Origin of the sequence: Kitasatospora kazusensis (genome assembly GCF_039529945.1) — a bacterium.
In the GTDB taxonomy this organism is placed as follows: domain Bacteria; phylum Actinomycetota; class Actinomycetes; order Streptomycetales; family Streptomycetaceae; genus Kitasatospora; species Kitasatospora kazusensis.
This window is the reverse complement of record NZ_BAAANT010000019.1, coordinates 1-115343: the sequence shown is the minus strand read 5'-3', so window position 1 is coordinate 115343 and position 115343 is coordinate 1. Positions and strand designations below refer to the sequence as shown.

Sequence of the window (115343 nt, the reverse complement as noted above, 5' to 3'; positions counted from 1 at the left end):
GCAGGACGTGCCGTGGGCCACCCGTACGGAGGATCCGCTAGCGGAAGGTGTCAGGTCGCACGACCGGGCCGGCGAGCCCGCGCAGCAGGGCGCCGCCGGCCGGCCGGACCGTCTTCGGCAGTGTGCCGGCCCCGCCCACCAGCGGCAGCCGGAGGCTGGAGTGCGCCAGGTCGACGGTCACGGTCGGGTCGCTCGCGGGCGGGTTGAGCAGCCCGTTGTCCGTCCCGGCCACGATCAGTGCGAGCCGGTGGCCGGCGGGCACCACGTGGTCGGTGCCGGCCAGGTCGAAGGTGATCGAGTAGGCCTTGCCCGGGGTGAGGGTGACGGCCTTGGCCAGCCCGGCGTAGTGCCCGAGGTCGGCCCAGCCCCGGCTGAAGACGGTGTAGCCCACCTGGGCGGTGTCGGCGGCGGTGTCCAGGAAGCAGGCGCTGTCGCCGGCCGTGCTGTCCCCCCAGCAGGAGCGGGTGGCCAGGGTGGTGATGCCCTCGCCCGAGCCCTGGTAGTCGCGGATCGCGGCCGGACCGAGGTCGACCAGGACCGCGCTCAGGTGCGCGCTGCTGGTGGAGGACTTGACGCTGAGGGTGATCGAACCGCCGCCCGACATCCGCAGGTCCTGGGTGAGCGGGCCGGTGGTGAAGGCCGTCTTGTCCGGGGTGGCGGTGTCGGCGGCGGCCGCCCAGTCGTTCTCGCCGTGCGAGGCGTTGTCGGTGAAGCGTGCCGTGCCGCCGCCGGCGGCCGTGGTGAGCGTGCCGGGCTTCAGCCCGAGGGTGCTGGTCACCGTCCCCGGCGCGGGCCAGGTCCGGTCCTGGGTCCACTGGTCTGGGGCCCGCTCGACGTCGGCGGCGGGGGCGAGCTGGATGCCGTTGTCGACGCCGAGCAGGTAGTGGTCGAACCAGCTGTGCAGGGTGTCCACCCACGGACCGCGCCGGTAGTCGAACGGGTCGACGTGGCCGGTCTGGGAGAGCCAGATCTTGCGGTCGACGCCGGTCCGGGCCAGCGCCGTCCACCACTGGGAGAAGTTGATGTCGCGGACGTTGAGGTCCTGCATCCCGTGCACCACGAAGACGCTGGCGCGCACCTTGGCCGCCGAGGCGACGTAGTCGCGCTGCTGCCAGAGCGTGCTCCAGTTCCCGTTGGCGGGCGAGCCGGCGGCGAGCTGCTTCTGCACGGCGGAGCACCGCGAGGCGGCGGCGGAGGACTCCACCACGCTCGACAGGTCGGCGGGCGTGCCGTCGTAGAGCGCGGCGCCGTCCGAGCGGTAGTAGTCGTACCAGGAGCTGATCGAGGAGATCGGCACGATGGTCTTCAGGCCCTGCACGCCGGTGGCCGCGACGCCGTTGGCGATGGTGCCGTCCCAGGACTTCCCGATCATGCCGACCGAGCCGTTCGTCCAGCCCGGCGTGACGGCCGCGCCGCCGGTGGCGCTGCTGTAGCCGGCGGCCCGGCCGTTCAGCCAGTCCACCACCGCCTTGGCCGAGGTGACGTCGGAGGGGCCGCCGACGTCCACGCAGCCGTCCGAGCGGTTGGTGCCGGCCAGGTCGACCAGCACCACGGCGTAGCCGCGCGGGACGAAGTAGTTGTCGTAGTAGAGCGGGAACTGCACCGGCCGGCCCTGGGCGTCGTACGTCTTCAGCTGGCTCTCGTTGCCCCGCCCGCAGCAGGCGTAGTACGGGCTGGCGTCCATGATGACCGGGATCTTGAGGCCGGCGGCGGCGGGCTCGCTCGGCCGGATGATGTCGGCGGCCACCCGGTCGGTGTGGCCGTTGCCGTCGCCGTCCAGGCCGGTGTCGACCCAGACGGTCTCCCGGATGGCGTCGGCGTAGGAGTAGACGGGCTGGCTGGCGCCGTTGCGGACGGTGCCGGCCTTGGCGGCGGCGGTCGCGGTGGTCGCGGCGCTCGCCCGGGCGGTCACCGGGCCGAGCAGTGCGAGGGTGAGCGCGGCGAGCGCGGCGGTGATGAAAGCAAGTGGGTGTGATCGTCGTATTTTCACAAACCCTGAAGCTAGTTCGCGCCGCCCGGTACCCAGAAGGACTTTGACAACCCCCGGACAATTCTTTACCCGGCAGAACGCGCCGCCGGCCGACGAATGGTGATGATCCGTCCGTTTTCGTCGGCGGCGGCACGCGCCGTGCCGCCGACCGGTCCCGGGGGGACGCCACCCCCGCCGACGGCTCGGCGGCGGCGCACCGGCCGGGCCCGGGAAAAGCTCTTGCCAGGCCAGGCCCGCCGCACCCAGGATTCGGATCATGGAACAGCCTCCCGACACCATCGCCCTGGAAGACCTGACACTGCGCCGCTGGGTGCCCGGGCAGGATCTCGACGAGTTCTTCCAGGTGATCGAGGAGTCCCTGGACCACCTGCGCCCCTGGATGCCCTGGGTCGCCCACCACAGCCGGCAGTCGACCGCCGAGTACCTGGAGCGCGCCGAGGCGAACTGGCTGGCCGGCGAGGCCTACAGCTACGCGCTCGTCTCGGACGGCCGGGTGGTCGGGAACTGCGCGTTCTTCCTGCGCGACGCCGACGCCGACCCCGCCGGGCGCGAGATCGGCTACTGGCTGCACCCCGCCGCGACCGGCCGGGGCTTCGTCGTCCGCGCGGCGGCCGCGCTCGTCGAGCAGGCGTTCGCGCTCCCCGGGATCGGCCACCTCGAAATCGTCCACGACGCCGCCAACCTGGCGAGCGCCGCCGTCCCGCGCCGGCTCGGCTTCACCGAGCGCCTGCGACGGCCCGCCCAGCAGGAACTCGCGTGCGGCGAGAGCGGCACGGACGTGATCTGGCGCCTGGACCGCCCGTAAGGTCCGACGGCGGCTCAGGGCCCGAGCAGCTCCGCGAGGTCGTAGCCCACCGGCTCCTCCACCTGCCGGTAGGTGCAGCTCTCCGGCGTCGGGCCATCGGGGAGGAGCACGCCTTCGGCCTGGACACCCTGCTGGAGCTGGGCGAACGCCAGGCCCGCGACCACGGGGTCGGCGACCTGCCCTACCCGCCGGACCACCCGAAGACGGCGGGCGAGCCCACCAGGGTCCAGCCGAGCCGGGCCAGGAAGAAGGCACCGCCCCGGAGCGCGTGAGGGGCCGCGCGTGAGGAGTCCGCGCCCACCGGGCCGGCGCCGCGCGGGTGCGGGGAGCCCCGACGGCGGCCACGATGGGGGCAGGAGGTCCGAGCGTGCAGCAGGAGTCAGCCCGGCAGGCCCGGCTCGCGCGGCAGCCCGGTCCGCGCCGGTCGCGCGGGCTGCTGGTGGCCGCGTACCTGCTGCTCACCGCCGCCGTGCTGGCGGACCTGCTGACCGGGCCGCAGACCACCGTCTCACCGGTGCTGGCGAGCGTGCCGGTGCTGGCCGGGTCCGGGACGCGCAGTGTCCGGGTCCCGCTGATCGCGGGGGCGCTGGCCGCCGTGGCGGCGGCGCTGCTCTCGCTGGTCAATCCGGACGTCGCCACCGCCGTGCACGTCGCCGCGCTGGCGGCCATCGTCTCGGTCACCCTGGCCAGCGCCGCCAACGTCGTGGTCGTCGCCGCCCGGGAGCACGAGCTGCGGCAGGTCCGGTCGGTGGCGGAGGCGGCCCAGCGGGCCCTGCTGCGGCCCGTCCCGCCCCGGGTCGGGCCGTTGCGGATCGCCGTCCGGTACGCGGCGGCCGCCGCCGAGGCGCGGATCGGCGGGGACCTGTACGAGGTGCTGGACACCCGGTACGGCGTGCGCGTCCTGCTCGGGGACGTGGAGGGCAAGGGGCTGGGCGCGGTGGACACCGCCGCCGACGTCCTCGGGGTCTTCCGGGAGGCCGCGCGGACGGAGGCCGACCTCGCGCGGGTGGCCGAGCGGCTGGACGCCGCGCTGGCCCGCCGCCCCGAGGGCGGCCGGTTCGTCACGGCGGTGCTGGTCGGCACGGAGCCGCCCGGGAGCGGCGGTGCGGACGGCGCCCTGGCGGGCGAGGTGGTGAACTGCGGGCACCCGGCGCCGCTGCTGCTGGACCGGGCGGGCCGGGTGCGGGCGCTCGAACCGGCCTCGTACGCGCCGCCGCTCGGGCTGCTCGCCCTGACCGGCGGCCGGTACCGGGCCGAGCGGCTGTCGCTGCGGCGCGGTGACCTGCTGCTGCTCTACACCGACGGGCTCTCGGAGTCCCGGGACGCGGACGGGCGGTTCTACCCGGTGGCCGAGCGGCTGGCCGAGGCCCCGGCGCTCGGCCCGGAGGCACTGTTGGACCACCTGCTCGCGGATGTCCGGCAGTACAGCGACGGCAGCCCCACCGACGACTCGGCGCTGCTGGCCGTCCGGCGGGAGAGCTGACACCGCTCCCCCGCGCCCGGGTGCCGGTCAGGCACCGACCGGGGCGGTCGCCGTCACGATCCGCACCGCCTCGGCGATCTGACGCTCCGTCAGATCACCCCGGGCGGTCAGCCGCAGCCGCGAGACGCCGTCCGGGACGGACGGCGGGCGGAAGCAGCCGACGGCGAGTCCGGCGCTGCGGCAGTCGGCGGCCCAGGCGACGGCCGCCTCGGGTCCGGGGGCGCGGACGGAGACCACGGCGGCGTCCGGTGCGCTGGCCCGCAGGCCGGCGGCCGTGAGCCGGGCGGAGAGTGTGCGGGCGACCTCGCGGGCACGGTCGGCGCGGTGCGGTTCGGCGCGCAGCAGGCGCAGCGCGCCGAGCGCCGCGCCGACGGCGGCGGGGGCGAGGCCGGTGTCGAAGATGAAGGTCCGGGCGGTCTCCACCAGGTGGTCGATCACCCGGCGCGGACCGAGCACCGCGCCGCCCTGCGAGCCGAGCGACTTGGAGAGCGTCACGGTGGCGACGGTGTCGGGCTGCCCCGCCAGCCCGGCGGCGGCGAGTGCGCCCCGGCCGCCTGCGCCGAGCACGCCGAGGCCGTGCGCGTCGTCCACCAGCAGCGCGGCGCCGTGCGCCCGGGCGGCGGCGGAGAGTTCGGGCAGCCGGGCGGCGTTGCCGTCCACCGAGAAGACGGTGTCGCTGACCACCAGCGCCCGCCGGTGGGTGCGGGCGGCGAGCACCTCGCGGACGGCGTCCGGGTCGTCGTGCGGGGCCCGGTGGACGGCGGCGCGGGAGAGCCGGCAGCCGTCGATCAGCGAGGCGTGGTTGTAGGCGTCCGAGACGATCAGGGTGTCCGGGTCGGTGAGCGCGGTGAGCGCGGCAAGGTTGGCCGCGTAGCCGCTGGAGAAGACCAGGGCCGCCTCCGCACCGCAGAACTCGGCCAGCTCGGCCTCCAGTTCGGTGTGCAGGGCGGTGGTGCCGGTGACCAGGCGAGAGCCGGTGGCGCCGCCGCCCCAGCGCAGCGCGGCGTCGGCGGCGGCCCGGGTGACGGCGGGGTGGTGGACCAGGCCCAGGTAGTCGTTGCTCGCCAGGTCGAGGACGGGGTCCTCGGCGGGGCGGCTGCGCAGGGTCCGGGTCAGCCCCGCGCCCGCGCGCAGGGCGGCCGCCTCGTCGAGCCAGTCGAAGACGGCGGCGGGGGCGAGGTGCTGCTCAGTCGGGAGCGCGGAGGGCTGGACCATGGTCCGCACTCTTTCACCCGGGGTACGGGCCGGGCAATGTGCGCCCGGGCACACCGGCCGGGCGCAAGCCGTCGCACCCGGCCACCAGATGACTACCGTGAGTGGCGGGCGGCGTGGATCCGCCATAGCTTCGATCCGGTACCTCCGCGTGACCACCGGCCGCGCGGGACTCCCGGAAGGCAGGTCACCAGCCGATGCCCATGCGACCGACCCACCACCTGGCCGCCGCCGTCGCGGCCCTGATCGCCGGTCTGGGCGGGGCTCCGCCCGCCCACGCCGCCACCTGGCGCATCGTCCACCCGGGTGAGTCGATCCAGCGCGCGGTGGACCGCTCGGCCAACGGCGACGGCATCCAGATCCTTCCGGGCACCTACCGGGAGAGTGTCCTGATCACCCGTTCGCACCTGACGCTGCGCGGGCTGGGACGGGACACGGTGATCGCGCCGGGCGCCGGCCTGCCCGCCGACGCCAACGCCTGTGCCACGGCCGGGCACGGCATCTGTGTCACGGGCACCGCCGCCCAGCCGCTCTCGGGCGTGCGGATCGAGTCGCTGACCGTCCAGGGGTTCAAGCGGAACGGCATCTCGGCCTCGGGGACCGACAGGCTCCAGGTCCGGGACGTCCTGGCCCAGGACAACGGCGAGGAGGGGATCAGCCAGGAGAGGTCCACCCGGTCCGTGGTGCGCGGCAACGAGGCCCGCAACAACGGCCAGGCCGGTGTCTTCCTCGCGAACGCCGCCGACGAGAAGGGCGGCGCGATCGACACCCGGGGGGCCGTGATCAGCGACAACCGGCTCGTCGGCAACCGCATCGGCGTCGTGGTCCGGCGGGCCCGGGAGCTCACGGTCGAGCACAACGCGATCTCCGGCAACTGCGGCGGCGTGTTCGTCGTGGGGGACGACGGCGTCCCCCGGCCGGGCGCGCTGACCGTCCGCCGCAACCACGTGTACGGGAACAACAAGTACTGCCCGCCCAACCCCCGGCTCGCCTACATCCAGGGCACCGGCATCCTGCTCACCGGCGCGGAGGACACCCGGGTGACGGACAACCGGGTGGAGGACAACCGCGGCGCCTCGCCGATGTCCGGCGGCATCGTGCTCTACCGGAGCCTGGTGGGCGCCCCGAACTCCCGGATCACCGTCCAGGACAACACCGTGCTCCGCAACGGGCCGTCCGATCTCGCCGACCGCGACACCGGGACGGACAACATCTTCACCGCGAACACCTGCCGGGTCTCCGAACCGGCCGGCCACTGCTGATCCGACCGGCCCGACCCGGGCCCGGTGCCCACCACGAGAGAGGTGGCCGATGACCGCCACAGAACCTTCTTCCACCGCCCGGCCGCCGGCCCCGTCGCCCGCGCCGTCCCCGCAGTCGGCCATGCGCCTGCGGGAACTCGTCTTCGGCGCGGCCTGTGCCGCGGCCGTCCGCGCGGCCGCCTCGCTGGGGATCGCCGACGCGCTCGGCGAGGAACCGGCGACCGCCGAGGACCTGGCCGCAGCCGTCCGGGCCGAGCCGCGGCCACTGCGCCGGCTCCTGCGCGCACTCGCCAGCCACGGCGTCTTCACCGAGACGGACGACGGCCGCTACGCCCACACCGACATGTCCCGCCAGCTCCGCGAGGACGCGCCGAACAGCCTCCGCTACATCGCCCTCTGGTGCACCGAACCGTGGACGTGGCAGGCCTGGCCCCGGCTGGACGAGGCCGTCCGCAGCGGACGGAACATCTTCCCCGACCTCTACGGCAAGGAGTTCTTCGACTACCTGCACGACGACGCCGGGGACTCGGCCCGGGTGTTCGACAAGGCGATGACCCACTCCAGCAGGCAGTCCGCCGACGACCTCGCGGCCTTCCTCGACCTCGACGGGGTGTCGAGCGTGGCGGACATCGGCGGCGGCCAGGGGCACGTGCTCGCGGGCCTGCTGGAGAAGTACCCGGCGCTGCACGGGACGCTGCTCGACCTGCCGCAGGTGATCGCCCACGCCGACCCCCGGCTCCGCGCGGGCGGCACACTGGCCGACCGGACCGAACTCGTGGCCGGAGACTGCCGCTCGGCGATCCCGGTCCGCGCCGATCTCTACATCATCAAGAACATCCTGGAGTGGGACGACGACAGCACCCGCCGGACGCTGCGCAACGTCGTCGCGGCCGCCCGCCCGGGAGCCCGGGTCGTGGTCGTCGAGAACCTCGTCGACGACACCCCCTCGATGCGGTTCACCACGGCGATGGACCTGCTGCTGCTCCTGAACGTCGGCGGCGCCAAGCACTCCCGGGAGAGCCTGCTCGGGCTGATGACCGACGCCGGCCTGCGGGTGAAGGACGTCCGGCCGGTCAACCCGTACCTGCACGCCTTCGACAGCACCGTGCCGGTTCGCCAGTAGGCAGCCGATCAACCACAACAGGGGCGCGGGGAACTGCGCGAAGTCGGAAGAGTGCAGACCGTTGCCTCCCGCCCTCGCGCAGTTCCCCGCGCCCCTGTGGTCAGCCCACGCGGCGCCGGCCCATCGCCTCGACCAGCCCGGTGGTGTGCTGCGCGGACCGGAAGTCGGGGTGGGCGAGAACCTGGCGCAGGAAGCCGACCGTGGTGCGCAGCCCGGTGCCGTCGATCCGGAACTCGCTCAGCGCGCGGTCCATCCGGGCGAGTGCCTGGGCCCGGTCGGGGGCCCAGACGACGGTCTTGGCGAGCAGCGAGTCGTAGTCGGGCCCGACGTACCAGCCGGGGTAGGCGTGGGTGTCGACCCGGACGAACTGGCCGCCCGGGGGCACGAACTCGGTCAGCAGGCCGGGTGTCGGCGTGAAGTCCCGGGCCGGGTCCTCGGCGTTGACCCGGCACTCCAGGGCGACGCCGCGCGGTTGGACGTCCTCCTGGCGGAGGGTCAGCGGCAGCCCGGCGGCGATGGTGAGCTGCTCGCGGACGATGTCGATCCCGGTGACCATCTCGGTGACCGGGTGCTCGACCTGGAGCCGGCAGTTGATCTCCATCAGGTAGAACTCGCCGGACGGCGCGAGGACGAACTCGAAGGTGGCCGCTCCGACGTAGCCGACCGCCAGGGCGCCCTTGACGGCTGCGGCACAGACCGCCTCGCGCAGCTCCGGGGTCAGGCTCGGGCCGGGCGACTCCTCGATCAGCTTCTGGTGCCGGCGCTGCACCGAGCAGTCGCGCTCCCCGAGGTGGACGGCCGACCCGTGCCCGTCGCAGAGCACCTGGACCTCGATGTGCCGGGCGTCGTCGACGAACCGTTCCAGGTAGAGCCGTTCGTCGCCGAAGACCGTCCGGGCGTGGGCCCGGGTCTCGGTGAAGGCGCGCGGCAGCTCGTCCAGGGCGCGGACCACGGCCATGCCGCGCCCGCCGCCACCGGCGACGGCCTTGAGGATCACCGGGCAGCCGACCTGGCGGGCGACGGCCTCCGCCTCCCCCGGGCCGGTCAGTGCCCCGTCGCTGCCGGGCAGCACCGGCAGTCCGGCCTGCGCCATCAGGGTCCGGGCCATGGCCTTGTCGCCGAGCTGCTGCATGAGCTCGGCCGGCGGGCCGATGAAGGTGATCCCGTTCACCTGGCAGATCTCGGCGAAGTCCGGGTCCTCCGAGAGGAATCCGTAGCCGGGGTGGATGGCCTCGGCCCCGGTCTGCCGGGCCGCCTCGATCAGGGACGGGATGTGCAGGTAGCTGCGCCGGGACGCCGAAGGGCCGATGTGCACGGACTCGTCGGCGAAGCGGACGACCGCGGAGTCGCGGTCGGCGGTGGAGTGCACCGCCACCGTCCGGATGCCGAGTTCGCGGCAGGTCCGGGCGACCCGCAGGGCGATCTCGCCGCGGTTGGCGATGAGCACGGCGGTGAACATCAGCCGTCCTCCGCCGGGACGAGGGGTTCCAGGGCGATCAGGCGCTGCTGGTACTCCACCGCCTGGGCGTCCGGGACCAGGATCTCGACCACCCGGCCGCTCCGGTCCGCCTCGATGGTGCTCATCATCTTCATCACCTCCAGGATCCCGACGGCCTGGCCGGGGCGGACCAGGTCGCCGACGGACACCAGGGGCGGCGTCCCCGGCTCGCGGGAGTGGTAGAAGGTGCCCACCATCGGCGCGCACAGGTGGTCCAGGCCGTCGGCCGGGAGGGCGGGCGGCTGCTCGGGGCCGGCTTCGGCCGGGGCCGGACGGTCCGCGGCCGGTGCGGCCGTCCACTCCATCTCCACCGTGGTCGAGCCGTGCCGCAGCTTGATCCTGCTCGGCGCCTTCGGCGCGGCGCGGGCCAGTTCGGCGACGCTGCGGCAGACCGACTCCAGGTCCGCCGGGCCGGAGGTGGGCAGGACTGCGTCGTCCTGGCTGTGCTGGTCGGTGTTCGGAATCACTGTGAACCTCTTCCGCCCGCCGGTGCCTCGGCCGTGCCGAAGCGATGGAACCGGCTCTTGCGTTCCTGGAGCAGCCGCTCGGGCTCCCAGGGGATGAGTTCGGCCAGCGCCGCGCTGACCGCCGTACCGAGCAGGGTGGCCGCGCCGGCGTGGTCCTGGTGGGCGCCGCCGGAGGGCTCGGGCACGATCCCGTCGACCACGCCGAGTCTGAGGAGTTCGCCCGAGTGCAGCCGCATCGCGGCGGCCGCGGCGGGCGCCGCGCCGTGGTCCTTCCAGAGGATGGCGGCGCAGCCCTCGGGGCTGATCACGGAGTAGACGCCGTTGGCGCTGACCAGCACCCGGTCGGCGACGGCCAGCGCGAGCGCTCCGCCGCTGCCGCCCTCGCCGATCAGCACGGCGACGATGGGCACCGGCAGTCTCGACATCAGCCGCAGGTTCTCGGCGATGGCGCCGGCCTGGCCGCCGCGTTCCGCGTCCCGGCCCGGGTTGGCCCCCGGGGTGTCGACGAGGGTGACCAGCGGCAGTCCCAGCTTGGCGGCCATCCGCATCAGCCGCGCGGCCTTGCGGTAGCCGGCGGGGCCGGGCATGCCGAACCGGCGGCGACGGCGTTCGGCCAGGTCGGAGCCGCCCTTGTGATGGCCGATCAGCATCACCGCCCGGCCGTCCAGCCGGCCCGGCCCGCCGACGATGGCGGGGCAGTCCTCCTGCAGGCGGTCGCCGTGCAGTTCGTGGAAGTCCTCCAGCAGGTGGCCGATGTAGTCGAGGGTGCTCGGGCGGTCCGGGTGCCTGGCGAGCCGGACGGCCTCCCAGGAGTCCCGGCCCGGTCCGTCCGACGGCTCGTCGGCCCGCGGGCCGGCGGCGGCCACCTCGACGATGACCGGGATGACGGGGTCCGGGGCCGCCGCCCGGTGGGCGGCGGCCGGCGGGGAGCCCAGGCCCAGCAGTTTGCCGAGGGTCGGGCGCAGCTGCGGCCTCGGCACCACGTCGTCCACCATGCCGTGTTCGAGCAGGAACTCGGCCGTCTGGAAGCCCTCCGGCAGGGTCTCCCCGGTGGTCTGTTCGATCACCCGGGGCCCGGCGAAGCCCATCCGGGCGCCGGGCTCGGCGATGATCACGTCCGCGAGGGTGGCGAAGGAGGCCGCCACTCCGCCGTAGGTGGGATCGGTGATCAGCGAGACCACCAGGATGCCCGCCTCGTCGAGTTCGGCCAGGGCCTGCGCGGTCTTGGCCATCTGCATCAGCGAGAGCACGCCCTCCTGCATCCGCGCTCCGCCGGACGCCGTGACGAGCAGCAGCGGCCGGCGGAGGCGGAGGCTGGTGTGGGCCGCCTCGGTGACGAGCCCGCCGACGCCGCAGCCGAGGCTGCCGCCGAGGAACCGGAAGTCCATCGCGGCGACCACCACCGGGTGGTGCTCGATGGTGCCCGTCACGCAGATCACGGCCTCGCGCATCCCGGTGCTGCTGCGGGCGTCGGTCAGCCGGTCGGTGTACGGCCGGCTGTCGGTGAACCCCAGCGGGTCGTGCATCGGCTCGATGTGCCCGATGGGCCGCGCGGACTTGTGGTCGAGCAGTTGCCGCAGTCGCTGTCCGGCCGTCAGCCGGGCGTGCCAGCCGCAGTCCGGGCAGACCCGCAGGGTCCGGAGGAACCGTTTGCCGTAGACCAGGGCGGCGCAGTGTTCGCACCGCACCCACTCGGCGGTGCCGGCCGCCGGCCGGTCGTCGGTGTCGACCATGGTGGGGTTCCTCCAGCTCCGCCCGACGGGCTCGGGCCTCGGACCCGCCGTCGGACGGCGGTTCGTGCTGCGGCGGTTCGTGCGACGGCCGGTGCCACCGCGACCGCTCCGGCCGCGGTGGACCGTCAGGACACGGTGCCGGGGCGCTCCCAGCGGTAGAACTCGCGGGCCATCGCATCCTTCGGCTCCCGCCAGGTCGCGGGGTCGTAGGCCTGCACGTAGGCCGTCAGCTGCCGGCTGACCTCCCGGAACTCCGGGTGGCCGGCCAGCTTGGCGACTTCGGGGCCGGGTTGGCGGTCGGCCTCGATGAGGTGCAGGTAGAGGTCACCGAACTGGAACAGGCTGCGGCCGGTGACACCGATCAGGTGCGGCAGCTCGCCGCGGTCGGAGGTCTCGAAGACGCTCGCGATGTCGGAGGCCGACTCGGGCCTCATCCGGGCGACGATCAGGGCGCGGTGCACCGGGTTCAGCCCCCGACCTGCTTCTCGACCTTGTCCCGGATCAGCTCCATCTGGGTCCGCGAGTTGCGGTTGATGTGGTTGGTCATCGCCTCGTCGTCGACGGGGGCGGTCGGTTTCATGGCGAAGTCCTGGATCCAGCGCATCCTGGTGCCGTCCGGCACCTCCGCGTACTCCCAGCGGATGTCCATGAACTCGAACGGGCCGGGTTCGACCCGCCTGGCCCGGACGGCGAGCGCGCGGCGGTCGGTGGTGCGCTCGGAGACCCAGCTCCAGACGGTGCCGTTCTGGTCGGGGTGCATGGTCAGCCGGAAGGTGGTGCTGTCGCCCTCGCGCTCCAGCACCTCCACGGCCGCGTACTCGCTGAACAGCTGCGGCCAGTTCTCCAGGTCGTTGGTGATCTCCCAGACCAGGTCCACGGGGGCGGCGATGAGGATCTCGTTGTCGGTGTGTCCGGGCATGTCAGGCTCCAGTCTTCACAGAGGTGTTGACGGCGTCGAGGAACTCCTGCGGGGTCTTGGCCATCTCGGTGCCGGGGGCGATCGGTGTGCCGTAGCGGTTCTCCAGTTCGCCCACGATGCCGAGCAGGGCGAGCGAGTCGACCCCGAACTCGTCGAAGGTCGCGTCGGGGTGGCCGATCGCGCCGGGCTCCACGGTGATACCGGCCCTGGTCTTGATCAGCAGGGCGAGGTCGTCGTGCGTCAGGTGGGAGTTCATCAGGCGTTACTCCTTGTCGGGCGAGGTGGCGTCCGGGCCGCGCCGCAGGACGAGCGCGGCGTTGGAGCCCATCAGTCCGCGGCTCAGCACCAGGGCCGTCCGCAGGTCGGCGGACCGGGCGAAGCCGGTCACCAGGTCGAGGTCGTGGCAGATGTCGGTGACGTTGGGGGTGGGCGGGACGAGGCCCTGTTCCATGGCGAGCACGGCGGCGGCGGTGTCCAGCATCGGGGCGCCGCAGTAGGCCCGGCCGGTGCCGGCCTTGGGGGCCGTCACCGGGACGTGGGCGGCGTGCTCGCCGAGCGCGTCGGCGAGCGCGAGCGCCTCGGCGCGGTCCGCCTCCGGCACGCCGAGCGCGTCGGCGAAGACCACGTCGATCTCGTCGGGCGCGCAGTGCGCCTCGGCCAGCGCGCCGCGGATCGCGTGCGCGAGCCCGTACCGGGAGTCGGCCCAGCGGGAGGCGCCGGTGAAGGTGGCGCCGTGGCCCGCCAGCACGGCCCGGATCCGGGTGCCCCGGCGGCGGGCGGAGGTCTCGTCCTCCACCACGAACATCGCGCCGCCCTCGGCGGGCGCGAAACCGCAGGCCTCTGCGGCGAACGGGAGGTAGGCGCGCTCCGGGTCGGCGCTGAGGCTGAGTTCGCGGTAGCCGAGCTGGCAGACCATCGAGTAGGGGGCGAGCGGGGCCTCGGCGGCGCCCACCACGACGGTGTCCGTGCCGCGCCGGACGGTCCGGGCGGCGTGCGCGAGCGCGTCCAGGCCGCCGGCCTCGTCGGAGGCGACCACGGCGCAGGGCCCCTTGAAGCCGCCGCGGATCGAGATCTGGCCGGTGCTGGCCGCGTAGAACCAGGCGATGGACTGGTACGGGCCGACGAAGTGCGGCCCCTGCCCCCACAGGTTCTGCAGCTCCCGCTGGCCGAACTCGCCGCCGCCGGAGCCCGCCGCCGTGACCACGCCGACCGTGAAGGGGGCGTCGGGCCCGGGGCCGAGCCCGGCGTCCTCCAGCGCCAGGTCGGCCGCGGCCATCGCGTAGTGGGTGAAGCGGTCGGTCTGGACCAGGTAGCGCCCTTCGACCGCCGCCTCCACGTCGAAGCCGTGCACCTCGCCGGCGATCCGCAGCGGCAGGTGGGTGCACCCCTCGCGGGTGACCGGGCCGAGTACGCAGACCCCGGCCCTGGTGGCCTTCCAGAAGTCGTCGGTGCCGACCCCGTTGGGGGCCAGTACCCCGATGCCCGTGACCACCGCACGTCGGGGGGCCGTCATACCCTCGCCCCCTCTCGGCGGAGCACCACGGCGGACTGGAAGCCGCCGAAGCCGCTGCCCACGGACAACACGTTGCGCAGCGGCACCGCGCGGGCCGTCCTCGGCACGTAGTCGAGGTCGCACTCCGGGTCCGGGGTGTCGTAGTTCGCGGTCGGCGGCACCACGCCGTGGGCCAGCGCCAGCGCGCAGGCCACCAGTTCGATGGCGCCGATCGCGCCGAGCGAGTGGCCGACCATCGACTTGATCGAGCTCATCGGGGTCCGGTAGGCGTGCGCGCCGAGCGAGCGTTTGACGGCGGCCGTCTCGTGCCGGTCGTTCTGCTTGGTGCCGGAGCCGTGCGCGTTGACGTAGTCGACGTCCGAACCGTCGACCCGGGCGTGGGCCAGGGCCCGGTCGATCGCCTCCGACATCTCCCGGCCCTCCTGGGTGAGCCCGGTCATGTGGTAGGCGTTGCCGAAGGTCGCGAAGCCTCCTATCTCGCAGTGCACCCTGGCGCCCCGGCGCCGGGCGTGGCCGAGTTCCTCCAGGACCAGCACGGCGCCGCCCTCGCCGAGGACGAAGCCGTCCCGGTTGGCGTCGAAGGGCCGGGAGGCGTGCTCCGGGTCGTCATTGCGCTCGGAGGTGGCGTGGATGGCGTCGAAGCAGGCGACGGTGATCGGTGAGATCGGCGAGTCCGAGGCCCCGGCGACGCAGATGTCGGCCCGGCCGTCCTCGATGGCCTGGAAGGCGTACCCGACCGCGTCGAGGCCCGAGGTGCAGCCGGTCGAGACCGTCTGCACCGGGCCCCGCGCACCGGTCTGCTCGGCCACGGCGGAGGCGAGCGTGCTCGGGGAGAACGCCCGGTGCAGGTGCGGGCCGGCCTGCCGGTGGTCCACGTCCCAGCGCGCACCGGCGGCGCTGACCTCCGTGTAGTCGTGCTCCAGCCGGGTCGTCCCGCCGACGGCCGTGCCCAGCGACACGCCGATCCGCCAGGGGTCCTCGGCCTGCAGGTCCAGGCCGGAGTCGCGGACGGCCTCGGCGGCGGCGACCAGCGCGAACTGGACGTAGCGGTCGGACCGGGCGATCTGCTCGGCGTCGAGCCCGCAGGCCGCCGGGTCGAAGTCGCACTCGGCGGCGATCCGCGAGCGGAAGCCCTCCGGGTCGAAGAGGGTGATGCCGCGCGTCGCGGTGCGGCCGGCGGTGAGCAGGTCCCAGAAGGCCGGTACGCCCACTCCCCCGGGCGCCACGATGCCGATGCCGGTGACCGCCACCCGCCGGGTCATGAGGTGACCCCGGCGTGTTCCGGGGGCAGCGCCGTCGGGTCGTCCTCGGTGTCCACGTGGCCCAGCTCGGGCCTGGGGGCGAGCGGGCCCAGGTGGAACACCATCCGGGCCTCGGTGCGGCCGACGTTGCGGAAGCGGTGGCGCATGTCCACCGGGATCATCAGCCCGTGGTCGGGGCGCAGCTCGTGCGGGACCCCGTCGAGGTCCACTTCGAGCTCACCACTGACGACGTATACGAACTCTTCGGAGTACGGGTGGTAGTGCTCGCCGATCCGCTCTCCCGGCCGCACGATGGCCAGGCCCATGAATCCGCTGGTGGCGCCGACCGCGGTCGGCGTGAGCATCGCGCGCAGGTCCCCGCCGCGGCGGCGGTTGGGCGCGACCTCGTCGAGGTGCACGATCCGCGGGAACTGGCTGGTCATGGCAACTACCTCCAAGTGGCGTCGCGGGGAAGATCCCCGGCCGGCGGGATGCCGGCCGGGTGACGGGGGCTCTCAGGCATCCTTCGCGCGGCGGTCGGTGACGAGAGCCATCTCGCACTCCGCACGGAAACGGTCGGTGCCCGGGCCGCTGCGCAGGTCGTGGCCGCCGAGCTCGACCAGCCGGCCGAGCACCGCGGCCGCGCGCGGGCCGACCGTACCGAGCGCGAGCCCGGGCACCGACTCGGCCGGGGCCGCGAGGTCGACCACCCGGACCACGGTGTCCTCGCGCTGGAAGACGGTGCTCGCCGCGAGCGGGTGCGTCCCCTCCTCCATCGCCAGCCGGTCCTGCCGGGCGAGCAGCCCGGCGACGGCGGACCCGCAGCCGGGCCGGACGGGGTACAGCAGCGCGTGGCGGACGACCTCGCCCGGCGCGCCGGGGGCGGCCACGTGGTGCACGGCGGGCAGCGCGGCCCGCATGAAGAACGAGCGCGCCGACTCGGGGTCGCCGAGATCGCGGTCCTCCTCCAGGTACGGGTTGATCGCCTCCTCGACGGCCCGCACCTCGGGCTGCTGGGCCACGTGGCGCAGCGCGGCCCCCAGGTCACCGGCCACCTCGACGGCCCGCACCACCCGGTTGCCCCGCATGAAGAGCGAGGTGCGGCAGAGCCGGGTGTGCCCGTCGACCCGGGCGGCCGGCGAGGTGTAGCCCGCCAGGATCCCGGCCACGACCCGCTCGCTGCCGCGCTTCACGGTGAAGGTGAGGGCGTGCCGGACGATGCCGTCCGTCACCGGGGCCGGCCCGTCGAAGGTCTCCGCACCCGAGGTCTCCCGCATGATGCTGAACCGCAGCGAGCGGGTGTCCCGCACGCACCCGTGCAGGGGCTTGACCATGGCCCGGTGCGCCGCGCTGTCCACCCAGGCGAGGAACGGCTGCGCGCTCTCCCACTCGCTGGTGATCAGCCACTGCGAGGGGTCCTCGATCGACTGGCACAGCTGGTCGCTGACGTGGCCGGGCACGGCGGCCACCTGGTGGCGGAGCTGCTCGTACGCGTCCAGGAAGCGCTGCTGCGCGCCGTCCATGATGTCGCACAGCAGGACGACGCGGAGCCTGGAGGCGGTGAGTGCCGGGCGGCGCGACGCGGGTTCGGTCAGGGTCGTCATGTTCCACTTCTCCTTGGATCCTTGGAGGCCGAGGGCCTTCGTCGGCCTTCGCCACCGGTCACGGACCGTCACATCGCGTGGGCCCCGTCCGGCGCCGCCGCCTCCCGTGAGCACCCCCGCCGGGATCCGGCCCTTGAAGCCTGAGGTCGATCGTGCTGGCCGCGCACCGATGACGCGAGAGCTGGAAGCCATCCGAGCGAAAAAGCGGGGACATGACACCCCTCACCGAGCGTCATCGCGGCCCGCACCGGAGGCTGGACCCGGGCTCCCCGGCCTCCGGCGCCACGCCGGGGCGGCCACGAGTCACCCGGAGGCGGGTCCCGTACGGACGCGTCCCGTACCCGAGTCCCGTACAGAGTGGAGCAGTCGATGACGTCGAAGGTCGATGACCGGGTGCCGGTCCTCATCGTGGGAGGCTCGTTGGTGGGGCTGTCCGCCTCCCTCTTCCTGGGCCGGCTCGGTGTGCGGCACCTGCTGGTCGAGAAGCACGCCGACACCTCGCACCACCCCCGGGGGCGCGGCAACAACGTCCGGACGATGGAGCTGTACCGGACGGCGGGCGTCGAGGCCCCGATCCGCGAGGCCGCCTCCGTACTCGCCGACAACCACGGCATCCTGCAGGCCGACACGCTGGCGGGCGCGGAGCAGGAGTGGCTGTTCAAGGAGATCGACCCCGGTGGGGCGCTCGCCCGGTTCAGCCCGTCCGGCTGGTGCCTGTGCAGCCAGAACGACCTGGAGCCGGTGCTGCTGCGGCGTGCCCGCGAGCTGGCCGCCGGACTGGGCGGCGAGCTGCGGTTCGGCACCGAGCTGGTCTCCTTCGAGCAGGACGGGGACGGCGTGACCGTACTGCTGCGCAGCCGGGAGAACGGCGAGCAGCGGACGGTCCGGGCCGGCTACCTGGTGGCCGCCGACGGTCCGCGCAGCCCCGTCCGGGAGCGGCTCGGCATCGGGCAGACCGGGCCCGGCGACCTGTTCCACAACGTGAGCGTCACCTTCCGCGCCAAGCGGCTCGCCGAGGTGGCCGGCGACCGGCGCTTCATCGCCTGCTACCTGACCACTCCTCAGGGGCCGGGCGCACTGCTGCCGGTGGACAACCGGGAGCAGTGGGTCTTCCACGCCCCCTGGCACCCCGACCGGGGCGAGACCCTGGAGGACTTCACCGACGAACGGTGCGTGGCGCACATCAGGGCGGCCACCGGGGTGCCCGACCTGGAGGTCGAGATCACCGGCAAGGCCCCCTGGCACGCGGCGGAGCGGGTCGCCGAGCGCTACGGGAGCGGCCGGGTCTTCCTGGCCGGGGACTCCGCACACGAGATGTCACCCACCGGCGCGTTCGGCTCCAACACCGGGATCCAGGACGCGCACAACCTCGCCTGGAAGCTGGCCGCCGTCCTGGCCGGCTGGGCGGGACCTGGCCTGCTGGAGACGTACGGCGCGGAACGGCGGCCGGTGGCGGTCGCGACCAGCGCCCGGGCCTCGGCCCGGTCGGCGGAGCACCGGCACCCGGGCTACGCGGCGGTGCCCGGCACGGGCCGGCAGAAGAACGTCCTCGCGGTGGCCCTGGGCTACCGCTACCCGGTCGGCGCCGTGGTCGGCACGGACCCGGCGGCGCCGCCGGTGCCGGACGGCTTCGAAACCACCGGTGCACCGGGCAGCCGGGCACCGCACGTGTGGCTGCGCCGGGCAGGCGGGCGACTGTCGACGCTGGACCTCTTCGAGAAGTCGCTCGTACTCCTCACCGGGCCCGGCGGCACGGCCTGGCACACGGCGGGCGCGCTGCTCGCCGAGCGGCTGGGCATCCGGCTGGACGCGTACCGGATCGGCGACGCCCCGGACCTGGACCTCGCCCCCGAACCAGGTACCGACTGGGCCCAGGCGTACGGCATCGGGCCCGACGGGGCCGTCCTGATCCGCCCGGACGGCTTCGTGGCCTGGCGTTCCACGGAAGCCGCGGCCGACCCGGAGGCGGAGCTCGGGAGCGCCCTCCGGACCGTACTCCGCAGATAGGGGTTACTGATCAGGGGCGCGGGGAACTGCGCGAGATCGGAAGGCAGCCACCTGCGCCCTACCGCCCTCGCACAGCTCCCCGCGCCGCTACCCGGCCCGACGGCGGAGCCGCAACGCGTCGGCGAGCGCGACCAGCAGCGCCAGCACCACGAACCCGATGGCCAGGGCCAGGCCCCGCTGGAACGCCCCGCCCCAGTCGTCGTGGTCGGCGGCGATCCGTGAGAAGAACACCGAGCCGACGGCGGCGATGCCGACGGCCGAGCCGATCCGCTGCGCGGTCTGCAGCACTCCCCCGGCGCTGCCCGCCGTGGCCACCGGCACCTCGCTGAGGGTCAGGGTCTGGTTCGGCGCGATCACCAGGCCGCTGCCGACCCCGGCCACCAGCAGCGGCACCACCGTGGCCCAGCCGACCAGACGGCCGGACCACAGGTGGACGGCGAGGGCCGCACCCGCCAGCCCCAGCACCACCAGAGCGAGACCCGCCGTGACCAGCGGCCGCCCGAAGCGGTGCACCACCCGCCCGCCGACCGCCGCCGCGGCGCCCGAGCCGAGGGCGAACGGTGTGATCGACAGGCCGGCCAGCAGCGCGCTGTAGTGCTGCCCGCTCTGGAGGTAGAGGCTGAAGATGAAGAAGACCGCCGTGAACCCGGCGAAGTACACCAGCGAGAGCAGCACGCCCAGCGAGTAGGAGCGGGCGTGGAACAGGCTCATCCGGACCACCGGCTCCCGGTGGCGGCCGTACCGGCGCTCCCAGCCGACGAAGGCGGCCAGCAGGAGCGCGGCGGCCGGGAGCAGCAGCCACTTGGTGTCGCCGTGCCAGGTCTGCTGCACGAACGGCAGCATCAGCAGCAGCGTGCCGCCGCCCAGCAGCAGGAGCCCGACCGGATCGAAGTCGCGGCCCGCCCGCGCCGCGGACTTCGGAACGGGAACGGGCGCGGGCGCGGGCGCGGGCAGCAGCCGGTACGCCACCGGCAGCGCGACGAAGCCGATCGGCAGGTTGACGTAGAACACCCAGCGCCAGCCCTGCTGCGCGCCGAAGAGCTGGATCAGCAGGCCACCCAGCAGCGGTCCGACCGCGGTGGAGATCCCGATGGTGGCGCCGAGCAGGCCGAAGGCCCTGCCGCGCTCGGCCCCCCGGAACAGCTGCTGGATGAAGCCGGAGACCTGCGGCACCAGCACACCGCCCGCCGCGCCCTGGACCAGCCGGGCACTCACCAGCCAGGCTTCGCTCTGCGCGGCCCCGGCCACCGCGCTGGCGGCCGTGAACAGCGCGAGTCCGGCCATGAAGACCGCGCGTCGGCTGCGCGCGTCCCCCAGCCGTCCGGCCGGCACGAGGGCGAGGCCGAAGGCCAGCGCGTAGCCGGAGAGCACCCACTGAAGTCCGCTGTCCGACATCCGCAGGCTGCTCCGCACGGACGGCAGGGCGACGTTGACGATGCTGACGTCGAGCAGGGTCATGAACCCGGCCACCAGGCAGACCGCGAGTGCCTGCCAGCGCCGGTCCCGGCGGGCACCGTCGCCCGGGCCGCGCCGCCCGGCGCCGGTGGCGGACGCGCCGTTCGGTGGGGGAACTGTGCTCACGGTGGAGCCTTTCGCGGGTGACGACTCAAGGCGCGGGCGCCTGACCTCCGCGAGGCCAGCTCACAGTATTGCGGCTGGCCACCCGCAGACCCCCGCGCCCGGGCGCGCCACGCCGACACGGCCCGGCCGGAGCCCGCGCGGCCGGTGCACGGCCGGTCGGTGCGCGGCCGGGACCGGTCCGGTGTCACTTCGCGGGAGCAGCCGCTCCCTCCCGGGTGCGGGTGTCGAGGCTGAGGAGGGTGTAGAGGAGGAGCGAGGAGGCGAGCCCGACGGCCCAGCCGTAGTCGGCGAGGGGTTTGAGCAGCGGGATGACCCCATCGGCGGGAAAGGGCCCCTGTCGGGTGCCATCGGCGCCGACGGTGGAGTAGGAGCCGCCGATCGCGAGGACGCCGCCGGCCAGCGCTGCCGCGCTGTCAGTTGAGGGCGGCCCAGTTCTGGGTGTTGGTGCCGGCGGCCGGGTTGGCGGTGACGGCGGCGCCGGGGGTGACGGGGGCGCTGTCGAGGGAGTAGCCGGACGCCGGGTTGGTGATCGTATAGGTGCCGCTGCTGTTCTGGGTGACCTTCCAGTCCTGCCACGGATTGCTGGAGTTGACGGCCCGCAGGATGGCTTGGCCGCCGGCGGAGTTGGGTGCGGTCAGTACGAGGGCGTCCGGGCAGCCGTCGATGAGCTGCACAGTGCCGTTCGGGTTTGCCCTGAGCGTCCACTGCTGCTTGTTGCGCGTGGCGTCGTAGGTGGCGAGGAGGGCGGGGGAGCTGGCGGAGGCGCCGCACTGGTCGGAGCGTTCCAGGGCCAGACCGCCGCCGTTGGTGAGGGCGTGGGTCCGGCCGTCGTTCACGATCGTGGGGCCGTAGTTGATGGTGTGGGAGGCCAGGGACGTGAGTGCGCTGCCGGTGGTGGCGAGCGGGGGGTTGGCGGCGGGCCGGCCGGTCTTGAAGTAGTCGGCGAAGGTGCCGGGCTGACGCGTGGTCATCACGCTGACGGTCCTGTCCCAGCCACCGTCGATGTTGTTCCACATGTCCAGCAGTGAGCCGTCCACGTTGCCCTGGACCTGGTCCCCGGTCTGCCAGCCGGTGGCGTACGTGAAACTCTGGCTGGAGCCGTCAGGCCACACGTAGCGGTAGTCCTTCAGGAGGTAGGCGGCTGCGGCGTCGGCGAAACCCTCGGTCCAGGCGCAGCTGGCGGAGCTCGCCTGGTCGATGTAGTGCGGACTGCAGCCGGTCACCTGCGGGAACTGCCCGTTGTACAGGCGGTGCATGAGGAAGTGGCTGGCCTCGTGGAGCACGGTGTGCTCGGAGTCGGGGGCGTCGGCGGTGAGGTGGACGGTGTTGGCCATGTCGTAGAACGTGCCGTCGGCCGAGTTGGCCGTCCACTGGACGTTGAGTTCGGTGCAGGCGTTGTTGTTCGCCTCGGGGGTGGCCCAGCAGATGCTGACGGAGTTGTTGCGCGCCCACCACAGGAGGTTGAGGGTGTCGAAGGCGTGCCAGGCCCGTGCGTTGGACGCCTTGAGCGTGCCGAGGGAGGTGCTGGCGGCGACGTTGGTCAAGGTCGGCGAGTCGTAGGTGTAGGCGGTTCCGGTGGTGTCGCTGACCTTCCACAGCCGGGTGCTCTCGGCGCTGAACCGCACCCACATGCTGCTCATCGCGGCCGTGGTGGTGGGGGTGTAGCAGAGGTTGAAGCCGCCGTCGGCGACGGCGGTGTACTGGTAATCGGCGGTGAGCTGGCGGGGGGCGTCGGTGGACTTCTCCTTGCCCCACAGCTGGATGTTCGCGTTGCGGACCGGTTTGGTCAGCGTGGGCTTGCTCCGGCCGGCTTCGGCCGACTGGTAGTCGTACTGGAGCTTGCCGCTCAGGCAGATGGGGGTCGCGGCCGAGGCGCTGGACGCCGTCAGCGGGATGGCAGCAAGGGCGAGCAGGACGGTGCTCACGACGGCGATGCCGCGTGGCAGCCGAGATCCGATGGCCACAGGGTTCCTCTCGTAGGGGCGCTGCCAGTGTTCCAGCGCCCGCCTTGCCGGCTCGCCGGCTCCAGAACATGCGCAGGGCTCCCGCCGGTGGAGCGGTTGCGAGAACTGCCCCGGTCCACCGACGGCCGCACGGTGTGCTTCACCCGTTCGTGGCGTGTCGCGAATTGCCGTCGCGCACCTGAGCGGTGATCGGTCAACGGGCCGCAAGTCCACCGCAGCACCCGCCGGTGAGGGTTGGTCCCCGCCGCGGCTCGGAGGGGAACGCACCGGCCCAGGTGTCGTCAAGGAAGCGCAGTGCTGGGTGGCGGGGGTGGGAGCGGTCGGGCGGGAGCAAGCCACCAGCATGAGCGGGGTCCACGTGCATCCCGATCAACTGGTCGTCCACCGCCCCAACGGCAACAGCGTCCACGGTCTTCATCGTCGCGTCAGTGACCGATGAATCCTCGTACCCCAGGCCAGCCATCCGGCTACCTGGCACAGCGGATGATCCGCCGTTAATTGCTCCCCTGGCGACGGCGGCCTGTGAGCGGAGCCGAACCATCGCCGCTGCGAACGCCACGGAGCGATCCCCACGAGCACGGGGATCTCTCCTCCAGGTGCTCACGGCCGTGCAGCTGCCGGTAGTCGGCCCCGCGCTCGCGGGGATCGCTCCTGCCCGGCCTGCATCGTCCCTGTCAGGAGCTACGGTGGACGAGACCGGCCTGTACGCCGGGTACAGGCTTCCCATTCGGGTGTCACCGCAAGGGCCGGCTCCCCCTGCCGCAGGAGATCCCCTCGGGTCCTCGCCCTGCGGATGGCCTGCACGCCGCGGCCTCGCGGCGAGGCGCCGCGAGGCCGGGGCGCCTACGGGGTTTTGGGCTATCAGGACCTGGCCCGAGACCCGAGGCTGAGAAGGGTGTAAAGGAGGAGGGCGGAGGCGAAGCCGACGGCCCAGCCGTAGTCGGCGAGGGGTTTGAGCAGCGGGATGACCCCGTCGACGGGGAAGGGCCCCTGTCGGGTGCCGTCGGCACCGACGGTGGAGTAGGAGCCGCCGATCGCGAGGACGCCGCCGGCCAACAGGGCGAGGACGGCGAGCCAGTTCCAGCCCGCCGTGTACCAGTAGCGGCCGTCGGGGCGGTAGAGCTCGGCGAGGGCGAGGCCGGTGCGGCGGATCAGCCAGTAGTCGGCGATCAGGACGCCCGCGACGGTGCCCAGCAGACCGCCGACCACGCCGAGCCAGGTGAAGATGTAGACGTGCGGGTTGGCGATCAGCTTCCACGGCATGATGGCGATCCCGACCACGCCCGTGATCAGCGCGCCGGTACGGAAGTTGACGAACCGTGGCGCCAGGTGCGCGAGGTCGTAGGCCGGGCTGACGACGTTCGCCGCGATGTTCACCGACAGGGTCGCGACCAGCACGACGAGGAGGGCGAAGAGCGTGCCGGCCACGCTGTCCATCTTCGCGGCGAGCTGGATCGGGTCCCAGATCGGGGTGCCGTAGACCGCCTGCGAGCCCGAGGTCACCAGGACCGAGAGGAGGGCGAACAGCGTCATCGTGGTGGGGAGTCCGAGTGCCTGGCCCCGGATCTGGGCCCGCTGGCTGCCGCCGAAACGGGTGAAGTCGGGGATGTTCAGCGCCAGCGTCGACCAGAAGCCGATCATGCCCATCAGGGACGGGAAGAACACCTTCCAGAAGCGGTTCCCCCATCCGAGCGCCGACGGCTGGGAGAGCAGCGGGCCGAGGCCGCCCGCCTTCACCGTGATCCAGGCCAGCAGCGCCAGCGCGCCCACGATCACGAACGGCGCCGCCCAGTTCTCGAACCGCCGCAGCGTCTCCATCCCCCGGACGATCACCGCGATCTCCAGCGCCCAGAAGAGCCCGAACGCCAGCCACTGCGTCCACGGCTGCCCCGCCACCTGACCGGCCGTCTGCCAGCCGTGCCCGAGGACCTTCCCGGCCAGCAGGAAGATCCCCTCGCCGCCGATCCAGGTCTGGATGCCGAACCAGGCGCAGGCCACGGCCGCCCGGACCATCGCCGGCAGGTTCGCCCCGCGCAGCCCGAACGAGGCCCGTGCGAACACCGGGAACGGGATGCCGTACTTGGTGCCCGCATGCCCGATGAGCAGCATCGGGACCAGCACGATCAGGTTGGCGAGCGCGATGGTGAGCACGGCCTGCTTCCAGTCCATGCCGAGTGCGACCAGGCCCGAGGCGAGCGTCCAGGACGGGATGTTGTGGGCCATCCCGACCCAGAGGGCGAGGAAGTTGTACGTGGACCAGCGCCTCCCGGCGACCGGGACGGGCGCCAGGTCGTCGTTGGCGAACCGGGGGTCGGCGAGGGTGGACCCGGCGGCGAGTTCGACCCGCCCGTCGGGGTGGGTGGTCTGCGCTGCTGACATGGGGGCGACCGCCAGGAGTGGGGAGGAGGGCCCTGAGGGCGGGGGACGGTACCGCTGCCGTGTGTGTCGGGGACCGCCTCGGCGGTGTCCCGCACAGCGTAGACCGCGAGGCGGACGGCGCCCAGGGTGCGGAACGGGTGAGTCGCTGCCGGGCCGTCAGCCGGACGCCCGCCGCCGGGCCGTCGGCCCGACGCCCGGAGCCGGACGCCCGCCCGCCCTGACGGGCCGGGCGGGCGGGCGTCCGGCGGGGTCAGCCCTCGATCCGGTGCTGGGTCCAGAACGAGGTCAGGTCGACCGTGCCAGCGGCGGCCTGCGCGGCGGCCTTGAACTCGGCCGTGGTGGAGACGCCGTACCAGTGCGACTGCGCGTAGTCGTGCAGCAGCTTGGTCATCGCGGTGTCGCCGATCAGGCGCTGGAGGTCGTGCAGCGCGCACTTGCCGTAGCCGTAGACGACGGTGGAGTACCGCGAGGAGTGCGCGTCCCAGTACGCCATCGAGTCGGTGATCTTCTCGGCGGCGGAGGCCCAGGAGACACTGCTCCAGCAGCCGGAGCCGCTCTGGCCGAGGGCGAGGTCGGTGGCGTAGTCGGTGAACGCCTCGTCCAGCCAGGGGCCGTTGTACTCGTCGTCGCCGACGATCCCGTAGAACCACTGGTGGCCCAGCTCGTGGGTGAGCGCCGTGGTGCTGACCAGGTCGAGGACGAATCCCGGGTACTCCATGCCGCCGAACCAGAAGTTGTTGTCGAGCACCGCGTCCACCTCGGTGTACGGGTACGCGCCGAACCGCTGGGCGTGCGCGTCGATCGCCGACTTGGAGGTCGCCAGCATCGACTGGGCGTCGGCGGAGCTGATGCCGGTCACCGAGTAGACGTTGACCTTCACCCCGGCCGGGGAGGTGCCGGAGATCTCGGCGAACGGCCCGGCGGCCCAGGCGAAGTCGCGGACCTTGCTCGCCGTCGCCCGGGTGACGGTGCGGCCCGCCGCGCCGGGGGTGTCCACCGAGGTGCCGGTGGCGGGCACCAGCAGGTTGGTGGGGTGGTCGAGTGTCACGTCGAAGTCGGCGGCCAGCGAGTAGAACGACTCGCCGTTGTTGGTGTAGGGGTCGAGGTGCCAGCCGGCCGCGTCCCGGATCGCCAGGACGGGCAGCGCGTTGCCGAGGAAGGCGAACGCGCCGTCATGGCCGAAGCGGTCGGCGCCGCTCGGGACGCTGATGCCCAGGTCGAAGCCGATCGCACCGCTCTGGCCCTGGTTCAGCGGCTGCGGCAGAGTCACCTTGAGGGCGGTGCAGTTCACCGACAGGGGGGCCGCCACACCGCCCGTCAGGTTGGTGACGGTGATCGGCGTGGTCGGGCAGCTGCCGTGCGCGTTGTCCCACAGGCGCAGGTACACCTCGGTGAGCGGGGAGGCCGACGCGTTGGCGAAGGTCACGTTCTCGTGCCCGGTCCAGTTGTCGCCGGAGGCGTCGGAGGCCAGGTTGACCGTGTAGCCGAGCGAGCCGGGTGTCCGGGTGGCGTCGGTGGGCGGGGGCGGCGGGGTGCTGCCGCCGCCCACGTTGAGCGCCAGGTCGTCGAGCACGAAGCTGGTCTGCAGGCCGGAGTCCTCGACGCCGCTGAACGACACGGCGACCGTCTGGCCCGCGAAGGAGGAGACGTCGAAGGACTTCTGTACGTACCCCGAGGCCGCGTCCAGGTTGGAGTAGGTGGCCAGCGTGCTGCCGCCGATCTTGGCGGTGAGCTTGTCGTAGGCGGTGGTGCCGGTCTCGGCGGTGTCGACGTGCAGCCAGAAGGTCAGCGTGGCGGAGGTGCAGCCGGCCGGGAGGGTGACGGTCTGCGCCAGGGTGTCGGTGTGCGAGGACCCGTAGCCGTCGAGCCAGGCGAAGCCGCTGCCGGAGTGGGCGCTCTGGCCGGTGCCGGCGCCGATCACCCCGCTCGACGCCGTCCAGGGTGAACTTCCGCTCTCGAAACCGCCGTTGGCTATCACCTGGGCGGGCGTGCAGTCGGCGGCGGCGGCCGGCGTGCCCGCCGCGACGGTGCCCGCGGCGCCGACCGCCAGGGCGGCGGCGACGACCAGCGGGAGGAGTCTTCTTCTTCTCATCGGATCCTCTTCGAATGCAGCAGCGCTCACTGGGGACGGGCAGCTGGTGAGGCCGTGTCATGGCGCGCTGTCCCGGGAAGCGCTGTCGTGGCGTCACCGTGCCGTGGCATCGGCGGGGAGCGCTGTCACCCGCTGCGGCCGAATGCAAGACTGGCAGCAGAATTCTCATTTTGGTAGGAGCATGACAAAGATTTTTGCCCGGCTTTCCACGACAACGGCCCGCCGGTCGGACCGGCGGGCCGCGCTGGGGGTGGACTCGGGACGGACCCGGAGGTCAGCTGAGCTGCGGAATGACGCTCGCGCCGTAGGCGTCGATGGTCGACTCGACGGCGTCGTGCATGGCGTAGACCGCGAACTGGTCGACGCCCAGCGCGCGGAGCTGCTCCAGCTTGGCGAGCTGGGCCTCCGGCGGGCCGATCACACAGAACCGGTCGACGATCTCGTCCGGGACGAAGGCGGTGTCGGGGTTGCCCGCCCGGCCGTGGTGACTGTAGTCGTAGCCCTGCCGGTCCTTGATGTACGCGGTGAGCGCGTCGGGCACCAGGCCGGAGTGCTCGCCGTACTTGGCGACCAGGTCCGCGACGTGGTTGCCGACCATGCCGCCGAACCAGCGGCACTGCTCACGGGCGTGGGCCAGCGCCCCGGGCGAGTCGTCCTCGGTGACGTACGCCGGGGCGGCCACGCAGATGGTCACCTCGGACGGGTCCCGGCCGGCCGCCACCGCCGCGTCGCGGACGGCCTTGACCATCCACTCGGTCAGGAAGGGGTCGGCGAGCTGCAGGATGAAACCGTCCGCCTGACGCCCGGTCAGGGCGAGCGCCTTCGGCCCGTACGCGCCCGTCCAGACCGGCAGCCGGGCACCGGGCCGGATCCAGGGGATCCGCAGCACCGTCCCGTCCACCTCGGCCTCGCGGCCCTCGGCGAGCTCCTTGATGGCGTGCATGGCGGCGGACAGCCGGTCCAGGGTGGCCGGGCGGCGGCCGGCCACCCGCATCGCGGAGTCGCCGCGCCCGATGCCGCAGACGGTGCGGTTGCCGAACATGTCGTTCAGGGTCGCGAAGGTGGAGGCCGTCACCTCCCAGGCCCGGGTGCCGGGGTTGGTCACCATCGGGCCGACCACCAGGCGTTCGGTCTGCGCCAGGATCTGGCTGTGGACGACGAAGGGCTCCTGCCAGAGCACCACCGAGTCGAAGGTCCACCCGTGGGTGAACCCGGCCCGCTCGGCGCGCTGCATCCGCTCCACCAGGAGCCGCGCGGGCGGGTCGGTCTGGAGCACGAGGCCGATGTCCAAGTCTGTTGCCTCTTTCTGCTGGGAGTGCGTCCTGCTGGGGGTGCGTCAGATCAGGTACTGGCAGGTGGCGCGCGGCTGGTAGCGGCCGTGACCGGGCCGGCCGAGGTAGCTGTCGCCGTCGACCACCACCGTGCCCCGGGAGAGCACGGTCCGCGCCCGGCCGGTCAGCCGCCTGCCCTCGTAGGCCGAGTAGTCGACGTTCATGTGGTGGGTCGCGGCCGAGACGGTGTGCACGGCGGCCGGGTCGTAGACCACGAGGTCGGCGTCGGACCCGGGCGCGATGGTGCCCTTGCGCGGGTAGAGGCCGAACATCCGGGCCGGGGTGGCGCAGGCGATCTCGATCCAGCGGCGGCGCGAGATGTGGCCGTCGAGCACCGCCTGGTGCAGCAGGTCCATCCGGTTCTCGACGCCGGGCAGGCCGTTGGGGATCTTGGAGAAGTCGCCGCGCCCGAGCTCCTTCTGGCCGGTGAAGCAGAACGGGCAGTGGTCGGTGGAGACCACCTGGAGGTCGTTGGTGCGCAGGCCCCGCCACAGCTGCGCCTGGTGCTCACGCGGCCGCAGCGGCGTGGAGCAGACGTACTTGGCGCCCTCGAAGCCGTCGGCGCCACGCTCGGCCAGGTTGTCGGTGGAGAGGAAGAGGTACTGCGGGCAGGTCTCGCCGAAGACGTTCAGCCCCTGGTCCCGGGCGGTGACCAGCTCGGCCAGCGCCGAGGCGGCCGAGACGTGCACGACGTACAGCGGAGCGCCCGCGACCTGGGCGAGCCGGATCGCGCGGTGGGTGGCCTCGGCCTCCAGCAGCTCGTGCCGGACCTCGCCGTGGAAGCGCGGGTCGGTCTTCCCGGCGGCCAGCGCCTGGGCGACCAGCACGTCGATCGCGATGCCGTTCTCGGCGTGCATCATGATCAGGCCGCCGTTGTCGGCGCCGCGCTGCATCGCGCGCAGGATCTTGCCGTCGTCGCTGTAGAAGACGCCGGGGTAGGCCATGAACAGCTTGAAGGAGGTCACGCCCTCCCCCACCAGGAGGTCCATCTCCTTGAGACTGCCCTCGGTGACGTCGCCGAGGATCATGTGGAAGCCGTAGTCGATCGCGCAGTTGCCCTGGGCCTTGGCGTGCCAGGCGTCCAGCCCGTCCCGGAGCGAGGCGCCGACCGACTGGACGGCGAAGTCGACGATGGTGGTGGTGCCGCCCCAGGCGGCGGCGCGGGTCCCGGTCTCGAAGGTGTCGGACGCCGAGGTGCCGCCGAACGGCAGCTCCATGTGGGTGTGCGCGTCCACGCCGCCCGGGATGACGTAATGGCCGGCGGCGTCGATGACGCGGTCCGCCGTCCAGCTCTCGGCGGCGCTGCTGCCGGAGGCGGCCAGCGCGACGACCTGTTCGCCCTCGATCAGCACGTCGGCGGCCAGCTCCTCGGCCGCCGTGACGACCAGGCCGCCTCGGATCACCGTACGGGTCATGGTGTTCTCCCCTCGGGATTCTCAGGCCTCGGTCAGCGGTCCGTAGGCGTCCGGGCGGCGGTCGCGGTAGAACGCCCACTGCTGCCGGACTTCCTCGATCAGGCCGAGGTCCAGGTCCCGGACGACCAGCTCCTCGTCCTTGTCGGAGGCCGGCTCACCGACGAACTGCCCGCGCGGGTCGACGAAGTAGCTGGTGCCGTAGAAGTCGTTGTCGCCGTACTCCTCGGTGCCGACCCGGTTGATCGCCGCGACGAAGTACTCGTTGGCGACGGCGGCGGCGGGCTGCTCCAGCTGCCAGAGGTAGGCGGACAGGCCCCGGCTGGTGGCCGACGGGTTGTAGACGATCTCCGCGCCGGCCAGGCCGAGGGCGCGCCAGCCCTCGGGGAAGTGCCGGTCGTAGCAGATGTAGACGCCGACCTTGCCGACGGCGGTGTCGAACACCGGCCAGCCGAGGTTTCCGGGCTTGAAGTAGTACTTCTCCCAGAATCCCTTGACCTGCGGGATGTGGTGTTTACGGTATTTGCCGAGGTAGGAGCCGTCCGCGTCGATCACGGCGGCGGTGTTGTAGTAGAAGCCGGCCTGTTCGGCCTCGTACACCGGGACGACGATCACCAGCCCGAGTTCCCTGGCCAGCGCCCGCATCCGGGTCACGGTCGGACCGTCCGGGACGGGCTCGGCCCAGCGGTAGTGCTCGGGTTCCTGGACCTGGCAGAAGTACGGGGCGTTGAAGACCTCCTGGAATCCGATGATCTGCGCACCCTGGGCGGCGGCGTCCCGGGCCGCCTGCTCGTGGGCCTCGATCATGGATTCCGGGTCACCTGTCCAGGAGGTCTGGAAAAGGGCGGCGCGTACCACTCGGCTCATGGGTCATCTCCTCGCGGGGGGAATCCGCTGTAGACCGTCGAGAGTAGGAGTTCCGGGGCCCGGGTTGTAGTGTCACGCGCCAATGCGTCCGGTTTCTTTTCGTCACACGACGACTCGGCCGGCACATCTGCCGATAAACATCCCAGAGCACTGTTCCGGATGATTCCGATGGGGCCCGAGTGTCCTCGCCGGGCCCTTGGGGCGGGTGGGACTTTGCCCGGGGCCTTCCCGAACAGGCAAGATAGGCCGGGTGACCCTCCTGGACCTGATGCCGAGCCCTGCCACTCCCGATGCGCTGTACGAGACCTTCGCCGAGTGGGCGATGGAGCGCGGCATCACGCTGTACCCCGCCCAGGAGGAGGCGCTGATCGAGCTGGTCTCCGGGAACAACGTGATCCTGGCGACCCCGACCGGCTCCGGCAAGAGCCTGGTGGCGGCCGGTGCGCACTTCGCCGCGCTGGCCGAGGGCAAGCGGACCTTCTACACCGCGCCGATCAAGGCGCTGGTCTCGGAGAAGTTCTTCGACCTGTGCAAGATGTTCGGCACCGAGCAGGTCGGCATGATGACGGGCGACGCGAGCGTCAACCCGACCGCGCCGATCATCTGCTGCACCGCCGAGGTGCTGGCCAACATCGCGCTGCGCGACGGCGCCCGGGCCGACATCGGCCAGGTCGTGATGGACGAGTTCCACTTCTACGCCGAACCGGACCGGGGCTGGGCCTGGCAGATCCCGATCCTCGAACTGCCGCACGTGCAGTTCCTGCTGATGTCGGCCACGCTCGGCGACGTCCGCCGCTTCGAGGCGGACCTGACCCGCCGCACCGGACGCCCGACCACGGTGGTCCGCTCGGCCACCCGCCCCGTCCCGCTGTTCTACGAGTACCGCCGCACCACCATGCACGACACCCTGGAGGAGCTGCTGACGACCGGCCAGGCCCCGGTCTACGTCGTGCACTTCACCCAGAAGGAGGCGGTGGAGCGGGCACAGTCGCTGATGAGCATCAACATGTGCACCAAGGCGGAGAAGGACGCCATCGCCGACCTGATCGGCCGCTTCCGCTTCACCACCAAGTTCGGCCGCAACCTCTCCCGCTACGTCCGGCACGGCATCGGCGTGCACCACGCCGGCATGCTGCCCAAGTACCGCCGGCTGGTCGAGCGCCTCGCGCAGGCCGGTCTGCTGAAGGTCATCTGCGGCACCGACACCCTCGGCGTCGGCGTCAACGTGCCGATCCGCACCGTGCTGTTCACCGCGCTGTCCAAGTACGACGGCATCCGGGTGCGCACCCTGCGCGCCCGCGAGTTCCACCAGATCGCCGGGCGCGCGGGCCGGGCCGGGTACGACACCGTCGGCCAGGTCGTCGCCCAGGCGCCGGAGCACGTGATCGAGAACGACAAGGCCGTCGCCAAGGCCGGCGACGACCCGAAGAAGCGCCGCAAGGTGGTCCGCAAGAAGGCGCCGGAAGGTTTCGTCGGCTGGACGGAGGAGGGCTTCGAGAAGCTCATCGCCGCCGACCCCGAGCCGCTGGTCTCCCGCTTCAAGGTCAGCCACGCGATGCTGCTCTCGGTGATCGGCCGGCCCGGCAACGCCTTCGAGGCGATGCGCCACCTGCTGACCGACAACCACGAGGACCGCTCAGCGCAGCGCCGCCACATCCGCAGCGCCATCGCGATCTACCGCTCGCTGGTGGACGGCGGCGTGGTCGAGCGCCTGGACGAGCCCGACGCGGAGGGCCGGATCGTCCGCCTGACCGTCGACCTCCAGGAGAACTTCGCGCTCAACCAGCCGCTCTCCACCTTCGCCCTGGCCGCCTTCGAGCTGCTCGACCCGGCCTCGCCCTCGTACGCGATGGACGTGGTCTCGGTGGTCGAGGCCACCCTCGACGACCCGCGCCAGATCCTCGCCGCCCAGCAGAACAAGGCGCGCGGCGAGGCGATCGGCGAGATGAAGCGGGACGGGATCGAGTACGAGGAGCGGATGGAGCGGCTCCAGGAGATCACCTACCCGAAGCCGCAGGAGGAGCTGCTCAGCCACGCCTACGAGGTCTACGCGCGGGCTCACCCCTGGATCGGCGACCACCCGCTGCGCCCGAAGTCCGTGGTCCGCGACCTGTACGAGCGGGCGATGACCTTCACGGACTACGTCGGCCACTACGACCTCGCACGCACCGAGGGCATCGTGCTGCGGTACCTCGCCGGGGCGTTCAAGGCGCTGGAGCAGACCGTCCGCGAGGAGATCAAGACCGACGACCTCAAGGACGTCATCGCCTGGCTCGGCGAGCTCGTCCGCCAGGTCGACTCCAGCCTGCTGGACGAGTGGGAGCAGCTGGCCAACCCGACCGACCCCGAATCCCCCGAGGTCGTGCTCGACGACCGTCCGGCGCCGGTCACCGCGAACGAGCGGGCCTTCCGGGTACTGGTGCGCAACGAGATGTTCCGCCGGGTCGAGCTGGCGGCATTGGAGAACTACCACGCGCTGGGCGAGCTGGACGGCGAGTACGGCTGGGACGCCGACCGCTGGGCGGACGCGATGGACGAGTACTGGGAGGAGCACGACGACCTCGGTACCGGGCCGAACGCGCGCGGGCCGAAGATGCTGCTGATCGAGCAGGAGGAGGACTCCTGGACGGTGCGGCAGATCTTCGACGACCCGGCCAGGGACCACGACTGGGGCATCAGCGCGGAGGTCGACCTGCACGGCTCCGACGAGGAGGGGCGGGCGGTGCTGCGGGTGACCGCGGTCGACCGGCTGGACGGGTAGGCCCCCGAGGGGCATGCCGCTGAATGGCGGCGTGCCCCCTGGTTGAAGGGCTACAGCCAGGCGAAGGGGGCCTCGGCCGTGAACGAGACGGCCCGGGTCGCCGCGTCGAGCGCCGCCTCGCCGGCCGGGTTCGCGGCGCCGGGGTCGGCGTAGCGGGAGACGGTGACGGTCAGGTAGTGGCCGACCGCCTGCACCCGGCTGCTGGTCGGCTCCTTGCCGCCGGGGTGCGGGGCGGCCGAGGGGCCGCCCGGCAGCGGCGGCGCGAGCACGAAGACCAGCGCCTCGGGGTTGCCCCCCACCGCCTGGGCGGCCTTCGCGGCAGCCGCCGGATCGGCGAACCGCAGGACCACCAGGCTGGTGACCACCTGCTGGTCGAGGCGGCTGAAGCCGACCCCGACGTAGCCCTGGCAGCCGGTGTCGCGGAGCACGTCGTGGGTGCGGTCGAAGAGGGCGTCGGCGCACGTCGCGCTCTGCCTGGCCGTGGTGCGCTTCGCCTTGTAGTCGAACAGGTCGATGCCGCGCTGCGGCGGGAAGTACCGGTCGGCGGTGAAGGACTGGGCCTCCGTCAGCGGCTCGGCGGGGGTCGCGCCGATCGCCGGGACGTTGGTCGCGGTGGACGAGCCGCCGGAGCCGGCGTCCACCTGCGAGCCTGCGACGATCCAGCCGACGCCTGCCGCGGCCACCGCGAGGGTGCACCCGAGCAGCACCCGGCGCGGGCTTCTTCGCGCCCGGTGGATACGGGTCGGCACATGGCTCTGCTGGCCTGCCGGGCGCGGGTCGCGCTCCCCCTGCGTGGTCATGGCGCAGATTGTAAGCACATCATCCGAACGGTGGATCAATGCCCTGACCAGCCGACCGACCCGCTCTCCCGCGCTACGGTCGGCGTCCGGACTGTGACAACTCGCACACCGCCACGCCGATCTTCTGGCGGGTTCCCTCTAGCCCTTCTCCCGCCCTGCCAGGCAGGATCAGGAGCATGGATCTGCTCGACACCCTCACCGCCAAGGGCCTGCGCCGGGAAACCCCCACCCGCGAGGAAGCGCTCGCCGTACTCGCCACCACCGATGACGAGTTGCTGGACGTGGTCGCGGCCGCCGGTCGGGTGCGCCGACAGTGGTTCGGCCGCCGGGTCAAGCTCAACTACCTGGTGAACCTCAAGAGCGGGCTGTGCCCGGAGGACTGCTCGTACTGTTCGCAGCGGCTCGGCTCCACCGCCGGGATCCTCAAGTACACCTGGCTGAAGCCCGAGCAGGCCGCCGAGGCGGCGGCCGCCGGGCTCGCCGGCGGCGCGAAGCGGGTCTGCCTGGTGGCCAGCGGCCGGGGCCCGACGGACCGTGACATCGAGCGGGTCGCCGACACCATCGCCGCCATCAAGGACGCCAACGAGGCCGTCGAGGTCTGCGCCTGTCTGGGCCTGCTCTCCGGCAACCAGGCCGAGCGGCTGAAGGCGGCCGGCGCGGACGCGTACAACCACAACCTGAACACCTCCGAGGCCACCTACGGCGACATCACCTCCACCCACACCTACGCGGACCGGGTGGACACCGTCAACAAGGCGCACGGCGCCGGCCTCTCCGCCTGCTCCGGCCTGATCGCGGGCATGGGCGAGAGCGACGAGGACCTGGTCGACGTGGTCTTCGCGCTGCGCGAGCTGGACTCGGACTCGGTGCCGGTCAACTTCCTGATCCCGTTCGAGGGCACCCCGCTCGCCAAGGAGTGGAACCTCACCCCGCAGCGCTGCCTGCGCATCCTGGCGATGGTCCGGTTCGTCTGCCCGGACGTCGAGGTCCGGATCGCCGGCGGCCGTGAGGTGCACCTGCGGAGCATGCAGCCGCTGGGCCTGCACATCGCCAACTCGATCTTCCTGGGCGACTACCTGACCAGCGAGGGCCAGGCCGGACAGGCCGACCTCGACATGATCGCGGACGCCGGGTTCGAGGTGGAGGGCGCGGGCCAGGTGACGCTGCCCGCGCACCGCTCCGAGGTGGCGGCCGGCGGCTGCGGCACGGGTGGCGGCTGCGGATCGGCCGGCGGCTGCGGCACCGGCGCCGACACGGGCTGCGGCGGTCACGGCGAGTCCGCCTCGGCGGGCGGGTGCGGGCCCTGCGGCTCGCACGAGCCGGCCGCCGCGGTGGCCGAGGCCGCTGCCGAGGGCACCGAGGCCGCCGAGGCCGAGCTGCCCGAGGAGGTCCGCAGCGAGCTGGTCAAGGTGCGCCGGCGTGGCGCCGGTACCGAGCTGGCCCCGAACGCCTGAGGACTCACCAAGTGCAGCAGCTGAACCCGCAGTCCCTGCTCGACCTCGACCGGGCGCACGTCTGGCACCCGTACGGGCCGATGCCCGGCACCGCGACGCCGTACGTGGTGGAGTCCGCGTCCGGCGTCCGGCTCCGGCTCGCCTCGGAGGTCTCCGGGCACCGCGAGCTGATCGACGGCATGTCCTCCTGGTGGGCGGCGATCCACGGCTACCGGCACCCGGTACTGGACGAGGCCGTCCGGGACCAGCTGGGCCGGATGAGCCATGTGATGTTCGGCGGGCTCACCCACGAGCCCGCCGTCCGGCTCGCGGCCACGCTGGTCGAGATCACCCCGGAGCCGCTGCGGCACGTCTTCCTGGCCGACTCCGGCTCGGTGGCGGTCGAGGTCGCGATGAAGATGTGCCTGCAGTACTGGCAGTCCGTCGGACGTCCGGCCAAGCGCCGCCTGCTCACCTGGCGCGGCGGCTACCACGGGGACACCTTCCACCCGATGTCGGTGTGCGACCCCGAGGGCGGGATGCACCAGCTCTGGGGCGGGGTGCTGCCGCGGCAGCTGTTCGCGGGTGAGCCCCCGGCGGGTTTCGACGCCGAGGTGGACCCGGCGTACGCGGCCTCGCTCGCCGAGCTGGTCGAGCGGCACGCCGACGAGCTGGCCGCCGTGATCGTCGAACCGGTGGTGCAGGGCGCGGGCGGGATGCGCTTCCACTCCCCCGGCTACCTGCGGCTGCTGCGCGAGCTGTGCGACACGCACGGCGTGCTGCTGGTCTTCGACGAGATCGCCACCGGCTTCGGCCGGACGGGCGAGCTGTTCGCCGCCGGCCACGCCGGGGTTTCACCGGACGTGATGTGCCTGGGCAAGGCGCTGACCGGCGGCTACCTCACCATGGCGGCCACCCTGTGCACCTCGGAGATCGCCGACGGCATCAGCCGGGGCGAGGTCCCGGTGCTCGCCCACGGCCCGACCTTCATGGGCAACCCGTTGGCGGCGGCCGTCGCCAACGCCTCGATCGGCCTGCTGCTGGAGCAGGACTGGCAGACCGGGGTGAAGCGGATCGCGACCGGCCTGCGGGACGGGCTCGCGGACGCCGCCGCCGTCCCCGGCGTGGCGGACGTGCGGGTGCTCGGCGCGATCGGGGTCGTCCAGCTGGACCACCCGGTCGACGTACGGGCCGCGACCGAGGCCGCCGCCCGGGAGGGCGTCTGGCTCCGGCCGTTCCGCGACCTGATCTACACCATGCCGCCGTTCGTGACGGGCGACGAGGACCTCGCCCGGATCGGCGCGGCCGTGACCGCCGCGGCGGTGGCCGGATGAGCGTCCTGTTCGTCACCGGTACCGGCACCGAGGTCGGCAAGACCGTCGTGACGGCCGCCGTCGCCGCCCTCGCCGCGCGGGACGGCGGCCCGGTGGCCGTCCTGAAGCCCGGTCAGACCGGTGTGGGCCCCGAGGAGCCCGGCGACGCCGCCGAGGTCGTCCGGCTGGCGGGCGCGCCGGCGGGTGCGCTGACCACCCGGGAGCTGGCCCGCTACCCCGAACCGCTGGCCCCCGACACCGCCGCCCGGCGGTCCGGGCTGCCGCAGATCCGGCCCGAGCAGGTCGCCGAGGCCGTCGCCGAGCTCGCCTCGGACCACCGCCTGGTGCTGGTCGAGGGCGCCGGCGGGCTGCTCGTCCGCTACGACGACCAGGGGCGCACCCTCGCCGACATGGCGCGGGCGGCCATCGCGCTCGGGCTGCCCGTCCAGGTCCTGCTGGTCGCCCAGGCCGGTCTCGGCACGCTCAACACCACCGCCCTGAGCGCCGAGGCGCTGCGGGCCCGCGGCCTGCCGCTGCTCGGTGTCGTGGTCGGCTCCTGGCCGCGCGAGCCCGACCTCGCCGCGCGCTGCAACCTCGCCGACCTGCCCGCCGTCGCGGGCGCCCCGCTGCTCGGTGTCCTGCCGCAGGGCGCGGCGGCGGTCGGCGGAGCACCCTTCCGGGAGATCGCCGACGCGAGCCTGGCACCCGCGTTGGGCGGCGTCTGGGACGCTTCGGCGTTCACGGCGGCGTACCAGGTGCCGCCGCTCCGCCCGGCGACTCCGCGCCACGGGAGTTAGGGCGCGCCGGCCGACGGGGTCGGGTTTCGTTCGTCCGGAGGAGTCCGAGCACGTGTGCTCGGACTCCTCCGCGCATGGGCGCCGTGAGCACGTCCGGCGCCTCGACGGGATGCCGTACCGCCCTGCCCAGGGGCCGGCTGCCAGGCGGACCCGGCGAGGGCAGCGCTGTGCCGTTTGCGTGAAGATGCAAACAGTCCGAGCTATTCGCTCAATATCGAGCATGTACGCCAACGGGGCTTGCGCCTCCGAGATCCAGCAGGCCAGCCGCGGTTTCGAGGCGTTGCAGCCGAACCCGGCCGGGAAGCCGAGCCGGAGCCGAGGTGCGACGACATCTTGACGGCGGCCACCTCGTGCATCGAAGCTCTCCGCAAGTGATTGAAGTTGCATGATCTACCGGTCATTAGAGCAACTTCAGTCAGAAGTGGAAGGGATCCCCACACACCGTGACCAGACGCTTCTCGGCACGGCGGGCCACCTCGCTGCTCGCGACGGCCACCGTGCTCGTCTCCGGCGCCGCGCTAGGCGCAACCCCCGCGACCGCGAACGACGGCGTGACCGCCCCCGCGGCCAACTACAGCGCGTCCGCCGGCCCCAACGGGCCGATCGGCGCGCTGCCGCCGATGGGCTTCAACGACTGGGCCCGGGCCGAGTGCACGCCGCAGGCCCCGCTCGACGGCTCCAACCCGCTCGGCTACTCGTTCCAGCAGTACATGGAGGACAACGCCAAGGCGCTCTCCGACACCGGCCTGATCAAGGCGGGCTACCAGGACGTCACCGTCGACGACTGCTGGATGTACCGCAACAGCTCCGGCTACCTGCACGGCGCACTCAACTGGGGCGGTGCCACCGACGTCCGGGACACCACCCGACAGCCGGGCTTCGACTACGAGCTGACCGGGTACGGCGACTACCTGCACAGCCTGGGCGCCAGGTTCGGCATCTACGAGACCTCCGGCACCCACACCTGCTCCACCGCCACGCCGACCGCGCCCAACCTGCCCAACGGCAGCGAGTACTACGAGCAGAACGACGCCGACTCCATGGTGAGTTGGGGAGTCGACGAGCTCAAGTACGACAACTGCGGCGACGCGGAACCGGTCCGGACGCTCGACGCGCGGATGTCGGCCGACCTCGCCACGGCCGTCACGGCCGCGAACCAGGCCGGCACTCCCACGCCGAACGTGATGTTCGACATCTCCGCCCCGGCCGGTTACGGCAACGGCCCGGACAAGTCCGCCTCGATGAACTGGGTGCGCCCGCTCGGCCAGCTGTGGCGGATCGGCCCGGACATCTGGACCTACGGCGACGGCAAGGACCCCTGGAACCAGGCGATCGCCCCCGGCGGCTACAACATCGGCGCCTACCAGAGCTTCGACAACTCGGTCGAGTCGAGCCGCTACCAAGGCCCGGGCAACTGGAACGACGCCGACATGCTGCTGATCGGCGACAACGGGATGACCACCGCGGAGGAGCGCAGCCAGATGTCGCTCTTCTCCGCGCTGGCCGCGCCGCTGGTGGTCTCCACCGACGCCCGCAAGTTCGAGCCCGCCTACATCGCCGCCCACCCCGCCGAGGCGGCGCACCTGAACGCCTCGGTCGGCATCCTCGGCAACTCCGAGGTCGTCGCCGTGGACCAGGACCCGCTCGGCGCGGGCGGCTACCGCGTCTCGGGCGGCGCCGCGAACTCGAACGGCACACCGGCCGCGACCAGCGGCCTCGACGTCGTGGTCAAGCCGCTGGCGGACGGCGGCCGCGCCGTGGTCGTGCTCAACAAGGGCGCCGCGACGGCGAACTACACGCTCGACCTGGCCCAGGCCGGCTTCAACACGGCCGGCTGCCAGTACGACGTGCGCGACCTGTGGGCACACCGGAGCAGCACCTCGGCCGGTTCGGTGGCCCTGACCGTCGGTTCGCACGACAGCGCGATGCTCCGGATCTCCGCCCAGGGCGGGTGCGGCGGCACCACGCCGCGCGGCCAGATCACCGTCTCCCGCGACGACTGGAGCAAGGAGTCGCTCTGCCTGGACAACTACCGCTCCGGCACCGCGACCGCCAACCCGGTGGACGCGGCCCGCTGCACCGGCGGCTCCAACCAGCAGTGGCAGATGAACGCCGACGGCTCGGTCCAACTGCTGCAGTCCGGCACGAAGAACCTCTGCCTGACCGCGCAGAGCGGCACCACCAAGGGCACGATCAACGGCCAGCAGGGCCGGTGGGTCGGGGTCGCGGCCTGCGGCTCGGCCTCCGGCCGGCAGACCTGGACGTACAACCGGGACGGCAACCTGAAGCTCGCCGGGACCGGCTCGTGCCTGGACGTCTACGGCGGCGCCACGACGGCGAACGGCACGCCGGTCGACCTGTACGGCTGCGGTGCGGCACCGGACGCGATCCAGACCAACCAGAGCTGGGCCGCCCCGTTCAACACCCCGCCGAACGCCTGACACATCATCAACGGACAGCCTGTGCGGGCCGGTTCGACGGGACCGGCCCGCACGGGCGCGGCTGTCGGCGGTCAGCCGGCCTGCGGGGGTACCGGAGCGAGCTGCCAGACGGTGGTGCTCTTCAAGGCGGTGTCCTCCAGGTCGGCGATCACCGGCACCTCGTAGACGGCCAGGGCCGTGAACCGTCCGCGTGGGAGGTAGGCGCGGCCCGGGTCGCCGACGATCACCAGGGCTCCCCTGGCCTGCGCCCGCTCCAGGAACGGCAGGAACCGCTCGGCCATCGCCCGCTCGTAGAAGACGTCACCGGCCAGCACCAGCTCGGCGGGGGCGCCGTCGCCGTCGAGCAGGTCCTCCACCGCCGCGTCCACCCGGACACCGTTCGCCTCGGCGTTGAGCCCGATGGCCGCCACGGCGTAGGCGTCGATCTCGGCGGCCCGTACCGAGGCCGCACCGCACAGGGCGGCCGCGATGCCGACCAGTCCGGACCCCGCCGCCAGGTCGAGCACGGTCCGTCCCGCCACCAGGCCGGGGTGGTCGAGCACGTACCGGGCGACGGCCACCCCGCCGGCCCAGGCGAAGGCCCAGAACGGCGGCGGCAGTCCGACCTCCCCACGGGCCGATTCCGTCGTCTCCCAGAGCGCGATGGCGTCCTCGGCCATCTGCAGGGAGACCTCGGGGACGAAGGGAACGGGAGAGAGGCGGGTCTCGTCCCGCACAAAGGCCTTATCCGACATTACGCTTGAGTCCGGATGAAGAGTACGAATCCCGTTCGGCATGCTCGCAGCATAGCCAGTCCGTCCGGCCGTGGTGACCAGTGGTGACCGGCCGTCGAGGGCGGCCCCGCCCCGCCCGCCACTCCTGCCGCCGCGGCGGAGGCGACCGGGGAGGGCGGCGTCCGCGACCGGCATCGCTCTCGGTGACGGGGCGACACCCGGGTACGTACCGTTTCGATACCGAAGCCGTTTTGAGCTGCGGAAATGCTCGCGGCCCAGGATGCCGCCGAGTACGATCCGGCTCACGCCCTCCGGCTCCGTACCCCCGTGCCGCGACGTCTGGTGGGCCATTTCGCGGGGCAATCGGAGGTCGCCGCGCACTCGGCACCCGCGCGCCAAAGCTGTCGCGCGTACGCGGAAGGGCAGCGTTGTGGCGGATCGGCTCACCGGAGGGGACTCCTCGCTGCTGCGGAGGATCAACGCCGCGGTCACGCTGCGCGCGCTGCGTGACGGCCAGTCGCTCACCCTCACTCAACTGGTCGGCGACACCGGGCTGTCCCGGCCGACCGTCGAAGGGGTGATCGAGGGGCTGATCGAAGCCGGGCTGGTCGCCGAGGTCGAGCACGTCCAGGACAACGGCCGTCAGCGCGGGCGCCCCGCACGCTGGTTCCGCTTCCGCGCCGAGGCCGGGCACATCCTCGGGGTCGAGATCGGGGTGCACGACATCCGGGTGACGCTCGCCGACCTGGCGGGCCGCATCCTCGGCAGCGACGCCAAGGCCGTCGAGGAGACCCGGGACGCCGAAGGACGGCTGGCCTGCGCCCGGACGGCCGTCGCCGACGTACTGCGCAAGGCCGGGGTCTCCCGGGACAGCCTCTGGTCGGTCGCCGTCGGCACCCCCGGCATCGTCGACCGGGAGGGCACCGTACGGCTCGGCACCGCGATGCCCGGCTGGACGGGACTCGACCTGGGCGCGCGGCTGCGCCGCTCGTTCCGCTGCCCCGTGGTGATCGAGAACGACGCCAACCTGGCCGCGATCGCCGAACACTGGCAGGGCGCGGCGGTCGGCAAGGGCGACGTGGTCTTCGTGATGGCCGGCCTCAGCCCCGGAGCGGGCTCCCTGATCAACGGCCGCCTGCACCGTGGCTTCGGCGGCGCGGCCGGCGAGATCGGCGCCCTGCACCTGCTCGGCCAGGAGGCCACCCCCGAGCGGCTGCTCTCCACCACCGGCAAGCCGCTCGACCCGCTGGACGAGGCGGCGGTCGCCCGGGTGCTCCGGCTCGCCCGCGAGGGCGACGAGGTCGCCCAGGTGGCGATGGACCGGTTCCTGCGGCGTCTGGTGCACGACGTGGCCGCGCTGGTACTGGCGCTCGACCCCGAGCTGGTGGTGGTCGGCGGCTGGGCCGCCGGGCTGGACGGCGTCCTGGAGCCCCTGCGGGAGCAGCTTGAGCTGTACTGCCTGCGGGCCCCCGAGGTCGTCCTCGCCGCACTCGGCGAGGAGGTCGTCGCGATGGGCGCCCTGCGGGTCGCACTCGACCACGTCGAGGAACAGCTCTTCGCCGTCGACTCCCCGGGGGCGACCGCACGCTGAACGCCCCCGCTCGGGCAACCCCCGCAGGGGCGCAGCCGAACCCTACGCACACGGGCAACCCCGACAGGGGCGCGGGGAACTGCGCGCGCAACCACGCACCACGTGGTGCCCTGATCGCGCAGTTCCCCGCGCCCCTGGAGGAGCCTCGTCCTGAACGGCCTGGTTACCCCCGGAGGGTCAGGCGGTGCGCGCCGCCTCGACGGGGGTGACCTCTACCAGGCCGGTCTCGCCGAAGGTGAGCTTGCAGGTGTCGGAGCGGTAGGTGGAGACGGCGAGCGCGACGAGCCGGCCCGCGGCGGCGTACTGGGTGGTGACCACCAGGACCGGGGTGCCCGGCGGGCGCTCCAGCAGAGCGGCCTCGCCGGCTTCGGCGACGCCGAGTTCGACCGAGCGGGACTCGCCGTCGACGCCGAGGCGCTCCAGCTGGCGGAGCACCGAGCGGGCCCGGTCGCTCTCCCCCGCGCCGCCGATCAGCTGCGGGACGGCCGGGAGGTGCGGCACCGCGGAGTCGGGCACGTGCAGCGATTCCGCGGCCATGATCTGGCCCTGCACCAGGCGCAGTCGGCGGACGGTGTGCACCGTCTCCCCGGCCGGGATGCCGAGCGACTGGGCCAGCTGGGCGGAGGCGGGGGCGCTCACGCAGTCGACGCTGCGCCAGGAGGGGCTGCGGCCCGCGCTGGGCCAGCCCTCGTCGCCGCGACCGACCGGGACGCCGACCCGCGGGGCGGCGATCAGCGTGCCGATGCCGCGGCGGCGGACCAGCCGGCCCTCCAGCTCCAGCTGGTCGAGCGCCTGACGCAGGGTGGCCCGGGCGACGCCGAAGCGGGCGGCGAGCTCGCGCTCGTTGGGGAGGACCTGGCCGGTGGAGAACTCGCCGTCGATGGTGCGCACCAGGACCGTACGCAGGTGCCAGTACTTCGGCTCCGGCACCGTGGAGGCCGGCGTGGCCGGGACCGGTACCGCCATGAGTTGTCCTTGTCCCACCGTGTCCTCCACCCTGAAGGACTGCGGGCCGGCCCCGTGCCCGGTCTTGCGGCAGGTGGGAGGGGCGGGCTTTATCCGTCCTTCTTTATTAAAGGTCTTTGCAGTAAGGGACACTAGGGGGTCTCGGCGGAGATGGTCAAGACCAATGACGGAGCCGGGGCGCAGGGTGCGGCTGCTCGCACCGGCGCCGCCGGGGCGGATAGCCTGCTCCGGTGACTGTCGTGACGAGTATCAATGTGAACGGGATCCGGGCCGCCGCCAAGAAGGGCTTCATCGAGTGGCTGGCCGCCACCGAGGCCGACGTGATCTGCCTGCAGGAGGTGCGCTCCGAGCCGGAGCAGCTGCCCGCCGAGCTGCGCGACCTGCCCGGCTGGCACGCGGTCTGGGCACCGGCCGCCACGAAGGGACGGGCGGGGGTGGCCGTCCTCTCACGGCAGGCGCCGGAACGCACGGTGATCGGTTTCGGGTCGGATGAATTCGACAATTCGGGCAGATATGCGGAAATCGATCTGCCGGGGCTGACCGTCGCCAGCCTCTACCTCCCGTCCGGTGAGGTCGGCACCGAGCGCCAGGACGAGAAGGAGCGCTTCATGGCGGAGTTCCTGGTGCACCTCACCGAACTGCGCGGGCGCGCCGCCGCCGACGGGCGCGAGGTCCTGGTGTGCGGCGACTGGAACATCGCCCACCGCGAGGCCGACCTGAAGAACTGGAAGGCCAACCAGAAGTCCGCGGGCTTCCTCCCCGAGGAGCGCGCCTGGCTCACCCGGGTCTTCGACGAGGCCGGCTACGTCGACGTCGTCCGCGCCCTCCACCCGGACCAGGACGGCCCGTACTCCTGGTGGTCCTACCGCGGCCGGGCCTTCGACAACGACAGCGGCTGGCGGATCGACCTAATCGTGACAAGCTCGGGCATTTCGAACAAATGCGTGAGGGCATACGTCGAGCGAGCCGCTTCCCACGCCGGACGCTGGTCGGACCACGCGCCGGTGACAGCCGTCTTCGACATCGGGTGAACGGGCCGGTGTGCGCGAAGACCGGGCGGACCAGGTGCAGGTTGAGCTGGGTGGTGGTGTATCCGGTGCCGGCCGGCAGACGGCTCATCACCGCGCAGCCCAGCGCGGAGTCCAGCAGGGTGGCCAGGTAGCCGCCGTGCACGCTGCCCAGGGGTTCCTGCTCTCAGCGTAGGAACGGCACGTTGACAGGAGTTCACTTGACTGGGAACGACGCGCGGACCAGGCTCGGCGCCCTGCTTGTCGACGACCTCTGGCCCGGCCTGGACCGAGCCGGCCTGAACGTCGTGGAATACGACCCCGACTGGCAGTCTCCGTGCCAACTGGGGGAGCCCACCCCCGAGGGCATGATCCGGTGGAAACCCGTCCCGATGGAGCAGGCCGCGGACTTCACCGAGGTCGAGAGCGCACTCACCGGGATCGGCGCGACACTGCATCCGGATGTGCCGGCCCTCTACGGCAGCCTCTGGTGTGGCCAGGTGGACGGGTTGGAGCATTCCGGGAAGACGGTGTCGCTCTGCACCGTGTGGAACGAGGACGAGCTCCAGCGAACGGTGCATGGTCTGGCCGAACACGCGCGCCGCCGGGCGGCGGAGTTCGGCGACGACATCACCTTCCCGGTCGCCTGTACCTACGGCGACCTGTTCTTCGTGCTCGACAATGCCACCGGCAGCATCCTGCTCCAGCAGATCGGCCACCGCGGTGGCCCGAAGGTCGCGCCGTCGCTGGCGCAGTTCCTGGCGGACCTGTGACCAGCGGAACGATCTCCTGCATGTCGTGCAAGTGTCCTGGCGCCCTCCCCGCCAAGCGCCTGGCGGGCCGCGCGCCGCGCGGCACTCAACACCGTGCTGAACGCGGTCGCGCAGTCCGACTGGGCGCAGCACCTGATCCTGCGCGGCGTGGATGGTGCGAGCCGGTTCGGAGTTGGATCAGCCGTAGTGGGACGCCACTGCGGGCTGACCCGTGTAGTTGGGTCCGGCAGTCGTATCTGCGCCGAGATAGTCGAACGGGAGCCTGACGCTCCGCCGACCTCGCAGCGTCAGCAGATGCCGCCGTGGCTGATACTCGAACCCCGCCGCCCGCAGTGCGGCGAGCGCCGGCTTCGCCAGACTCCCACCGTCGGCACGGCGTAGTGAGACCGGGTCGAGCTGGGCGGCGAACAGCCCGTCGGGGCTGAGCCAACCGGCGGCTCGGCCGAGCAGGCCAAGCTTGTCGCCGAGGTAGTGCAGCCCGTGCACACAGGTGATCAGGTCATACGGTTGCTTGGGTGCCCAGTCAGCGAGCGAGGCCACGATCAGCTGGACGTTGGGCGCAACATGCCGCGGGCCAAGTGGGCCCACCAGGTCGACCCCGGTGAGAACCGTGGCGGCCGGCAGTCGGCCTGCCGCCGCCGTCAAGGCCAGTCCCGCACCGCTGCACAGGTCCAGCCACGACCCGGGCTCGGGCCGGTCGAGCAGCCACTGAGCCGGGTCGAGGCCGAGTTCACGCGCATAGCTGTTGACGCCGGTCAGGGCCCGTTCGCGGTTCATCGCCCGATTCGCCACCACCGGCGAGCGGTCCAGCTCATCGTCGCCCAGCAAGGTCACCATGTCGGACACACTATCGACTGGCGGTACGTCGAACACCGCCTGCAGAAAGTCCTCGTCGAACACTTGGCCTCATCGAACTCGCGCTCTGCGGTGCCGTTCTCGCCCGCCACAAGGGCCTCCTCCTACCGGCGCACCAATGGACGGGACCCGGCGGCCACCCGGTCTGTTCAGTACCAACTGGCCCGGGCGGGAGCCGGCCCCGCACCACCCTCACCCTGAGGCAGCCGAACAGAGGGCGACGCCTCCCGTCACGCCCGGACCGGTGCCGCCGCCTCCCCTCGTGCCTGGGGACGGAACGGCGCCGGGTCCTCGCGGCGGGCCAGTGTCGCGACCTCGTGACCGAAGCCCACGACCAACTGGCCACTCGGCGTCACGGCCAGCGCGCGAACCGACAGTGGGAACACCAGCGGTGGGCCGATCTGCCTCCCGCCGGCCAGATCCCACACGCACACCGTCCGGTCGCCGTGGCCGAGGAATGCCATCGGGCAGCCGTCGACCACAGCCGTCGCCACCACCGGCTCCGGGATGCGTTCGATCAAGGGCTCGTCGGCTTCCTGTCCCGTGGTCAGGTCCCACAGCCGCACTGCGTCCCAGCTGCTGGTGATGGCGTGGGCGCGGCCGTGCACCGTCATCGTCGCCACCGCCGGGACCGGAAAGTCGAAACTGGGCAGGAATTCGCCGACCTGCTTCCCGGCGGCCAGGTCCCACACCCGCATCGTCCGATCGTAACTGGCGGTGACCACGTGCCAGCGGCCGTCGATCTCCACCGTCGCCACCGCCGACACCGGTTCCTCGTGGCCGACCAGGGGCTCGCCGACCTGATGTCCTGTAGTCAGGTCCCACACCCGCACGGTGGCGTCGTCACCGCCGGTGAAAGCCATCGGGCGGCCGTCGACCACCGCCGTCGCCACCGCGCACACCTCGCCGGTGTGGCCGGTCAGGGGTTCGCCGACCTGCTCGCCGGTGGCCAGGTCGCACACCCGCACCGTTTCATCACTGCTGGTCAGAGCCACGGGGCGGCCGCCGATGACGGCCGTCGCCCCCATGCATCCGACCGGGAACCTACCGAGGTGCTGACCGGTGGCCAGGCCCCAGACCTGTACCGTCCCATCGCTGCTGCCGGTGACGGCCACCGGGTGGCCGTCCAGTACGGCCGTCGACACGGCCGCCACCGGAGCAGCGGGGGGCTCGCCGATCTGCTGACCGGTGGCCAGGTCCCAGGCTTGAACCGCCCAGTCCCCGTCGTCGATGAGGGCCACCGGGCAGCCGTCCAGCACCGCCGCCGCCACTACGGACACCGGGCCGGTGCGGTGCCGGTCGACGTGCTCACCGGTTGCGAGGTCCCACACCTGTACCAGCCCGAGGCTACAGGCCATCACCATGGGGCGGCCGTCGAGTACGGACGTCGCCAGGGAGGTCACCGGGCCGTCGTTGCCAACGGGCCACTGGGCCAGCTGCCGACCGTCCGTCAGGTCCCATACTCGTACGGTCCGATCGGTGCCGGCCGTGACGGCCACCGGACGACCGTCGAGCACCGTTGTCACCATCACCCAGATCGCCCGGGTATGGCCGGTGAGGGGCGCGCCGATCTGCTCACCGGTCGCGAGGTCCCACACCCTGACGGCTCCGTCGTCCCCGCCGGTGACCGCGACCGGGCGGCCGTCGACCACGGCCGTCGCCAACGACCATGCCTCACTGGTGGGGTCGGCCAGGGGGCGGCCGACCTGCCGGCCAGTGGCCAGGTCCCACACCCGGACCGTCCGGTCATCGTTGCCGGCGACCACCACGGACCGGTCGCCCAGCATCGCGGTCGCCACCGCGGACGCCGTGCGGGGGTAGCCGGTGAGGGGCGCGCCGATCTGCTCACCGGTCGCGAGGTCCCACGCCCTGACGGCTCCGTCGTCCCCGCCGGTGACCGCCACTGGGCGGCCGTCCAGCAACGTCGTCGCCATCGCCGACACCTTGTGGGTGTGGCCGGTCATGGGTTGCCGGCCGACCTTCTGGCCGGTCACCGGATCCCGTACCGTCACCTTCCCGCTGGAGTGGCCGGTGACAGCCAGGGTGCGGCCGTCCACGACCAGCGTCGCCATCGCCGTCGTCCGATCCGGGTAGTCGTCCCGGGTCCGCCGGTACCGCGGGTCGAGCTCGGAGCCGCTGGACCACTCGACGCCCCACTGCCCGGCAGGCTCGCCCTCCACCGCTGTCGCGGCGATCCGCGCGGACAACTCCCGCTCCCCGTAACGGGCTGCGTCCAGCGCCAGCAACTGCCGCCGCACGCCCGCACCGGCCCTGCGATGCAGCTCCGCCGACACCCGGTACACCGCCGCCCCCACCCGCGCGGCCGGGCTGGACGCCACGTCGAGCAGCGCGATCACCCGCTCCGGGTCCGCGGTCACCAGAAACGTCGGGTCCGCCAACCACTCGTCGGCTGCGGTAGTTTGCGTCGTGGTCGGCGTGGTGGCCGACGTCGAAGGCAACATGGATCCGTCCTTTGAGGTGAGCGAAGGTGGCCGTGCGGGAGGCAGGGTGCCGTGAGGTGCGGGGCCGGGCTTCCTCGACGGGGGCGGCGAGGTGGTCCCGTGCCGTGCGTGGTCGGGTGAGCGGCGCGGCCTGCCCGGCCCAGAGTTTGAGGCGGTCGAGGAGTCCCGCGGCGATGACCGGGACCGAGACGGCGTCGACGACCTGCGGGACGAGGGAGAACATCCCGACCAGGGACTCCATGCGGGTACGGGCCGGCGCTCGGCCGACGGACATGTCCGCTCCTTCGTTCGGGCCCCTCGCGACGGCAGGCACGCCGCCCGGTCGGGCAGCCGGCCGACCAGCGCTCCACCAGGAGCGGCCCTGCAGCCAGGTACTGGGTGATCCGGCCTCCTGAGTGCCGCAGAGCTTCGGCAAGCCGCCCGTCACCCTGGGAAGGCTCCGCGGCCCACCGTAGCTCCTCGTCACTGAATCGGTCGGAGACGCTGATACACCGTCCGGCAAGCAGTTCCCGCACCTGGGCGTGATGGTCTGCGTCTGAAGAAGTCGAATGGGCGGTCAACCGCCAATAGTGCTCCTTCGACAACGTACCCAATACCGGCACTGGCCCGTTGCCATCCGCCAGAAGCCGGCGAAGCTCTTCGCCTACGCGCTCGCCACGGTCTCCGTCCAGGTAGAGCTGCGACTCGTTCAGCCACTGCACTGTGTAGGGATCCAGACGGCTGGTGCCGATCACGGCAAGGAACCGTTCGGGCGACGGCGCGGCCAAGGGGCCGCACCTGTCGTTCCCCAGCACGGCATGTGCGTCGCGGATCACTCCCCAGCCCGGTGACTCCTGCTTGCCGGTCTTCTTCAGCCGAAGCTGGATCTTCCGACCGTTCTCCTGGGGGTAGGAGAAGCAGGTCAGTACCTCGTTGAGCGAGATCTCCATGAAGATGTCGAAGGCGCTGACGGCGTCCTTCATCGCGGCGGCGTGGAGCATCCACTCGTAGTTGTGGGGCCAGAGCCCGTCGACCCGATGGTGGGACCAGTTGCTCGGTGTGCTTCCAGTCCTCGAACGCCCGCGTGACCGCCCCGCTGTCCTCATTCCACCCCATGCCGGAAGCTCAGAAGGTCAGCTCTGGTCCTCTCAGCCGGTTTTGAGAGACCGTGGCGTCACCAGAGCTCGGTGGAGGCGGCATCAGCGACCGACCAGCTGCGCTAGAGCGCCGACGAGCACGCAGCTCGCCGAACAGGGCGCCCACGCCGAGCTGATGGCAGCCCCCGACGGCGGCTACCGAGCCTGCTACCTCCTCCAGGCCCGCCAGTACACCACCGACATCGCGGGCCAACGCCTCGCCTCCGATGTCCCTGCACACCAACCGAACTGACGCCGCCACCACTTGCGACACCGCAGTCATACCTTCCCGGTGGGGAGCCGACCTTGGTCCGCATCGCCAACTTCAACGCCTACAAGCTCGAACTCAGCGATCGCGACACCGATAGCTGGAGGGGCCCGCGTCACTGCCATTCAAGAGGTGGCGCCCGACATCCTGGCTCTCCAAGAGGTCCTCGTCGAAGATCCTCGCCCCCCCGATGCGCCCGGCTTTGGGAACTGCCCACGCGTGCAGTCGGGTTGGTCCACACTGGGGTGGTCTTCGACGCAGGGGCGGACGACCGCAGACAGGGGATGACCCGATGACCGAGCAGCCGTTCAAGCCCGTACAGGCACCGGCCGGGAACGGCGGCGCGCCCGCCACCAGCGCCGCGATCAAGGCGGCCGTCGAATTCGTCCTCAAGGCCAAGGCGAACGAGATCGGGTCGTGGTGCGCGAGGGCGAGGGCGGCGAAGGCGCTGGAGGTCACACTGGCCCACGTCTCCGCCGGACCGCGGCGCGCCCAGTGGGTGCTGGTGCTCCAGGCCCTGATCACGGCTCGGGGACAGGCGGTGCTCGCGGCCCTGAGGGCCCTGGCCGGAGCGGCCGGGCTGGACGCGGCCGTGGCCACCGGGCTCATGGAGATCCAGAAGGTCCGGCACGGCCTCACCATGGCCGACGTGACCGGGCCGGGTGACACCCCGCCGACCCTGCCGCCGGGCACCGTCACCTACATCGAGGGGTTCGTCTACAACACCCCCTTCTACCGGGCCGTCGTCAAGGCACTGGCGGACCTCCAGGCGGAGATCGCCTCCTACGCCCAGCGGCCGACCGTCCTCGAACCGCTCATCCTGGACATCCACCAGGAGCTGGACGCCGACGCCGCGCTGCTCTCCACCACCGTCCAGGCGGCCGACGCCGCCCTTCAGCAGGTCGGCACGCTGAACCTGGGGCCGTTCCTGACCCTGCTGACCGGACCTCTGGTCCTCTGCCGCAAGAACGCGGCCGACGTGCTGCTGCTGGTCACACCCGATCAGGTGATCACGGACGTGGGCACCGGTCTGGTCACCAACTGCACCTACACGCTGGAGCAGCAGAAGCAGCTGATCGCCACAGCCAGGTCGTCGGCAGCCACCACCTGCTCCACCGCGCAGTCCTCGCTCCGCAGCTGCGTGCTCCAGCTGGATCCGGGCTTCCTCCAGGCGCTCGCCCCGCTGGGGCAGGTGGCCGCGGGGTCCCAGCAGGCCTGCCTGACCCTGCTGAACACCTACCAGAAGCCGTGGCTGCTCTGCCTCGCCGCGCTGGCCCCGGCCCAGATCACCCTGCTGCTCGACCGGTGCTGCCGCCAGGTGGTGCAGCAGCAGCTCACCAAGCGGGTGAAGCCGACCGAGGCCGGACTGCTCTCCATGGCCGTCCAGGTGCTCGTCGACGACACCGTGGACTGGGACGTGGCCTGCGGCCGCCTGGGCAAACTCGCCTACCAGGACGTCGCGCTGCCGCCCGGCGTCCAGGCGACCGGCTGGACCGCCGTCGGCCAGTGCTGGCTGCCGAACGGGTTCAGCACCGCCTCGCTGGAGACCGACCCGCTCTGCCTCAAGCACACGGTCGAGGACCTGGGGGCGGACCCGACGCCCGCCAAGGCGGCCGCGTACTTCGCGGACCTGGTCACCGCCTGCCAGACGGCCTGCGCCGGGTGGCGCTCGGCCGGCAAGCCGGCCACCTACGTCGCCCCACCGATCGCCCTGAACGGCGCCAGCTGGAACATCCGCGTCAAGAACTACCTCGGGCAGCCCCAGGTCTTCCACGTGGACAGCGGCTACCAGAAGTCGCCCTGGGTGAAGCGAGTGGTCTGAGCGGCCCGCCGGGCGGCCCCGTCGGTGCCGGTCCCCGTCCGGCGCGCCGGGTGGAGGCCGGAGGCCCGGCAGCCGGTCAACTCCAGGACCACTTCGCTGAAGAGGGCTTTGCCCCAGCCGAACCAGGCCCGGGTGCAGGTGTGCTGGTCGTCGGAGTGGAAGCTCTCGTGGATCGATCCCGTGCCGGCGTCGGTGTGGGCCAGCAGGCGGGCCAGCCGGAGCCGTTCGTCGGCGTCCCGGCTGGTCAGCGCCTGCATCACCAGCGCCGGCGGCCAGATGTACCGGGGCGGGGTGTGCGGGCTGCCGACGCCGGACGCCTCGCGACCGCGGTAATGACCCGCGCCACCAGCGGCTGGTCAGCGTGCTGATCACACTGCTGCGCCGTGCCTGCCCACCCGACCCGGGTGGCCACGGAGGGGCCTACAAGCTGCGTCTTCTGCCGAGTGAGGCCGAGGACCTCGGCGGTCTCCCGCTCATTGATAGGGCTCTCTGAATCTCCTCACCTGGTGCTCTGAGGTTGGCCAAAGATGCTCCGGTGATCTCCCCACCCATCGTGGTCCAGGCGGCCGCCGCAGCGGTCGTGGTGGCGCAAGCGGCCGCGCCGGTGGATCCGGTGGCGTGTCCGCGGGAGCGGGCAGCGCTGCTTGCCGAGCTGGACGAAGTGCGGGGCGCCGGCTCGATCACGGACGCCGAGTAGGAGACGGCGCGGGCACAGGCCTTGCCCGGTGAACCCAAGATCGACATCCACGTCCTGCCGACGTTCAGCCGCCTCGCCACCCACTGGGCCAGCACGCGTACTGCATTCGTCGCGCGCGGCAAGGAGACCGTACTCCGTCTGCCGGTCGGGCACCGCCGCACCGGCGATGGTTGGGAGCCGTACGCCCGGAACTTCACTACCCAGGTGATTGATGCTTGCAAGATGGAAGCCATCGACCTGGGCGACAACGACACACTGGCCAGCATGAGCGGCTCTGTCCGCGCCGTTATCCCTGCCCCTACGGAGCACCCCCTCGGCAAAGGCACTGGCACTCGCTTCAACCTTTGCCTCGCCAATCACATCAAGTCAGTGACTGCCGGCCTGGGCCCACAGCAAGTCAGTTACACAGGCTCCGATACGGAACGGGAGCGCCGTGGCCGTGACGGGAAGACGGACGTGCACCTGGCCCGGCGCGGGACCGCCGCGCGGAATCGCGAGCGAGACCGCGACCGTGTCCGCCGTGGCCTTGCCGGCTCGGCGGACGCCCTCCGGGGCCGACACGACGGCCGTGCAGTGCAGCCATCGTGTTCCGTCGGCCGACTCCACTTCCCGAAGGCGGACCTGTCGCATGGCGCCGCCCAGCAGGAGATGCTCGGCCTTCTCCCGACCACGCTCCAGACGGAGCTCTCGCAACGGACGGAGGTCCCCGCCCAGGAGGACGATCCGCGTGACGTGCCGCAGGAACAGGAGCGCGCTGTCGGTCCAGCCGGAGAGCCAGCGGCTGATGTCACCGACCGTCAGTGAACCGTCCTCGAACGGCACTCGGAGGACCGTCCACTCCGGTCCGACGAAACCGGACGGTGTCCTCAGCCCCGCCACTGCAGTGACCGTCGAGTTGCCGAACCGGACGTCGTAGTGGCCGCTGTGGATCTCCAGCAGCGGCGAGATCGCCCGAAGGGTCATCAGACCGATCCCGAACCGGCCGGTGCTCTCCGCATCCTCCTCCTTGGTTGTGAGCCAAGGCATCGCGAGCGCGAGGACATCGGGCAGCCGCACCGGAGCACCGTTGTGAGCCAGCAGCAGTTCGCCCTGCTGCAAGAGGATCCGCACCTCGCTCGCGCCGAGGTCCTCTGCGTTCTGGACTACCTCCGACAAACCCTGCAGGTCATCGTCCGAGAGATGAGCAGCTTGGTCACTCGACCGGGCCAACACATGCCGAACGGCTCCGCGCAACGCCGCGAACCGCTCCCCGAGGCGAGTCACTGCTGCTCTGGCCGCAGCGCGATCCGCCGGCTCGGGAACGGCTAGGCCGGCTTCCTCCCCGTACTCGTCGAAGAGCCGGTCGGCTGCCGCGATGGCCACTGTTGTCGAGTCGATCTCCGTCACGACACACATGCTAGGGAGGTCATCTGACACTGCATCTGACGGGCCGGTACGCCTGACGACTGATGGAGCCGAGCAGGCGCGCCTGGCAATCGCGGCCAGCTACCAGGGGCGGCGGGGTGCCGGAGTCGGTTGGACGCGGCCACGGCCGGTGAGTGGCACCTGATGTCCGGCAGCAATGAGGGTCTATCGGCCCCGTTCAGCCCGAATCCTGTGGGGCTCGGAAAGTCGTCGCTGCTGGTCAGGCTGCATATCGGTACTCGTTGATGACGCCGCCGAGAACGCGGGTGCGCAGGAGTCTGTGGCCTTCGAGGTCGTGTGCGGTGGTGGTCTGCTCGTGGGCGTCGGGTGGTAGCTGGTCGCGGACGCGATGGGGTCGGTGCTCGTTGCCGTGCCGCTGATAGGCAGCCGGGACCTGCCGGGCGTGGGCCTCGTTCAGGCGTACCTCCCGACCCGGGGTCCAGGTAGGACAGGCCCGGCTCGGCTTCCCCCACCCAGCCCGCGTCGGCCTGCGGCGGGATCACGTAGCCCAGGTGCTGCAGGCTGTAGAGCACGTTCATCGCGCAGCGCTTCGCGCCGTCCTCGTTGCCGGTAATCAGGCAGCCGCCCACCCAGCCGTAATGGGCCTACTGCCCGGCCTCGTTGAGGATCGACGAGCAGGCGGACAGCCTCTCGATCGCCTTCTTCATGACCGAGGAGTTGTTCCCCAGCCAGATCGGCGGAACGCTCTGGCGCCCTACCTGACCTGCGGCGTTGTAGCTGTGAATTCGGGAATTCGCCGACGTGTACGCAAGAGCCGAGTCCGTGTAGCGGCGTGAGGCACCCGCTGCACAACCCGCCCCCAGCCGTAGCAGCGCTACTCGACCGACCTCACACGGAACCGATGAGCCTGGACGCCCGGCGACTGCCGGCGCAGTGGCGGGCGGGCACCGAGGTCGACGTGATGCGGGCGGTGGCGTCGTACGTCCGCCGCCCCGAAAGCGCCCGGGCGACCAGTTCGGCATGACCTCGATCGCGAATGGTGACCGCGACTCCCCTGGCCAAGTGGCGCCTCGGCCCCGGCCGGCGGCACCCCACGGGACCGGTTCCGGCGGTCCAGGTGCCGGCCAGGTACTGCCTGCGCGTCCTCGCCGGCCAGGAGACGGCCCGTCAGGAGTCCGACTCCCCACTCCTTCGGATCACACCCCGTGTCACTCCGGTTGGCCCGGCATCGACAACCGGCATCCGCGGGATGCATCCCACCCTCGGCGCGCACGAGTCCCGCCGACGGCTGTCGTCGGCGGGGCTCGTGCGTCAGGTCAGTGCAGGATCGCGTGGGTGATCGCGCAGGAGTTGGTGTCGTTCGACCAGCTGGCCTGCTCGGTGAAGGTGCCGGCGGTGCCCATGGTCACGTTCGCCGCACCGCCCGGCTGGCCCTTGGCTATCCAGGCGCACTCGTCCGAGTTCTCCTCGCCCGAGCTTGCGTTGGTCCAGCCGCCCGCCGGGAACTGGTCCGACATCATCTCGTGCCACTCGTGGCCCAGGGTCATCGTCCAACCGTCCAGCGTTCCGGGCGAGTTGGCGAATCCGACGCCACAACTGGCGCCCATGTCGGTGTTGTAGGGCTGGTTGCTGAAGGCCAGCGGGCCGTAGGGGGAGGTCACCGCGCCGCCGGTCAGCGTGCTGTCGCCCGTGTAGTCGTGCCAGGCGCAGTAGTTGTTGAAGTAGCCGTCCGGGTTGGCGCCGTGCGGGGAGAGGATGACGTAGTACGTGTGCCGGTTGGAGGCGGCGGTGGTGTTGCCGAAGTGCGCGGCCGCCTTGACCGCCTCCTGCCCGAGCTGGTGGCCGGTCGCGGAGCTCGGCGAGGCCGCCGAGTTGTCGTACCAGACGCCGGAGAGCACGCCGCCGGTCTGGTAGGGCACGAAGCTGCCGTTGGACGGACAGCTGGTCGCACCCGCCGCCACGGCACCGTCGCACCACTGGGTCAGGTCGGCGGACCACTTCTCACCGCCGGTGCCTATGCCCTTGAACATCTGCTGGGTGGGCGAGGCGACGTGCGAGGGGTCCTTCGAGAAGGTGGCGTTGCCGTGGCTGTCGGTGCTCTTGGTGCCCCACTGGTTGCCGTAGAAGACCAGGTACACCTTGGAGTGCCCGTCGTTGACGCCGACGCCGCCGGTGCCACCGCCGTAGCTGAGGGTGTTCGCGCTGGTCGCCGCCTGGTGGGCGCGGTTCTGGGCGGCCTGCTGGACCGTCGTCATGACGCCGTGCCGCACGGTGGACGTGGTCGAGCCGGCGCTCGCGGGGACCAGCGCCGAGGCCTGGGGCACGATGGCCAGCGCCGTACCGGCCGCCAGGGCGAGGGCGGCGGCACCAGTGAGCGTGGCACGGGAGGTACGACGGAGCATGGAGTGACCCATGGTGGGGGAGTTCCTCTCTCGATGGGGCCGCGCCGCTCGGGTAGGCGGAGCGGTCGAGCAGGTGGAACGAGAGCGGTGAAGAAGCGCCGAAGGCCCGGTCGGTGGTGCGAGTCGTTGCACCTGACCTCACCAACTGCCTTGTGGGGTAAAAGTGGTGACCTTGGCCCCGAGTAGGGAGCCGCGCCGTACTCCGAGGAAAGCAGACCTGTCAGGAGACCGTCAATCCTGTGAACATCTATTGTTCGCCCGCCCCCGCACGACAACTCCCTTCACTCGTTCGAGTCTCACTCCGTGTCACTCCGTTCGACCCCGTACCGCCGCACCCAACCTTCCGCCTACGAACAGCCCTTCTCCCTGAACGTTCGCAGACGTTGGAAGCACCGCCCATGCTCGACGAAGTCGTCCGCGCCGTCATCCGCCCCGCCATCGGGGTCGCCCCGGTGGGGAACTCGCCGGAGGAGTACTGCCTCGGGCCCCGCGTACCACTTCGCCGACGGCACCTTCATGGGCAAGGAGGTGTACCTCGGCGAGCTGCGCACCGACGAGGAGGGCCGGCTGCTGGTGCTCGGCGGCTTCGGCGCATCCGCCTCCTACGACGGGCAGCCGGTCATCACCTTCGCCAACAACGAGGGCTGGCACGACGACACCGGCGACGGACCGGTCACCGCCACGGTCTCGGTCGGCGGCCGCGAGCTCCCGGTGGACCCGGCCTGAGTGGTGGTCGCGCCGCCGAACTACGCGCCCCCGTCAAGGGCATCCGCACCCTGTGCGACCTGCTGTACGACGTGTTCGTCTCCACCGGCGCCCTGCCGTTCCCGGAGAAGGTCTCCTTCACCCGCCACATCGCACCGCTGCTGGAGCGCCTGCGCGACCACCAGTGGGTCAACCACGGCTTCGCCGGCTTCTACGGCCACCAGGGCCTCGCCCCTTTCGTCAACCCGGACACCATGGCCCACCTCAGCAGCACCGACCCGGGCCGCCGGGCGCTGCGCCACCAGGTCTTCGACGCCCTGCGCGCGTACGACCGCGACGGCGAGTCCCCGGTGCCCTGGTCCTGGCTGTACGGGGACGGGATGGCCATCCCGCCGCGCACGCCGCTGCAGCATCTGGCACTGTCGCCGACCCAGTACCGGATGTTCCAGTACTGGGCGGACGGCAACTTCGTCGACGACTGGGGCACCGTCACGCCGGTCCGCGAGCTGGGCGAACTGCCGGTCGCCGAGCAGCCGGCCGCCCTCGACCGGGCGGCGCTGGACTTCTGCCTCGCCGACACCTTCCACCCCGGCTGCGAGGTCACGTGGCCGATCCGGCACCCGTCGATGTTCATGGCGCCGTTCCGGATCCGCCACCGCCCGGCGGACCGCCCGGAGCCCCCGTACGGCACAGTCCTCACCCCCGAGACGGCGCTGTCGGTCAACGGCCCGCCCATGCGCATCCCCCCACCGCCCAGGCCAGCAGGCACCCCCGAACAGGCTGCACTCGAACGGGTGGACCTTTTAGAAAAGGCGTCGTTCCGCTGGCGGATCGACTGCCTGATGGCCAGTCAGAAACTCGCGGACACCTGCATCTCCGCCCGCGTCGAGCGCGCCGCCACCCACGCCGAGCGCTGGAGCGACCACGCACCGGTGACCGCCGCCTTCGACCTCGACCAACTCCAGTAACCCTGAGAGAAGTTCGGCTATCTGGTTTCAGCTTCCGTGGTCGTCGTGCTGCCCACCCAGAGCGGCGACCACGGCTGTTACCGGCAGTGCGACCGAAATGTCAGGGCACCTCACGGGTTCGGGTCCTGGTGGTTCCGTCCAGGTGCGGGCTTGGGGCGTTGACCTTCTGCGGCCGCCGCGCGGTGCCGAGGATCAGTGGGCGGACGAACGGAGGTGCCTTGGGCAGTTCGCCGTGCTCGACGGACTCGACCTCGAAGCCGGCAGCCTCGATCGAATCGAGGGTCGGGCGGTTGCACTCGCAGCAGACCACCAGGCGGTTGAGCCAGTTGAAGCGGTCCTGGGTGCGGGCGAGCTGCGGGTCTCGGGAGCGTACGTGTTCGAGGAAGAGCAGCTGTCCGCCAGGACGCAGTACTCGGCCGATCTGGCGCAGGGCGCGCTGCTGGTCGGCGACGCCGCACAGGACCAAGGTGGAGACGACCGTGTCGAAGTTGTCGTCCTCGAAGGGGAGGTCCTCGGCCGGGGCGCGGAGCACGGTGGTGTGCGGTGCGCGTTCCCGGACGTGTCGTTCGAGTCGGCGGAGCATCGTGGCTTCGGGCTCGGTAGCGGTCAGGGAGACTACGTCGGGGCCGTACAGCTCGAGGTTGGCGCCGGTCCCGGCACCGATCTCCCATGGCACGGTCGTAGGTCAGTGCGAAGAACGCCGTGTGGATGCTCATGGCCGCCTCGATTCCTCACCACCGGGCTCACGCGCCCGGTACGCCTTCGACGCTACGGACCTGAAGGCGGGCACCGCGTGGGGCGGTTGCCTCATCTTTCGGGCCGTCCTCAGGCGGTGGCCGCCTCGGTCTGCGGCAGCAGGCCGTTCTCCAGCGCGAAGAGGCAGGCGCCGGCGCGGCTGGAGGTGTCGATCTTGGCGTAGATGTGCTCGACGTGGTTGCGGGCGGTCTTCGGGGAGATGACCAGGCGGCTCGCGATCTCCTTGTTGGACAGGCCGCGGGCCAGCAGCCGCAGCACGTCGATCTCGCGCCCGGTCAAACCCGCGGGTCCAGTGGTTCGACGGGGGACGCGATGGCCCGCTCCGGCGAGCACCGCCGTGACGGCCTCCGCGTCGAGTCGGCCGGCCGCGGCCTCGGCGCGCAGCTCGGCGGCGGCCTGCGGTGCGGTCAGGGCGCCGCGGTGCGGCCGTGGCTCGATCATGGACCGATAGGCGTCCGCCGTGCCGAGGATCCGGGCCCACCGGGAGATGGCGGGCGCCGTGAGTCCGCGCGGGTAGCCGGAGCCGTCCAGCCGCTCCCGGTGTTGCACGGCGATCGCCCCGAGCGGGGCCAGCGTCGGCGACTGGCAGAGCATGCGCTCCGTCAGGTAGGGCTGCAGGCGCACCCGTTCCCGTTCGCCCGTGCCGAGCGGCCCGGGCTTGTCCCAGATCGCGTTCGACACACCCAGGCGTCCCAGGCCGTGGAGCAGGGCGGCCCGGTGAAGTTGGGTCCGCTGGTCCTCGGCGAGGCCCAGTCCAGTGGCGGCCGCGTCGACCAGGTCGGCCACGGCCCGCGCATGTCCCAGGGTGTAGGGCGACTTCAGGTCGACGAAGTCGGCGACGGCCAGCAGCGCCTGGTCGAACTGCTCCCCGCCCAGCCACACCCCCAGCGCCGGTTCGGCGGCGATCACCGCCTCCCAGGTGTGCACCGCGTCCAGTTCCCCGAGCACCGTGTCGGCGTCCCGGCAGAGCACGGCCGCGAGACGGGGATCGAACTGGGACCCGGCGCGCCGTTCGGCCAGCGCCGTGGCGGCCGCGGTGCCACCCAGGCGGTGCGCGACCTCGATGAACTCGGCCAGCTGCGCCAGGCGCGACGCGATCGGTACGGCTTCGCCCTTGAGCTCCCCGGGCCAGCCGCGTCCGTCCCACTGCTCGTAGGAGGCGGCCACCGCACGCCGGACGGAGTCCGGCAGTGCGAGCCGCCCGGCCAGCAAGGCGGCCAGGGCAGCGTGGCCGCTGATCATCCGGTCCACCTCGTGGAAGCCGCCCAAGGCGAACTCCAGCCCGACCCGGAACCGGTGCAGCGGCGGGTTGCCCGACCCGATCAGCCGCACCGCCGCAACGGCACCGGCCAGGCTGCGCTGCTCGTACCGGTACTTGCCGGCCTTCAACGCGATGTCGTCGCCGAACCACTTCGCCTGCTCGTGGGCATCCGAGTGGCAACCCACGTTCACCAACAGTGCCGTGTAGTAGACGGCGACCCGCTCCTCGTCGTCCAGGCCGATCCGCTCGGCCAGGCGTAGGGCGATCAGGCACTGTCGCAGCACGTGCTCCATCGGCTGGCCGAAGCCGAGGTCGACGCCCAACGACAGCGCGGCGACCAGCTCGGCCAGCCGCAACCGCGGACCGGCATCGCCACCGCTCACACCACGACCCTACGCCGCCGAACGGGCCGCGGCATGGCGTCCGGCTGCAGCCCCACGTTCCGCGTCCACCACGACGGCACCGCCGCCCAGCCGGCCTTCGCCTCCACCGGCCGAAGCGCGAACCGCCGGGTTACCCGGATCGGCGACCTGCTCTACGTCTCCAACGCCGGCAGCTCCACCCTCACCTGCTTCCGCGCCTCCGAAGGGGGACGCACGCTCACCGACCGTCTGGGGTTCGGGAACCGCTCGCAGGGGCGTTCTTCGCTTTCGGTGCACCCATCGGGAAGGAGCTCAGGCCCTGACGTTGTGTGCGGCGCGCTGGGATCCGCCCGCTGTCGGGGTCGTCCCGGACGCGTCAGGAGCGGATCTCCGCTTCGGCTGAATCGGCGCGTCCGAGGGGCGCGCCGGCCATGCGCGACATTACGGCCCGCGGCGGGACCTGGTGGGTGCGCCGCCCGGCACGCCGACTGAACAGGTGAACCGCTCACGCCATGCCAGCCGCAGCAGCCGCGCGGAGGCACGCCGGCGGTGGTCAAGCCTTGGCGGGCGCAGACTCTCCTTCGCCTTCCTACGCACACCACGACTCCAGGCGCACGGGGTCTGCGGTGAGCGCCCTCGGCGCGAGTCTCCGTTACGCTCCAGATGGCGACGCTTGGTGCCGCACCCGGGAATCCGGCTGACCTCGGATCAAGGCAGGTAGGGCCACAAGCAATCATCGACACCATTTCATCGGTACAGCATGGCTTGGCATGACACAGGCTGGAGGACCGGCTTTGCGAGTTTTTCACCGCAAGAGAAAGCCGCTGCGAAACTTTATCTACGTTTCTGACACCAAGCTGGACAATCTCTTCGAGCAGATCGATCCGAACCTGCGTCGACGAATCAGTGCCGAAGCCAAGATCGACCTCAAGCTTGCAAGTGTCACGCTGGGTCAGAAAAGTCCTCCGCAGGCCACGCGCATGGCCAAATTGGCGCTTGTGGAGCACTACATCGACAAGAACCACCATGTGGGCACCTGCAGTACGCCAGGAACTGGTTATTTCCGGGGGTCAATTCCCATGCAGTGGGGCTGGCTCAATCCACACCAAGGCCCCGACGACGACTCAAAACGGGACACGGTGTTTTTCCGGGGCGATAGCGAATCCCATTCCGTGATCCTTGCAGGCTCCAGGCGACATGTCCTAGGGGAAAGGCCTGCCAAAGAAAACAGGGACCTGGTTGCCGGATCGGCCATGCCCAACATTATGGCAGTAATCAGGGAAAATCTCGCTCCTGACCCGAAGTTCGGCGTAGGTCGAAGAAATGACGAGAGGCTGCTCCATGAAGCGATGGAAATCCCTCTCGGCGGACCGGCTCAGCACCTGGAGTTCCTTGCCATGGCCATTGTCCAAGGAACAGTTGGATACGAACCCGTCATCCATTCGGTGATCATTGGCACCCCCATCTATGTAGCGATGGCAGAAGATCACGACGCTGGAGAGCAGACCTAATTGTTTCTATAAAATCCCTTGCCGACAGGGCCGTCGAGGCCTACGTCGAACGCGCCGCCACCCACGCCGAACGCTGGAGCGACCACGCGCCCGTCACCGCTGAGTTCGACTTCTGGCAATAACTGCACAGGAAGATGGAACCCCTCTGTCCTGTACAGCCAGAACCTCTGAGCCGCAGAGGGGCCTGACCGCGCCGGCTGCGCCTGGTCCCTGGACGGTCTACGGTGCAGCCGGCGCGGGAACGGTACATGCGCGGCCGGACGTGCACCAGGTCCTCCGGGAGGACCTGCTTCGTCCCGAGCGTTCCATTTGGCGGGGCGTGCGCCTTCAGCGATTGAGCCGACGACATGTCAGAGCGGCTTCCTATGATGCCGCCCGTGGATGCCCACGGCTTTGACTTCCTGCCCGACCTCGAGCGCGTCCTGGCCGGCACCGGCGTCTCGGCGCCGGACGCCCAACGGATCGTGCGGGCCCTGGCAGCGGCCGGGGACGCCGGGAGCGTCGCCGACCTCCTGCTCGCCCGGCCGCCTGCGTGCCCGGCCTGGCTCGCCCCCGAGGCCGGCTACGTCCACCACACCGAGACGGGCGTCGAACTCACTCAGGGGCCGACCCCGGCGCACTTCGAGCCGTCGGACGGAGGGCGCCTCACCTCCGGCGGTGGCACCTTCTGCACGCGTGGGCAGCACGAGGGGTGGCTGTTCGGCCTCCTCGAGGGCAGGGGGTGCCGTGCGTCCCGTCGGGCACTCATGTGGAGGCGGGCACGCCGCTGACCGAGGGCCCGTGCGCTCTTGCCGACGTGCTGGGGGCGGTGGGCGTCGAGCGGGCAGTGGCCGCAGCCGCCGACCGCTTGGCGGGGCTGTGTACGCTCGCACCCGAGGACGCCGAACGCGTGGTGCGGCTGGGTGATCGCCGGCGCCATCGCGGTGGTCTGGCTGTGGGGGCACTTCGTCGGCTTCGCCGATGCGAGCACCACCTCGCCGACGACGCCTTCTCCGTCCGTCTCGGTCCCTGCGGCGCACTGATGGCCAGGCGCCGGTTCCGGATGAGAAGGCCGCGCGGCACTGCCGAGCAGGCCGCGGCCGTCGCGGTCGCCGTCGCCCTGGTGGCATGGCTGCGTACAGGCCGCCGTCGCGGTCTTTCGCGCCGTGCTCAGCGGCTGGCCGATCCTGGCCGCGCTGGCCGTGTGCGGGGTCGTGGCCGTGGTCGTACTTGGGGTCCGCCGGCAAGCGGCTGGCCGTGTCCGCGCCGACCGGCTGGCCCGTCTGCGGCTGACTCCGGCCGAGATCGGCTCACTGTCGGACCGGGAGTTCGAGTTCACGCTGCGGGACCTGCTGATCCGCGACGGCTGGTCGGCCCGCCAGGTCGGCCGGCAGGGGATCCTTCGGGCCGAACACCCGTGCGAGCAGGGGTCTGGTGGTGCGTCAGCGGCTATCCGCTACCGCGCTGTCGCGCGTTCGGGCACGATGCTGGGATGGACCCGTACCGCCCGTACCCGAAGATCCCCGAGCGTCACGGCCTCTCCTCCTACCGCGCCCAAGCCTGGGCGGTCACCGAGAAGGTGCACGGCGCCCACATCGCCGTGAACTGCCGGCCCGACGGGACCGTGCTGGCCGCCAACCGCAAGCGCCGATTGGGCAGCGCCGAGTTGGACGGCTTCTTCGGCCTCTCCCGGATCTGGCCGCAGCTCAGTGTCGGGGTCCGGCGGTACGCCGCGCTGCTGCGTGAGCACTACGGCCCCGACGCCGAGGTGACAGCGTTCGGGGAGCTGGCCGGTGGCCGTTACCCGCATCCTGACGTGCCCGTGCCGCCCGGCTTCCAGCCCGTGCAGACCGGCGTCTGGTACGCGCCCGGCCTGGAACTGCTGATCTTCGACACGGCGGTGGACACCGCCGGAGGCCGGGTCTGGACCGCCCAGGAACCGATGCGCGACGCCGCAGCGCGCGCCGGTCTGCTCTGCGTTCCGCTGCTCGCCGTCGGGCCGCTGCACCACGTCCAGGCCATCGCCCCCGGCGGCGACACACTGGTTCCGGCACTGCTGGGCCTGCCGCCGATTCCCGGCAACCGCGCGGAGGGGATCGTGGTCTCGGTCGCGGACGAGTGGCACGGCGAGGCGCGCCCGCAGGCCAAAGCGAAGATCGACCGCTTCGCGGAGGACTCCCGGTACGACGGTTCCCGGCCCTATGCACCGCCGCCCCGCGGTGCAGCCGGGCTGCCCGCCTGGCTCCTGGCGGAGGCGGTCGCGCTGCTCGCCCCCGCACGAGCGGCCGCCGCGGTCAGCAAGCTCGGACCCGGTGTTCCGCTGGACACCGTGGCGCAGGAGATCGTCGCTGATGCGCTGGCCGACCTGCACGCCGCCGTGGGCGGCCTGGGCGAGTACGCGCAGCCGTGCCGCGAGGCCCTCCGGCCGGCGGCCCGGGCCCTGGCACAGCACGACGCAGACGACCGTGCCGCCCGGCGGCCGTAGTTCCACTGCCGCATGGGACGCAACCCGGAAGCGCTACCTGATTGACCAGCAGTGATGCCGAGAGTGAATGCGCTGGCCGGCGTCGTGAATGGTTCGAAACGTCGGCGGACCCGTGCTGCCGTCAGGCTCCGTGAGGCGACGGGGCCTTGTAATGATCAAGATATTCCTGCATCGCGGTGTCGAGTGGCTCTGCGCTGTTGCCGTGGATGGCACGCCAGAGACGGTTCTCAAGCCAGAACCGGTAGGCGAAGTGCTCGAAGGAGGGGGCGCACCAGAAGATCGTGGTCCTCCGGGAGGCGATGTCGTCCAGCTCCTGGAGCCGCTCGAATTGCCTGGGGATGACCTCGTCCAGGTCGCCCAGCCACTGGAACGCTCCGGTGAACTGGGAGTCGTCCAGAGGCGGCGGGGTGTCGCAAGGATGCCGCTCGTAGGTGTCGCGGCATGGGCGGTGATCGCCGAGGCCTGTCCCACACCAAGCCGCACCGACGTCAATGCCCCTCGTTGGCTGCTCGATTCGTCGCAGGACACGTAGAGCTCGTAACACGATCTTGTGAGTTGGTGCAGGTCGACCGTGACCGGTACGACGATTGAGCTGTTCGTGATGGTGTGAGTACCAAGCCGTGGGCCGTGGATGACGAGTTGTGGGCGGTGATCGAGCCGGTTCTGCCGGCCAGGCCCGAGCGGTCTCCCGGCCCGAGGCCGGTGTCGGACCGGCTGTGCCTGCAGGGCATCCTCTTCGTTCTGTACACCGGGATCCCGTGGCAGCAACTGCCCCTGGAGCTGGGCTTCGGCTCCGGGCAGACCTGCTGGCAGCGCCTGGAGCGGTGGCAGCAGGCCGGGGTGTTCGACCGGCTTCACCGGACACTGCTCGCAGAGCTGAACGCGGCCGGCGAGCCGGACTGGTCCCGCGCGTGCGTGGACGCCTCCCACGTACGCGCGAAAAAGGGGGCCCGGCGACGGGCCCGTCGCCGGTCGGCCGCCGCAAGAGGGGCAGCAAGCACCACCTGGTCTGCGACGGCGGCGGTGTCCCGCTCCACGTGATCACCACCGCGGCCAACGTCAACGACGTCACCCAGACCCTCGCCCTGGTCGACGGCATCCCACCCGTGGCCGGCCGCGTCGGACACCCCCGCAAGCGCCCCGACGCCCTCCTGGGCGACAAGGGCTACGACAGCAACCCCAACCGCCGCGCACTGCACGAACGCGGGATCCTGCCGGTCATCTCCCGCAAGGGCCGGCCCGACATCAAAGGCCTGGGAAAGCTCCGCCACGTGGTGGAGCAGACCTTCGCCCTGCTCCACCGGTTCAAGCGCCTCGCCATCCGCCGGGAACGGCGCCTCGACCTCCACACTGGTACCCAAGGTGTGCGGGCCGCGCCTCGATGTCGACTTCGTCAAGCTCGTCCACAGGACGAAGGGGCATGACCGGCCATTCCCTCAGGCTCCAGCGGCACGGTTGAGTTCGGTGACCGGAAACGGCGTCCGCTTGCTCTCCGACAGCAGCTGGCGGTGGAACCCGTCCAGGACAACGGCGCCCCGGGCATGACGTTCGATGACTGCCGCGATCTCAGGCGGAACGCCATCGGGCCTTCGCCCTTCGACCCACTCTCGCAGGAACGCGCCTGCATCCATGCCGCCCCGGAGGCCGTCGACGAGGTGATGGCGGATGAGATGGCTCGCGGTGTAGTGGCGGTCGTAGGTGAGATGGTCCGAGAGGAACTGCTCCTCGGCCGCTGAGAGCTCGAAACCCGAACTCAGGGCCAGCCCGAAGTCCGCGAAGTAGATCAGCCGGCCGTCGGTCAGGAGGTTGTGGAAATGGGCATCGAAGTGCACGAGTCCGCGAGAGCTCATGAACGCCGTACCCTGCGCCAAGCCGTCTTCGACCCACGAATACGAGAACGCGGTGCCGGGCACGGTAGTCTCCCGACGCTCGTGCAGCCACGTGCCGAGTGTCTGCGGTACATGCTCCAGGAAGAGCACCAGGCTGTAGGAGGACCGGCCGATGGCCTCCAACCGCTCGCGCACGGCCGGTGAGCCGTCCCAGTGCGCGACTGCTCCGTCGACCCCGCCGAACTCGTCCACGAAGCCCTCGGGAGGGGAGTCGGGCAGCACACGCCAGTGATACATCAGCGGAAAACCCGCGTACTCCCTGCCCAGGACCCAGTTGGTGGTCATGGTGTGTACGGCCAGTTCCCGCCAAGCGCCGAAGCCGGCCGATCCCACTCCGTACTGGTAGAACATCGGCAGACCGAAGAGGTTCGCCGTTGACCGCACGTTGTCCGGCCGGGTCTCGACGTCCGTCAGCGGCAGCCTCTTGACGAAGACCCGTATCCCGTCGATGTCCAGTTCCGCGGACCTGCCGCCGATGCCGGCTCCAACCGCCGAGGCGGATGCCACGACATCGCCGAGCCGCCTGTCGCTCAGCAGGGACAGGCGGGTGGCCACGCTCCCGTAGGCGGCAAGCCGCGCGGCGTACGTGGTGTCGGGGTGACGCATCAACAGCTCCTCGGTGCCCCGAACCAGGGCGTCAGTGATCATACGAACACAATCGAACTTATCTGCCAAGATCGCCTTTGCTCTCGGAAACGACCCCTTCCGAGAGCAGGATCGGGAACGGTCGCCGGGGGCGGCCCTGGCGCCCGATCGGTTCCGAGAGGGCGTTGAGCAGCTGGTGCGGCCCGGGGCCTGCCTTCGGGAGGTGCAGAAATAGCCTGCTCGCGGCTCGAGAGCTGTGGCACGATGCCGCAATGATCGCCATACCGCCTCCGCCTCCCGTTGTTCCCCGTGGTCGGCTGTCCGGGCAGGAGCAACCGGTGCTCGGCCTGTGCAGCGGTCTGGTGTTGCGGCCATGGGCTCCGGCCGACGCCGGGGTTCTGGTGGCTGCCGGCCAGGATCCGTCGATCCGGCAGTGGAACATGCTGGCCGTGGACGGTCTGGAGGACGCGCACCGGCGGATCGAGCGTATGCGCGAGCGGTGGCAGGACGAGTCAGGCGCGATCTGGGCCATCGCGCGCCCGGAGGGCGGCGAAGCGGTCGGGCTGATCGGGTGGCGCCGGATCAACCTCGTGGAGGGCAACGCGGAACTCCTCTACTGGCTGCTTCCGTCCGCGCGGGGCGCCGGCATCGTGGTCGAGGCCGTCAAGAGGCTCAGCGAGTGGGGACTCGAGGGGCTCGGTCTGCACCGGATGTCGCTGTGCCACTCGGTGGCGAATCCGGCGTCCTGTCGGGTGGCCGAGAAGGCCGGCTACCTGCTCGAGGGCACCATGCGCAGCGCGGTGCTGCATGCTGACGGCTGGCACGACCTGCACCTGCACGCGTTTGTCCAAGACGATCTCCGGTGACCCGTTTCTCGCCGCTTTCGAAGCATGTAGCGGCTTCTGGGTCAACGTCTGCGGCGGCCGCCTGGTCCTGTCGGCGCCAGTAGGCATCTTGGTCGGACCCGAACCAGGCCCGCAGCACGCTTCCAGCTCGCCACCGAGATCCCCACCGCGATCCTCGCCCGCACCTTGGGCATCCACGCCGACGTCGCCATCGCCTGGCGACGGTTCTCCGCGGGCGGCCGGGCCACCTACGCCGCCGAAGTCAGCCGCCGCACCATCTCACGAAGGAGATAAGCACGTGCCCCCTCTCCCCGTCGAAGCTGTGCTGTTCGATCTGGACGGAACACTCATAGACCATGACACCGCTGCCGAAGAAGCCGTCATCGCCAGCTTTCTCGGCCCCATCGATCCGCCCCCGCTCGAACGAGATCGAGTCGTCCGCCGCTGGCGAGAGCTGGAGGCATGGGCGATGGACCGTTATCTGGCTGGTGAACTGACCTTCCGAGAGCAACGCCGCCTGCGCATCACCCGCCTCGCCGACGAGTTCGGCCTTGGCGCATGGTCGGACGAGAAGGCAGATGACTGGTTCGCCCAGTACCTGACCTGCTACGAGGCCGCCTGGCAGACCTACCACGACGTACCCCCAGCCCTGGCCGCCCTGACGGCTGAGCCCCGACAGCTTCGGCTCGGCGTCATCACCAACGGAGACGCCGACCAGCAACGCCGCAAGCTCCAACACGTCGGTCTCACCAGCCTGCTGCAGCATGCCACCATCTCCAGCGAGGCAGGCGCCGCCAAACCCGACGCGAAAATCTTCCGGATCGCATGCAGCGAGCTTCAGCTCCAACCGTCACAGGTAATCTACGTTGGAGACCGACTCCAGACCGACGCAGAAGCGGCTGTCGCCGCCGGACTTCGCGGGATCTGGCTTGACCGGAGCGACGCCATTTCCGTCACATCGGTCCCGCGCATCAGGACACTGATCGAGCTCGCTCCCCTTCTCACACAGCTGAGAGCTCCTAGCACGACCACGGGGTGGCTTGCTTGAGGCGGCGCCAGCAGCGGTCACCCTGGTCGCGGAGAACTTCGAGGCGTTCGTCACGGGCCTGGTCGACGAGTCCGTCTACGACACCTCGGAGCAGGACCGGCTCGACGCCCTGGCCACGGTGCGGGCCGGCAGCTTCTCCCCGGTTCTGCTGCGTGCTTTCCGTGAGGTCGCGGGCGTCCTACCCGACGCGGACCGGCGGATGCGGGCGCTTGCGGAGGCCGTCGTGCACGACAAGGGGTTCTTCGCCCTGCACGCCGACACGCGCTCCACGCTGATGTACGACTACCTGTTCTGGCTGTTCACCAGCTTCAACCACGTCGACTCCTTCGAGCGGTACGCCGCGACGCCTCCGCAGACCGAGCGCTCCGCCACGCTTCCGGACTACGGGCTCATGATCGCCGGCTTCGGCCCCGAGCCGTACGGCTTTCGCACCGGCGGCTACGCCCCCGCCTGCCTCGAAGAATGGCGGAAATCCCGAATCACCTCGAGCCACCTCGCCGAGACCGCCGACGGCTACCGGTTCACCGATGCCGCCCTCGCCACACTGCTCGACGAACTCGCCACCGTGGCCGGGAAAGGCGGGTAACCGTACTCGTCAGGGCGACGGCGTACCCTACGGCGATCAGGCTGATGAGGCTCCAGTAAATCCAGGAGTTCCAGCAGGTCACCGGCCCTGGCGGAGGCCGACCAGGGGCTTTGCAGCGGGCGTCGGCCCACCATGCGGCCGACGCCCCGGATGCGCTCCGCGCGACCTGGTCAGCGTCGGGCCAACACTGCAACCTCGTGGCCGAAGCACACCACCAACTCGGCCTCTGACGTCACCTCCACGGCGCGGACGGGCCAGAGGAACACGAGTTCTTCGCCGACCGGTTGACCGGTGGCCAGGTCCCACATCCGTACCGCCCCGTCGCCGCTGCCGATCACTGCGACCGGGCGGCCGTCGACCCTCCCGGCCGCTACCGCGTGCACCGGGCTGTCATGGCTGGTGAGGGCCTTGCCGACCTGCCCGCCGACGGCCAGGTCCCACACCAGCGCGGTTCCGTCGTCGCTGCCGGTGACAGCCACAGGGCGGCCGTCCACCACCGCCGTTGCCACCCCGAGGACCGTTCCGGAATGGCCGGTGAGCGGCACGCCCACCTGCTCGCCGCTGGTCAGGTCCCACGCCCGCGCCGTGCCGTCGAACAGCCCGATGACCGCTACCGGGCGGTCATCGAGTGCCGCAGTCGCCACGGCCGTCGCCTCGTTGTGGAGATTGCTGCTTTCGAGCGGCTTGCCGAGCGCCCGGCTGGCGGCCAGGTTCCGTATCCGCGCCGTTCCGTCGGAACTGGCGGTGATCGCAACAGCGCCGCCGTCCACCATCGCGGTCGCCACCGCGTTCACCCGTTCCTTGTGCTTGGCGTGCGGCTTGCCGACCTGCCCACCGGTGGCCAGATCCCACACCCGCACCTTCCCGTCGCCGGCACCGGTGACCGCGACCGGACGGCCACCCACCGCCGCCGTGGCCACCGCTCGCACCGGAGCGTCGTGGCCGGCCAGGGGTTCGCCGACCCGCTGGTCGCAGGCCAGGTCCCAGACCCGCACCATCCCCGCGCTGCTGACGACAGCCACGGGGCGGCCGTCCACCACCGCCGTGGCCAGGCCACGGACCGGGCGGCCATCATGACTGGTGAGCGGTTCGCAGACCTGCTTGCCGGTGGCCAGGTCCCACACCCGCACCACCCCGCCCTTGTCGCCGGTCACGGCGACGGGACGATCGTCCACCACTGTCGTCGCCACCGCACACACACCGTAGAAGTGGTTGGGAAATTTGCCGACCCGTCGGCCCGTGACCAGGTCCCACACCCGTGTCCCGTCGCCGCCACCGGTGAGCGCGACCGACCGACCATCCAGCAGCGTCGCCGCAACCGCCTCGACCGCGCCGGTGTGGGCGGCGATGGGCTTGCCAACCTGCCGACCGGTGCCGAGGTCCCACAACCGCACCTTCCCACCGTGGGCGCCGGCAACCGCGATCGGGCGGCCGTCCACCACCGTCACCGCCACTGCCGACGCTTCCACGGTGCCGCTGCGGGCGGAAAGGGGTTCGCCGACCAGCTGGCCCGTGGCGAGATCCCACACCCGCGCCGTGCGGTCCACACCGCCGGTGACCGCGACAGGTCGGCCCTCCAGCACCCCGGTCGCCACCGAGTACACCCACCTCGCGTGGCCGGTCAGGGGTTCGCCGACCGGTCGGCCGGTGGCCAGATCCCAGATGCGCACGATCCCGTCATGGTCGCCGGTGACCGCGACCGGGCAGCCGTCCACCACTGCCGTCGCCACCGCCGGCAGACCGTCGCCATGGTCGGCCAACGGTTCGCCGACCAGCTGACCGGTGGCCAGGTCCCACACCCGCAGCGCCCCGTCGAACGGGACGACGGCCACGGGGCGGCCGTCGACCACCGCCGTAGCGACCCCGACCGCCGACTCCCCCCGGGTGCTCAAGACCCTCCAGAGCCGGGGGTCGACCTGTGAACCAGTGGCCCACCGCACTGCCCACCCGGCGCCGGGCCCGCTGTCCCCCTCCACCTCTACCGCTGCCAGCCGTGCGGCCAACGCCCGGTCTCCGTAGCGTGCGGCGTCCAGAGCCAGCACCTGCCGCCGCACCCGCGGGCCGGCGTCCCGATGCAGGTGCTCCGAAGCCCGGTACACCGCCGCCGTCAAACGGGCCTGCGGATCCGCGCCCGTATCCAGCAGCCCCTGCACCTGCCCGGGATCTCCATTCACCAGAGACCCCAGGTCCGACCACCACGCACCCGCCCCACCAGGACCGGTACCCGAACCACCCTCACGCAGACCATCAACCACGAACGCACACTCCAACTTCACGATGAACCAGCCAAAAGGGCGGACCAGCGGCAGCTGTTCGAGCCGCAGGCAGGATCTGGCCGGCTCCGGCTCGGCGAGATTCCCCGCACCGCCCCTGTGCCCAACGGCAGACGCACAGTTGTGGCCGTTACAGGCCGGCCGCCTGCGGACTCGCCGTGCCCAACCATACGAGGGCCCACGGACGGTGCGACATGTTCCTGCACGTCCACCGAGCGTGTGCGGGTGTGTCAGGTACGGGGCTGCGGGGCGGCGGCCGGCCCGCCGCTCGGCTTCCGCTTGGGGACATGGGGACGGTAGGGGCTGACGCTGGGGTCGCCGTCGATCCAGAAGCGCCAGGGGGTGGTCGCGCCCGCGCCGGAGACGCCGGTGCGCGGGCCGGTGCGGATGAGTGCCGGGTCGGGGGGTGTGCCGGTCAGGACGCTGAAGGGTATGCCGTCCCCGCAGGCGTCGGCGCCGTCGAAGGCCCGGTCGACGCCGACGGCCATGGTCAACCTGGCTGGCCCCTGGGCGAGTTCGCGGTCCTTACGCGCGGTGGGCCGACGCTCGCGGGCGAGTTCAAGGCCGTCCAGGACCTCGCCCGCGCGCAGCAGCACGGCGGAGGAGTGTCCGTCCTGGCCGGTGACGAGGTTCATGCAGAAGTGCATGCCGTAGGTGAAGTACACGTAGACGTGCCCGGGCGGGCCGAACATGACCTCGTTGCGCGGGGTCCGTCCCCGGTAGGCGTGCGAGGCGGGGTCGTCCCGGCCGTTGTACGCCTCCACTTCGGTGAGGCGCAGCGAGACGGTGCCCTGCGGAAGCGTGCAGACCAGGACGCGGCCCAGCAGGTCGCGTGCGACCTCCACGACGTGGCGGTCAAAGAATTCACGGCCGAGCGACCGGTTCGTCTGTTCGAGCACGCGGCAAGTGTACTCACGCCACTGGGCCCACCTCCGCGGCCGCGTCACTGCGCGGCCGGCGTTTCACCGTGCTGCTGTTGATCGGTGACTGTTTGTCACGACATGGGAAAGGTGCCCTGCCACCTGCGATGATCCGGCTTGTCTGGGGAGATCGTCGGCGGGGTGGGGCACCTTTCACGATCTCCGCGGGCTCGATGACCTGGGCGCCCTCTCCACCACTGCTCCGCGGCGGTTGCTGCAAAGTCATGGTGACGTTGCCGGAGGACCAGGCTCCGGTGTCCGATCCCGCCAACCGGTTGGCGGCGAGGCGGACTTGGATGGTGCGAGCCGGTTCGCCCGAGTGGGACCCAGGGGTGGTCGGGCGCCACGACCAGGTCCGGTTCACCGGAAGCGGCCGCGATGCGCCGGAGTGCCGGCCCCGAGCGGAGGAGATGCGCACCGGGCCGCACTGCCACGAGGTCGCGCCCGTCTCGCGCCAGGCACACACCGTCGCGTCGAAGAAGCCGTCGAACTGCAGCCTCCGGATCAGCCGGGTAGTGCGCCAGCGCGGCGGGCAGGCCCTCCGGCCGGCCGGGGCGGCCGGTCAGGTCGACGGCGGTGGCCTGAGCAGCCGGCTCAGTCGGATCTACAGCCGGTCCGTCAGCCCGTTCTGTGGGCCGGCCGGGCACCGTGGCGGAACAGCGTGGGAATACCCAGGTACGTACCCGCGTGCGGTGCGTGCGGTACCGCACTGCCGTCCCTTCGGACACCCGAGGAGGCTGAGCGGGTGAATCGGGGCAGCGGGGCGAATGTTCTCCCACCCGGGACGGGAACAGTGGGGTCGGCTCGGCCGGTCGGCCGGGATCTCACCGTGCCGGAACCACGTGGCGGTGCCAGAGGTCCGGCGACCTGGTTCGAGGAGAGCGTCAGTGCGCACACCACGTCGGCACAGGAGATCGAGGGCGCTGGCGATGGCAGCACTCCTGTTCGGTTTGAGCTTGCCCACGGTTGTGGCCTCGGCACCTCAGGCGGCGGCGCAGGAACCGCTCGACCATGTCTTTGTGATCATGCTGGAGAACCACGGGTACGACAGCATCATCGGCGATGCACACGCCCCCTACCTCAACCGACTGGCCGCCCACTACGGTCTGGCGACCCAGTACTTCGGTGTCACCCACCCCAGCGAGCCCAACTACATCGCCGCGACGTCCGGCCACAACTGGTGGCTCAACGACGACAGCCCCGACAACCGCCCCGATCACCGCAACATCGTGGACGAGCTCGAGTCGCACGACGTGCCGTGGGCCGCCTACATGGACGCCATGCCGTCCACGGGCTTCGACGGGGACAGCGCCAACGGCGGGCTGTACGTCAGCCGGCACAACCCGTTCATGCTCTACCCCGACGTCCGCCAAGACAGCGCCCGGACGCAGCACATCAAGCCCTACGAGTCTCTCAGCGGGGACCTCAACGGCCGTGGCGGCACGATCCCCCGGTACGTCTGGATCACCCCGGACATCTGCAACGACATGCACGGCGGCGTCGACACGGCCGTCCCGGGCCACCCCGAATCGCCGTGCCCCTACGCGGACGCCGTGGACGATGCCAACGACATCTCGCTCAAGTCCAAGGCCGAGACGTTCCTCCACTCGACGGTCGACGCGATCATGGGCAGCCGTGCGTGGCGCAGCGGCAGGAACAACGTGATCGCCATCATGACCGACGAGGCCGATCCGTTCGGCCCCGACAGCACCGGCGGCCAGTCGGACATCAGGTTCGCCGGCAACTCCGGCGACTCTCCCCTCCTGCCGGCGGGCGACCCGGACGTCTCCCCCTCCTGGCCCGGCGGCCGTTACGGCGGCGGGCACATCCCGGCGATCGTGATCTCCAAGAACGGCCCCCGCGGTGCCACGGATGACACCCCGTACAACCACTACTCTCTGCTGCGCACCATCGAGGAGGGCTTCGGTCTGGACCGGCTGGCCCTGACGGCCGACGACAACCAGGTCAACGCGATGTGGCCGCTGTTCGAGAACTGAGCCCAGGTGTCCGGCACCACCTCTCTTGCCGTCGCCCTGACTCGGTGTGGGGTCACTCCACCGTGCTGAGAATCCGAACTGACGGCGGTTCGGCCAGGAGCGCCCCACCTTCCCCAGCGAGTCCGCCAGGCGCGGGCCGGCCATGTACGTCTCGAACGCCGCACGGTAGGCCCATTCCTCGATGACCACCCAGGAGTACGGATCCTGCGGATCCACGTAGTTGTCGTACGGGAGACACCCGGGCTCGGCCCGGCTGGGCTCGATCATCGAGCGCGCCTGTGCGCGTATCTCAGCCTCCTGGCCGGCCCCCGTCCTACCTGGAGTTCCTCGCAGCAGGGCGGGTGACCTCCCAGGCCGCCTCGATCATCCGGAAGATCTCGTCCACCGCGGCCTCCGGATCGGCCGCCTCACGGGCCAGTGAGTAGGCGTCGATCACGAACCTCGCGATCGTCCGGCTCGCCGTTGCGGTCTGTGACAGGTCGGGATCGGCGGCGATGGCCGTGGCCAGCGTCTCCGCGTGCCGCAGCCTCATCGACTCCTCGTACCTCCGCAGGGCGGGGGACTCGTCGATCATGCGCCAGATCGGGGCGGCGTCGTCCGCCGTGCAATGTCGCACCAGCGCCTGGATCTCGCAGCGCAGGGCGGGGATGAGCGGTTCGTGCGATGCCCGGCCGGTGACCGCCTGCGTGAGGCGTTGCTCGAAGTCTTCGTCCTGCTCGAACACCAGGGCCTCTTTGGAGGCGAAGTGGGAGAAGAGCGTGGTGACGGCCACGTCGGCCTCGGCGGCCACTTCGCGGATGCCCACCGCGTCGTACCCGCGTTCCAGGAAGAGCCGCAGGGCGGTGTCAGCGATCTTCTGGCGGGTCGCGGCTTTCTTGCGCTCGCGGCGTCCGGACGGCATGGTCATGCCTTGACACTATCAGGTATGAAGTCAGAGCAGCTTCAAAACACTAACCGTTAGTGCTACGGTCCACCGCATGAAGAAAGTGAGCTTCGCCGAGTTCGGCGGTCCGGACGTTCTGCAACTCATAGATGCCGAGGAGCCCCACGCGGGCCCCGGCCAGGTACGCATCGCCGTGCGGGCGGCGGGCGTGAACCCCGTCGACTGGAGGGTCCGTGAAGGACAGATCCTGGGGGCCCACCCGATCCAGTTGCCCGCCGGGGTCGGGCTGGACGCCGCCGGGGTGGTGGACGAGGTCGGCGAGGGCGTCGAAGGGATCGAGGTCGGCGGGCACGTGTTCGGCGAAGGCTCCAGCACCTATGCCGAGTCCGCCGTACTGTCGGCCTGGGCCCGTATGCCCCAGGGCCTGACGTTCGAGGAGGCGGCCGGGTACCCCTCCGTGGTGGAGACCGCGCTGCGCATCCTCGGTGAGGTCGGCGTGCAGTCCGGGCAGACGCTGCTGGTCAGCGGTGCGTCCGGGGGAGTCGGATCGGCGGTGCTACAGATCGCCCGCGACCGCGGCATCACGGTGATCGGCACCGCCGGGGCCGCCAACCAGGACTATCTGCAGAGCCTCGGTGCCCTGGCCACGACGTACGGCGAGGGCTGGGTCGAGCGGGTGCGGCAGCTCGGCCACGTCGACGCCGCCCTCGACCTGGCCGGCTCGGGCGTCATCCGCGAGCTCCTCGAACTGACCGGGGACCCGCAGAGGGTGATCTCCATCGCCGATCTCGCTGCACCGGAGCTCGGTGTCCGGTTCTCCGGCGTAGCCGGGAGCGTGCCGGACGCGCTCTCCGAGGCCGCCGACCTCATCTCGCGGGGAAAGCTCCACATCCCGGTCGAGAAGTCGTACCCGCTCGCCGAGGCCGCAACGGCGCACATCGACAGCCAAGCCGGTCACACACGCGGGCGCCGGGTCATCATCGTCTGAGCCGTTTCCTGCGCAGCCATACGGGCGCCTTCGCCGGCACGGACTGGGAGCCGGGATTCCGCAGCCCCCTGCCGGCTACGCACCGGGGCAGAGCGGCGTCCACTCTCAATGACCCGCCCCCTCTCCTGCCTGACACCTTGTCACCGGAACCGGGGGCGCCGGGCAGCCGAAGCTGCTCTCCGTCATCGGTGCGCAGGACATGAGGACACAGTGACGGGGATGCCCGAAATTCCACAGGGTCTGCTCGACTCCCCACTTGGTTGAGCAGTAAACGATGAGTCGGGAGCCAGCCCCGGACCGCCTTGGCTCAGCCCAGCGCATCGATCAGGGAGGTGACATAGGCATTCAGCCGCTCCTCCACAGCTCGTGTCGTGAGCTCGGTCCGTCCTGCCTCCCGCCACGGCTGCGCCACCCACTGCACTTCCTCCGAGAGCGCCAGCGGCTCCCGCACCTGCCAGTACAGCCGCTCGTCCGCGGCCGCGGCCGGCATCCCGCCCGCCTCCTGGTACGCCTCGGTGAAGCGCAGGCCCCACGCCGGGCCGTGCAGCAGCGCGAGATTGGTGGAGCAGTGCGCCACGTCGAGGTCTGCCGGGCCCCAGGAGGCCGCCGCCCAGTCGACGACGCCGGCGATCCGGGCACCCGCGGCACCGGCCGGGTCCTCGGGTGGCAGCGCCACATACTCCCGGGGCCGGACGGCCGGCCGCACCGCGTGGACCCCACGAGTTGACGGACCAGCAGGGGCAGCCGCGTCTCCAGCCCCTCGCCGCCTGAATCGCCGCCCATTCCTCGTCGGTGAACAGCGGCTTGGCCACGGCCCGCGTCTGAGGCGCGTGCCGCCGGAGCTCCTTCCACCACCACCTCCGGCGGCGCCCTCGGCGGCGCCGAGGAGGTGCGGAGCCCGGAGAGCAGGGCGGGAGCCGCTCGGTCAGGCCCGTTCGTCCGTCGGGGGCCGGCCGGGGTCCCGGCGGTCGCGGGGCCGGACGAGGCCCCAGTCGTAGGCCGCGACGGCGGCCTGCAGGCGGTCCCGGACGCCGAGTTTGCCGAGGATGCTCTGTACGTGGCTCTTGACGGTGGTCTCGGCGAGCCGGAGGGCGGCGCCGATCTCGGCGTTCGACAGGCCCCGGGCCACCAGCAGCAGGACGTCGCTCTCCCGGGGGGAGAGCAGGGCCCGCAGTTCCCGGCCGTCCGCGCCCCCGGACGGCGGGGCGGCCATCCGTTGCAGCAGCCGCCGGGTGACCGCCGGGTCCAGGACGGCCTCCCCTGCGGCGACCACCTTGACCGCTTCGACCAGCCGGTCGGCGGTGGAGTCCTTCAGCAGGTAGCCGGAGGCGCCCGCGCGCAGGGCTTCGGCGACGTAGCCGTCCAGGTGGAACGTGGTGAGGACGAGGACCCGGGTCGGGCCGGGCACACCGGGGCCGAGCAGGGCGCGGGTGGCCGCGACACCGTCCAGGCGCGGCATCCGGACGTCCATCAGGAGGACGTCGGGACGCAGCCGCCTCGCCACCTCGACGGCGGCGGCGCCGTCGGCGGCCTCGCCGATGACGGACAGGCCGGGTTCGGAGTCGATGATGGCGCGCAGGCCGGACCGGACCAGCTCCTGGTCGTCGGCGATGACCACCGTGACGGTCACTCGGCCGCCTCCGGGCACGGGAGCACCGCGTCGACCCGGAAGCCGCCGCCCGTCGCCGGCCCGGCGTACAGCGTCCCGCCGTACAGGGCGACCCGCTCCCGCATGCCGAGGAGGCCGTGGGCCGGAACGGTCCGGCCGCTGCCGGCGCCGTCGTCGCGCACCGACACCCGCAGCGACCCGCCGGCCGGGGCCGGCCCGCCGGTGACGGCCACTGTCACGGTGACCGAGGTGATGCCCGGACCGGCGTGCTTGAGCACGTTGGTGAGTGCCTCCTGGACGATCCGGTACACCGTCAGGCCGACGGCCGGTGGCAGGCTCACCGGCTGGGCGTCGAGCCGGACCGGCAGGCCGGCGGCCACCAACCCGGAGACCAGGTCTGGCAGTTCGGCCAGACCGGGCTGCGGGCTGAGCTCGTCCTCCCCGGCCGGACGCAGCAGGGCCAGGACCTGGCGCAGCTGGGCGAGGGCCTGTCGGCTGGTCGCGGAGATCGTGCCGAGGAAGACCGGGACGGCGCCGGGGTCGGTACGGGCGGACCGCAAGGCGGCCTCGGACTGGATCGAGATCAGGCTGAGCGAGTGGCCGACGATGTCGTGCAGCTCGCGGGCGATCCGCAGCCGCTCCTCGGTCACCGCCCGGGCGGCGCGCTCGCCCTCCTCCCGCTCCAGGCGGGCGGCGCGGGCCCGGAGTTCGCGGATGTAGGCCCGGCGGGTGCGGGTGGCGTAGCCGGCCAGCCAGGCACCCGCGACGGCGAGGCAGACCGTCAGCTGCGGCCAGACGCCCGCGTCCCGGGTACGCGAGCCGGGCAGGCCCATCGCCACCGCCGGCGCGGCCACCGCCACCAGGACGGCGGCCGCCCGGGCCGCCGCCCGCAGCCGCTCGGTGTGGCCGGCGTGGCCGGCAGGAACAGCAGGGTCGGCGCGGTCGGCATGGACCGCGAGCGCGTACGCCGCCACCGGCACCGCCGCGCCGGCCGAACCGGCCGGGTACCCGGCGGAGATCATGAACACGGCGACGGCGGTGCTGCCGAGCAGCACCGCCGTCGGCGCCCGCCGGCGGGCCGCCACCAGTGCCGCCTGGGCCGCGCCGAGCGGCAGCACGGCGAACGGCGGCAGCCAGCCGGCCACCCGGTCACCGGATCCCGCGACGGCCACGGCCAGCACCAGGAGCGCGAGCAGCCGGTCGCCCACGGCGGGCCGCCACCGTTCGGATGCCTCGTCCACGCGTCTGAGCATGCCCAGGAATCCGCCGGAAACCTCCTCAGGCATCCCGGCTCCGCACCTGCGCCAGCGCGGCCGCGCCGAGCAGCAGCACGTACACCGTGAGCCCGAGCAGGGCCGGCCCCGGCGCCGCCAGGCCCGTGGTGCGGGTGTGCCACAGCGCCGCACCCAGGTTCGACGGCAGGTACGGGACGGTGTGGTGCCAGAGTGCGTCGTGCGGCAGGCTGTTCACCATGACCGGGAGCACCAGGTAGATCCCGAACAGCGCCGACAGGGCCACCGGGGTGCTGCGCACCAGCACCCCGAGGAACAGCCCGAACAGCGCCGTCAGCGCCAGGTACAGCGCGCCGCCCAGCACGGACCGCAGCGCACCCGGATCCCCCAGCCCCGCCCGGGGCACGGGCGCGGCCAGCCGGCTCTGGCCGGCCAGGAACGCCACGGTGCAGAGCGCTGTCGCCGCCGGCAGCGACACCGCACCGACCAGGGCCGTCTTCGCCGCCAGCACCCGGCCCCGCTGCGGCGTGGCGGCGAAGGTGCTGCGGACCAGCCCGCTGCCGTACTCGCTGGTCATCGCCAGCGCGCCGAGGGCGCCGAAGAACAGGACGGCCAGCTGGAGGTACCCGAGGTTGGTGTCGACCGGTTGGAAGGCGGCCCGCCGGCGCGGGTCGAAACCCGCCCAGCGGGCCTGGTAGTCGGAGCAGACCAGGACAGCCAGCCCGACGCTGAAGACCGCCGCGCCCAGCAGGACCGCCGGCAGTGACCGCAGCGACCGCAGCTTGATCCACTCACTGGCCAGGACGGCCGCGGCCCGTCGGCACCCGGCGCGGACCGGCGACAGCCCGGACAAGGGCGACCGGACCGGCAGGGGTGATGGCAGCGTCGGCATCAGGCGTCCCTCCTGCGGAGCACGACCAGCGCCGCCGCCGCACCGGCCGCGACGTACAGCAGGAACACCCCGCCTCCCTGCCAGGGTCCCAGCGCGTGGTCCGCGCCGCGCGCCACCGTCCACAGCTGCGAACCGGCCGCAGCCGGCAGGTAGACCGCGATCCGGTCGCCGGCGGCACCCGGCAGCATGCCGACGACCAGCGGGAGGACGAGCAGGAGGCCGAACAGCGCGGCCAGCGCCGCCGCCGTCCGGCGCAGCAGCGCGCCCAGCGCGAGCCCGAGCAGCCCGACCAGCAGCAGGTACAGCCCGCCGCCGGCCACCGCCCGCGACACCCCCGGGTCCCCCAGCCCGGCGTGCCGCGCCGGGCTGCCGAGCAGGCTCTGGCCGAGCAGGAACGCCGTGAGGCACGCCGCCGTCGACAGCCCCCACACCACCGAGCCGAGCACCAGCGCCTTGCCGGCGAGCACCAGTCCGCGCTGCGGCGTGGCGGCGAACGTCGTCCGGATCTGGCCGGCGGCGTACTCGCCGGCCATCGTCTGCACACCGAGCGCGCCGACGAGCAGCTGCGCCAGGTCGATGCCCCGCAGGCTCGTGTATGTGGGGTCGAAGGCCGCCCGCTCCGCGGCCGTCATCGTCGACCAGCCGGACCGGAAGCCCGCGCTGACGAGCCCCGCGCCGAGCAGCAGCACCAGGGTGGTGGCCAGCAGGACGGCGGGGACCGACCGGACCGACCGGAACTTGATCCACTCGGCGCCGGCGACCGCCCGCAGCCTCGGCAGCCCGGTGGCGGTCATGCCGCCACCGCCGCACGGTAGCTGACGGCGTCCTGGGTGAGCCGGAAGTACGCCTCTTCGAGTGACGCCGTCAGGTCCCGCAGCTGGTGCAGCACCCAGCCGTGTCCGGCGGCCAGCTCGCCGATCCGCGCCGAGCCGAGCCCGGCGACCGTCAGGGTCCCGTCCACCGCACCCGTGACCTCGCCGCCGTGCGCCCGCAGGACGGCGGCCAGCCGGACGGCGTCCGGCGAGCGCACCTCGACGCGGTCGGCGGAGTGGCGCGCGATCAGGTCGGCCAGTGAGGTGTCGGCCAGCAGCCGGCCCCGGCCGATGACCAGCAGGTGGTGCGCCGTCAGGGCCATCTCGCTCATCAGGTGGCTGGAGACCAGGACCGTCCGTCCCTCGGCCGCCAGCGACCGCATCAGTGTCCTGATCCACAGGATGCCGTCCGGGTCCAGCCCGTTCACCGGCTCGTCGAGGAGCAGCACTCCGGGGTCGCCGAGCAGCGCGGCCGCGATCCCGAGCCGCTGCGCCATGCCGAGCGAGTATCCGCCCACCCGTCGGCGCGCCACGGCGGTGAGCCCGACCTGTTCCAGCACCTCGTCGACGCGCCGGCGCGCGATGCCGTTCGCCGCCGCCAGGCTGTGCAGGTGGTTGTGGCCGGACCGGCCCGGGTGCACGGCCCGCGCGTCCAGCAGCGCGCCCACCTCGCGCAGCGGCCACACCTTGCCGCGGTAGCCGCTCCCGCCCACGGTCACCGAACCGGAGGTCGGCCGGTCCAGCCCCAGGATCATCCGCATGGTGGTCGACTTCCCGGCCCCGTTCGGGCCGAGGAAGCCCGTCACCAGGCCCGGCTCCACCCGGAAGTCCAGACCGTCCACCGCGATCGTGTCCCCGTAGGCCTTGGACAGCCCGCATGCCTCGATCATGCGCCGCTCCTCTCCCTCGTGGAAGCGACGTTACGAACCCGGCCCGGGACGGCGCCTCGACCGCAGTGAGGAGAACCGCTGCCGACCGGGCCGCGCCCTCCTCCTCAGGGAGGGGCTCACCCGATCTCGACCACCCGTGCCCACGCGGGTGGTGCGTCCGGCACGTAGTCGGGGTCGTGCTCGCTCCACGAGCCGGCCCTCCGCGGCCGGGCGAACAGGCCCACCACCGTCCGGCACGGCGGCCGGGTGGCCGGCCAGGGCGTCTGGCCGTCCGTCAGCACCACGACGACGTCGGGCCGGGGGCCCGCTCGGAGCGCCTTGGCGAAGCCGGTACGAAGGTCGGTCCCCCCGCCGCCGATCAGCGGTATGCCCTCGGCACCGCACAGCTGGTGCACGGACCGGGCCGCCGCGTCGCACGGCAGCACACTGACCAGGTCGCGGCGGCCGCCCACGGCGCGGGCGATCGCCGCCACTTCGAGCAGCGCACTGCCCAGTTCGGGGTCGCTGACCGATCCGGAGGTGTCGATGACCACGCAGACCCGGGGCGGCCGGCGCCGCAGGCTCGGCAGGACAGCACCGGGCACCCCCGCCGAGCGCCGCGACGGCCGGCCGTAGGTGTAGTCGTCGCCCGCGCCGGAGCCGGCCACGGCCGAGCGGATCGCCGCTCCCAGCAACTCCCGCCACGGCTGCGGCGGGTGGAACGCCTCCTCCGCCCAGCGCCGCCACCCCTTGGGGGTGTCACCCGGGCGGCCGGTGATGCCCTGCGCGACCCGGAACCGGACCGCGTCGCGCTCCTGCGCGCTGAGGCCGTGCGCGCCGTCCGGCCCCAGGTCCCACTCCCGTTCCAGTCCGTCGGCGCCACTGCCGCAGTCCAGCCAGACCAGGTCCTGGAGATGCGGTCCGAGCCGGAACATGCGCAGGTAGTCCTCCATCAGCCGTCCCGTCGGCAGCCCCAGCGGCCCCGGCTCGACGGCGCCCTCCGGCCGGACCAACCCGTCGCCGAACACGTCGTCGTTGATCTCGCAGTCCGCCGCGATGTTCATCCGCAGCCGCTCCCCCGGGCCGCTCAGTCCGCGCTCGCGCGCGACCCGGTCGCCGCGCCCGTGGTGGTCGCGCAGCAGGTGCGACACCTCGTGCACCCAGGCCCCGGCCAGTTCCTCCTCCGGTGTCCGGGCCACGAACGCCGGTGAGACGTAGCACCGCCAGTACCGGTCGACGGCCATCGTCGGCACCTGCCGCGACTCCACGACGTGCAGGGCGAACAGCGCAGTGGCGAGGTAGGGCCTGACCCGGGCGGCGTGCAGCCGGGCGGCGAAGAGCTTGTCGAGGTCCAGCGTCCCCGGTGCGCCCGGGCTCACCGGCCGGCCTGCCCGGCGCCGGCGACCCGGGCCGCCACCTGGTCCGCCCGCCGGGACAGCGACACCACCGGGGCGAGCCGCTCGATCGAGGCCGGTACGTCCCAGTCCTCGCGGCGCAGTGCGGCGAGCGTGGTCGCGGGGACGACCACCAGGTCCGGGGCGCCGGTCTCCATCGCCCGGACCAGCAGTGCCCAGGCCGCGTCCCAGCGGGACCTCTCCGGACGGTTGCGGACGGCCGCCACCACACCGTCGAGCACGGCCTGGCGCAGATCGCCCCGCTCGGGCAGGGCGGCGCCCGCCGGGTCGGCGAGCAGCTCCTCCGGGTCCGGCAGGTCCATCCGGTCCAGGCTCGCCAGCAGTTCCATCCCCGGGCCGTCCCCCACGGTGCCCCTCACCAGCATCGAGAGCACCTCCCGGGAGGAGCCGGCCGCCGTGGCGAAGGCGGTCAGGCACAGGGCCGCCTCCCAGCTCCGGGGTGACGGCCAGGGGCCGCCCCGGCCGGTCTCCGTGCTGGGCAGCCGGTGCACGAGAGTGGGGCGCGCGGCGAGGAGCCCGCACACGGCCCGGCGGGCGAAGTGCACGGCCTCGGACAGCTTGCCCGGGTCGAGCCGCGGCAGTGTCGCCCGGGGCCATGTCCCGCCGAGGCCGCGGACCACCACCTCGTGGTCGTGGATCCACTTCAGGTGGACGAACCGGTTGGCCAGCGGCGGGCTCAGCTCCCAGCCGTCCGCGGCCGAGGAGCGCGGATTGGCGGCGGCCACGATCCGCACCCCGGGCGGCAGTTGCAGTGCGCCGATCCGCCGTTCGAGTACCAGGCGGAGCAACGCGGCCTGCACGGCCGGCGGCGCGGTGGACAACTCGTCCAGGAACAGCAGCCCCCGGCCGGCCCGTACCAGCCGCACGGCCCAGTCCGGCGGCGCCATCGGGACCCCCTGTTCGGCGGGGTCGTCACCGACCACGGGCAGCCCCGAGAAGTCGGACGGCTCGTGCACGCTGGCGATCACCGTGGTCAGCGGCAGGTCCAGGGCCGCCGCGAGCTGGGTCAGGGCCGCAGTCTTGCCGATCCCCGGCTCACCCCACAGCAGCACCGGCAGGTCGGCGGCCACAGCCAGTGTCAGCGCCTCCAGTTGGGTGTCGGGACGCGGTTCGGTGGTGGTGTCGCGCAGCAGGGCCAGCAACTCGGCCGCGACGTCGAGCCGGGAGGCGCCGGCCGGATCGGAGCAGGCCGGATCGGAACGGATGTCGGCGGGGGCGGGGGCAGGGGTGGGCCGGGTGGCTACGGGCATGTCTGAATCACCTGTCGTCGGTGGCGGGTCACGTGGGTACGGGGGCGGCGGCCCCCGGGTCGACGCCTCGGCGGGGCACGGCGTCGAAAGACGGGCCGGCGCGTCAACGGGCCGGGCGCGTCAGTGGGTCAGTCAGTGGGTCAGTGCGTCAGCGGGTGGACGCGTCAGCGGATGGACGTGCGGCGCTGGTGCGAGCGGCGGGGACGGGGACGGTAGCTGGGGCGCTCCGAGCGGGGGCCGGGACCGACCAGGCCCGCCCGGAACAGTCCGTACGTGACCCGGCGCAGCGCGGCCGCCTCCAGTTCGTCCCGCAGATCACCGCCGCGCAGCAGTGCCTCGGGACCCAGCAGGCCCTCGACGACGGCCAGCGCACCAGCGGTGTCGCCGTGGTCCAGGCGTTCGCGGACGCCCGGAAGGCACTCCGGTTGCCGGTGCGCCAGGTCGACCGCCTGGAGGCAGGGCAGCGGCGTGCCGGTCAGTGCGGTCAGCAACTCCTCGCGGCGGAGCTCGGCCGGGTCGTGGTCCAGTGGGGCCAGCACCCCGTCGACCAGGCCGATCCGGTGCCGGGCTCCCCGGCAGTCCACCACGTGCGGCTGCCCCGCCAGGGCCGGAGGCCGGGCGGGCCGGGTCGGCGAACGCCCCGGTACCAGCGCCGCGGCGACCAGCGGGTGCAGCCGGTCCGCCTCGATCGCGCCGGTCCGGAGCAGTTCCAGGTCGGGCAGCACCCAGGTCGCCGCATCGGGCAGGACCGGCAGCGCGCGGGCGGCGCCGGCGGGTGCGGCCGTGATCCGCAGCGCGGGCGGCCCGACGCCGTCCCGGTCCGTGAGCACGTCCAGCGCCAGCCGGTGCCGCGACCCGAGCCGCACCGCGACGGTGCCGTCGGCCCGCCCCTCGGAGCGGAGCAGGATCTGCGCCTCGGCCGCCCACCGGCCGACGTCGCAGCGGAGCCCGTGCGGCACCGTGCCCGTGACCTCCGGGTCGGAGCCGTCGGCGGCGGGCCGCCGATCGGCCCCGGACCGGATCCGTAGCTCGTCGACCCGGCCCGCGTCCCACAGGTGCCGGTGCAGGTCGAGGCGGAAGCGCCGGTGGGGGCGGGGACGCGGGTGACGGCAGGCGGGGGCTTCGGAGCCGGACCCGTCCCACAGCGCGAGGCTGATCCGCTGGCCGTACTCCGCCCAGGCCGGCGGGGTACGGACCACGAGGTGCAACGGGTCCGCACGGGCCCGCCCCGCGCCTTCGTACCGGGCCAGCGCGATGGTCAGCCCGGGGCGCAACAGCCCGTCCGGGGCGATTCTCGGCAGGTGCCAGCGCAGCAGGTCGGGGGCCAGCCGACGGAGATCGGCCCGGACCCGGGCTGCCTGCTCCTGGCCGTGGGTACGCGCCAGGGCGCGCAGGTCCAGGTCGACATCGATGCCTGCGGCGGTGCACGCACCGGCCCAGTCACCCGCGCGGCGGCGGGCGGTCGCAGTCTCGATCATGGCGGGCGGCACGGCGAACTCGCGCACGCGCAGCCAGCGGGAGATGTGGGAGTCCCCGTTCGCGGTCGAAGTGAGCATCAGCACTCACCTTGCGCGGACGGGACCCCCGATTCGTTACTGGAGGAAGTAGTCATCGCGAGGACCGTACCGCCTCGTGCCCGAACCTGCCAGGCCTTTCCGGGCCGGTACTGCGGCCGTCCGGTTCGACCGCCCCTGAACGGGCTTACCTCACACCGTAGTTCACCCTTTCCTCCCGACTGCCGCCCCAACCGGGGCCCCGTGCACGCGTTCTCGTCCCGGCGCACCGGACCACCGGCGGCCTGCCGCCGCATCCGACGGTGCCCGCACCGAAGCCGGGAGGCGCGGGAAGGCCGAGGCCCGGAGGCGCGGGAAGGCCGGAACCGGGAGGCGCGCAAAGGCCGGGCCCACTGGTCAACTCCCGCCCGCCCTGGTAGGACAGGCGCATGAAGCCCCAGCCGGCCCCCGGCACCCCGCCATCGCCGCGCGGTCGCGCCGGCTACGACGCCGTCATCGTCGGAGGCGGCCACAACGGCCTGGTCGCCGCGGCCTATCTGGCCCGGGCCGGGCGCAGCGTGCTGCTGCTGGAGCGGCTCGGCCGTACCGGCGGCGCGGCCGTGTCCACCGAGGCGTTCTCCGGCGTGCAGGCGCGGCTCTCCCGGTACTCGTACCTGGTAAGCCTGCTGCCCCGGAAGATCGTCGACGAGTTGGGGCTGCGGTTCGCCGTACGGCGGCGGCGGATCTCCTCGTACACCCCGACCGTCCGGCACGGCCGGGCGACCGGGCTGCTGGTGGACGGCTCGGACCAGGCTCGCACTGCGGCCGCCTTCCGTGAACTCACCGGCTCGGAAGCGGAGTTCGAGTCCTGGCAGGAGTTCTACGGGATGACCCGCCGGGTGGCCGAACGGGTCTTCCCCTCGCTGACCGAGCCGTTGCCCAGCCGGGCGGAACTCGCCCGGCGGGTGGGCGACCCCGAGGCCTGGGAGGCGCTCTTCGAGCGGCCGATCGGCGAGACCCTGGAGCGCCGCTTCGCGGACGACCTGGTCCGGGGGCTGGTGCTGACCGACGCGCTGATCGGCACGTTCACCCATGCCCACGACCCGTCACTGCGCCAGAACCGCTGCTTCCTCTACCACGTGATCGGCGGTGGCACCGGGGACTGGGACGTGCCGGTCGGCGGCATGGGCGCCCTCACCGACGCGCTGGCCGACGCGGCGCGGGCGGCCGGGGCGGAGATCCGCACCGGCTGCGAGGTGACGGCGGTGGCCACGGACGGCGGCACCGCCGAGGTGACCTACCGCACCGGGGACGCCGAACTCACGGTGGGGGCCCGGCAGGTGCTGTGCAACGCCGCACCGCAGACCCTCGCCCGGCTGCTCGGCGAGCGGCCGGCCACCGGCCCCGGGCCGGAGGGCTCGCAACTCAAGGTGAACATGCTGCTGCGGCGACTGCCGCGCCTGCGGGACGGCGCGGTCGACCCGCGCGAGGCCTTCGCCGGCACCTTCCACATCGCCGAGTCCTACCGCGAGTTGGAGGCCGCCTACCGCGACGCCGCCGCCGGGCGGCTGCCTGCGGCCGCCCCCTCGGAGATCTACTGCCACTCCCTCACCGACCCGTCGATCCTCGGCCGGGAGCTCGCCGGCCAGGGGTACCAGACCCTCACCCTGTTCGGACTGCACCTGCCGGCCCGGCTCTTCGCGGACGACGGCGACCACACGGTCCGCGACGCGGCGCTCCGGGCCGTCCTGGCACCGCTGGACGCGGTCCTGGACGAACCGCTCGCGGACTGCCTGGCGCTCGACGACCGGGGGCGCCCGTGCATCGAGGCGAAGAGCCCGCTCGACCTGGAGCACGAACTCGGCCTCCCCGGCGGCAACATCTTCCACCGCGACCTGGCCTTCCCCTACGGTGACGCCCCGGGCGACCGCTGGGGCGTGGCGACCGCCCACCCCAACGTCCTGCTGTGCGGGGCGGGCGCCGTACGCGGCGGGGGTGTCAGCGGCATCCCCGGGCACAACGCGGCGATGGCCGCCCTGGGCCGCTGAGCCGTCCCCCTCGCGGCCGGTACACCGGCGGCCGGTGCGCTCACGGCGGCGGCAGCGGGACGGGGGTCTCGCCGGGTGCCCACCAGTGGGTGCCGTAGTAGATGAGCCCCGCCCAGAACTGGGCGTCCTCGTGGTAGGCGATGTCCAGCCCGACGATCCAGGTCCGGGGCGTCCGGCCGTCCTCCCCGGGCCCGGACCAGTGACGGTTGACCCGGCCGACCGCTTCGGCCCGGCCGATCCCGAACCCCGCCGACAGTTCGTCGGCGATCTCGGAGCAGAACCGCCGCGCGGCGTCGTCCCCCGCGCACGGGAACTCGGCGCCGGGGCGCAGGACGGACTCGTGCACGAGGTACTCCACCGGCCCGGGCACGCCGCCGACCCCGGGCGGCGTCCGGGACACGACCCTGTCCCGGAGCTCGTCGAAGGCCAGTCCGTACTCCGCGAGGAGGCGGTCCAGATCCGACCGCTCCCCGACGGGTACGAACCGGTCGGGAGCGGGATCGTGCGGCGCTGCGGGCATACCCCCATGATGCCCGCACCACCCGTTCCGCCCGGACGGCACCTCCCGCACATCCGCCGACCCGTCACCCGAAGACCCGACGACCCGACGACCCGACGACCCGACGACCCGACGACCCGCATCCAGCAACCCACGCCGGGCGACCCACGCCCGTAGCGGTCGGTCCCGGCCCCCGCGCGGACGCGGCCCGCCGTCCGGGCACGCCCGGCCGGACCCTACGATGACCGCCATGAACACAGGGGGGCCGGCTGCCCGGCTCATTGACGGCCGCTTCGAACTGCTGGAGCCTCTCGGCGGTGGCGGCATGGGGCTGGTGTGGCGGGCCCGCGACACCGCGCTGGAGCGCGAGGTCGCGCTGAAGGAGGTCCGCCCGCCGGACCCGGCGCTCGCGGACGCCGACCCGAGGGCCGCGCACGTGCTGCGCGAGCGGGTGCTGCGCGAGGCGCGTTCGCTGGCCCGGCTCAACCACCCCAACGTGGTGACGATCCACCACATCGTCGACCGGCCGGAGTACCCGCACCCGTGGCTCGTCATGGAGCTGGTGACCGGCGGCTCGCTCTACGACCGCCTGGCGCGGTCGCCGCTCTCCCCCGCCGAGGCGGCGAGGCTCGGCCGGGGGGTGCTGTCCGCACTCGCCGCCGCCCACGCGGCCGGGATCCAGCACCGCGACGTGAAGCCCGGCAACGTCCTGCTCCGTCCGGACGGCACGCCCGTGCTCACCGACTTCGGCATCGCCGCTCTGTCCGAGTCGGCCGGCCTGACCACCACCGGCTCGCTGATCGGCTCCCCCGAGTACATCGCCCCCGAGCGGATCCGCGGCGAGGAGGGCAACCCGGCCTCGGACCTGTGGTCGCTGGGGATGATGCTCTACACCGCGGTGGAGGGCCGGCACCCGCTGCGCCGCGCCACCAACCTCGCCACCCTGGCCGCCGTGCTGGACGAGCCGGTGCCGCCGGCGGTACGGTCCGGGCCGCTCGCGCCGGTGCTGTCCGCCGTCCTGGTCCGCGACCCGGCGGCCCGCCCCGGCGCCGCACTGCTCGACCAACTGCTCGCCGAGGCCGAGGCCGAGGCCTGCGCCGCAGCGGCCCCGGCGGACGCCGTACGGCCGGCCGAGCCCGCTCCGCGCCGAGCAGTGCCGCAGGACGCCGTCCGCCCGGCCGTGCCCGCCGCGCCCGCGGATCGGCCACCACTCCTCGACAAGCGGCCCGCACCCCACTTCGGGCCCCACTTCGGGCCCGGCGACCCGGCCGAGCCGGTCCGCCCGGCGCGGTCCCGGGCCGGGCGCAACGCACTCCGGTCGGGGTATGCCGCAGCTGCGGTGCTGGCCGCCGTGGTGCTGTGGAGCACGGGCCACGGCTTCGGCCAGGGCGCCACCTCCCGCACAAGCGCCCCGAGCAGCCCCGGCGCGTCACCGGAGGGCTCCCGCACCACGGCGACCGGCGCCCCGGCGGCCGCCCCGCCGTCCACCGACCCACCGTCCGCGAACCCGCCGTCGGCCTCGACTCCCGCCGCGGGCACGGACCTGCTCACCCCGGCAGGTGTGCGCGGCCTGGTCCAGGCCCTCCAACCGCTGATGGGCGGGACCGAGGTCACCGAGCTGGTGGTCTACCCGGAGTACGCCGACGCGAACGCCCCGACGGCGGCCGACCCGCAGCTGTTCGACCGGTTCGAGTACCGCGACGGCCAGGCCACCCGCTCCCCGGTCGGCGGCGGCACGGTGACCTCCGGGGACAAGACGGTGGACCTGCGGTCCGTGGCCTGGGACGCCCTCCCGGGGCTGCTCCACAAGGCGGACCAGGAACTCGGCGTCACCCACCCGACGACGCACTACGTGATCGTGCGCCACTCCTGGGCCGACGAGAACGCCACCCTGCTGGTCTACGTCGCGGACTCGTACGGCGGGGGGTACCTGGCGGCGGATCTGAACGGCCGGGTCCTGAAGACCTTTCCGCGCAACGGGTGAACCGACGGGGCCGGACGGTTCACCCGTACGGGGTAGCCGGTGCGGCCTTCCCCGGTGGACCGGCTACGCCTGCTGGGGACGTTCGCGCAGCCACGGCGTGCGGGAGGCGAGGACGCCCAGGCCGAGGGCGATCAGGTGCCCGGCGTCGGCCAGTTGCTGGTCCAGCGCCCACGCCGTCGCCAGCACCAGGGCGAGGGCGGGCAGGCCGTACCGCCGCAGCGGGGCGGAGCCGAGACCGAGCAGGCAGCCGACGGTCGCCACCAGGCCGTAACTGATGCCCACGTCACGGGCGTGCGACAGCGCCCCGGGGATGTGGGCGCTGAGCATCGCCCACATCGCGCCCTCGGTGAGCAGGGTGGCCCCCAGGTGGCCGAAAACGAAGACCGCACCGGCCCGGAGCGCTCCCCAGCGCCACTCGGCCAGCCCGACCGCCACCGCGACCGCCGCGATGCCGAGCCAGGCGGGCACGCCGTCGACCACCAGCCCGCTGGTGAACAGCGTCCACCACTTGCCGACTTCCATGTGGTGCACGTTGCTGCTGTTGTGCCGGATGAAGCGGGCCCGTCCCGCCCGGCTCTGACCCGCCAGCCACCAGGCCATCAGCGTCAGCAGCAGGACGTACGCCGTGGTCAGCGGGAGCCTGGCCAGGAACCGGCCGACCGGCCCGCGCTCCGGAGCCGCCCGGCCGGTGTCGGGGCGGCTGCCCGTCGTTGCTCCGCCGCGCTCTGTCATCGTGCCCTCGCCCTGCCTCGTCCTCGGCCTGCACCGGCCCCCTGCCCTCGGGCGCCGCCGGTGCACCGGTCGGATCGAGCCTAACCACGCGCGCGGGCCGCCGACGACGACGCCGGAGCCGGGACACCGGCCGCCGGCGCCGCCCAGGCCACTGGGGCCGCGGTGCGGGCTCGGGTCAGCCGGCCGCTCGCGGCGTGATGACGCAGGCGTTGTCCCTGTTGCTCCAGAGCGGCTGCATCGCGAAGGTGCCGGTGGGCAGCACCACCTTCTGGAAGTTGCTCTCGCAGAGGTCGCCGATCTCCTGGCCGTTCGCGGCGGCCCAGCCGCTCTCGGGCTGCGGATCGGTGATCGACTCGGCGTACTCGTGGCCTTCCACGATGCTGAACGCGTCGAGCTTGCCGCCCAGCGCCGAGTTGGGACAACGGCTGCCCTTGGGGGCGTCCAGCTGGTAGGGCATGTTGGTGTAGGAGACGCTGCCCGTGTAGTCGTGCCACGCGCAGAAGCCCGAGTTGGGCCAGCCGTCCGGCGAGGTGCCGTGCGGGCTCAGCACCACGATCTGCGCGTCCGGGTCACCGGACACGCCGAAGTGCGCGGCCGCCGCGTTCGCCTCCGCGGCGATGGCGCGCTGCGAGGCGGCCGCCGGGGCCGCCCGGCCACTGTCGGACCAACTACCGCCGAGGACGGCACCGTTGAACGCCGGAGCGGAGTTGTTCGCGTCCGGGTACTGGGAGGTGGTGATCGACCAGGTGTCGTGCGCGGTGCCCAGTCCGCTGAACATGGCCGCCATGTACGCCTGGATCCCGTTGGTGTCCTTCTTCCACTGGGACCCCCAGAAGTCGAGGTACACCACCGGGCTGTGCTGGATCGTGCCGCCGTTGTACTGCAGCAGACCCGCCGCCGAGCCGGCCCGGGGCGCCGCCTTCGACCCGGCCTCCGACGCCGACGCCGACGCCGGGTAAACGCCGAAGCGGCCGTGCGCGGCCGCCGAGGCCGGGGCCGGAGCCGACGCCGACGTCGGCCCGGCGAACGCCGAAGGCGCGCCCGCCAGTTGCGCGGCCGGGAGCAGACCGACGGCCAGCACGGCGCCCAGCCCGGTCAGTGCGCGACGAACCCTGCTCTTTCGCGTGATGTTCACAGCACTCGCAATCCGTGGGGGTGTGCTCGAACGGACGACCGACTGGAGCCGGGCGCCGGAGACCCCGCGCGCTGCCCGCGCGGCGGCGGCCCCGGGCCCAGCGTGCGGGCGCGGGGCGCGGCGCCACCAGGGGGCTGCAGTGACGTATACACGCCAATTCGTGAACCCGACACCGCCGACCCGACGCCGTGAACCCGACACCCGTGAACCCGGCGTAGCGACCCAGGCACCTCCCACCCGGCACCGCCGACCCGCCCGCACCCGGACGAGGCCGCTCCGCCCGACCGCCCTGCGCAGCGGCCCGGCCGGGCCCCCACCGCCGCCCGCTCAGGACACCGGGACCGGCGCACCCTCCAGGCGCAGCCAGGATTCGTGCCAGAGCAGGCCGCACTGCCGGTCGCACCCGGTGACCGGCAGCGGCTCGCCCTTGCAGCGGAGACCGTCGAGGATGTACCAGTTGCCGCCGACCGGCCGCTGCCACCAGGCGAGCGCGCCGTGCTGAACCTGGGTCATCAGCCGCTGGCGGGTGCCGGCGAACCGGGCCATCCCCGGCTGGAACGGCACACCGTGCAGGCGACCGGACCGGTCCAGGGTCGCCTGGATCTCCGGAAGGGTTCGCACGATCGCGTGCACGCCACTGTCGCGGGGTTCGGCCGCCGCCGGCTCGGAGGGCTCCAGCCAGGCGTCCCGGAACAGCAGGGCGCAGGCCAGCCCGCACCCCTGCCGGCCGTCCGCCCCCAGGCAGGTGGCTCCGGCGAGGGTGGTGGTCGTGGAGAGGCTGCGCATCCGGTAGTGGTCGTCCACCATCCGGCGCACGACGTGCTCGACCTGGTACGTGCGCCCGCAGAACGACCACTGGCCGCCGGTGAACCAGAGCCCCCGGTGGCGGTCGCGTTCGTCGAGGGTGGCCCGGATGCCCTCGCGGTCCTTGACCCGTACCCAGTCGCCGACGGCGTAGACCGACCCGCGGCCCGGCGGCGGGGCGCCGTCGTTGCGCACCCGCAGGTCCTCCCGCGCCAGCCGGGCCTGGCGGACCATCCCCAGCGGGGGCAGATCACGCAGCGGCAGCCGCTTGTACTGACATCGGTCCGATTGTGAGACAAGCATATCTTCAGCAGCGATATCTGACTGGGAGTCTTTAACAGTCACGACGAATCCCATCTGTCCGGATCGGGAGTGCTCGCCAGCAGATTACCGTCGAACCGGAAGAACCCGGCGAGTCCCCTGCGGCGCGCGAACAGATTTGCCCTATGCTTCTCGACAAGTCACCGGTGGAGTGGCCGAGAGGCTAGGCAGCGGCCCGCAAAGCCGCGTACACGGGTTCGACTCCTGTCTCCACCTCAAGTCCCCTGTTCACGAACTGTCCTGTCCACGCCGACCATCCGCACTATCCACCACACCCCTCGCGCATTCTCCTGGAAATGCGCCGCGCACCGGCGGCATATTCCCAGCGCTATCGAACCGCGCGGCGGGTCCGCAGAACCTCGGGCGGCCGGTCTCCCTGACCGGCCGCCTTTTCGGAACCGAATGGGCGCGGCTATCCGTTTCGACGGGAACGCCGTGCGGTGGGACCGGCGATCCGGCGGCCCGCAGGCCGCTGCCGGATGAAAACCAGACTCTGTACCCGACCCCGGAACGAAAGGCACCAGCGTGGTGGCCAAGGTCGCACTGCTCGCCAGGATCGTCGCCAAGCCCGAGCACGCCGCCGAAGTCGAAGCCCTGCTGCGCGGCGCACTGCCGCTGGCCGAGGCGGAGAGCGGGACGGTGACCTGGTCCGCGTTCCGCGAGGACGACGTCACCTTCGGCGTCTTCGACACCTTCGAGGACGAGCACGGCCGCGCCGCACACCTCGAAGGCAGCATCGCGGCCGCGCTGATGGGGATCGCCGCCACCCACCTCGCCGCACCGCCCGACATCCGCAGGGTGGACCTGCTCGCCGTCAAACTCCCCTGAGCAGAGCCCGGCGCAGGCCCGGAGCCTGCCCGGGGAGAACCGGCCCAGTCCTGCACCGGGTCCCGCGCCGGTCCCGCCGCCACACCCGGCGAGCGGCCCCCGGCGACACCTCACGCTGCCGACCGGCCCAGCAAGACGTGCAGAGAAGAGGTGACGGGCGGTCATGGCGCCAGTCCCGGCCGCCCGGCCGCCCGAACCACCCCGGCCGACCGGCCCGGACCGGCTGCCCATACTGACGACGCTCGTGCGGCGCGGCCGGGAGATCGAGCTGATGCACCGGGCCATGGGGTTCGCCGCTCTGGGGTTCGTCACGCTGATCCCCCTGCTGATCGTGGTCGCCGCCGCCTCCCCGGTGGACGGCAACGGATTCGCCGGCTGGGTGGTCGACGGACTCGGGGTGACCGGCCGCTCGGCGGACTCCGTCCGCCAGCTGTTCTCCTCGCCGCGCCGGGTGCTGAGCACCACGACGGCACTCGGCCTGGCCGGCGTCGCCGTCTTCGGCATCTCCTTCATGGCCGCCCTGCAGACCGGCTACGAACGGATCTGGCTGGTCCACGCCGCCGCCTGGCACGCCGCCTGGCGGCAGATCATCGGGCTCGCCGCCGTGGTCGGCTTCCTGCTGGCCGCCTCCTGGAGCGGTATCCCCCTGCACGGCACCGCCGCCCAGCCCACCCTCCGGCTGACCATCACGGTGGGGGGCGGGGTGATCTTCTTCTGGGGTCTCCAATGGCTGCTGCTGGGTGCCAAGGTCCGGCGCCGCGCGCTGCTCCCCGGCGCGGTGGCCACCGTGCTCGCCCTGATCGGCCTGCGGATCTTCTCGCAGCTCGTCTTCACCCCGCTCATCGTGTCGAGCGCGGTCTCGTACGGGACGATCGGGACCGTCCTGGTGGTGCAGTCCTGGCTGATCGGGGTCGGTTTCACGGTCTTCGGCGGTGCGCTCGCCGGTCACTCCTACTGGACGGGGAGACACCCCGACGTCGGGCCCGACACCCGCCGCGACCCGGCCGGCGAGGACGGACCGGCCCCGTGACGGCGGCTCCCGGGAACGTCTCCGGCTCCGGCCCGGGAACCCCCGTTCGTTGGGGGTGGTGTCCCAAGTCATCGGTTCCCAGGGGGAGAACGGAATGGAAGACGCACAGACGCCATTAGGCGGCCGCGGTATCCGCGGGGGCCTGGCCTCGGCGGCACACCGGCTGCGGGTACTGCGGAGGCCCCCGAAGGGACCGGCGGGGACGGCTCGGAAACGTCCGTTGTGGGTAGAGATACCGGTGCTCGTGGTGGTCGCCCTGGTGATCGCCCTGACCGTCAAGACCTTCTTCGTCCAGGCCTTCTTCATCCCCTCGGCCTCCATGGAGCCCACCCTCCAGAAGGGCGACCGGGTCCTGGTCGACAAGTTCACCCCGTGGTTCGGCGCCACCCCGCAGCGCGGCGACGTGGTCGTCTTCCACGACCCCGGCAACTGGCTCACCCAGGCGGACGTGCCCGCCCCCAGCGGCAACGGCGCACTCCGCGGCCTCCAATCGGCGCTGAGCACGGTCGGGCTGATGCCCTCGGCCAACGAGAAGGACCTGATCAAGCGGGTCATAGCGGTCGGCGGCGACACCGTGAAGTGCGACTCCGGCGCGCCGGTCAAGGTGAACAGCACACCGCTGGACGAGCCGTACATCTACCCCGGCTCCACCCCCTGCGACGACGACACGGTCGGGGAGGTGACGGTACCCAAGGGCGATCTCTGGGTCATGGGCGACCACCGGAACGACTCCGCGGACTCGCGCTTCCAACGGACTCACCACAAGGGCGACGGGTTCGTCCCGGTGAAGGACGTGGTGGGCCGCGCCGTCGTGGTGGCCTGGCCGCTCGGGCGCTGGTCGACGCTGCCGGTGCCGTCCACCTTCGACCATGTGGGGCTGGCAGCGGGCACGGCGCCCGCCACCGCCCCTGCGCTCGCCACCGCCGTCACCCCCGGTGCGCTGGGCGCCGTCGGCGTCGCGGCGCCGCTGACGCTCTGGCGCCGCAGGCAGCGCAGGCACCGCGGCCGCTGACTGTGCTTCACCGGGGCCGCCTTCAGACCCCGGCCCCACCCTTAGACCCCCTAAGGGTGGGGCTACCCGAACATTGAGTCCACGTGCTGGCACGATCGTTTGCAGACGCTCCAGTCACGACCATTGAGGCGATGGTTCTTCCACCGACTCTTGGACGGGTACTCATGCGCAAGACCCTGGTCGCCGCCGGCATCGCCGGACTCATGCTCGCCACCTGCGCCGTCGGCCCCGCCATGGCGGTCGAGTCGGCACCCCGCCCGGCCCGGGTCCATCTCCCCTCCCCCACGGGCGCGTTCAGCGTCGGCGTGGTCCCGCTCCACCTGGTCGACCACAGCCGCAGCGATCCCTGGCAGAGCGCCCGGGCGCCGCGAGAGCTGATGGTGAGCGTGTTCTACCCGGCGCGGGGCGCGGCCCGCCATCCGGTGGCCCGTCAGATGCCGGCGGGGGCCGCCGCGGGCTTCGACACCTTCGCGGGGCCGCTCAACTACGGCGTCCCCGCCGGCACGGCGGCCTGGGCGGAGACACTCACCGACGCCCACGGCGGCGCACCGGTCGCGCCCGGCCGCCATCCCGTCGTGCTGTACTCGCCGGGGGCGGGGGACATCCGTGACTGGAACACCGGCCTGGTGCAGGATCTGGTGTCGCACGGGTACATCGTGGTGACGATCGATCACACCTACGAGGCCGCCGCCGTCCAGTTCCCCGACGGCCGGGTCGCCGACAGTGTGCTGCTCTCCCGGTTCGCCGAGGCCCAGAAGTCCGGCACCGTGCCCGCCCTGCTGGAGAAGGTGCTCGACACCCGCGTCGCGGACACCCGGTTCGTCCTGGACCAGCTCACCACCCTCGCCACCGGGGCCGACCCGGACGCCGAGCACCGCCACCTGCCCAGCGGCCTGGGCCGCGCGATGGACTTGGACCGGATCGGGATGTTCGGCCAGTCGGCAGGCGGTTTCACCGCGGCCGAGACGATGTACAGCGACCCGAGGATCAAGGCCGGCATCGACCTGGACGGCACGCTGGGCTTCTCCTCCGAACCGGACGGCTCGCATCTGTCACCGGTGGCCCACCACGGCCTGGACCGCCCGTTCCTCCTGATGGGGAGTTCCGGTGACGGCGGCAGCAACCACCACGCCGAGCCGTCCTGGGCCTCGTTCTGGGACAACAGCCGCGGCTGGCATGCGGACATCACCCTCGACGACTCCCGGCACGGATCCTTCACCGATGCCGAGTCGCTGCTCCCCCAGCTCGCCGGCCGGCTTCCCACCGGCTCGGTCACCGGCCAACTCGGCACCCTCGCTCCCTCCCGCGCCGTGGCCACCGAGCGCGCCTACGTCTCCGCGTTCTTCGACCGCTGGCTCCGCAACCATGACAACCACCTCCTCGACGGTGGCCCCACGAGCTACCCCGTAACGTTCATCCGTTGACATGTGACTAAAAGGTCACCTATGGTCGGAGTGTGGACGCGATATTCAAGGCCCTTGCTGATCCGACTCGCCGCAGTCTGCTGGACGAGCTGTTCCGCCAGGACGGGCAGACGCTCAGCGCACTCGAACATCGCTTCGCCATCACACGGTTCGCCGTCATGAAACACCTCAAGCAGCTTGAGGAGGCCGGCCTGGTCGTCACCCGGAGGCAGGGCAGGGAGAAACTCCACTTCCTGAACCCCGTCCCCATCCGGCTCGTCCACGACCGGTGGGTGAGCAAGTACACGGGACCATGGGCCGCTGCGCTCAGCGACCTGAAGAGCCGACTGGAGACTCCGATGCAGAAGGTCTTCGAGATCTACATCCGCACCACCCCCGAGCGCCTCTGGGAGGCGATCACCGACCGTGAGATCCGGAGCAAGTACAACTTCGGAGCCGAGGTGACCTCGGACTGGACACCGGGATCGCGCTTCGAGATGAGCCACCCGAAGGCTCCGGAGCTCCTCGGCGAAGGCGAGATCCTTGAGGTCGACCCGCCGCGCCGGCTCGTCCAGAGCATGGTCGCGCTCTGGAGCGACGCGGTGAAGAGCGAGGGCACCTCCCGGGTCACCTGGGAGATCGAGCCGGTCGGCGACTCCTGCCGCCTCACCGTGACCCACGACCACCTGCGCGAGGGCGCGAACGACGAGCTCTACGGCGGTTGGCCGATGATCCTCTCCGGTCTCAAGACCTGGCTGGAGACGGGCGAACTGCTCACCACCCCGGGATCGCTGCGCTACAGCTGACCAGACCAACGCCGGCCTACCCGAGAGACATCGACTCCGCCATCCACTCGGCCGGCACCACAGCCGATCACCCGGCCACAGACTCCGTCCTCGACCCGAATGCCGGCCCGGATGCCGGCTCAGGCGCCCCTGCCGTGATGAGCAGGTCGGCATCACGCCGCAGGACGGTGTGACCGACCCGCTCCAGCAGCGCAGCCAGCACCGGCGGCAGCTCAGCAGTGGCACGGCCGTACTGCTGCTGATACCGATGGCCGACTGCCTGACAGGTCTGCCCTACGCCCGGACGCCAGCTGACGACCACACCCTGAGGCCGATGGCCGACGTGCAATCCGGCCTCGCCCGGCGAGGCGAGGCCGAACCCCGCCCGTTCCACCGCCCTGCACACCTCGTCGAAGAGCTCCCGGTGATCAACCATCTCCGCAACCTATCGAGTGGCACTGACAATCACCGGCCATCGCCACGCACGCCCTGACCAAACCAGCCAGCAGGCGTACAACGCCGGACCGTCCGCCCGCTCAGCTGACACCCGCCGACCTGAACCTGAAGAGGTGCCCATGGTGGATCGCCCGGTCACAGAGCAAGCGCAGGAAGCGCAGGATGCCCAAGACGCACAGGACGCACGAGAGCTGTACGCACGCGTCACCGCCGAGCTCGCCCCCGCCGCCGCGCACAACCAGCTGGTCGAGCTGGTCGAGTCAGGCTCCGCGCCGGTCGAGGCACTGCGACGGATCGCCGGCGAGGAGTACCGGATCATCCGCAGCGATCGTCGCAGCTTCGCACTGATGGCAGCCCGCTTCGCCGATCCGGCGCCCACCGGCGAGCTGTTCCTCGGCCTCGCCCAGGGCGAGGGCCAGGCCCTGCCCCTGCTCCTCGACTACGCCACCGCGCTCGGCCTCGACCCGGCGGCCCTGGACAGCTACGAACCACGCGCAGCCGCACAGGCCTACCCGCACCACCTCGCCTGGCTGGCCCAGTTCGGGTCCCGGAGCGAGATCATGTTGGCTCTGCTGGCCAACTTCGGCTTCTGGGGCGGCTACTGCGCCCGGATCGCCGCCGCCCTGCCCCGGCACTACGGGCTCACCGAGGCGGACGCCGCCTTCTTCACCTTCTTCGCCGACCTGCCCCCCGGTTTCGAGCAGACCGCACTCTCCACCCTCCAGCACGGCCTCGACGCCGGCGAGGACCCGGCGGCGGCTCTGCGGGCCGCCCGCATGATGCAGTCCTACGAAGCCGCCTTCTGGGACAGCGTCCTCTGAACTCCTGGCGCTGAGCCACCGCCCCTCCCGGCCCAGCCGCCGAGTCCCCACCACGTCGATCGGGCTGCCGGCTTCCTACGGCCGGCCACGCCACATGGGTCAGATGGTTGCCGCCAGCCGAGTGCCCTGGTCGATGGCGCGCTTCGCGTCGAGTTCGGCTGCCAGGTCGGCACCGCCGATGAGATGCGGCGTGTGCCCGGCAGCGCACAACGCATCGTAGAGGTCACGCCGGGGTTCCTGCCCGGTGCACAGCACGACGGTGTCGACGTCGAGGACCTGGCGTTGGCCGCCGACGGTCAGGTGCAGGCCCTGGTCGTCGATCTGGTGGTAGGTGGCTCCGGCCGTCATCGTGACACCCCGGTGCTTGAGCTCGGTGCGGTGGATCCACCCGGTGGTCTTGCCCAGTCCGGCGCCGAGCCGGGTGGGCTTGCGCTGCAACAGGTGGACGGTACGAGGCGGCGTGCCGCGCACCGGCTCGCGGAGCCCGCCGGGCGAGCGGTGCTCCGGGTCGATTCCCCACTGCTCGAAGAAGACCTCGGGGTTCAGGCTCGCCTCGCCGCCCGGGTCGGTCAGGTACTCCGCGACGTCGAAGCCGATACCCCCGGCGCCGAGGATCGCGACCTTCTCCCCCACCTCCGCCTTGCCCCCGAGCACGTCCAGGTAGCTGACCACGCTGCGGTGGTCGACCCCGGGTATCTCGGGGATGCGGGGCGTCACACCGGTCGCCAGGACCAGTTCGTCGAAGCCCTCGGCGGCCAGCCCCTCGACGGTGGCGTCGGTGCCCAGCCGGAGGTCGACGTTCTGCACCGCGAGCTGGTGGCGGTAGTAGCGGAGCGTCTCGTTGAACTCCTCCTTGCCCGGCACCTGGCGGGCGATGTTCAACTGCCCGCCCACCTCGGCGGCCCGGTCGTAGAGGGTCACCGCGTGGCCGCGCTCGGCGGCGGTCACCGCGAAGGCCAGCCCTGCGGGTCCGGCCCCGACCACGCCGACCCGCTTGCGGCGGCGGGTCGGTGAGAGCACCAACTCGGTCTCGTGGCAGGCCCTCGGGTTGACCAGGCAGGAGGTGATCTTGCCGCTGAAGGTGTGGTCGAGACAGGCCTGGTTGCAGCCGATACAGGTGTTGATGGCGACGGCCCGGCCCTCGCCGGCCTTGCTGACGAACTCCGGGTCGGCGAGCAGCGGGCGGGCCAGCGAGACCAGGTCCGCGTGGCCGTCGGCGAGCAGCTGCTCCGCGAGCTCCGGGGTGTTGATGCGGTTGCTGGTCACCAGCGGGATGCCGATCGCGCCCATCAGCCGCTTGGTCACCCAGGTGAACGCGCCGCGCGGCACGGAGGTGGCGATGGTGGGGATGCGTGCCTCGTGCCAGCCGATGCCGGTGTTGATGATCGTCGCACCGGCCGCCTCGACCTCCTGGGCGAGGGTGACCACCTCGGCCGCCGTGGAGCCGCCCGGGACGAGGTCGAGCATGGAGAGCCGGTAGATCAGGATGAAGTCCGTCCCGACGCGCTCACGCACCCGGCGGACGATCTCGACCGGGAAGCGGATCCGGTTCCGGTACTCGCCGCCCCAGCGGTCCTCGCGCAGGTTGGTGGGGGCGGCGATGAACTCGTTGATCAGGTAACCCTCGGAGCCCATGATCTCGACGCCGTCGTAGCCCGCCAGTTTGGCCAGCTCGGCCGCGCGCACGAAGTCCTCGACGGTCTGCTCGACCTCGTCCGCCGTCAGCGCGTGCGGGGTGAAGGGGCTGATCGGCGCCTTGACCGCGCTCGGCGCCACCAGGTCCTCGTGGTAGGCGTACCGGCCGAAGTGCAGGATCTGCATCGCGATCTTGCTGCCCTCGCGGTGGACGGCGGCGGTCACGGTCGTGTGCTGCTCGGCCTCCGCTTCGGTGGTCAGCTTGGCGCCGCCGGCCCAGGGCCGCCCGCGTTCGTTGGGGGCGATCCCGCCGGTGACCATCAGGCCCACGCCGCCGCGCGCGCGGGTCGCGTAGAACTCCGCCATCCGCTCGAAGCCGCCCGGGGCCTCTTCGAGGCCGACGTGCATCGAGCCCATCAGGACGCGGTTGGGCAGCGTCGTGAACCCCAGGTCGAGCGGGCTCAGCAGGTGGGGGTAGTCGGTCATCCGGTGCCTCCTCGCGCACGGTAGTCGCCACAAGGTAGGCCGCCGAAGGGGCTCTATGCAACAAGTTGCATAGGAGGGAGAGCAAGATCGCACGCCCTCGCCCCCCGACCACCCCCAGCCCCCCCCGGCGCCCGTCGGCAGTCAGCGGGCCGGGTCGGGCGCGGTGCGCTCCCAGGGACGGCGGCGCTCGATCTCCGCCGCCAGCGCCAGCAGGCGCTGCTCGCCGCCGGGTGGCGCGACCAACTGCACCGACAGTGGGAATTCCTGGTAGGAGATGGGGTGTTCGCCACCGGGCAGCACGAGTGCGGGCCACCCGGCGAGGTTCCAGGGGTGACTGAAGGGGGCATACCGGATGTTGGACAGCATGTTCGCCGTCCAACTGCGGGCGTGCCAGGTTTCGGCGGGCGGCGGCGTGCGGGCCAGGGCCGGGGTCACCAGCACGTCGTGCTCGGCGAAGAACCGCTCCAGGCGGCTCAGCCAACGGGTGCGCTGGCCGGGCCGGACGAGCCCGGCCCCGGCGACGGCGCGGCCGACGGCGGCGTGGCGCCGGGTGCGCGGGTTGAGCCGTGCCGGGTCGAGGTGCCGGGCGTCGGCGGCGGTCCCGGCCAGCCAGCGGGCGACCGAGGCCGCGCCCAGCCACGCCGGGTAGGGCGCCTCGGCCGGCAGCACCCGGTGCCCTGCGGCGGCGAGCACCCGGCCGGTGTCCCGCACGGCGAAGGCGTACGCGGGATCCACCGCGATACCGGGCGTCGGACAACGGGTGGACAGGGCTATCCGCAGCGGGCCGCTCTCGGTGTCGGCTTCACCGTCCGCGAGTCCCCAGTGGCCTGCCGCACCCGGGCCGCCGCCACCGTCCGGTCCGGCGGCCGGACCGCGGACGGCCGGCAGGCCCGCGAGCACGCTCAGCATCAGCCGGGCGTCCGCGGCGCAGGTCGCGATCGGCCCGTTCTCCGCCATCCCGAACCAGCCGTCCACACCGAAGTCGGCGGGCACCAGCCCCGTTCCGGGCTTCAGGCCCAGCACACCGCAGTCGGCCGACGGAATGCGGATCGACCCCATGCCGTCGTTGCCCAGCGCGATCGGCACCATCGCGGCCGCCACGGCGGCGGCGCTGCCACCGGAGGATCCGCCCGCGGTGCGCGAGAGGTCCCAGGGGCTGCGGGTGACACCGAAGACGCTGTCCGTCGTGCCGAACACGCAGAGCTCGGGGACGTTGGTGAGGCCGACGATCACGGCCCCGGCGGCCCGCAGCCGCCGTACGGTCTCGTGGTCGGCGGCGGCCGGTGACGCGGAGGTCGCGGCGGAGCCGTGCCGGGTCGCCTCGCCGGCGACCGGGAGGTTGTCCTTGATCGCGACGGGCACTCCGGCCAGCGGCAGCACGGCCAGGTCGGCGCGCTCGGCGAGCGCGTCGGCCTCGCCGAGGGCGCGCTCGGCCAGCACCTTGCGGAAGGCTCCGACCCGCGCGTCGACGTCCTTGATCCGGGCCAGGTGTTCCGCGACCACCTGACGGGGGGTCACCTTCCCGCTCCGGACCGCCTCGGCGATCTCCACCGCCCTGCGCCCGACCCATCCCGTCATCGCCGCCCCCTGCCCGGTGCCGGTCGCACCGTACCCAGCCACCGGAGCCCGGGCCCGGGCACCGGCGTCAACCTAGCCAGCCGGACACCCGGCGACAAGGCCCCGGCCGGACCGGCCACCCGCCGGGCCTGCCGCCGGAGGCCGGGCGTGCCGCCCGGCGAGCTACCCGCGAGTCACTTCCGGAACCCGCACCCGGCGGCCGCCCCACCCACCTGACGTGGGATGATCCGAGTTCCGTCCCCGGTGGCGGACCTCCGCCGAGCCGGCCGCGCCCTATCCCCCCGCGGCCGCCGGACCCCAGGAGAGGTCCGCCCTTGCGCACCCCAGCAGTCCCCGGCGGCGCTCTCTCCCTTCCCTCCCTCAGGAAGAACACCACCGTGCACGTCACCCTCATGTCCCCGCGCGCCCGCACCCGGTCCGCCCGTGCCGTCGCCGCCGTCGGAGCGGGCGGGCTGCTGCTGTCCGGCTGCGGCACCGGCAGCACCGTGTCGAGCGGCAACTACACCACCGCCTCGCTGCGCGCAAAGCTCCCGAAGGCCGTCCGGGCCGCCGGGGTTCTCAAGATCGGCTCGAACCTCAACTACGCGCCGGTCGACTTCAAGGACCAGAACTCCACCCCTGCCGGGATCGACCCGGAACTCGCCGCCGCCATCGGGGGCTACCTCGGCCTGCGGGTCCAGTTCGTCGACATGCCGTTCGACAAGCTCATCCCGGCGGTCCAGGCGAAGCAGATCGACCTGGCGATGTCGGCCGTCATCGACACCCAGCAGCGCCAGAACGGCACCGACGACAACGGCAGGCGGTCCAACCCCGGCGTCGACTTCATCGACTACCTCATCACCGGCACCTCGATCCTGGTGAAGGCCGGCAACCCGCTCGGCATCGGCTCGCTGGACGACATCTGCGGCCACACCGTCGCCGTCCAGCGGGGCACCATCCAGGACGAGATCGCCCAGCGCCAGACCGCCGCCTGCCAGAAGACGTCCAAGGGGTTGCGGATCGACGAGTTGGACGCCGACGGGCAGGCGTTGGCGGAGGTCGCCTCGGGCGCCGCGGCGGCCGATCTGAACGACTACCCGGTCGCCGCGTACAACACCCAGTCCGGGAACGGCGGCGGGCAGTTCCAACTGACCGGCGGCCAGCTGGAACCCGGCCCGTACGGGATCACGCTCAACAAGGCCGACTCGGCCCTGCGCGACGTGCTCGCCAAGGCGCTGGACCAGCTGATCCACGACGGTGACTACGGCAAGATCCTCACCAAGTGGAACGTCTCCCCCGGCGCCGTCCAGGGCGCGGTGGTCAACGGCGGCCTCTGATCACTCGGGCCGGACCCGTTACGAGCGGGTCCGGCGGGGCGGGAGCGGCAGACGTGCGCGCCACGTCCGCCGCTCCCGCCCGCTCCACCCCGGGACGGCCGTCGGGAGAACCCGGATCCCCCCGACGGCTCGCTGGTCAGTGCCGCGAAGGGTCCGGGTGGCCGGCCGCGAAGTCGTGCGGGGCCTCCCCGCCGCCCTTGGCGGTGTCCAGCACACCGAGCAGACCGCTCGCGCTCACGAGGCCCGCAGTACCCGGCAGGTCGGCACCCCGGTGCACCGAAGCCGCGTGCGCGCTGGGCGCGGTGAGGGAGGCCACCACACCGGCGGCGAGGGACGCGACGGCGAGCATGCTTCGCTTCTTCATGGTCTGCTCAACGCCCGAACGGGCCGAAGGACACGGCTCGACCGCCGCCCGTCCACCCGTCCCCGCCGCCGGACCGCGTCGGCGGTCACTCGCCGCCGACGGATTCCAGCCGGACCAGCTCCTCCGGCGAGAGCCGCAGCGCACCGGCGGCCACGTTGGCCGCCAGGTGCTCCGGGTTGCCGGTACCCGGGATGGCCAGCACGTGCGGCCCGCGCTGCAAGGTCCAGGCCAGCCGGATCTGTGCGGGCGAGGCGCCGTGGGCCCGGGCGACGGCGAGCACCTCGTCGTTCTCCGCGTCGGCCACGCCCGTCTCGCCCGCCTTCCCGGCGATGGCGAAGAACGGTACGAACGCGATACCCGCCTCGCCGCAGATGCGCAGCAGATCGTCGCTGCCCGCCTTGCGGGAGCCGATGCCGTACCGGTTCTGCACGCAGACCACCGGTGCGACGGCCCGGGCCTCCGCGAGCTGCTCCGCGGTGACGTTGGAGAGCCCCAGGTGGCGGATGAGACCGGCTTCGCGCAACTCCGCCAGCGCACCGAAGCGTTCGGCGACCGAGGCGGTGCCCTGGACGCGGAGGTTCACCACGTCGAGGTGGTCCCGGCCGAGCTGACGCAGGTTCTCCTCCACCCGGCCGCGCAGTTGGTCCGGTGTGGCCGCGTCCATCCACTGCCCCGAGGAGTCGCGGCCCGGCCCGACCTTGGTGACGATGACGAGATCGTCCGGGTAGGGGGCCAGTGCGCTGTTGATCAGCTCGTTGGCGGAGCGCAGCGGCGAGAAGTAGAAGGCGGCGGTGTCGATGTGGTTGACACCGAGCTCAACCGCGCGGCGCAGCACGGCGATTGCCCGGGCGCGGTCACTCGGGGCGGCGCCCTCGGCGAAGGCGGGACCGTTCTGCGTCAGGCGCATCGCGCCGAATCCGATCCGGTTGACCGTCAGGTCGCCGAGCCGCCAAGTGCCTGCGGCGGCTGCGGATATGGTCTCTGTGGTCATGTCGTGGGCCTTTCGAAGAGGGTACGACGAGCGGTGCGACGGACGGCCTGTGCCGTACTCAAGGACGTCCGGCAGGTGTGCGGCAGGGCCCGGGGCCACACCGCCGCCAACCTGATTGACGCGACATGGCTCCATGTGCTAACCTGGCCTCAGAAGGTGTTTGGATACTTTCAATTGACATGCGGGCAGGATAACGCCTGCCCTGATGACCTGTCCAGCCTTTTGATCACGCCTCGGCGACGTACTCCGCCGAGAAGGGCCCCACAGCCGACACCCCGACCGGCGCCGGTCCTCCGTTCCTCCCCGGCCGCTCGCGAGCGTGCCCGGGTGAACCGGAGGACCAGTGGCGCGGATTCCGCCGCAGCCGTCCCCCGAACGACGTCAGTGTGACTGCACGACGTGCACCGGATCACCGCCGAGACTGACGTACAGCGAGGTCCACCGCCTGTCGGCCTCGGTGGGCGGCTTGCCGTCGCAGTACGCCTTCGTGCCGTTCGCCGTGTAGAACTTCATCAGCTCCAACACGGACCGCGGGTCGGACGCCACTCCGCCGGTGTACCGCTTGTCCGGCGTCCCGGTCTGGTGCGCGAGGCAGGCCACGGCGGACGCCGAGGCCTGCGCGTCGAAGCTGGGGCTGCGCTCACCGGCCGGGTCACAGGCCACTGCGCACGGCAGGAGCAGCAGGGCGGGCGCGAGCCACCGCGCGGCGCGCCTCACAGCGCGGCCGGCAGGCTGCGGACCAGCAGACCGGTACCCACGACGAGGACGAGCAGCGCCGTCGACGCCGCCGTGTACGGGGCGATCCGGCGCAGCCGCCGCACCAGCGGGCCGTCGGCGGCCCCCGCGAAGCGGTCGCCCAGCCGGACGATCAGCAGTCCGACGGCCGTCAGCGTACCGGCCATGCCCAGCCCGTAGGCCAGCACCAGGGTCGCGCCGAACAGCGTGCGCCCCAGGGCCACCGCACCCAACAGGACGACCAGCGCCGAAGGGCTCGGCACCAGCCCCCCGGCGATGCCCAGACCGATCAGCCCGCCCTTCCCCAACGGCCGGGCGGGGTCGTGGTGATGGTGGTGGTGGGCACGGCCGAACAGCCCGTGCCGGTGCGAGTGGCCACGACCGGCCTCACTCCCCGGTTCCGGTCCGTCGTGCGGGTGCGCATGCCCGTGCCCGGCTCCGTGCAGGTGCCCGTTCCCGCGCACGTCATGTGAGTGACCCTCGGACGAGTGCCCTTCGTGCCCGTACCCGTGCTCCTGCGTCTGGTCGTGCCCGTGCCCGTCCGCATGCCCGTGCGCGTGCTCGAACCCGTGCCCCTGCGCGTGCTCGTGCTCGTGCCGGGGACCGCTCACCGCGCCCGCCGGGACGAGTTCGCGCTCCGTCATCACCGCCACCGCACCCGCCGGCTCGGCCGCCGGCCGCCCGCCGTCCGCGCGGAGCCGCCGCACGGCGCCGACCAGCAGCCCGCCGCCGACGGCGGCCACCAGTGCGCCGCTGACCACCCCGAGCCAGCCGAGGACTTGGTCGCCGGCCAGCGAGGAGAAGGCCGTCAGGCAGAGCCCCAGCACCAGGACTCCCGCCGTGTGCGTGACCGTCACCGTCGCGCCGACCGTGACCGCGTCCCGGGTGCGGCCGCGCCGACCGGCCAGGTAGGCCGCCATCACGGCCTTGCCGTGGCCGGGCAGCAGGGCGTGTCCGGCGCCGAGCACGATCGACAGCAGTACCGCGAGGAGGCCCACCGGCACGGTCAGCTGCCGGGCGCCGCCCAGTTCGACCACCTTGCGGTTGAGGGCCGCGACCCACCCGGCGGGTCCGCCGGCCGAGATCCCGGAGCCCGGACCCGACGCCCACGAGGTGCCGGAGGCCGGGCCGCCGCCCGTACCGGAGCCCGAACCGGCACCCTGCGCCGCGGTGAACCGGGCCCGGGTCACACCCCGCGGGCTGTCCAGCAGATCCTTCGGGTAGTCGGTCAGTTGGCCGGAAACCGACGTTTCCGGCACGTCGGAGTGGTCCAGCCGGACGCCGTCGTCGCCCCGGGCGGTGATCTCGTTCCAGCCCACCCTGGTCGGGTCGATCCCGGTCGACACCTCGAAGGGAGTGCCGGCCGAGGCGATCCGTACCGGAGCCTCCAGCGCGCACTCCAGCCGGCTGGTCCGCAGGCCCGCCGCGCCGTCCCGGTACTCGAAGCGCTGCGTGCGGACCGTCCAGGACACCGCCGCACCTGCCGCCGTCACGGCGAGGCGGTGTGCGGCCTGCGCGCACTGCGCGGTGGCCCAGGCGGCCCGCTCGGTGTCGTCCACCGTGCCGTTGCCGTCCAGGTCGGCCTGCGTCTGTTCCTGCAGGGCCGGGATCTCGGCGGTGTCGGTGACGGCCAGTGCCTCGACCCGGTCGGTGTGCAGCGTGAGGCCGACGTAGTGGTTGACGGAGAAGTTCCCGAGCGGATGCGCTGCGGCCCCGGGAGCGAGCGCGGTCAGCAGCCAGAGCGCCCCTGTGAGCGCCGCACCCGTGCGTGCAAGGGACTTGAGAGCTGTCACGCACTTCCTCCGACCGGTGAGGGGCCTGCCGCGTCCCGCAGGCGGGCAGGCGGAACGAGCGGCGCACCGCGTCCCTTCCGGGCGCCGCGAGCCAACGATCCACAGTGTTCGGGCACACCGGCGGCCGACCGCAACGTGTCGGCCGCCGTCCTCACCCGCCCGGCCCAAGGATTCAACCCACCAGTGCTGAATGCCCCAGCAGTTGTTCGAGTGCCAGATCGACGACGGTGCTGGTGTCCGGAGCCGGCCGGCTCGTCTCCGGCCGGCTGCCGCCGCCCGGGTGAAGCCGCTGGCCCGAGCGGGTGAGTCCACCAGTCCGGCCGTCGCGTGTACCCGAACTCTCCACGGGTTCCGGTCCACAGTGCCCAGAGCGGCCGATCGCCGGACCCATCCCGGGCAGACCATGCCCCCAACGGAAGCGAGCACCCCAGACGATGAAGGCCCCGCGCAGCAGCACCCGCTCCACCCGCCCCAGCTCCACCGCCCGCACCGCCGCAGTCCTGACCGTGATGAGCGTCGCGCTGGCCACCAGCGCCCTGGCCGGCCCGGGTGCCGGGATCAGCAGCGCCTCCAGCCACCGCGAGGCACCGCTGATCGCCGCCGACCCCCAGGTCGACAACACCGACCTGTACGCCTTCACCAGCCCCGACAAGCAGGACACCGTCACGCTCACCGCGAACTGGTTCCCGTTCCAGGAGCCCAACGGCGGCCCGAACTTCTTCCCGTGGGCCGACGGCGCGCACTACGACATCAACATCGACTCGCAGGGCACCGGCAACCCCGACCTGACCTACCGCTGGGTCTTCCACACCGAGGACCAGCGCGGCACCAACACCTTCCTGTACAACAACGGCGTCGTGAACAACCTCACCGACCCCACCCTGCTGTTCCACCAGTACTACACGCTGCAGGAGCTGCGGGTCGGCTGCGAGCCCAAGACGCTGGTCGAGCACGGCACCGCCGCGCCCTCGGACACCGGCAAGGCGTCCATGCCGAACTACGGCAAGCTGCGCGACCAGGCCACCGTCAAGCTCGCGAACGGCGGCCAGACCGTCGCCACCCAGGCCGCCGACCCGTTCTTCCTCGACCTGCGGGTCTTCGACCTCCTCTACGGCGGCAACCTCAAGGAGACCGGCCAGAACACCCTCGCCGGGTACAACGTCAACACCCTCTCCATCCAGGTCCCCAAGAGCGAGCTCGCCTTCAAGGGCGATGCGAAGCGCAACCCGGTCATCGGGGTGTGGAGCAGCACCGACAAGCAGACCCTGAAGCTGACCCCGGGCGAGGCGCACCCGGTGGGCGAGCACGTCCAGGTCTCCCGGCTGGGCAACCCGCTGGTCAACGAGGTGGTGGTGCCGGCCGGACTGAAGGACGCGTTCAACGCGATCCCGCCGTCCGAGGACCACAACCAGCCCGCCGTGGTCGCCAAGGTCCTGGACCCGGAGGTGCCGCACCTGGTGCAGGCCATCTACGGCATCCCGGCCCCGGCCACGCCGCGTACCGACCTCCAGGAGATCTTCCTCACCGGCATCGCCAAGGCCGCGAACGGTCCGCTCGCCGTGGACCTCAACTCCCAGCTGATGAACCAGGACGTCGACCCGGCCAACTTCGTGGCCGCCGAGGAGCTGCGCCTGAACATGTCCACCCCGGTCACCGCCAAGCCCGACCGGCTCGGCGTCCTGAACGGCGACTTCCAGGGCTACCCGAACGGCCGCCGCCTCACCGACGACGTGGTGGACATCGAGCTCCAGGCCCTCGAAGGCGCCACCCCGGGCCACCTGATCCCCGCGCTCGCCGCCGGCGACAAGGTCGACCACGCCGACAAGCCGTTCAGCGCGACCTTCCCGTACGTCGCACTGCCGTACGCCAAGGCGGTGAACCAGCCCAACTAGCGGCTCACGCGGGCGGGCGCACCGGCTCCACGGGGCGCCCGCTCCCGCGCGTACCACCCCACGACACCGAGGATCCCGATGCGCCGACTGCCCCTCCTGCTGACCACCGTCGCGCTCTGCGGCTGCCTCGTAGCCGTCGGCGCCCTGCGCGACGATGCGCCCCGCGGCACCCCGCCGCCGAACGGCACCCCCCGGCACGGCGCCGGGGCGCCGGGCGCGCCCGGCACGGTCGGGCAGGCCATCGCCACCGACCAGGCCCGGCTGCGCGAACGCCCCGAGGACGCCGAATCCTGGGCCGGGCTGGGCGCGCTGTACGTGGAGCAGGCCCGGTTGACCGCCGACCCGTCCTACTATCCGAAGGCCGACGAGGCGCTGCACCGCTCGCTGACGCTGGCGCCGCAGGGGAACGTGGACGCGCTGACCGGCCTCGGCACCCTGGCCAACGCCCGCCACCTGTTCGCCGAGGCCCGCGACCTCGCCCAGCAGGTGATCACCCTCTCCCCGCACCACTGGGCGGCGTACGCGGTGCTGGCCGACGCCCGCACCCAGCTCGGCGACGACCAGGGCGCGACCGAGGCCGTCCAGGGCCTGCTGGACCGCCGTCCCGGTACGGCCGCGTTCACCCGCGCCGCCTACGACCTGGAGCAGCACGGCCGCACCGCCGAGGCCCGGCAGGCGCTCCGGCAGGCGCTGGACGGCGCATTCGACCCGGCCGACCAGGCGTTCTGCCGGTACCAGCTGGCCGAGCTGGACCGGAACGCCGGACACCCCGACCAGGCCCTGACCGGGTACCGGCAGGCCCTGGCGGCGGACGCCTCCTACACCCCGGCGGTCGCCGGGCAGGCCCGGGCGGAGGCCGCACTCGGGCACACCGAGGACGCGCTGCGCGACTACGCCACCGCGATCGGGCGGATCCCGCTGCCCCAGTTCCTGCTGGAACTGGGCGAGCTGCAGGAGTCGCTGGGCCACACCGCCGAAGCCGGCCGACAGTACCGGTTGCTCACCGCCGAGCAGCGCCTGGCCGCCGCCAACGGCGTGGTGGACGACCTGTCGCTCGGCCAGTACGAGGCCGACCACGGCGATCCGGCGACGGCCGTCCGGCTGCTGCGCGGCGAGTGGCAACGGCGCCGGAACGCCCTGGTCGCCGACGCGCTGGCCTGGGCGCTGCACCGGCAGGGCGCGGACGAGGAGGCGGCCGGTCTCGCCGAGCAGGCGGAGAGCCACGGCTGGCACAACGCGCTGTTCTCCTACCACCGGGGCGAAATCGAGCGGGCCCTCGGGCGGACGGCCGACGCCCGTACCCACCTGGCCGAGGCGCTGAGCACGGACCCGTACTTCTCACCGCTCCAGGTACCGCACGCCCGGGCCGCGCTGGCCGCGCTCACGCCCTGACCTCCGTGCGGCCTCAGCAGTGACCAACCGGCGGCAGCACCGGCAGCAGCAGGGCGCCGGGGGCGCAAACCGGCCATTCTGCTCCTGATCCACCGCACGCCCTTCGTGTGCGACACAGACCGGGTTACGTTGTGATCCCGGCGGATTTGGTTGCCTGAGGCAACTGGAGCCCCGGGGCCCCGCCCCGGCCACCATCCCCACCCGGAGGTGCCCACCATGCTGGTGAGCGTCGATCAGGACCGCTGCTGCAGCTCAGGACAGTGCGTCCTGACCGCCCCCACCGTGTTCGACCAGAGCGACGAGGACGGGTACGTCCAGCTGCTCCAGGCGCGCCCCGGCCCGGCCCTGGCCGCCGAGGTCCGGCTCGCGGCCGCGCTCTGCCCCGGACGCGCCATCACCGTCAGCGAAGCCGTCGGCGACCCCGGTGCCGACACCGGTGCCGACACCGGATCCGGCAGCGTCGGCGAACCCGCCTGAGCCCACCCCACCCCCGCGCCCTCTCCCGCATCCCCGGAAGGAGCCCAGCGCCATGAGCACCAGCACGGACCCCGGCGCCGCCACCCCGCAGGCAACCACCCCCACCCCCGCCCCCGACTCCGCCCTCCTGCTGCCCGCCGAGGCCGACGGCTGCCCCTTCGACCCGCCCTCGGCCTACCGGCAGGCCGCCGACCGCAGCCCGGTCACCCGTACCCGGCTCTGGGACGGCTCCTCCTGCTGGCTGGTGACCGGCTACCAGGAGGTCCGTACCGTCCTCGCCGACCAGCGCTTCAGCGCCGACGGGCTGCGTCCGGGCTTCCCCTTCCTCAGTCCGGGCCGCCGCCAGCTGGCCACCAACACACCCGGGTTCATCCGGATGGACGACCCGGAGCACGCCCGGCTGCGCCGGATGCTGACCACCGAATTCCTGGTCAAGCGGGTCGAGGCGCTGCGCCCGGCGCTCCAGCGGATCGTCGACGACACCCTCGACCGGATGCTGGCCGCCGGCGGCCCGGTGGACCTGGTGACCGAGTTCGCACTGCCGATCCCGTCGCTGGCGATCTGCCTGCTGCTCGGCGTGCCCTACGAGGACCACGAGTTCTTCCAGCAGCAGAGCCGGATCCTGCTGGACACCCGCTCCCCCGGCCCGGCCGTGTCGGACGCCCAGCGGAGCCTGCTGTCCTACCTGGGCGATCTGGCCACGGCCAAACGCCGTGCGCCCACCGACGACATCCTCAGCCGGCTGGCCGTCCGCGACGACCTGGCCACCGAGGAGGCCGCCTCGATGGCCCTCCTCCTGCTGATCGCCGGTCACGAGACGACCGCCAACATGACGGCACTGTCGACGCTCGCGCTGCTCCGCAATCCCGCGCAGGCCGCCCGGCTGCGCGCCGCCGGGCCGGCCGAGGCGAAGGCGGCGGTCGAGGAACTGCTCCGCTACCTCACGATCGTCCAGGCCGGGCTGCCCCGGGTGGCCACCGAGGACCTGGAGCTCGGCGGCACGCCGATCCGGGCCGGCGACGGGCTGCTGTGCATGCTCTCCACCGCCAACCGGGACGAAAGCGTCTTCGCCGACGGCTCGGAGCTGGACCTCGACCGGGACGCCCGCCGGCACCTGGCCTTCGGCTTCGGCGTGCACCAGTGCCTCGGGCAGCCGCTGGCCCGGGCCGAACTCCAGATCGCGCTGCACACCCTCTTCACCCGGCTGCCGCAGCTGCGGCTCGCCGTGGACGAGGAGCAGCTGAGCTACCGGACCACCATGGTGGTGCACGGCGTGGACGCACTCCCCGTCAGCTGGTGACCGACTCCGGGGCGGGCAACCCGCCCGCCCCGGAAAACTCACCAGCCGCATAGTGGCCAGCGGAAACGGCCCGAGAGCACCACTCCCCACCGGTCCGACGCAACTCTCATCTCACAGATGAGATACAGTCACACCCGTGACCGACGACTACCTCCTGCGCATCGGCAAGCTCATCCGCGACGCCCGCCAGCACCGGGGCCTGACCCAGGCCCAGCTCGGCGAGGCCCTGGCCACCAGCCAGAGCGCCGTCAACCGGATCGAGCAGGGCAAGCAGAACATCAGCCTTGAGATGATCGCCCGGATCGGCGAGGCCCTGGACAGCGAGATCGTCTCGCTCGGCTACGCGGGCCCGATGCACCTCCGGGTCACCGGCGCCACCAAGCTGTCCGGCGCCATCGACGTCCGCACCAGCAAGAACGCCTGCGTCGCGCTGCTCTGCGCCTCCCTGCTGACCACCGGCCGCACCACGCTGCGCCAGGTCGCCCGGATCGAGGAGGTCTACCGCATCCTCGACGTCCTGGGCAGCATCGGCGTCAAGGTGCGCTGGCTCAACGACGGCCGCGACCTCGAACTCACCCCGCCCGCCACGCTCGACCTGGCCGCGATGGACGTGGCGGCCGCCCGCCGCACCCGCAGCGTGCTGATGTTCCTCGGCCCGCTGATGCACCGCACCGAGCACTTCACCATCCCGTACGCGGGCGGCTGCGAGCTCGGCACCCGTACCGTGCTGCCGCACCTCACCGCGCTGCGCCAGTTCGGCCTGGAGGTCGCCACCACCAGTGGCAGCTACCACGCCACCGCGACCCCCGGGGTCTCCCCGACCCGGCCGATCGTGCTGACCGAGCGCGGCGACACCGTGACCGAGAACGCCCTGCTGGCCGCCGCCCGGCACGACGGCGTGAGCGTCATCCGCAACGCCAGCCCCAACTACATGGTCCAGGACCTCTGCTTCTTCCTGGAGCAGCTCGGCGTGCGGATCGAGGGCATCGGGACGACCACGCTGACCGTCCACGGCCTGCCCGAGATCAGCTGTGACGTCGACTACGCGCCCGCCGAGGACCCGGTGGAGGCGATGAGCCTGCTGGCCGCCGCCGTCGCCACCTCCTCCGAGCTGACGATCCGCCGGGTCCCGGTGGAGTTCCTGGAGATCGAGCTCGCCACCCTGGAGCAGATGGGCCTGGACTACGACCGCACCCCCGAGTACCCGGCGGCGAACGGGCGCACCCGGCTGACCGACCTGACGGTCCGCCCGTCCAAGCTCACCGCCCCGACCGACAAGATCCACCCGATGCCGTTCCCCGGCATCAACATCGACAACATCCCGTTCTTCGCGGTGATCGCCGCCGCCGCCCACGGCACCACGCTGATCCACGACTGGGTCTACGACAACCGGGCCATCTACCTCACCGAACTCACCCGGCTCGGCGCCGACGTCAAGCTGCTCGACCCGCACCGGGTACTGGTCCAGGGCCCGACCCGCTGGCGCGCCTCCGAACTGATGTGCCCGCCGGCACTGCGCCCGGCCGTGGTCATCCTGCTCGCGATGCTCGCCGCCGAGGGCGTCTCGGTCCTGCGCAACGTGTACGTCATCAACCGCGGCTACGAGGACCTCGCCGAGCGCCTGAACTCGATCGGCGCCCGGATCGAGACCTTCCGCGACATCTGAGCAGTTCGACACCGTCCTCGAAGCCGTGAAGGCACTGCGGGCTCTCCTCGGCCGCCGATCCACCACGAGGCCCCCGGCGCCCAGCAGGCAGGTTCTAGCGATCCCCGCAACACCCTGGATTCAGGGAGTTGCGGGGATCGTGGATTTTGAGGGCTTGAAGGCGAGGTTCTTCGAGGCGTTGGA

Annotated in this window: 93 protein-coding genes, 1 tRNA gene and 8 pseudogenes; 45 read left to right on the top strand and 57 right to left on the bottom strand. The window is 72.3% G+C overall.

Going from position 1 to position 115343, the window contains the following annotated elements; all coding sequences use genetic code 11:
* Positions 1 to 37: 37 nt before the first annotated feature.
* The gene (locus ABD330_RS18115; protein WP_344466230.1) at positions 38 to 1990 is read right to left on the bottom strand and encodes a Xaa-Pro dipeptidyl-peptidase; all 1953 of its coding nucleotides are present in this window, start codon (positions 1988 to 1990) and stop codon (positions 38 to 40) included.
* A 256-nt stretch (positions 1991 to 2246) separates the two neighbouring features.
* Between ABD330_RS18115 and ABD330_RS18110 the strand changes: the two genes are divergently transcribed.
* From ABD330_RS18110 to ABD330_RS18100, 3 genes and pseudogenes are all read left to right on the top strand, one after another.
* Complete coding sequence (locus tag ABD330_RS18110; RefSeq protein WP_344466228.1) at positions 2247 to 2795, top strand: GNAT family N-acetyltransferase; 549 nt, start codon at positions 2247 to 2249, stop codon at positions 2793 to 2795.
* 104 nt (positions 2796 to 2899) lie between these two features.
* Positions 2900 to 3067 (top strand): annotated as a pseudogene (locus ABD330_RS18105) (ATP-dependent DNA ligase); the annotation flags it as partial.
* A 95-nt stretch (positions 3068 to 3162) separates the two neighbouring features.
* Complete coding sequence (locus ABD330_RS18100; RefSeq protein ID WP_344466226.1) at positions 3163 to 4278, top strand: PP2C family protein-serine/threonine phosphatase; 1116 nt, start codon at positions 3163 to 3165, stop codon at positions 4276 to 4278.
* Positions 4279 to 4305: 27 nt separating this feature from the next.
* On the opposite strand, the gene ABD330_RS18095 is transcribed toward ABD330_RS18100, so the two are convergent.
* On the bottom strand, positions 4306 to 5493 hold the full coding sequence (locus tag ABD330_RS18095) for an 8-amino-7-oxononanoate synthase (RefSeq protein ID WP_344466224.1): 1188 nt from the start codon (positions 5491 to 5493) through the stop codon (positions 4306 to 4308).
* A 194-nt stretch (positions 5494 to 5687) separates the two neighbouring features.
* Between ABD330_RS18095 and ABD330_RS18090 the strand changes: the two genes are divergently transcribed.
* Positions 5688 to 6752 carry a right-handed parallel beta-helix repeat-containing protein gene (locus ABD330_RS18090; RefSeq protein ID WP_344466222.1) on the top strand — a complete coding sequence of 355 codons (1065 nt, stop codon included), beginning with the start codon at positions 5688 to 5690 and terminating at the stop codon, positions 6750 to 6752.
* A 49-nt stretch (positions 6753 to 6801) separates the two neighbouring features.
* Positions 6802 to 7875 carry a methyltransferase gene (locus ABD330_RS18085; RefSeq protein ID WP_344466220.1) on the top strand — a complete coding sequence of 358 codons (1074 nt, stop codon included), beginning with the start codon at positions 6802 to 6804 and terminating at the stop codon, positions 7873 to 7875.
* A gap of 100 nt (positions 7876 to 7975) precedes the next feature.
* Here ABD330_RS18085 and ABD330_RS18080 read toward each other — a convergent pair whose 3' ends face one another.
* The 10 genes from ABD330_RS18080 to ABD330_RS18035 form a co-directional block, all read right to left on the bottom strand.
* Positions 7976 to 9334 carry an acetyl-CoA carboxylase biotin carboxylase subunit gene (locus ABD330_RS18080; protein WP_344466218.1) on the bottom strand — a complete coding sequence of 453 codons (1359 nt, stop codon included), beginning with the start codon at positions 9332 to 9334 and terminating at the stop codon, positions 7976 to 7978.
* On the bottom strand, positions 9334 to 9840 hold the full coding sequence (locus ABD330_RS18075) for an acetyl-CoA carboxylase biotin carboxyl carrier protein (RefSeq protein ID WP_344466216.1): 507 nt from the start codon (positions 9838 to 9840) through the stop codon (positions 9334 to 9336). The genes ABD330_RS18080 and ABD330_RS18075 overlap by 1 nt, the downstream gene beginning before the upstream one ends.
* Complete coding sequence (accD, locus tag ABD330_RS18070; protein ID WP_344466214.1) at positions 9837 to 11573, bottom strand: acetyl-CoA carboxylase, carboxyltransferase subunit beta; 1737 nt, start codon at positions 11571 to 11573, stop codon at positions 9837 to 9839. The genes ABD330_RS18075 and accD overlap by 4 nt, the downstream gene beginning before the upstream one ends.
* Positions 11574 to 11698: 125 nt before the next feature.
* Complete coding sequence (locus ABD330_RS18065) at positions 11699 to 12034, bottom strand: TcmI family type II polyketide cyclase (RefSeq protein ID WP_344466212.1); 336 nt, start codon at positions 12032 to 12034, stop codon at positions 11699 to 11701.
* Positions 12035 to 12039: 5 nt separating this feature from the next.
* The gene (locus ABD330_RS18060) at positions 12040 to 12492 is read right to left on the bottom strand and encodes an SRPBCC family protein (protein WP_344466210.1); all 453 of its coding nucleotides are present in this window, start codon (positions 12490 to 12492) and stop codon (positions 12040 to 12042) included.
* 1 nt (position 12493) lies between these two features.
* Entirely contained in the window at positions 12494 to 12748 is a 255-nt protein-coding gene (locus ABD330_RS18055) for an acyl carrier protein (RefSeq protein ID WP_344466208.1), read from the bottom strand.
* A gap of 6 nt (positions 12749 to 12754) precedes the next feature.
* Positions 12755 to 14005 carry a beta-ketoacyl synthase N-terminal-like domain-containing protein gene (locus ABD330_RS18050; RefSeq protein ID WP_344466206.1) on the bottom strand — a complete coding sequence of 417 codons (1251 nt, stop codon included), beginning with the start codon at positions 14003 to 14005 and terminating at the stop codon, positions 12755 to 12757.
* The gene (locus ABD330_RS18045) at positions 14002 to 15267 is read right to left on the bottom strand and encodes a beta-ketoacyl-[acyl-carrier-protein] synthase family protein (RefSeq protein WP_344466204.1); all 1266 of its coding nucleotides are present in this window, start codon (positions 15265 to 15267) and stop codon (positions 14002 to 14004) included. The genes ABD330_RS18050 and ABD330_RS18045 overlap by 4 nt, the downstream gene beginning before the upstream one ends.
* Entirely contained in the window at positions 15264 to 15689 is a 426-nt protein-coding gene (locus ABD330_RS18040; RefSeq protein WP_344466201.1) for a cupin domain-containing protein, read from the bottom strand. The genes ABD330_RS18045 and ABD330_RS18040 overlap by 4 nt, the downstream gene beginning before the upstream one ends.
* Positions 15690 to 15761: 72 nt before the next feature.
* Entirely contained in the window at positions 15762 to 16850 is a 1089-nt protein-coding gene (locus tag ABD330_RS18035; RefSeq protein ID WP_344466199.1) for a SchA/CurD-like domain-containing protein, read from the bottom strand.
* Positions 16851 to 17219: 369 nt separating this feature from the next.
* On the opposite strand from ABD330_RS18035, the gene ABD330_RS18030 reads away from it, so the two are divergent.
* Entirely contained in the window at positions 17220 to 18857 is a 1638-nt protein-coding gene (locus ABD330_RS18030) for an FAD-dependent oxidoreductase (protein WP_344466197.1), read from the top strand.
* 87 nt (positions 18858 to 18944) lie between these two features.
* On the opposite strand, the gene ABD330_RS18025 is transcribed toward ABD330_RS18030, so the two are convergent.
* From ABD330_RS18025 to ABD330_RS17990, 8 genes and pseudogenes are all read right to left on the bottom strand, one after another.
* Positions 18945 to 20315, bottom strand: a complete 1371-nt coding sequence (locus tag ABD330_RS18025) for an MFS transporter (RefSeq protein ID WP_425555566.1) — start codon at positions 20313 to 20315, stop codon at positions 18945 to 18947.
* A 307-nt stretch (positions 20316 to 20622) separates the two neighbouring features.
* A pseudogene (locus ABD330_RS18020) lies at positions 20623 to 20844 on the bottom strand (nitrate reductase); the annotation flags it as partial.
* 7 nt (positions 20845 to 20851) lie between these two features.
* A complete protein-coding gene (locus ABD330_RS18015; RefSeq protein WP_344466193.1) occupies positions 20852 to 22402 on the bottom strand; it encodes an RICIN domain-containing protein in 1551 nt (516 codons plus the stop codon).
* An 861-nt stretch (positions 22403 to 23263) separates the two neighbouring features.
* Positions 23264 to 24781 (bottom strand): NCS1 family nucleobase:cation symporter-1, encoded by a 1518-nt coding sequence (locus tag ABD330_RS18010; RefSeq protein ID WP_344466190.1) that lies wholly within the window; start codon positions 24779 to 24781, stop codon positions 23264 to 23266.
* Positions 24782 to 25031: 250 nt separating this feature from the next.
* A complete protein-coding gene (locus ABD330_RS18005; RefSeq protein WP_344466187.1) occupies positions 25032 to 26873 on the bottom strand; it encodes a M1 family aminopeptidase in 1842 nt (613 codons plus the stop codon).
* Positions 26874 to 27147: 274 nt separating this feature from the next.
* A complete protein-coding gene (locus ABD330_RS18000; RefSeq protein ID WP_344466185.1) occupies positions 27148 to 28164 on the bottom strand; it encodes a TIGR03842 family LLM class F420-dependent oxidoreductase in 1017 nt (338 codons plus the stop codon).
* 45 nt (positions 28165 to 28209) lie between these two features.
* Positions 28210 to 29619 (bottom strand): dihydropyrimidinase, encoded by a 1410-nt coding sequence (gene hydA / locus ABD330_RS17995; protein WP_344466183.1) that lies wholly within the window; start codon positions 29617 to 29619, stop codon positions 28210 to 28212.
* A gap of 21 nt (positions 29620 to 29640) precedes the next feature.
* Positions 29641 to 30483 (bottom strand): nitrilase-related carbon-nitrogen hydrolase, encoded by an 843-nt coding sequence (locus ABD330_RS17990; RefSeq protein WP_344466181.1) that lies wholly within the window; start codon positions 30481 to 30483, stop codon positions 29641 to 29643.
* Between the two features lie 268 nt (positions 30484 to 30751).
* Here ABD330_RS17990 and ABD330_RS17985 point away from each other — a divergent pair, with 268 nt between their 5' ends.
* Entirely contained in the window at positions 30752 to 33244 is a 2493-nt protein-coding gene (locus ABD330_RS17985; protein ID WP_344466253.1) for a DEAD/DEAH box helicase, read from the top strand.
* Positions 33245 to 33294: 50 nt separating this feature from the next.
* Here ABD330_RS17985 and ABD330_RS17980 read toward each other — a convergent pair whose 3' ends face one another.
* On the bottom strand, positions 33295 to 34044 hold the full coding sequence (locus ABD330_RS17980) for a hypothetical protein (RefSeq protein ID WP_344466179.1): 750 nt from the start codon (positions 34042 to 34044) through the stop codon (positions 33295 to 33297).
* A gap of 176 nt (positions 34045 to 34220) precedes the next feature.
* Between ABD330_RS17980 and bioB the strand changes: the two genes are divergently transcribed.
* The 4 genes from bioB to ABD330_RS17960 all read left to right on the top strand — a co-directional run bounded on the left by bioB (position 34221) and on the right by ABD330_RS17960 (position 40028).
* Complete coding sequence (gene bioB, locus ABD330_RS17975) at positions 34221 to 35498, top strand: biotin synthase BioB (RefSeq protein WP_344466177.1); 1278 nt, start codon at positions 34221 to 34223, stop codon at positions 35496 to 35498.
* A gap of 11 nt (positions 35499 to 35509) precedes the next feature.
* Complete coding sequence (locus ABD330_RS17970; RefSeq protein ID WP_425555565.1) at positions 35510 to 36811, top strand: adenosylmethionine--8-amino-7-oxononanoate transaminase; 1302 nt, start codon at positions 35510 to 35512, stop codon at positions 36809 to 36811.
* Entirely contained in the window at positions 36808 to 37587 is a 780-nt protein-coding gene (bioD, locus tag ABD330_RS17965) for a dethiobiotin synthase (RefSeq protein WP_344466175.1), read from the top strand. Before ABD330_RS17970 ends, bioD begins: the two co-directional genes overlap by 4 nt.
* 443 nt (positions 37588 to 38030) lie before the next feature.
* Positions 38031 to 40028 carry a ricin-type beta-trefoil lectin domain protein gene (locus tag ABD330_RS17960; RefSeq protein ID WP_344466173.1) on the top strand — a complete coding sequence of 666 codons (1998 nt, stop codon included), beginning with the start codon at positions 38031 to 38033 and terminating at the stop codon, positions 40026 to 40028.
* A 71-nt stretch (positions 40029 to 40099) separates the two neighbouring features.
* Here ABD330_RS17960 and ABD330_RS17955 read toward each other — a convergent pair whose 3' ends face one another.
* Positions 40100 to 40744, bottom strand: a complete 645-nt coding sequence (locus tag ABD330_RS17955) for a class I SAM-dependent methyltransferase (protein WP_344466171.1) — start codon at positions 40742 to 40744, stop codon at positions 40100 to 40102.
* 277 nt (positions 40745 to 41021) lie between these two features.
* Here ABD330_RS17955 and ABD330_RS17950 point away from each other — a divergent pair, with 277 nt between their 5' ends.
* A complete protein-coding gene (locus ABD330_RS17950; protein WP_425555564.1) occupies positions 41022 to 42332 on the top strand; it encodes an ROK family protein in 1311 nt (436 codons plus the stop codon).
* 177 nt (positions 42333 to 42509) lie between these two features.
* Here ABD330_RS17950 and ABD330_RS17945 read toward each other — a convergent pair whose 3' ends face one another.
* Positions 42510 to 43298, bottom strand: a complete 789-nt coding sequence (locus ABD330_RS17945; RefSeq protein WP_344466167.1) for a GntR family transcriptional regulator — start codon at positions 43296 to 43298, stop codon at positions 42510 to 42512.
* 230 nt (positions 43299 to 43528) lie between these two features.
* On the opposite strand from ABD330_RS17945, the gene ABD330_RS17940 reads away from it, so the two are divergent.
* Positions 43529 to 44329 (top strand): exodeoxyribonuclease III, encoded by an 801-nt coding sequence (locus ABD330_RS17940; RefSeq protein ID WP_344466165.1) that lies wholly within the window; start codon positions 43529 to 43531, stop codon positions 44327 to 44329.
* A 42-nt stretch (positions 44330 to 44371) separates the two neighbouring features.
* Here the strand turns inward: ABD330_RS17940 and ABD330_RS17935 are convergent.
* Positions 44372 to 44483, bottom strand: a pseudogene (locus ABD330_RS17935) (PaaI family thioesterase); the annotation flags it as partial.
* A 43-nt stretch (positions 44484 to 44526) separates the two neighbouring features.
* On the opposite strand from ABD330_RS17935, the gene ABD330_RS17930 reads away from it, so the two are divergent.
* Entirely contained in the window at positions 44527 to 45078 is a 552-nt protein-coding gene (locus ABD330_RS17930) for a SecY-interacting protein Syd (RefSeq protein ID WP_344466163.1), read from the top strand.
* A 177-nt stretch (positions 45079 to 45255) separates the two neighbouring features.
* Here the strand turns inward: ABD330_RS17930 and ABD330_RS17925 are convergent, their stop codons facing one another.
* Positions 45256 to 45978, bottom strand: coding sequence for a methyltransferase domain-containing protein (locus ABD330_RS17925; RefSeq protein WP_344466160.1), 723 nt, complete (start codon positions 45976 to 45978; stop codon positions 45256 to 45258).
* Positions 45979 to 46163: 185 nt separating this feature from the next.
* On the bottom strand, positions 46164 to 48395 hold the full coding sequence (locus ABD330_RS17920) for a WD40 repeat domain-containing protein (RefSeq protein WP_344466158.1): 2232 nt from the start codon (positions 48393 to 48395) through the stop codon (positions 46164 to 46166).
* Between the two features lie 1675 nt (positions 48396 to 50070).
* On the opposite strand from ABD330_RS17920, the gene ABD330_RS17915 reads away from it, so the two are divergent.
* Entirely contained in the window at positions 50071 to 51600 is a 1530-nt protein-coding gene (locus ABD330_RS17915; RefSeq protein WP_344466156.1) for a hypothetical protein, read from the top strand.
* Here ABD330_RS17915 and ABD330_RS17910 read toward each other — a convergent pair.
* Positions 51564 to 51920 (bottom strand): annotated as a pseudogene (locus ABD330_RS17910) (glycoside hydrolase family 125 protein); the annotation flags it as partial. The gene ABD330_RS17915 and the pseudogene ABD330_RS17910 sit on opposite strands and share 37 nt — an antisense overlap.
* A gap of 215 nt (positions 51921 to 52135) precedes the next feature.
* On the opposite strand from ABD330_RS17910, the gene ABD330_RS17905 reads away from it, so the two are divergent.
* Positions 52136 to 52297, top strand: coding sequence for a hypothetical protein (locus tag ABD330_RS17905; RefSeq protein ID WP_344466154.1), 162 nt, complete (start codon positions 52136 to 52138; stop codon positions 52295 to 52297).
* A gap of 366 nt (positions 52298 to 52663) precedes the next feature.
* Here ABD330_RS17905 and ABD330_RS17900 read toward each other — a convergent pair whose 3' ends face one another.
* Both ABD330_RS17900 and ABD330_RS17895 read right to left on the bottom strand, forming a co-directional pair.
* Positions 52664 to 53683: a sacsin N-terminal ATP-binding-like domain-containing protein gene (locus ABD330_RS17900; RefSeq protein ID WP_344466152.1), complete on the bottom strand. Its 1020-nt coding sequence runs from the start codon at positions 53681 to 53683 to the stop codon at positions 52664 to 52666.
* 440 nt (positions 53684 to 54123) lie between these two features.
* A pseudogene (locus ABD330_RS17895) lies at positions 54124 to 54399 on the bottom strand (flavodoxin family protein); the annotation flags it as partial.
* A gap of 164 nt (positions 54400 to 54563) precedes the next feature.
* Between ABD330_RS17895 and ABD330_RS17890 the strand changes: the two are divergent.
* Positions 54564 to 54686 (top strand): hypothetical protein, encoded by a 123-nt coding sequence (locus ABD330_RS17890; protein WP_344466257.1) that lies wholly within the window; start codon positions 54564 to 54566, stop codon positions 54684 to 54686.
* Between the two features lie 292 nt (positions 54687 to 54978).
* On the opposite strand, the gene ABD330_RS17885 is transcribed toward ABD330_RS17890, so the two are convergent.
* The gene (locus ABD330_RS17885) at positions 54979 to 56064 is read right to left on the bottom strand and encodes a hypothetical protein (protein WP_344466150.1); all 1086 of its coding nucleotides are present in this window, start codon (positions 56062 to 56064) and stop codon (positions 54979 to 54981) included.
* A 303-nt stretch (positions 56065 to 56367) separates the two neighbouring features.
* On the opposite strand from ABD330_RS17885, the gene ABD330_RS17880 reads away from it, so the two are divergent.
* Together ABD330_RS17880 and ABD330_RS17875 are read left to right on the top strand one after the other, a co-directional pair.
* Entirely contained in the window at positions 56368 to 56790 is a 423-nt protein-coding gene (locus ABD330_RS17880; protein ID WP_344466148.1) for a LodA/GoxA family CTQ-dependent oxidase, read from the top strand.
* A gap of 71 nt (positions 56791 to 56861) precedes the next feature.
* Positions 56862 to 57737, top strand: coding sequence for a LodA/GoxA family CTQ-dependent oxidase (locus ABD330_RS17875; protein WP_344466146.1), 876 nt, complete (start codon positions 56862 to 56864; stop codon positions 57735 to 57737).
* Positions 57738 to 57837: 100 nt separating this feature from the next.
* Here ABD330_RS17875 and ABD330_RS17870 read toward each other — a convergent pair whose 3' ends face one another.
* Together ABD330_RS17870 and ABD330_RS17865 are read right to left on the bottom strand one after the other, a co-directional pair.
* Positions 57838 to 58413, bottom strand: coding sequence for a class I SAM-dependent methyltransferase (locus ABD330_RS17870; protein WP_344466144.1), 576 nt, complete (start codon positions 58411 to 58413; stop codon positions 57838 to 57840).
* 149 nt (positions 58414 to 58562) lie between these two features.
* A complete protein-coding gene (locus ABD330_RS17865; RefSeq protein ID WP_344466142.1) occupies positions 58563 to 60137 on the bottom strand; it encodes an HD domain-containing phosphohydrolase in 1575 nt (524 codons plus the stop codon).
* A gap of 749 nt (positions 60138 to 60886) precedes the next feature.
* On the opposite strand from ABD330_RS17865, the gene ABD330_RS17860 reads away from it, so the two are divergent.
* From ABD330_RS17860 to ABD330_RS17835, 6 genes and pseudogenes are all read left to right on the top strand, one after another.
* A complete protein-coding gene (locus ABD330_RS17860; protein WP_344466140.1) occupies positions 60887 to 61627 on the top strand; it encodes a DUF7019 family protein in 741 nt (246 codons plus the stop codon).
* A pseudogene (locus ABD330_RS17855) lies at positions 61612 to 61749 on the top strand (exodeoxyribonuclease III); the annotation flags it as partial. The gene ABD330_RS17860 and the pseudogene ABD330_RS17855, both read left to right, overlap by 16 nt.
* A gap of 255 nt (positions 61750 to 62004) precedes the next feature.
* Complete coding sequence (locus ABD330_RS17850) at positions 62005 to 62397, top strand: hypothetical protein (protein WP_344466138.1); 393 nt, start codon at positions 62005 to 62007, stop codon at positions 62395 to 62397.
* 701 nt (positions 62398 to 63098) lie between these two features.
* Entirely contained in the window at positions 63099 to 64091 is a 993-nt protein-coding gene (locus tag ABD330_RS17845) for an RNA ligase family protein (protein ID WP_344466136.1), read from the top strand.
* Between the two features lie 151 nt (positions 64092 to 64242).
* The gene (locus tag ABD330_RS17840; RefSeq protein WP_344466134.1) at positions 64243 to 64623 is read left to right on the top strand and encodes a hypothetical protein; all 381 of its coding nucleotides are present in this window, start codon (positions 64243 to 64245) and stop codon (positions 64621 to 64623) included.
* A 74-nt stretch (positions 64624 to 64697) separates the two neighbouring features.
* Positions 64698 to 65515, top strand: a protein-coding gene (locus ABD330_RS17835; RefSeq protein ID WP_344466132.1) for an IS5 family transposase whose coding sequence is annotated in 2 segments (ribosomal slippage) — positions 64698 to 65031 and positions 65031 to 65515 — 819 coding nt in all. Because the reading frame shifts where the segments join, the coding sequence is not laid out codon by codon here.
* Between the two features lie 12 nt (positions 65516 to 65527).
* On the opposite strand, the gene ABD330_RS17830 is transcribed toward ABD330_RS17835, so the two are convergent.
* On the bottom strand, positions 65528 to 66586 hold the full coding sequence (locus ABD330_RS17830) for a protein kinase family protein (protein WP_344466249.1): 1059 nt from the start codon (positions 66584 to 66586) through the stop codon (positions 65528 to 65530).
* Between the two features lie 251 nt (positions 66587 to 66837).
* Between ABD330_RS17830 and ABD330_RS17825 the strand changes: the two genes are divergently transcribed.
* The 3 genes from ABD330_RS17825 (at position 66838) to ABD330_RS17815 (ending at position 69044) form a co-directional block, all read left to right on the top strand.
* A complete protein-coding gene (locus ABD330_RS17825) occupies positions 66838 to 67431 on the top strand; it encodes a GNAT family N-acetyltransferase (RefSeq protein WP_344466130.1) in 594 nt (197 codons plus the stop codon).
* A 277-nt stretch (positions 67432 to 67708) separates the two neighbouring features.
* On the top strand, positions 67709 to 68458 hold the full coding sequence (locus ABD330_RS17820) for an HAD family hydrolase (protein WP_344466129.1): 750 nt from the start codon (positions 67709 to 67711) through the stop codon (positions 68456 to 68458).
* Positions 68451 to 69044, top strand: a complete 594-nt coding sequence (locus ABD330_RS17815; protein ID WP_344466128.1) for a hypothetical protein — start codon at positions 68451 to 68453, stop codon at positions 69042 to 69044. Before ABD330_RS17820 ends, ABD330_RS17815 begins: the two co-directional genes overlap by 8 nt.
* Positions 69045 to 69214: 170 nt before the next feature.
* Here the strand turns inward: ABD330_RS17815 and ABD330_RS17810 are convergent, their stop codons facing one another.
* Both ABD330_RS17810 and ABD330_RS17805 read right to left on the bottom strand, forming a co-directional pair.
* Positions 69215 to 71197, bottom strand: a complete 1983-nt coding sequence (locus ABD330_RS17810) for a WD40 repeat domain-containing protein (protein ID WP_344466127.1) — start codon at positions 71195 to 71197, stop codon at positions 69215 to 69217.
* A 350-nt stretch (positions 71198 to 71547) separates the two neighbouring features.
* On the bottom strand, positions 71548 to 72216 hold the full coding sequence (locus ABD330_RS17805; RefSeq protein ID WP_344466126.1) for a DNA-3-methyladenine glycosylase: 669 nt from the start codon (positions 72214 to 72216) through the stop codon (positions 71548 to 71550).
* 1046 nt (positions 72217 to 73262) lie between these two features.
* Between ABD330_RS17805 and ABD330_RS17800 the strand changes: the two genes are divergently transcribed.
* Positions 73263 to 74234: an alkaline phosphatase family protein gene (locus tag ABD330_RS17800; protein ID WP_344466247.1), complete on the top strand. Its 972-nt coding sequence runs from the start codon at positions 73263 to 73265 to the stop codon at positions 74232 to 74234.
* 144 nt (positions 74235 to 74378) lie between these two features.
* Here the strand turns inward: ABD330_RS17800 and ABD330_RS32495 are convergent.
* Both ABD330_RS32495 and ABD330_RS17795 read right to left on the bottom strand, forming a co-directional pair.
* Positions 74379 to 74567, bottom strand: a pseudogene (locus ABD330_RS32495) (putative quinol monooxygenase); the annotation flags it as partial.
* Entirely contained in the window at positions 74548 to 75141 is a 594-nt protein-coding gene (locus tag ABD330_RS17795; protein ID WP_344466125.1) for a TetR/AcrR family transcriptional regulator, read from the bottom strand. The pseudogene ABD330_RS32495 and the gene ABD330_RS17795, both read right to left, overlap by 20 nt.
* Before the next feature lie 70 nt (positions 75142 to 75211).
* Between ABD330_RS17795 and ABD330_RS17790 the strand changes: the two genes are divergently transcribed.
* A complete protein-coding gene (locus tag ABD330_RS17790) occupies positions 75212 to 76105 on the top strand; it encodes an NADP-dependent oxidoreductase (RefSeq protein WP_344466123.1) in 894 nt (297 codons plus the stop codon).
* A gap of 307 nt (positions 76106 to 76412) precedes the next feature.
* Here the strand turns inward: ABD330_RS17790 and ABD330_RS17785 are convergent.
* The 9 genes and pseudogenes from ABD330_RS17785 to ABD330_RS17745 form a co-directional block, all read right to left on the bottom strand.
* Positions 76413 to 76867 (bottom strand): annotated as a pseudogene (locus ABD330_RS17785) (aminoglycoside phosphotransferase family protein); the annotation flags it as partial.
* Positions 76868 to 77030: 163 nt separating this feature from the next.
* Complete coding sequence (locus ABD330_RS17780) at positions 77031 to 77735, bottom strand: response regulator (RefSeq protein ID WP_344466121.1); 705 nt, start codon at positions 77733 to 77735, stop codon at positions 77031 to 77033.
* Positions 77732 to 78955 carry a sensor histidine kinase gene (locus ABD330_RS17775; protein ID WP_344466119.1) on the bottom strand — a complete coding sequence of 408 codons (1224 nt, stop codon included), beginning with the start codon at positions 78953 to 78955 and terminating at the stop codon, positions 77732 to 77734. The genes ABD330_RS17780 and ABD330_RS17775 overlap by 4 nt, the downstream gene beginning before the upstream one ends.
* Before the next feature lie 37 nt (positions 78956 to 78992).
* Positions 78993 to 79838, bottom strand: coding sequence for an ABC transporter permease (locus ABD330_RS17770; protein ID WP_344466117.1), 846 nt, complete (start codon positions 79836 to 79838; stop codon positions 78993 to 78995).
* Positions 79838 to 80632: an ABC transporter permease gene (locus ABD330_RS17765; RefSeq protein WP_344466115.1), complete on the bottom strand. Its 795-nt coding sequence runs from the start codon at positions 80630 to 80632 to the stop codon at positions 79838 to 79840. The genes ABD330_RS17770 and ABD330_RS17765 overlap by 1 nt, the downstream gene beginning before the upstream one ends.
* Positions 80629 to 81540 carry an ABC transporter ATP-binding protein gene (locus ABD330_RS17760; RefSeq protein WP_344466113.1) on the bottom strand — a complete coding sequence of 304 codons (912 nt, stop codon included), beginning with the start codon at positions 81538 to 81540 and terminating at the stop codon, positions 80629 to 80631. Before ABD330_RS17760 ends, ABD330_RS17765 begins: the two co-directional genes overlap by 4 nt.
* Positions 81541 to 81656: 116 nt before the next feature.
* The gene (locus tag ABD330_RS17755) at positions 81657 to 82898 is read right to left on the bottom strand and encodes a vWA domain-containing protein (protein ID WP_344466111.1); all 1242 of its coding nucleotides are present in this window, start codon (positions 82896 to 82898) and stop codon (positions 81657 to 81659) included.
* A complete protein-coding gene (locus ABD330_RS17750; protein WP_344466109.1) occupies positions 82895 to 84184 on the bottom strand; it encodes an AAA family ATPase in 1290 nt (429 codons plus the stop codon). The genes ABD330_RS17755 and ABD330_RS17750 overlap by 4 nt, the downstream gene beginning before the upstream one ends.
* Positions 84185 to 84348: 164 nt before the next feature.
* Positions 84349 to 85740, bottom strand: coding sequence for a hypothetical protein (locus ABD330_RS17745; RefSeq protein WP_344466107.1), 1392 nt, complete (start codon positions 85738 to 85740; stop codon positions 84349 to 84351).
* Between the two features lie 386 nt (positions 85741 to 86126).
* On the opposite strand from ABD330_RS17745, the gene ABD330_RS17740 reads away from it, so the two are divergent.
* Complete coding sequence (locus ABD330_RS17740) at positions 86127 to 87725, top strand: phytoene desaturase family protein (protein ID WP_344466105.1); 1599 nt, start codon at positions 86127 to 86129, stop codon at positions 87723 to 87725.
* Between the two features lie 40 nt (positions 87726 to 87765).
* Here the strand turns inward: ABD330_RS17740 and ABD330_RS17735 are convergent, their stop codons facing one another.
* Positions 87766 to 88245, bottom strand: a complete 480-nt coding sequence (locus tag ABD330_RS17735; protein WP_344466103.1) for a hypothetical protein — start codon at positions 88243 to 88245, stop codon at positions 87766 to 87768.
* A 229-nt stretch (positions 88246 to 88474) separates the two neighbouring features.
* Between ABD330_RS17735 and ABD330_RS17730 the strand changes: the two genes are divergently transcribed.
* Complete coding sequence (locus tag ABD330_RS17730; protein ID WP_344466100.1) at positions 88475 to 90208, top strand: serine/threonine-protein kinase; 1734 nt, start codon at positions 88475 to 88477, stop codon at positions 90206 to 90208.
* Between the two features lie 63 nt (positions 90209 to 90271).
* Here the strand turns inward: ABD330_RS17730 and ABD330_RS17725 are convergent, their stop codons facing one another.
* The 3 genes from ABD330_RS17725 to ABD330_RS17715 all read right to left on the bottom strand — a co-directional run bounded on the left by ABD330_RS17725 (position 90272) and on the right by ABD330_RS17715 (position 93182).
* Positions 90272 to 90940, bottom strand: a complete 669-nt coding sequence (locus tag ABD330_RS17725; RefSeq protein ID WP_344466097.1) for a rhomboid-like protein — start codon at positions 90938 to 90940, stop codon at positions 90272 to 90274.
* A 175-nt stretch (positions 90941 to 91115) separates the two neighbouring features.
* A complete protein-coding gene (locus ABD330_RS17720; RefSeq protein WP_344466095.1) occupies positions 91116 to 92075 on the bottom strand; it encodes a hypothetical protein in 960 nt (319 codons plus the stop codon).
* Between the two features lie 327 nt (positions 92076 to 92402).
* Positions 92403 to 93182 (bottom strand): hypothetical protein, encoded by a 780-nt coding sequence (locus ABD330_RS17715; protein WP_344466093.1) that lies wholly within the window; start codon positions 93180 to 93182, stop codon positions 92403 to 92405.
* 163 nt (positions 93183 to 93345) lie between these two features.
* Between ABD330_RS17715 and ABD330_RS17710 the strand changes: the two genes are divergently transcribed.
* The 6 genes from ABD330_RS17710 (at position 93346) to ABD330_RS17685 (ending at position 98279) form a co-directional block, all read left to right on the top strand.
* Positions 93346 to 93416, top strand: a tRNA-Cys gene (locus ABD330_RS17710).
* 312 nt (positions 93417 to 93728) lie between these two features.
* Positions 93729 to 94028, top strand: a complete 300-nt coding sequence (locus ABD330_RS17705; RefSeq protein WP_344466091.1) for a putative quinol monooxygenase — start codon at positions 93729 to 93731, stop codon at positions 94026 to 94028.
* 163 nt (positions 94029 to 94191) lie between these two features.
* Entirely contained in the window at positions 94192 to 95058 is an 867-nt protein-coding gene (locus ABD330_RS17700) for a YhjD/YihY/BrkB family envelope integrity protein (protein ID WP_344466089.1), read from the top strand.
* A 220-nt stretch (positions 95059 to 95278) separates the two neighbouring features.
* Positions 95279 to 96070, top strand: coding sequence for a signal peptidase I (lepB, locus tag ABD330_RS17695; RefSeq protein ID WP_344466087.1), 792 nt, complete (start codon positions 95279 to 95281; stop codon positions 96068 to 96070).
* A 164-nt stretch (positions 96071 to 96234) separates the two neighbouring features.
* Positions 96235 to 97494: an alpha/beta hydrolase family protein gene (locus ABD330_RS17690; protein ID WP_344466085.1), complete on the top strand. Its 1260-nt coding sequence runs from the start codon at positions 96235 to 96237 to the stop codon at positions 97492 to 97494.
* A gap of 32 nt (positions 97495 to 97526) precedes the next feature.
* Positions 97527 to 98279 (top strand): ArsR/SmtB family transcription factor, encoded by a 753-nt coding sequence (locus ABD330_RS17685; protein WP_344466083.1) that lies wholly within the window; start codon positions 97527 to 97529, stop codon positions 98277 to 98279.
* Between the two features lie 67 nt (positions 98280 to 98346).
* On the opposite strand, the gene ABD330_RS17680 is transcribed toward ABD330_RS17685, so the two are convergent.
* Positions 98347 to 98694 (bottom strand): hypothetical protein, encoded by a 348-nt coding sequence (locus tag ABD330_RS17680; RefSeq protein ID WP_344466081.1) that lies wholly within the window; start codon positions 98692 to 98694, stop codon positions 98347 to 98349.
* A 139-nt stretch (positions 98695 to 98833) separates the two neighbouring features.
* Between ABD330_RS17680 and ABD330_RS17675 the strand changes: the two genes are divergently transcribed.
* On the top strand, positions 98834 to 99535 hold the full coding sequence (locus ABD330_RS17675; RefSeq protein WP_344466079.1) for a thiaminase II/PqqC family protein: 702 nt from the start codon (positions 98834 to 98836) through the stop codon (positions 99533 to 99535).
* Between the two features lie 99 nt (positions 99536 to 99634).
* On the opposite strand, the gene ABD330_RS17670 is transcribed toward ABD330_RS17675, so the two are convergent.
* A complete protein-coding gene (locus ABD330_RS17670) occupies positions 99635 to 101656 on the bottom strand; it encodes an oxidoreductase (RefSeq protein ID WP_344466077.1) in 2022 nt (673 codons plus the stop codon).
* 141 nt (positions 101657 to 101797) lie between these two features.
* Complete coding sequence (locus ABD330_RS17665) at positions 101798 to 103234, bottom strand: amidase (protein ID WP_344466075.1); 1437 nt, start codon at positions 103232 to 103234, stop codon at positions 101798 to 101800.
* Positions 103235 to 103548: 314 nt separating this feature from the next.
* On the opposite strand from ABD330_RS17665, the gene ABD330_RS17660 reads away from it, so the two are divergent.
* Positions 103549 to 104550, top strand: a complete 1002-nt coding sequence (locus ABD330_RS17660; RefSeq protein ID WP_344466073.1) for an ABC transporter substrate-binding protein — start codon at positions 103549 to 103551, stop codon at positions 104548 to 104550.
* A 136-nt stretch (positions 104551 to 104686) separates the two neighbouring features.
* Here the strand turns inward: ABD330_RS17660 and ABD330_RS17655 are convergent, their stop codons facing one another.
* The 4 genes from ABD330_RS17655 to ABD330_RS17640 all read right to left on the bottom strand — a co-directional run bounded on the left by ABD330_RS17655 (position 104687) and on the right by ABD330_RS17640 (position 108433).
* Positions 104687 to 104914 (bottom strand): hypothetical protein, encoded by a 228-nt coding sequence (locus ABD330_RS17655; protein ID WP_344466071.1) that lies wholly within the window; start codon positions 104912 to 104914, stop codon positions 104687 to 104689.
* 85 nt (positions 104915 to 104999) lie between these two features.
* Positions 105000 to 105905, bottom strand: a complete 906-nt coding sequence (locus ABD330_RS17650; protein WP_344466069.1) for an oxidoreductase — start codon at positions 105903 to 105905, stop codon at positions 105000 to 105002.
* A 381-nt stretch (positions 105906 to 106286) separates the two neighbouring features.
* Positions 106287 to 106622 (bottom strand): hypothetical protein, encoded by a 336-nt coding sequence (locus tag ABD330_RS17645; protein ID WP_344466067.1) that lies wholly within the window; start codon positions 106620 to 106622, stop codon positions 106287 to 106289.
* Positions 106619 to 108433 carry a HoxN/HupN/NixA family nickel/cobalt transporter gene (locus ABD330_RS17640; protein WP_344466065.1) on the bottom strand — a complete coding sequence of 605 codons (1815 nt, stop codon included), beginning with the start codon at positions 108431 to 108433 and terminating at the stop codon, positions 106619 to 106621. Before ABD330_RS17640 ends, ABD330_RS17645 begins: the two co-directional genes overlap by 4 nt.
* A 434-nt stretch (positions 108434 to 108867) precedes the next feature.
* Here ABD330_RS17640 and ABD330_RS17635 point away from each other — a divergent pair, with 434 nt between their 5' ends.
* The 5 genes from ABD330_RS17635 (at position 108868) to ABD330_RS17615 (ending at position 115160) form a co-directional block, all read left to right on the top strand.
* Entirely contained in the window at positions 108868 to 110325 is a 1458-nt protein-coding gene (locus ABD330_RS17635) for a DUF4331 domain-containing protein (RefSeq protein WP_344466063.1), read from the top strand.
* A 78-nt stretch (positions 110326 to 110403) separates the two neighbouring features.
* On the top strand, positions 110404 to 111717 hold the full coding sequence (locus tag ABD330_RS17630; protein ID WP_344466061.1) for a tetratricopeptide repeat protein: 1314 nt from the start codon (positions 110404 to 110406) through the stop codon (positions 111715 to 111717).
* A gap of 222 nt (positions 111718 to 111939) precedes the next feature.
* The gene (locus ABD330_RS17625; protein ID WP_344466059.1) at positions 111940 to 112194 is read left to right on the top strand and encodes a ferredoxin; all 255 of its coding nucleotides are present in this window, start codon (positions 111940 to 111942) and stop codon (positions 112192 to 112194) included.
* A 52-nt stretch (positions 112195 to 112246) separates the two neighbouring features.
* Entirely contained in the window at positions 112247 to 113494 is a 1248-nt protein-coding gene (locus ABD330_RS17620; RefSeq protein WP_344466057.1) for a cytochrome P450, read from the top strand.
* Positions 113495 to 113630: 136 nt separating this feature from the next.
* Positions 113631 to 115160 (top strand): helix-turn-helix domain-containing protein, encoded by a 1530-nt coding sequence (locus tag ABD330_RS17615; protein ID WP_344466056.1) that lies wholly within the window; start codon positions 113631 to 113633, stop codon positions 115158 to 115160.
* The last annotated feature ends 183 nt before the right edge of the window (positions 115161 to 115343 follow it).

Excerpts from the sequence above, each read along its gene's own strand:
- ABD330_RS18110 (WP_344466228.1), top strand. The coding sequence starts at position 2,247 with ATGGAACAGCCTCCCGACACCATCGCCCTGGAAGACCTGACACTGCGC.
- ABD330_RS18095 (WP_344466224.1), bottom strand. The coding sequence starts at position 5,493 with ATGGTCCAGCCCTCCGCGCTCCCGACTGAGCAGCACCTCGCCCCCGCC.
- ABD330_RS18090 (WP_344466222.1), top strand. The coding sequence starts at position 5,688 with ATGCCCATGCGACCGACCCACCACCTGGCCGCCGCCGTCGCGGCCCTG.
- ABD330_RS18085 (WP_344466220.1), top strand. The coding sequence starts at position 6,802 with ATGACCGCCACAGAACCTTCTTCCACCGCCCGGCCGCCGGCCCCGTCG.
- ABD330_RS18080 (WP_344466218.1), bottom strand. The coding sequence starts at position 9,334 with ATGTTCACCGCCGTGCTCATCGCCAACCGCGGCGAGATCGCCCTGCGG.
- accD (WP_344466214.1), bottom strand. The coding sequence starts at position 11,573 with ATGGTCGACACCGACGACCGGCCGGCGGCCGGCACCGCCGAGTGGGTG.
- ABD330_RS18060 (WP_344466210.1), bottom strand. The coding sequence starts at position 12,492 with ATGCCCGGACACACCGACAACGAGATCCTCATCGCCGCCCCCGTGGAC.
- ABD330_RS18055 (WP_344466208.1), bottom strand. The coding sequence starts at position 12,748 with ATGAACTCCCACCTGACGCACGACGACCTCGCCCTGCTGATCAAGACC.
- ABD330_RS18050 (WP_344466206.1), bottom strand. The coding sequence starts at position 14,005 with ATGACGGCCCCCCGACGTGCGGTGGTCACGGGCATCGGGGTACTGGCC.
- ABD330_RS18045 (WP_344466204.1), bottom strand. The coding sequence starts at position 15,267 with ATGACCCGGCGGGTGGCGGTCACCGGCATCGGCATCGTGGCGCCCGGG.
- ABD330_RS18040 (WP_344466201.1), bottom strand. The coding sequence starts at position 15,689 with ATGACCAGCCAGTTCCCGCGGATCGTGCACCTCGACGAGGTCGCGCCC.
- ABD330_RS18035 (WP_344466199.1), bottom strand. The coding sequence starts at position 16,850 with ATGACGACCCTGACCGAACCCGCGTCGCGCCGCCCGGCACTCACCGCC.
- ABD330_RS18030 (WP_344466197.1), top strand. The coding sequence starts at position 17,220 with ATGACGTCGAAGGTCGATGACCGGGTGCCGGTCCTCATCGTGGGAGGC.
- ABD330_RS18025 (WP_425555566.1), bottom strand. The coding sequence starts at position 20,315 with ATGACCCTGCTCGACGTCAGCATCGTCAACGTCGCCCTGCCGTCCGTG.
- ABD330_RS18010 (WP_344466190.1), bottom strand. The coding sequence starts at position 24,781 with ATGTCAGCAGCGCAGACCACCCACCCCGACGGGCGGGTCGAACTCGCC.
- ABD330_RS18005 (WP_344466187.1), bottom strand. The coding sequence starts at position 26,873 with ATGAGAAGAAGAAGACTCCTCCCGCTGGTCGTCGCCGCCGCCCTGGCG.
- hydA (WP_344466183.1), bottom strand. The coding sequence starts at position 29,619 with ATGACCCGTACGGTGATCCGAGGCGGCCTGGTCGTCACGGCGGCCGAG.
- ABD330_RS17990 (WP_344466181.1), bottom strand. The coding sequence starts at position 30,483 with ATGAGCCGAGTGGTACGCGCCGCCCTTTTCCAGACCTCCTGGACAGGT.
- ABD330_RS17985 (WP_344466253.1), top strand. The coding sequence starts at position 30,752 with ATGCCGAGCCCTGCCACTCCCGATGCGCTGTACGAGACCTTCGCCGAG.
- ABD330_RS17980 (WP_344466179.1), bottom strand. The coding sequence starts at position 34,044 with ATGACCACGCAGGGGGAGCGCGACCCGCGCCCGGCAGGCCAGCAGAGC.
- bioB (WP_344466177.1), top strand. The coding sequence starts at position 34,221 with ATGGATCTGCTCGACACCCTCACCGCCAAGGGCCTGCGCCGGGAAACC.
- bioD (WP_344466175.1), top strand. The coding sequence starts at position 36,808 with ATGAGCGTCCTGTTCGTCACCGGTACCGGCACCGAGGTCGGCAAGACC.
- ABD330_RS17950 (WP_425555564.1), top strand. The coding sequence starts at position 41,022 with ATGCCGCCGAGTACGATCCGGCTCACGCCCTCCGGCTCCGTACCCCCG.
- ABD330_RS17945 (WP_344466167.1), bottom strand. The coding sequence starts at position 43,298 with ATGGCGGTACCGGTCCCGGCCACGCCGGCCTCCACGGTGCCGGAGCCG.
- ABD330_RS17920 (WP_344466158.1), bottom strand. The coding sequence starts at position 48,395 with ATGTTGCCTTCGACGTCGGCCACCACGCCGACCACGACGCAAACTACC.
- ABD330_RS17915 (WP_344466156.1), top strand. The coding sequence starts at position 50,071 with ATGACCGAGCAGCCGTTCAAGCCCGTACAGGCACCGGCCGGGAACGGC.
- ABD330_RS17890 (WP_344466257.1), top strand. The coding sequence starts at position 54,564 with ATGAGCCTGGACGCCCGGCGACTGCCGGCGCAGTGGCGGGCGGGCACC.
- ABD330_RS17885 (WP_344466150.1), bottom strand. The coding sequence starts at position 56,064 with ATGCTCCGTCGTACCTCCCGTGCCACGCTCACTGGTGCCGCCGCCCTC.
- ABD330_RS17860 (WP_344466140.1), top strand. The coding sequence starts at position 60,887 with ATGACACAGGCTGGAGGACCGGCTTTGCGAGTTTTTCACCGCAAGAGA.
- ABD330_RS17845 (WP_344466136.1), top strand. The coding sequence starts at position 63,099 with ATGGACCCGTACCGCCCGTACCCGAAGATCCCCGAGCGTCACGGCCTC.
- ABD330_RS17840 (WP_344466134.1), top strand. The coding sequence starts at position 64,243 with ATGATCAAGATATTCCTGCATCGCGGTGTCGAGTGGCTCTGCGCTGTT.
- ABD330_RS17830 (WP_344466249.1), bottom strand. The coding sequence starts at position 66,586 with ATGCGTCACCCCGACACCACGTACGCCGCGCGGCTTGCCGCCTACGGG.
- ABD330_RS17825 (WP_344466130.1), top strand. The coding sequence starts at position 66,838 with ATGATCGCCATACCGCCTCCGCCTCCCGTTGTTCCCCGTGGTCGGCTG.
- ABD330_RS17800 (WP_344466247.1), top strand. The coding sequence starts at position 73,263 with ATGCTGGAGAACCACGGGTACGACAGCATCATCGGCGATGCACACGCC.
- ABD330_RS17795 (WP_344466125.1), bottom strand. The coding sequence starts at position 75,141 with ATGACCATGCCGTCCGGACGCCGCGAGCGCAAGAAAGCCGCGACCCGC.
- ABD330_RS17790 (WP_344466123.1), top strand. The coding sequence starts at position 75,212 with ATGAAGAAAGTGAGCTTCGCCGAGTTCGGCGGTCCGGACGTTCTGCAA.
- ABD330_RS17770 (WP_344466117.1), bottom strand. The coding sequence starts at position 79,838 with ATGCCGACGCTGCCATCACCCCTGCCGGTCCGGTCGCCCTTGTCCGGG.
- ABD330_RS17765 (WP_344466115.1), bottom strand. The coding sequence starts at position 80,632 with ATGACCGCCACCGGGCTGCCGAGGCTGCGGGCGGTCGCCGGCGCCGAG.
- ABD330_RS17760 (WP_344466113.1), bottom strand. The coding sequence starts at position 81,540 with ATGATCGAGGCATGCGGGCTGTCCAAGGCCTACGGGGACACGATCGCG.
- ABD330_RS17750 (WP_344466109.1), bottom strand. The coding sequence starts at position 84,184 with ATGCCCGTAGCCACCCGGCCCACCCCTGCCCCCGCCCCCGCCGACATC.
- ABD330_RS17745 (WP_344466107.1), bottom strand. The coding sequence starts at position 85,740 with ATGCTCACTTCGACCGCGAACGGGGACTCCCACATCTCCCGCTGGCTG.
- ABD330_RS17740 (WP_344466105.1), top strand. The coding sequence starts at position 86,127 with ATGAAGCCCCAGCCGGCCCCCGGCACCCCGCCATCGCCGCGCGGTCGC.
- ABD330_RS17735 (WP_344466103.1), bottom strand. The coding sequence starts at position 88,245 with ATGCCCGCAGCGCCGCACGATCCCGCTCCCGACCGGTTCGTACCCGTC.
- ABD330_RS17730 (WP_344466100.1), top strand. The coding sequence starts at position 88,475 with ATGAACACAGGGGGGCCGGCTGCCCGGCTCATTGACGGCCGCTTCGAA.
- ABD330_RS17725 (WP_344466097.1), bottom strand. The coding sequence starts at position 90,940 with ATGACAGAGCGCGGCGGAGCAACGACGGGCAGCCGCCCCGACACCGGC.
- ABD330_RS17715 (WP_344466093.1), bottom strand. The coding sequence starts at position 93,182 with ATGCTTGTCTCACAATCGGACCGATGTCAGTACAAGCGGCTGCCGCTG.
- ABD330_RS17700 (WP_344466089.1), top strand. The coding sequence starts at position 94,192 with ATGGCGCCAGTCCCGGCCGCCCGGCCGCCCGAACCACCCCGGCCGACC.
- ABD330_RS17690 (WP_344466085.1), top strand. The coding sequence starts at position 96,235 with ATGCGCAAGACCCTGGTCGCCGCCGGCATCGCCGGACTCATGCTCGCC.
- ABD330_RS17680 (WP_344466081.1), bottom strand. The coding sequence starts at position 98,694 with ATGGTTGATCACCGGGAGCTCTTCGACGAGGTGTGCAGGGCGGTGGAA.
- ABD330_RS17675 (WP_344466079.1), top strand. The coding sequence starts at position 98,834 with ATGGTGGATCGCCCGGTCACAGAGCAAGCGCAGGAAGCGCAGGATGCC.
- ABD330_RS17670 (WP_344466077.1), bottom strand. The coding sequence starts at position 101,656 with ATGACCGACTACCCCCACCTGCTGAGCCCGCTCGACCTGGGGTTCACG.
- ABD330_RS17665 (WP_344466075.1), bottom strand. The coding sequence starts at position 103,234 with ATGACGGGATGGGTCGGGCGCAGGGCGGTGGAGATCGCCGAGGCGGTC.
- ABD330_RS17655 (WP_344466071.1), bottom strand. The coding sequence starts at position 104,914 with ATGAAGAAGCGAAGCATGCTCGCCGTCGCGTCCCTCGCCGCCGGTGTG.
- ABD330_RS17650 (WP_344466069.1), bottom strand. The coding sequence starts at position 105,905 with ATGACCACAGAGACCATATCCGCAGCCGCCGCAGGCACTTGGCGGCTC.
- ABD330_RS17635 (WP_344466063.1), top strand. The coding sequence starts at position 108,868 with ATGAAGGCCCCGCGCAGCAGCACCCGCTCCACCCGCCCCAGCTCCACC.
- ABD330_RS17630 (WP_344466061.1), top strand. The coding sequence starts at position 110,404 with ATGCGCCGACTGCCCCTCCTGCTGACCACCGTCGCGCTCTGCGGCTGC.
- ABD330_RS17620 (WP_344466057.1), top strand. The coding sequence starts at position 112,247 with ATGAGCACCAGCACGGACCCCGGCGCCGCCACCCCGCAGGCAACCACC.